Raw genomic sequence first — 114,489 nt, 5'->3', positions numbered from 1 at the left:
TTGACATCCAACCACACAATCGACAGCGGTACAGCGTCGCGCGGTTTCCACCGCATGGAAGAGAAAATTATGCAATTGGAAGCGGAAGCCGACGTACTGCGCACTCCGTACTCCTATAGCGGCAGCTCTTCCCAACCGGTTAGCACGGTTGACCTTGAGAAGCGGATTAAAGTCGACGAGCAGCTAGAAGCTCTGAAAAGTAAATTAAACGGTGCAAATGCACCTGCTGGCACAAACGCTCCAGAAACGAAATAACCCATATTTAAGCCAAAGAAAGCGGCGGGTCGGTAATCCGGCCTGCTCTTTCTTGCATTTATGGGGTAAAATGAATGTAAGCCGCATGATCCGCGCTGGAGAGGAGAGGGCGGAGAAAGCTACATAAGGAGCTATAAAGTATGCACAATAGGCAAGAGCAAGAGAGTCGGGAGCAAGTAAATGCAAGAAGACGCAATACGGTGGAGAGCATTTTGTGGCTCCTTATCATTTTTAGCCTTGTTGTTATTGTGCTTGCTGGACTGGATGTATTTGAGCTTTTTCTTTTGAAAGGGAAGTGGGCTGTTGTCGGCCTTAGTATAGTAGGCGTCGGTCTTGCCGCCGCCGCACTGAACGGCTATTTGCAAAACTCCAAGCTGAAGGCGGCTATCAAAAGATTGAGCGAACAGCAGCTGAAACGGCCTTATGCAGTTACGCTTAACCGTTCCGATGATGAGCATGACGAAGAAGCGGAGGGTCACGCCAGCGATCCGAAATGGAAAGAAAAGGTGAGGTTCACTGCCGTTATCGAAGAGCGTCAGCGGCTAGCAAGAGAATTGCATGATGCGGTTAGCCAGCAGTTGTTCGCAATTTCGATGACCGCGACCGCGGTTAGCCGAACCATCGAACGAGACTGGGAGCGCGCAAAGCGCCAGGTGCAGCTCATCGAAGAGATGGCAGCTGTTGCCCAATCGGAAATGAGAGCGCTGCTGCTCCATCTTAGGCCCGTTCATTTGGAAGGCAAAAATTTGGGGCAAGCGTTGTCCGCACTTGTCGATGAACTGAAGCAAAAGGTGCCGATGGATATTGTTTTGGAAGTCGATGAGTCGATTGCCTTACTGCCGCAAGCCGAAGATCATTTGTTCCGTATTGCTCAAGAAGCCCTATCCAATACTCTTCGCCACTCGAAAGCGAACAGTATGAGAATTAGACTGCTTAGAATTGATAATCGGGTTCATATGACGATGCAGGACAGCGGAGTAGGATTTGATCTGGAGGCGAAAAAACAGACATCCTACGGACTTCTAACGATGGAAGAGAGGGTCAACGAGCTAGGAGGCGCGCTGCAAATGCTGTCGCAGCCAGGCGAGGGGACAACCATTCATCTGTGGGTGCCAATAGAAAAAAATGCTCCGAACGGCTAAAGCGAATAACAGAGAGGAGAGGAATTTGTGGAACAAGCGATTAAAGTGCTTTTGGTAGACGATCATGAAATGGTGAGAATCGGGCTGGCGGCCGTTCTGGATACGGAAGAAGGCATTGAGGTTGTCGGAGAAGCCAGCAACGGCATAGACGGCATTCGGCTTGCGCAGTCCTATAAACCGGACGTTGTGCTAATGGATTTGGTGATGGAGGGAATGGACGGCATTGAAACAACGGCAAAGCTGCTGGAAACACATCCCGAATGCAAAGTGATCGTGCTCACGAGCTTTATTGACGACAGCAAAATATATCCTGTCATTGAGGCGGGGGCGTTCAGTTATTTGCTCAAAACGTCTAGGGCAAGCGAAATTGCCGAGGCGATCCGCGCGGCGGCCAGAGGCCAATCCGTACTGGAGTCGCAAGTAGCCGCCAAAATGATGAACCGATTCCGCGCGCCGAAGCAGCAGGAGCAGGCTCCGCTTCATGATGATTTGACTGAACGGGAAATGGACGTGCTGAAACGAGTTGCTCAAGGCAAATCGAATCAGGAAATTGCCGATGAGCTGTTTATTGGCGTCAAAACGGTGAAGTTCCATGTGACGAACATTTTCAACAAGCTGCAAGTCGACGACCGCACACAGGCGGCCATCTACGCGCATAAACAAGGAATTGCGGATTAGTTTATCGTTTTTGAAATCTGGTTAATCATTTCGTTATAGTCGTTGAGGTCGAATTGGGGAATTGTAGACAGCTGATCGTTAATGGCACCGGCATGGCTTGTTATTGCGGACCGGACTTCAGGCCACAAGGCAAGTGCGATAGGAGCGACAAGCTGTTCCGCCAAGGCTAGGTGGGCGATTTCACGAAGGAGAATGATTTTGGGATAGGGAGCGTTTTTGAACCCCTCCACCAAAATAAGATCAACGGCGCCTTCCATTGCGCTGACAAGATCGTCTAAAGTGTCGCCGCCCTTTTTAAGTATGGCGGTATGGCTGGAGGACGAGATGGCGGTAATATCAGCACCTGCCGCCTGATGACGCCATGTATCCGTACCCGGCTGATCCATATGAAATTCATGTCCGTCATGTTTGATCGTTCCTACCCGATATCCTTTTTCCTTGTAAAATTCCGTTAGCCGGCAAACCAATGTGGTTTTGCCGGTATTTTTGTATCCGACGATTTGAAGGATGCGGGGGCGCTGCTTTTCAGTTGGTTGACTCAAGTTTCAAGCCTCCTTGCCGGTAGATGGTTGATGGTTTGGATGTGGGAGCTTTGTTATCCGTCCAAAGCACATTTTGATACAGAAATTCTTTCGATATGGACAAGTGTATCATACTAGCGGTTGCTGGTTTAGTGAGCTTGCGCTCAGACTTGTTTAATCTGTAAGTGGAAATAAGCTGTGGTACAATATGGAGTGGAAGTATTCATGGGTCGGATAACGTTGGCGGGGGAGAATCGGGATGGATCATTCGGTTCGGAATGAAACAAAAGGGGACGGCCGGTTTCGCCGCCGGACGGTAAAAGTGGAGGAGGCGCAGCGGCTGCTGCTTGCCGCAGCTAAGGAGAAGCTTGCCGCCAGCGAGCGGGTGCCGCTGGCGGAATGCGGCGGCCGCCGTCTCGCTGAGCCGCTGCGCGCGACATGCGACTGGCCGCCCTTCGCGCGCTCGGGGCTAGACGGCTATGCCGTGCGCGCGGCAGATACAACGCTAGCGTCGCCGGAGAGCCCGGCGGCGCTGCGCGTCATAGGAACGGTCGCGGCGGGCGGGCTCGCCCTTGCGGCCGTGGAGCCGGGCACAGCCGCGCGCATTATGACGGGCGCGGCTGTGCCTGAAGGGGCGGATGCGGTCGTCATGCTGGAGCAGACCGCAGAAGCCATGCTGGCCGGAGGCGAGGAGGCGGTGCTGGTGAAAGCCGCCGCCTCTCCCGGCCAGCATGTGGCGCCCCGAGGCGAGGAGTTCCGCCTCGGGAGCCCCGTTGTCGAGCCCGGCACGTTGTTGCGGCCGGGTCATATCGCTTTGCTCGGCACGTTCGGCTATGCCGCCGTGCCGGTCTACTCGCGCCCCCGTGTGGCGGTATACGCCACGGGCAGCGAGCTGCTCCCGGTCGAGGCGGAGCTCTCGCCGGGGAGGATTCGCGACAGCAACAGCGCCATGGTCGCGGCTATGATCCGGCAATGCGGAGGAGAGCCGCTCCTCTGCGGCACTTTGCCCGACGAAGCGGAAGCTATCGCTTCGGCATTTGCAGCCATTAGACAGGGCGTGGACCTCATTGTTACCACTGGAGGAGTATCCGTTGGCGATTTTGATGCAATGGCGGAGCTGTTCCGCAAAATGGAGATCGATAGCGAGCCTGGCTATCCGGACAAATCTGGCAGGCTGCTGTTCAATCGTGTCGCCATGCGGCCAGGCAGTCCTACCTCCGCAGCTCTAATTGATGGGCTGCCCATCATTGCACTCTCTGGCAATCCGGGAGCCTGCTTTGTTGGATTCCAATTGTTCGCAGCGCCTGTCATTCGCTTGCTTCAGGGAGACAACGAACCATTGCCGCCGGTTATTAAAGCCGTGTTATCTGCCGATATTGGAAAAGGCAGCCCTCATGTCCGCTATGTAAGAGCTAAAATCCGCTATGGAGAGGACGGCAGGCTGGCAATCGCGCCGCTGACATTTGGCAAGTCCAGCATGACGGCATCTATTTCAGAGGCGGATGGGCTGGCTCTCATTCCTTCTGGCTCACGAGGAGCAGAGGCGGGGGACCTGGTGGAAGTTGTTCTGTTACCCCGATAAATGCATTTGTTCACTACAAGCTCACTAGGCGTAGACGTGGGGAACCTGGTGGAAGTTGTTCTGGTGCCCCGATAAATGCATTTGTTCACTACAAGCTCACGAGGCGTAGACGTGGGGGACCTGGTGGAAGTTGTTCTGCTACCCCGATAAATGCATTTGTTCACTACAAGCTCGCAAGGCGCAGATGCGTGGGACCTGGTGGAAGTCGTCCTGTGTTTGCCCGTTAAACGTATTTATTCAATACAGCGCCGCGAATTGGAAGTGGGAAGTAGGCTTGCGCGGAGCCATAGTACATTGCGTACGGGTAGGCAGAGAAAAAAGGTTGGCGAAGCAGCTCAACAGGCTTAAACCGCTCGGAATACGACAGCGCGTGTTTAAGCTCGTTAAGCCATCCATCCGCTCCTAACAACAATCTTCGCGCAGCTTCTACAGGTTGATTTGCCGCACTATTCTTCGCATGATCTGCACGACTCTTAGAATGATCCGCACTACTCTTAGAATGAACTGAACTATAACTTGGCAATTGATTGTTCCATTGCTCTAGCCCTTGATTGTTCCATTGCTCTAGCCCTTGATTGTTCCATTGATCTAGTCCTCGATTGTTCCATTGCTCGAACTCTTGATTATTCCATTGCTCGAGCCCTTGATTACTCTGTTGCTCGAACTCTCGACTGCCCCATTGATCAAGCATTTGTTCCCTCTTTTGAAGGGATGTGCGATGAAAAGTTGACTCTCTATTCCCGCGCTCGCTATTTTGCCCCTTCGAGGGCGAGAAGCTGGGCGTGCTCTTCTCATCCTTCAGATTAAACGCCGAAACGGCAGGATGGCGCAGGGCGAGCTCCATCGCTTCCCAAATTTCGGGCTTAAGCCAAGTTTGATGGGAGCGGTATACTTGTCCCAACTGCAGGATTATCCCCTTTATTTGAGCAAGACTTGATTCCAGTACAGCTCGGTCTTCTATCCCCCCGTTTCTGCCAAGCTTCTGTAAAAGATCATCTATGTTTTTACTAGCTCGGCCTACCTCATTCAGCCATGAAGCAACGCTGGCTGCCGCCTTGTGGTATCCCTCTTGCTCTTCAAAAGACCGGACGTTCCCGTTCATTTCGGATGACTGCAAACGATAAGCTGCAGATCGTAGCGACGGCTGGATCATGATATATTGTTTCGATTGTTCAATGTTGCGAATGGAACGAATGTAGCCGGACATTTTATTTAATTTCCTCCTACAACAAGATACTGCCAGCATAAAGGAACGAGATTGCAAAGACTGGCGAACGGCAGGGGCGATATCTATCGATTCCTGGCGAAATACGTCCCTGCAACCCGTTCAATATTCAGCTTTTGGCCGTGTATGTCGATTAGTCGATCGGCAGCAGAAATTGAATCTCATCCAAATGAAGCTTAATCGCCGGCTCGTTGAAAACAGGTTCCTTTTCCAATGAAGGATTATGCGTTGAAGCAGCGTATTTACTAGGAGATGGTTTACTTTTTCTGGTAGAAAGTTTGGATGAAGCGGCTGACGCTTTTTTGTGTTTACCGCCTTTTTTAGAAGCAGCCCCATTCTGAGGGGGTTCCTCTTGCCTTTGAATTTCCACCGAATCTGGCTCATGCGCGTTCGTCCAGCCGCCCCCATAAAGGTTTTGCGTCATATATAAATGTTCGTTTCGGCATAGTTTCAATACCCCGACGTATCGGATGCCGGATTTCAGTATTGCGCATACAGGCAGGCCGCAGTAATTCGAGATGACTTCTTGTTTTAACGGATAAATCGGTTCCATTTCCGCTTCTCTCCCTTGCTTTCATCTTGTTGCAACCAGTGTATTCAGGGAGTAGGCGGATGTGTGTAAGCTATTTGTGACAAGGGGGCTGACAAGCATGTATATGCCAAATCGAATGACAAATAAGCCGCATTTGGATGGAGCGCCGAATGAGAGCCGAAAAAAGCCGCCAAATAAAAAGCTAGGGGCGCTTGCCTCTGCCTTGATTTTGCTGCCTTTGCTCATCATACCCGCTATGTCGCTTACCGAATCCAATAAGAGCGTTAAAGCGGAGCATGAATTGCTTTATGATTTGGGTACACTTTGGAAATGGGGAGACGAAGTGTTTGAAGGCGGCTCCGCCACAGCCGATTGGCAGATTAGATGGAATGCGGAAGATGTAGAGGCACAGATGCTGGATTCTATTGATGAAGCCATTTATTATGATTCGGAAGGCCAAGCAACGGACAAAACAATTACAACAGACGGAGCAACGATGCGCGGCGACGTTTCCAGACTTGGAGGGGTAGTGTCTATTCATTTCACGGAACGGTCGGAGACGCGGGGCTCGTATTTTATAACCCTAGAGTCGGGTGGCGCAAAAGGCGGCAGTGAGGAGGAACTGGAGCGGGCTGCTGCGGAAATATCTAGAGTGGTGGGGGCTCATCAGCCGAAGTTTACGTCAAGCATAAAGGCGTATGCCTTTACCGATAAAAAGGACGCCGTCAAAGAAATTCAAAGGCTGTCGCAAGGCAAGCTGCTGGATGACTATCGGGACGGAGGAACCCAAGTAGCTACGCTGGGCTCGGATTTGTTGTTTTTGAGCGAGAAGCTATCCCCCCGAAAAACCGCAAATGTACAAATATCCGCTCATGAAAACACGGAACGCAAAGGGATAGAGCTTACGCTCGGGGTCCCGTTATTGACTGGGGAATTCGGATCTATTGGCGATAACCCTTAAGGGTTAATAAGGTGGTTAATAAGGGGTGAAAATTTTTGCTTTAAAAGATTTTTATCAATTTCTAATCAAAAAGCTAATCATTTTGAACATATTTTTATTAACTACGTCATTATTTTGTACTATGTTTGATTAATATTGTTCATCTGCGCACATAAAACTTAACGAATTATTAAAATGCTTTTTGGCTTTTGACGGCCGAAAATGAGCGCTTTCCAGCGTTTTTCCTTGGTTGCTTGAGCAAATGTATACGACACGATTGTCCGCTTTTCCTTGCCCGGTGGGCTTGTTTTGCTTAAATGGACGTATGCCCATTCGTCTTCTCCTTATTTTTAATCAGCACATTTGTCGTTTGCAAAATCTTCTTCCTTCGATTTGATCAGAAGAATTTGCACTACTCATCAGTATTTTTTATGGATGGTTGAATGGCGGATTAGGGTTGAATATGCTAAACTACATTACATGGTTTTCATGTATTTCGTATAAAAATTCAATAGAAAGAATGAGGCATATGACGTACAACACTCCTGTAGAATCCATTTCCCCAGAGGGCGCCGTTTATTACTTATTCGGTGCGACAGGCGATTTAGCCCGGCGCAAGCTCTTTCCGGCGTTGTTTAGCTTATATAAAGAAGGCAAGCTGTCTGAAAACTTTGCGGTCGTCGGACTTGCGCGCCGACCTCGCACAGACGAGCAGTTCCGCTCCGACTTGTACGATTCTATCAATGAGTTCTGCCGCTACAAAGCGGATGATCTGGAACTCTGGAACCGATTCACGGAGCATTTCGTCTACATGTCGCTTGACATAAATAATGTGGACGGTTTCCGCGAGCTGCAAAAGCTTTCGACGAAGCTGGACCAAAAATTCAATATTCCTGGCAACCGCCTGTTCTATTTGGCGCTGGCGCCATCGCTGTTCGGGCCGGTTTCATTTAACTTGCGCGACGGAGGCCTGCTGGAATCGCAAGGCTGGCACCGGTTGGTCATTGAGAAGCCGTTTGGCTACGACCTGCCTTCCGCAGAGAAGCTCAATGAACAATTGAACCAAGTGTTCAAGGAAGAAGAAATTTTCCGCATCGATCATTACTTGGGCAAGGAAATGGTGCAAAACATTCAAGTGATTCGTTTTGCCAATGCATTTTTTGAGCCATTGTGGAACAATAACCATATTGCGAATGTACAGATTACTCTTTCGGAAACGGTAGGAGTTGAGGAGCGGGGCGGTTATTACGACAAGTCCGGAGCGCTCCGCGACATGGGTCAGAACCATATGCTGCAAATGCTGACGATGATTGCGATGGAACCGCCAAGCCGTTTGCATGGCGAGGACATCCGCGACGAGAAGGTAAAGGTGCTTCGTTCCCTTCGAGGCTACACTTCGAGCGACGACGTCCGCAACAATGTCGTACGCGGGCAATATACGGAAGGCAGCTTTGGCAGCAAGCCGTTGCCGGGCTACCGTCAAGAAGATTCCGTGGATGCGGAGTCGACGACGGAGACGTATTTTGCAGCGAAGGTGTTTGTCGACAACTTCCGCTGGGCAGGCGTGCCTTTCTATATTCGTACGGGCAAACGTCTTCCGGTGAAGACGACAGAGGTCGTTGTAGAGTTCAAGTCGATGCCGCAAAACGTCTTGTTTGCACAGCGTCACGACCTTGCGCCTAACTTGCTCGTCATTCGGGTCAATCCGATGGAAGGCATCTATATTAAAATCAACGCCAAAAAGCCGGGAGCGGACAATGACGTTCAGCCCGTATCGATGGAGTTTTGCCAAAGCTGTATGGTCGGCATTAATACGCCGGAAGCTTATGAGCGTCTTATTCATGATGCGGCGCGCGGCGATTCCACTTATTTCACTCGTTGGGACGAAGTATCCCACGCATGGGCTTTCGTGGATCGAATTGCGCAGGCATGGCGCGAGGAAAAAAGCGATCTTGCCTTCTATCCGGCCGGAACTTGGGGACCGGAAGCGGCGAATCGATTGCTGGACGAAGAGGGCTTCCACTGGTGGCCGGTCAACGGCCAGGAAGAAGACAACGTCATTTGGGTAACGAACAGCGGCAAATAAGGCGGAAGAACACCGCCGGCCGCAGTGAACAGTTCCGTTGAATGTGAAAGGAAGTCAAGCATGAGTCAATCTATAATAGATGAAATAACGCAGGAAGTGGACAAAAGACGCACGTTTGCGATCATTTCCCACCCTGACGCAGGTAAAACAACGTTAACCGAGAAGCTCCTCCTATTTGGGGGAGCTATTCGGCTTGCAGGGTCGGTTAAAGCGCGTAAAGCTAGCCGGCATGCTACATCCGACTGGATGGAAATCGAGAAGCAACGGGGTATTTCCGTAACGTCTTCCGTTATGCAATTCGACTATTTAGGCCATCGGGTCAATATTCTCGATACACCGGGTCACCAAGATTTCTCCGAGGATACTTACCGGACCTTAACCGCTGCGGACAGCGCAGTCATGCTTATTGACGTCGCAAAAGGCGTCGAGGCGCAAACGATTAAGCTGTTCCAAGTATGCCGCAAGCGCGGTATTCCGATCTTTACGTTCATTAACAAGCTGGACCGCGAAGGGAAAAGCCCGTTTGAGCTAATGGAAGAGCTTGAGCAGGTGCTTGGCATTCGCTCTGTTCCGATGAACTGGCCGATCGGTATGGGCCGTGAGCTGAGCGGCGTTTATGACCGGATGAAATCGCAAGTGGAACTGTTTCAAGGAAACGATCATTCCACGATTGAAGTACGCAAAGTAACCGACTATAACGATCCCGTTATTCGCGAGATGGCGGGCGACTATTTGACGGATCAGCTTGTTTCGGAACTGGAGTTGCTCGATGTTGCGGGCGATCCTTTCGATTTCGAAAAAGTTCGGGCCGGAGAGCTGACGCCAATCTTTTTCGGAAGTGCGGTTAACAACTTTGGCGTGCAGACGTTTTTGGAAAATTTCCTTGAGCTTGCTCCCAAGCCAACTTCGCGCAACAGCGTGCAAGGAACTATTGAACCGACGAACGAGAAGTTCAGCGGCTATGTATTTAAAATTCAAGCCAATATGAATCCTGCCCACCGTGACCGGATTGCTTTCCTTCGGATTTGCTCGGGCCGCTTCGAGCGGGGCATGAGCGTCAAGCATGTACGCAACAAAAAAGAGATCAAGCTGTCGCAGCCTCAGCAGTTTTTGGCTCAGGACCGGGATATTGTCGAAACAGCTTATCCAGGCGACATTATCGGTCTATTCGATCCGGGCATATTCCGTATCGGCGACTCCTTGTCGCAAGGTATGGAGGTGGAGTTCGATGAGCTTCCAACTTTCTCTCCTGAAATCTTTTCAAAAGTAACGGTCAAAAACGCCCTGAAGCATAAGCAGTATCAAAAGGGGCTAGACCAGTTGACGGAGGAAGGCACGATTCAAGTGTTCTATTCTACCGGCAACTTCGACGAAACGATTTTGGGTGTAGTTGGCCATCTGCAATTTGAGGTGTTCGAGCACCGGATGCGCGCGGAATACGGAGTCGACATTCAACTGCACCGGATGTCATTCCAATTCGCAAGATGGATAGTGGACGAGAAGATCGACCCTTCTAAATTCCGGATCAACTCCACGCTCGTAAAAGACAAAAAAGGCAATTATGTTGCCTTGTTTGAAAACGAATATGCGATGAGAACGGCCATAGACAAAAATCCGACCTCCAAGTTTTTGGAGACGGCGCCATAAAGGAAACCTTTTCGAAAAATCCTTCCTTAAGGATCACTTGATCCTTTTGGAAGGATTTTTTTGCTTTTGTTTAAAAGATCGTAAGAAAATATTAACGAAAAATGTCGACTTTTTTGGTAGACTAGTAGAGACCTAGAGAAGACTACTATGAAATTTGGAAGAGGAGTGTAGGGTAGCAACATTATGAAAAATAACAAATGGAAGATTCTATTGATCGCAGGAATTGCGGTAATCGCGGCGATCGCTGTTGTTGTAGCTGTTACGCAAAATAAAAAGGTGAAGGATACGACCAGCAAGCCGACTCCGTCGCCAACCTCCATTACGAAGCTGCCTCAAGTCGAGGCGCCGAAAGAGCAATATGATGTTGTCGTGGTTGGTACTGATCCCGAAGGCGTGGCTGCTGCTGTATCCGCATCCCGCAATGGACTGAAAACTTTGCTGGTAGACGGAAAGGACCGGAAAGTGCTTGGCGGTCTGTTTACGCTTGGATGGCTGAACAGCCTCGACATGAACCGGACGAAGCCGGGCGGAGACGACTATTTTAATAAAGGTATATTTAAAGAATGGTTCGATCAAGTCGAAGGCGACTCGTTTGATATTACGACGGCAACGAATGCTTTTCACAGCCTAGTTGAAAAAGAGAGCAACATTGATGTAAGACTTGGAGCCAAGTCAATTGAGCCCGTCGTCGAGAAATCGGCAAACGGAGATTCCGTAGTGACTGGAGTGAAAGTGAAAACGGCTGAAGACAACGAGCTAGTTATCGTAGCAAAAGCCGTTATTGATGCTACACAGGATGCGGATATCGCGGCAGCAGCAGGCGCAAAGTTTACTTATGGCCGCGAGGATATCGGAGATACCAAGCTGCTGATGGCGGTTACTCCTGTTTTTAAACTGACGAATATTACTCCGGAAGTATGGGGTAAAGTGAAAGCTAGACTGAACGGAGACGAATATGCAGGAACGGGCGCAAACGAGCAAAGCGCTTGGGGCTATATCGAAATGTGGGATTATCCGTCGTCCAACCCGGAGCGTATCCGTTCCCGCGGCCTCAATTTGGGACGTCAAAACGATGGAACGATGTTGTCCAATTCCATTCAAATTTTCGGCATTGATCCTTTTGATCCAAAATCGAGAGAAGAAGCGTACGAAATTGCCCGCAAAGAGCTTCCGCTCATGCTTGCCCATATGAAAAAGCTGTACCCAGAGTTCAAAGACGTCGAAATCGGGGAAATGGCACCCGAGCTGTATATTCGTGAAACCCGACATTTAGAAGGTATGTACAGGCTTAACATGGTAGATTTGCTGGAACAAAAAACGCATCACGATGATATTGCTTTTGGTTCTTATCCAATTGATATTCAAAGTACTTCTGCGGCCAAGACGGATCGTGGAACAGTCGTTATGGCTCCTAGATTTTACGGGGTGCCGTTCCGTGCCCTTGTGCCACAGACAGTCGACGGCTTGCTTGTTGTTGGCCGAACATCCAGCTTCGATACGCTGCCGCATGGCAGTGCCCGCGTTGTCCCTCTAGGCATGGCGACAGCTCAAGCGGCAGGAGCCGCTGTTAAAGTAGCTATTGAATCGAATGTTACATTGAGAGAGCTTGCTGCATCGGAGTCTTTGGTGGACATGCTACAGAAGCGTCTGACGGAGCAAGGGATGAACCTTGAAGTGCCGGAATTGAAACCATATGCCTTTATTAGCCATCCTGCTTACGAAGGACTTAAAGCGGCGGCTATGATGGGAATCGCGCAAGGCGCATACGCAAATGACTTCCAACTGGATGCGGAGTCAAACGCTCAACGTTTTATGCAAAATATGAAGGGTGTGGCGAAAGTCCATGCGACAGCATTCCCAGTATCTGTGGATGCCGCGGTTAAGGATGTCGCAGACCCGGCCAAAGTAGTGCTCACTCTTGAGCAAGCGGCCTATACGATTTCTCTTTCCATGAACGAGGGAGCGAAGCGGGAAGGCGCTTTGGAGCGTCTGATCGCAGATGGCGTCATTAAAGAAGAGACGCTGGCACTTATTAAAGATAAAACAAAGCTGACAAACGGCGACGCATACTTGCTGCTCAAAGATGCTACCGCAAAAATTGCAGGGGTAACCTATTAATTGATTTCTACATTTAATGAATTCTTTTGATAGGTAAAGCTGGAATTTAATAGGTTTATAAAAGAAGCTAGTCCTATCATTATATTGGGGCTAGCTTCTTCTATTGTCATAATCTATGAAACGTGATGTCATTTTTTACGTAATAGAATAGGGATGAAATTATAGAAATGGAGTGAGTCAGAAGTGAGGAAGCTATTTGTATTGCAAAAGCCCAACCGTTTAGTCAAAACGGTAACGGCGGCAGTATTGTCGCTCAGCCTTATGGTTCCGGCGATCGGTGCATCTGCCGCAGCGGATGCCGCGAGAGGGAAAGAACTCGATTCCACGAGCGCGACTACTTTTCTGGATCAATTTTTCTCTAGCGAAATGGCAAAGCAAAATTATGTAGGCGCATCCGTTGTTGTGGTCAAAGACGGAAAAGTGCTTGCCCAAAAAGGTTATGGCTATGCCGATCAAGAGAAAAAGAAGCCCGTAGATCCGGCTTCGACCGTCTTCCGCGTCGCTTCGGTATCCAAAACGTTTGCGGCAACGGCTATGATGCAGCTAGTCGAACAGGGCAAAGTGGGGTTGCAGGACGATTTTACGAAATATGTGAAGGATTTGAAATTCAGCAACCCGTTCGGCAAACCGGTTACGATTGAGCATTTGCTGACTCATACAACGGGATTTGAGATTCGCGATCCAAAGCCGGGGGACATACATAACGATTTTGAAAAGGTCGTCGATATTGACGATTACGTAAGAGAAAATATGCCTCCTGTCGTTCGCGAACCGGGAGCCTCTTATATGTATGACAACTTTGCCTCCATGCTCGTTGGCCTTATTGTCCAAAATGTGAGCGGTCAGCCGTTCGAGCAATATATGGAGCAAAACGTGTTTAAGCCGCTAGGCATGAACAACAGCGATTTCCTCAATCACGGCAAGCTGAAAAGCCAAGTGGCTGTTGGCTACACAGCCGATCATCAGCCGATAGAGCCTTACACGGTAACGCCAACCGTTATGCCGCATGGCGGCATGCTTAGCACAGCCGAAGATATCGGCAAATATATGATTGCCTTTTTGAACGGCGGGGCGACTGGCGCAAACCGCATTTTGTCGGAAAAGACAGTTGCATCGATGGAAGAATACCGTTCGGAAATTCACTCGCTTTTGCCTAATACAACTTATGGCTTTGAAGCGGCCATGCAGTTGCCTGAAGCCGGAAGCAGCAAAAAAGTGATTACAAAAGCCGGGGATTTGCCCGGAAACAGCTCTTATTTATTCCTTATCCCTGAACAAAATACGGGCGTGTTTATAACGTACAACCAAACAGGCATTTTGCGCAATTTGTTCTACCCGCAGTTCATTTCGACGTTTTTCCCGCAATACGCTTCGGCGGCTTTATTTGAAGCGTTTGAGCCGAACGAGAAGCAACTGGCGGAATTCAAAGGCTTTTATTCCGATCTTCGTCTTCAACTGCTCATCTCTTCCGTTGATCCGGACGGAGTAGGCGATTTGATTATTTCGGACTCTATTTTGGGGCCGCGCGCGCTTAAGCAAGTGGACGATAATTTGTTTATCGACACTTTAACGAAACAATTTACCGCATTCCAGCTGGATAAGAACGGAAAAGTGCAGTATATGAAAGAGCCGTATTTGAATCCGCTGGGCTACGCGCAGAAAGGCGCGACAGCAGCAGGATTTGCCGATGTGAAAGCGGACTCTCCTTACGCTAATATGATCCATACACTGCAATCTCTTGGCTACTACCCTAATGATGCTGCCATCAGCTTTAAGCCTCAGCAAAACGTAACAAGAGCGGAGTACGTGCAGCAGTTGCTTGGATTTATTGGGTTAGAAGGCAGTGAAACCGAAGAGCTGGCTTTCACTGACTTAGAGGGACATGCTGCCGCTGCATTTATTCAACAGGCATACGAGCTTGGTATGGTAAATGGCAATGGAAAAGGGAAATTCCACCCGAACAAAGTGATTACCCGTCAAGAGGCTGCCGTTATGATGTGGAGATTGCTGGCCGGGCAATATGAGCCGGAAGCATTCCAAGGAATTAAATTGGCAGGTAAAACCGATAAATGGGCCGTGCCGGCCGTTCAAATGATGGTTGCGTTCGGCTATCATGGTCCAGAAGTGAAAATTTCGAAAGATGGCGCAACTGACTACCAGTCGAAAAAGGCGCTCACTCGCGAAGAGCTGGCCGCTATCCTGTACACATCGCTTACTACCCCGATCGATCAAATTTACGCGGCCCTTTTGCAGCAGGCCCAAGGGGAAGCAGCAGGAGCTGCGGTTAAAGCAGCCTAATGAAATATCCATTTTAACATAAGATGATTGCAGTTGCTTAAGCTGCTACCAAGCTGTCGAGTTCGCTCGGCAGCTTTTTTTCGTCTGCGTTTGTTATTTTAACGGATGGAATGGATGGCCTGGCTTGAGGTTAGGAAGCAAGAAATAAGAGGTTAAGAACATTAAAGTTTAAACGCTTTAATTTTTGTATTGACATTCAATTAACATGATTTTACAATAACTTTATAAGCGCTTTCAAAAAGGAGGAATGGACATTCCAGAAAGTAAAAGACTCATTGCGTCAATGAAGTTTAAGCGTATAAACTTCTAGATTTCCATACTAAAGCGAAAGGCAGTGTCTAACATGAAGATTCGCGATACTTATAAGCCTTACCCTCCAGCCCTTATTATTACGGTAATGGTGTTGGTCGTTTCGCTCGTTTTATCTCTATTGTTTATTCCGATAAGCTATGCCGCCTCCGGGACAACAACCGCTAAAAAAGACCAGCCGAATAGACCGTATCCTCAGCACATGACCTATGCGGAAGGCTCCATTAAACCGAGCCACGTTACTCAAAAGGGGATGGATGCGGAAGTTGGCCTTCTATACGATGAATGGAAAAAGAAATATGTGAGAGCCAATCCTTATGACAAAAGCCAGTACTATGTTTGGTACAATGACGGCGGCTGGAACGGCGATGCCATTACCGTTTCCGAAGCGCATGGCTACGGAATGATGATTACGGCGATTATGGCGGGATACGATCGTGATGCCAAAAAAATATTTGACGGCATGCATAGCTACTTCCGTGCGCATCCTAGCCATATTAACCCTGATCTGATGGCTTGGCAGCAAGCTGATCGCGACGGGAAAATTATCGATGTAAATGGTACGGACTCCGCGATCGACGGCGATATGGATATTGCTTACGCTTTGCTTTTGGCGGACAAACAATGGGGAAGCGACGGGGCAATCGACTATCGCGGGGAGGCCATTAAAGTAATCAACGCGATTATGCAGAGCGAGGTTCATCCGGAAAACTTCCATTTGCAGTTAGGAGATTGGGTGAGTACCTCCGATAGCGAGCCTAGCTTTAAACCGGCTACACGTCCTTCTGATTTTATGCTTCAACATTTGAAGGAATTTTATAAAGCTACGGGCGACGAGCGCTGGCTTAAAGTCATTGACAACACTTACGGGATCGTAAACGATTTGTACAAAAATTATAGCCCGAAAACAGGCTTGCTGCCTGACTTCGCCTATAGAGATCCTGCGGATGGAAAATATAAGCCGGTCAACGAGTTTAAATGGGAAACGGAAAGCGGCCATTTCTTGGAGTCGGAATTCGACGGCGCTTACAATTACAACTCATGCCGTACACCATGGCGCATTACATCCGATTTCTTGCTCACCGGCGACAAGAGAGCTTATGATCAGCTGTCTTCCATCAATAAATTTTTGCAAAAAAATCATGATACTCCCTCTCAAATTTGGTCCGGCTATACGCTTGACGGCAAAACAAAACTGAGCGAATGGGATGGCGGGTTGGATTATACTGCTCCGTTTATGGTGAGCGCTATTATTCATAAGGACAATCAGCAATGGCTGAACCAGCTGTGGGATTATCATACGGATGCCGTTAACCCGACAAGTGCAGAATGGCGTTACTACTACGGTAACTCCATCCGATTGCTCAGCATGATCGTCGTATCCGGCAACTGGTGGTCGCCAACGGGTATGGCATCGACCGACATTTCTGGCCACCCGGCGGAAAAAGAGATTAAACAAGCTTTGTCTGAAGGAATTGTAAACGGATATCCGAACGGCAGCTTCAAACCGAACGAAGTCGTATCCCGCTCCGAATTTGCGGTTATGCTTGCTAAGGCCTTGAAGCTGGACGGCGATGCCCCAGAAGTCGCGTTCCCTGATGCTAACGGAATCGCTCTTTGGGCCAAGCGATCCGTACAACTAACCTCTCACGAAGGACTTTGGAACGGGCTGACGGAGCTTGGCTTCCAGCCGAAAAACAAGCTGACAAGAGCGGAAGCATCCGTAGTGCTTGCTGCGGCAATGAAGCTTAAAGGTTCCGAAGGCGGCACGCCATTCTCCGACGATGCTTCCATTCCGGCCTGGGCGAAGCCGTCCGTCAAAGCTCTGGGAGAAGCAGGCGTTGAATGGTTCAAAGCAAAAGATAAACCGTTTAATGGGGATGCTGGACTTACAAGAGCTGAAGCGATTTCTATTTTGGGCGCTTTGAAGAAGAACTGATAGTTGCTCTAATATGAAATGACCAAACGACCGCAGGAATGATCCTGCGGTCGTTTTATTTGGCGATGCTCGCTCACCGATTTCGAGCGTCTAGTGGTTTCTGACCCAACTAATTGCTCGAAAGGATGCGTGTCGGGTGGTCTAGTGGTTTCTGACAGGAAAAGCTGGCCGATTCTAATGAACCAGCCAGCCAACTCATTGGATTACGAAGGGTTAGCTCCGGCATCGTTAGGATGCAAATGTTCGTAAAGCGATTCAACCAAATGAGTTTGCTCCGTTTCGTTCGATTGTTTCCAAATCATTTCGAATAAGACACCAAGGCCGGGCAGCGTCCGCTCGTCATGATCGACGGAGCCTTCAATTACTTCCGTTAATTGCTCTTTAGAATTGTCCTGAACACGGTTAATAATGGCTTGGCGAAGATCGATGTTTTGCAATGGACATTACCTCCCGCGGAATGTAGAAATAGTGCTTCGTTATTATACCCGCTGTAGAGAATGGCCATCCGCCGCTTAAGCTGACGGATTATGCTATACTGGACATTAGAAAACAAGCGGAATGGGGCAAGGTGAAAACGGAATGTATGACAACAACCATTTATTTATTGGTTCGCCACAGAATGAAAAAGTGAAGCTATGGGCATCCTTATTAGACAAAAAAAATCGGGATCGCACTGGTCTTTTTATCATTGAGGGAGTTCATCTTATTCAGGATGCCATTCAAGCGGGCGCTGGTGTCGAAACAATCATATACGATGACGAAAAGGGAATTCCGCAACAACTGGACGGAGCGCCATATAGCGATTTTCCTGCGAACTGGATTGCAGCGTCCCGAACGGTTATAGGGAAATGTACGGGAACGGATACACCGCCGCCTATTTTTGCCGTTTTACGAAAAATTGAGGTCAAAGAAGAAACGCTGTTTAAAAGCAAGCGTTTGGTCGTTGCATTAGACGGAGTACGCGATCCCGGAAATGTGGGCACCATTATCCGCAGCGCGGATGCGGCAGGAGCCGATGCGGTTGTTTTGGGCAAAGGATGCGTTGATCTCTACAATCCCAAAACGGTTCGTTCGACAATGGGTTCTTTATTCCATTTGCCAATTGTACAGGGGGATTTGCAGGAACTGCTCCCAAAAGCTAAGCTGGAAGGTTCAAAAGCGATCGGGACCAGCTTGCAAGCGGAGCATAGCTGTTACAGCTATGACTGGTTGCAGCCAACTTGGCTCATTATGGGTGGTGAATCGGAAGGCCTTTCCGAGGATATAAGAAAGCTGGTAGACGAATCGGTCATCATTCCGATGTCGGGCAGTTCCGAATCGCTGAATGTAGCGATGGCAACGACGGTTTTGCTTTTTGAGGCTCAGCGGCAGCGTTTGATTAGCCAAACATAAACATTGAAAAGAGAGTGGGATAACGCCCAGCTCTCTTTTTTCTTTTTCAAGTGATATATTAAAAGTGATGAATAAAAATGTGAAAGGAACAAAAAAATGAATAAAAGTGTTTATTTTTCTTCATTTGTTGATGATAAAAAAATTGCAACAAATCCTAAGACGATTCATAACAATGATGAGTATAGGTATTCCTTAACTATTTTCTTTAAGAGGAAAGTCGCTGGTCCAACGGCTGTAGTTATTATGAAAAATCCAAGTAAAGCGGGCATTATTGATGAAACAAACAAAAAGTTATTGTCTGACGATACAATCTATCACGTCTGTGATTACATTTTTAAAAGACAAGAGAAATTTTCAAAGCTTATCATTCTTAACCTCTTTCCTATATATGGATCAACATTTAAGAACATTGATTTTAAAAATAATATTAAGCAATTAACGGGGAAATCAGGAGAGTATTCCCGAAATGACAAAGAGATTGAAACCATTGTTGATTCATTGACCAATACGGATAAAATCATCCTCGCATGGGGTGGATATCCAAGTCTTGGAGTTAAAAAGTCTTCTAAAAATGAGGAGCAGAAGCTAGAGGAACAAGTAAAAGAACAAGTAAAGGAACTTTACGCGCAGCGGATAAAAAAAGTGCTGAAAATAATTGATGGGCGACCTACCTACAAAGTTGGCAAAGGGTTAACGAATGGAAAGTTTCCACAGCATGGGAAAATGTGGTATGACTATGAGGAGCTTGAATTGTTTTCCCATCCTACTATATAAACTTAGCAGAGAGTGCTTTTCGCGCAAAAAAAGAGATTGGCTTGCCCCTCCTCAAGAAGAGGGAAACGAGTCCAATCTCTTTTGTTTTTGCCAATTGACACCAGTAATAGAAATGGTTAATATGATATTAAATGCACATATGAGTAATCATTCATATGTTTCGGGAGTTTATTAAGAAAGGGTGAACAATAGCCAACCAGATCATGAAGTTTCTATTTTCAGAGCAAAGGAGTTGAATGAAGGGTAGTCAAAAAACCGTTCCTCCACAGGCAAGGCAGGCAGTATTCTTTTGCGAACGGCGTATAGAAAAGCATGATTTATGCAATAACCACTTCCTTTTGTAAGGTGAGGTCTATGCGATTCCGTGTTTTTTCGAAAAAACCGATTTTAATGAAGGCTCTTTGGTTTATCCATGCTTTATTTCCGGCGTTGTTGATTTATGTTTGCGTCCAGATGCACGCACATCCGTTTATGGGCATTTATATCGAAAATCGCGGCAACTACTGGGTTGTGTCCAAAGTGGATAAGGAATGCGGAGTCAGTGCACACTACGGCATCGAAAAGGGCGATATTTTGCTGCAGATCAATGGGAGAGACCCGAGCCTTAACGATAACGTGAGCAGATGGCATATTGCAGAAGGGTTTAAACACGCCTCATTCCTGAAGCCGGAAGGCGAGATTGTACGCATCATCATCAACGACTGGCTGAAGCCGCAGTCCGTGCATGGGGCGCTGCCTTATGTGGTTTTGGCGCTGTTTATTTGGATGGTAGGCAACTATGCGCTTTATAAATGCAAGCAGTCGCCTTCGAAAATATTTGAAATCTTTTTGGCGCTGAATCAAGTATCGGCCCTTGTTGTATTAACGGCTTTCCCGGCAAGCAGCGGGATTTGGCTGGCCAAGGTGGCGCATATTGTTTCGGCGGCATGGATTCCTTCGCTGCTGCTCGCTTTATTAAGCAGATTTCCCGTGCCGTCCAAATCGCCTCTATTGGCTGCGGCCAGAACATTTGGTTTGGCAGTTGGATTTCTTTACACGGCTGCAATACTTTTATATGTATCGGCTGATTTTTCATCGTCCGCGATGATTGCTTTTTTCCGGTATGGCTTGCCGCTCTGCATCGGGCTGTCGTTTCTGATCGGAATAGGCATTGCGGTCCGCAACATGGCGAAAATGACAATTGCCGCTAATCGGGCAATGTCCGTTATTCTTCTGGCAGGCACTTGTCTTGCTTTGTTTGTGCCGCTTCTGTTTACTTTTTTGCCGGAAGAGCTGAACGAAAAACCGATTTTGATGCTTGAGGTCAGTATGTTTTCTTATTTGGTGCTGCCGCTGATCTTTTTATACGCAATTGCCAAGCGAAGCGAGCTGAATATTGACGTCCATATGAGAGAGATGCTGGGACAGGGGACGGAAGGGAACTGCCCTTCGGGGCGAGGTCATCACACGGACAAAGAATGGCTTGATCCTTCGCTCGCGTGCCAATTGCTGATTCGGGCGCAGGAGCAGGAAAAACAGCGCGTATCCTCTCATTTGCATGATCAAATTTTACAAAATCTTATTTTTATGCTGCGCGATTTGGAAAAAGCGGGCGACTTCGGAAAGTCTGCCGCTGCTGGACCAAACGTTTTGCTGGAATCGATGAAAGACGCTATTTATGACGTGAGGGAGCTTTGTTCGGATCTTTATCCGTCGATGATTGAGGATCTTGGTTTGAAATCGGCTATGAATTGGCTGGTCAGGGAAACGAAAAGCCGGCATAACGTCGCGATAGAATGGGAATTTGGGCAGGTAGAGGAAGAACGATTGCCCTATGAGGTTAAAGTGAGTCTGTTCCGCATTTTAAAAGAGCTAGTGACCAATGCGCTTAAGCATGCCGGAGCAAGCCGGATGTTTATCCGAATTGAGCCTTCCGGACAAATGCTTGTATGCGAAATCAGGGACAACGGAGTCGGATTTGATGTGCCAAGAAGAATGAAGGAAACGATGAGAGGCAATCATTTTGGACTGATGACGGCATTAAAACGAATTCACGGCATGGGAGGGACGATGAATATCTTGTCCAAATTGGGCGAAGGAACGAAGGTGACGTTTCAAATTCCGCTGCTGGAAGGGGGAGCGTAAGGTGGGGATAACAAGCGTCTATTTAGTGGACGATCATCCGATGGTCACCAAGGGATTGCAGGGCTGCTTGGAGCAGGAGCAGGATATTCGGGTGCTCGGCGTTTTCCAAGATGGGGAAGCTGTGCTGGAGCAGCTGCAAAAAGGGGTTTGGCCCGACCTGATTGTCACAGACGTGTGTATGAAAACAACAAGCGGATTCGATCTCGCCAGAACGGTGCGGGCCAGATACGGCAGTGAAATTAAGATGATTATGCTTACAGGATATTATTACGAAGAATATATGAAAACGGCGTTTGAGCTTGGCGTGTACGCTTTTATAAGCAAGGAATCCCCGTATGGACATATTGTAAACGCGATTAGGCAAAGCATGTTTGGCCATATGCTCATCCCGGAAAGCTATCATCTTGCGGGGCGAAAAGAAAGATTGTCCGTTGTCGAGGTGAAGGTGCTAGGGCTGATCGCCAAGGAGTGGACGAATGTGCAGATTGCCGAATATTTGGACGTGAGCAAAAGAACGGTCGAAAACCACATCACCAGCATTCTCGCCAAGCTAGGCGTTGATTCTCGCGTTGGCGCCGTCGTACAGGGCATTCAGAGGGGGATTATCGGGCCGTACAGGTAAACATGCAGGCTTTAGGAAAAGTCTTACAATTTGCGTGATCGCGCAATTTCGAGGGTGGGAGTACCCGCCAAAAGATGCGTAGGATACGGATAGAAGGGGCTGTAAATCGTATGGTAATCTTAGAAACGTGATCTATTAATGCTATTATTTGGGAGGTCGTATGATGTCGAAAATGAAAGAGTTATTTCAAAACATGAAAGATTTGAACCTGGATCCGGTAAGCATGGTGGCCGCTTCGACGCGAGAAATGTTCCAATGGGAACGGAGCGACGCTGAGGAGCTGACAGGGTATTTGATGGCGGACAACTTCAAATATCACTATGAAAACAACACATTTTACCGCAAAATTTGCGATGAAAAAGGCGTTTCGCCGGAGCAGGTTCAAGGCTTTGCCGACATCAACAAAATTCCCCTTATTCCAGTAGCCAATTTTAAGCAGGCGGATTCTCATTTGCTGATGACGAAGCCGCTCAGCGAAGTGGAGTTCGAGATGCGCAGTACGGGCACGAGCGGCATTCCTTCCGTTTCGCGCAGAGATTCGCAATCTGTCAGCCGGGCAGCATTTGGCATCTACGCTATGTATCGCGAGCTGTTCCAATTTTCCAAAGGTGCTGGCCTCTTTTTGTTTCCTTCCCCGGAAGAGATGCCTGAAATGGGCATGGTGAAGGTGCTCAATATGTTAAGCGGTCTGTTCGACGCTACCAAATGTTTGGTCAAACGGGCTTCTTTTAAACCGAAGGAAGCGATCGAGACACTGCAAAACTGGGAAGGCGTCCATACCCGCCACATTGTTGGACCTCCGTTCCTTGTGTATAAGCTGATCAATTACTTAAAAGAAAACGACATCCGTCTCAAGCTGGATAAATCGACTAAGGTGATCAACCTTGGCGGCTGGAAACGGTTTTGCGGCATGGAAATTCCACGGGAGCAATACAACCGCGAAATCGCGGAATACTTGGGCATTCCAGAGAGCGGAGTAAGAGATATGTACGGCCTTGTGGAGTCGAATATTCTTGCAGTTGAGTGTGAAGAGCATTCCAAGCATGTGCCGCCATGGGTTTATTTCTCCGTCCGCGACGTAAAAGATTTATCGCAAGAGGTGCCTCAAGGGCGCCGCGGCGTGCTGGCGATTATGGACCCGATCTCACTGTCCTACCCTGGATTTATTCAAACCGAGGACCTGGTTTATTTGGAGAAAGAAAACGAATGCGGCTGCGGACGCACGGGGCAGAAGGTGACTTACATCTCCCGCGTTGCCGGAGCGGAGGTCGGCTGTTGCGCTATTAATCTGGAGAAGCACATGGATGAGGCGGAAGAGGGGCTGACATGCGGCGTTTAGTCCAAAAAAACGGGATGCGGGAGGAGAGTCGTTATGTATAATGCCATCATTGTGGATCATTTTACGGCGCCTCGCAATATCGGAGAGCTGGCGGATCGGGACGATGAGATCAGCATCGGCAATTCCGTATGCGGGGACACCATTCATCTGCATATGAAGCGCGATGGGGACAAAATTACGGATGTCAAATTTAAGGCGTACGGCTGCGCGACGTCGATCGCGACGGCAAGCATTTTTTCCGAATATATTACAGGGAAATCGATCGGGGATATTTGCGCAACCGAAGCTTCGGCGCGCAGCGAAATGTTGGGGGAGCTAGATCCGTCCCAGCGTCATTGCCTCGACATTTTAACGCAGTTATTCTCGCATTTCGACGGGGCCGCCGCCTAGGAGGGTAAAATGGCTGAACGATATTTCGATTATAACGCGACAACGCCAATTGATCGGGAGACGGCAAAGTGGATGATCGAGCATTTGGAACTGTTCGGAAATCCATCAAGCAAGCATACGTACGGCGAAAAGGCGAAGGGGGCGGTTGTCAGTGCCCGTTCGTCCGCAGCGCGCGCGCTTTCTGCACTGCCGGAGGAAATTGTTATTACATCGGGCGGCTCCGAATCCAACAATTATGCCATTAAGGGATGGCTGAGCCAGTTTTTCGGCCGCCCCGGCCATATTGTCACGACATGCATGGAGCATCCGTCCGTCCTGCAAGTTGTGCAGCATTTGGAGCGGCGTCACGGCTTTTCGGCGACCTATCTTCCTGTGAACAAGGAAGGGTTCGTATCGGTCGAGGACTTTAGAAAAGCTTTGCGTCCGGATACGCAGCTCGCTACCGTTATGTTTGCCAACAATGAGCTTGGCACGATCCAGCCGATCCGGGAAATGGCGGAGGAGGCGAAGCGGCGGCATCTGTTTTTCCATTCCGATGCGGTGCAGGCTGTAGGGAAAGTTCCTATTTCCCTACGCGAGCTAGGAGTGGACGCACTCTCCTTTTCCGCGCATAAGTTTAACGGACCAAAAGGGGTTGGCGGTTTATTTATCCGCAGCGGCATAGAGCTCGAGCCTCTAATCCATGGCGGCGGACAGGAGGGCGGCGCCCGCAGCGGTACGGAAAACGTCGTATCCGTTGTTGGGATGGGCAAAGCGTTTGATGTATTGTCCGAAAAGCTGTATGAAGCAAACGAAAAAAGCAGGCGCCTTAAAGGATTGTTAATTCGGGAGCTGTCTGAGCTCACAAACTGCTCTTTAAACGGATCGACCGATCCGAGCCGCACGCTCGCCAATACGGTTAACGTTTGCTTTCATGACGTTCGCGGCGAAGCGCTGGCAGCTCAGCTTAGCATGCTGTACGGAATCGCCATTTCGGTAGGCTCCGCTTGCAGCGCAAACAAAGAAACGAAGCTTTCCCATGTGCTGCGCGCCATCGGCCTGTCGGAAGATCAAATTAAATCTTCGGTTCGGATCAGCTTTGGCCCGGAAACAACGGAGGAAGATGTCCGGTTTCTAGCTGAAGCGGTGAAAGAACGGGTCGCGAGCCTGCGCTTAATGCTGCCGGTTGGCATTGAATAGGGGGCGAACGCAATTCAAATTGTAGCCCCTGCAAGATCGCCTTTTATGTTGAAAGAAATGATAGAGGCTGGCGCAAACGAAATTTATGTCGGCCTAAAGCCAAGGGGGCTCCGCCAGCTTTCACTGGATGGCAGATTTCAGACCGTAGCCGACTATCCCGGTCATGTCCCGGATGAGGATACGCTGGACAATATGATCAAGCAAGCCCATCGCCAAGGGGTAAAAGTTACGTTTATGGCAAACCCCGTTTTGCTGCCGAGAGATTGCGAAGAGGAGTTTGTCAGGCATGTAGCCATTGCGGCGGAGATGGGGGCGGATCATGTCGCTCTCTCATCCCTGCAAGGGGCGAAGCTGCTGCAAACGGCCGGCATTCGCCTTCCGTTTATTGCCGGCTCCGGCTTTTCCGTGTTAAACCGAGGGATGCTGGGGCTGCTGCGGGAATGGGGGTTTCAGCGAGCGACCGTGCCTCACGCCATTACGATTCCAGAACTGCAAAAGTGGAAGGCGGAGGGGCTGGAGCTTCAAGTGACGGGCAACTTCGGCAGCGGCAGCTTGCCCGGTCTATGCCGGTTGTGGGAATCTCCCAACAATCGGGAAATGGGCGATGGTACTCGAACCGTCTATCGGGCCACCTTGCCGGGCGGGGATACGATGGAGCAAACGGCTTGGCTCGATTCCGCTACAGATTGCAGCTTATGCAATTTGGGCGAGCTTGAACGGGCTGGCATTGGCTATATCAAGCTGATCGGCAGGGAAGCGCCGAACCCTTCCACTTTGGCCGTCGTCATTGACTTATTCAGACAATGGCTCGATATGGAGGAAGAGCGGAAGCCGGTTAGCGCCAAGATTGAAGTGATGGAAAGGGAGCTTCTAATGTGGACCATGAAATGGGTCCCGCGGTTTTGCGACAAGCAGCGCTGTACCTATTTGGAAACTCCGGTCACGAGCAGTTACGTTTAGCGGGAAAGGAAGCCACAGGATATGAGAATAGGGAAAAAGGAACTTAGGCTGTACCCTTCTCAGCTTTCTCGCCTCCGGGAAAGTGATTTGGACGGCTACGACTCGCTTGGCGTCGGCCATCCGAGCTGCGTGCATAAGATGGCGGGCTTGTCGGAGGCATCCATTGAAGGGGCGCTGCGTTGGGGCAAGGAGGTCCATCTGGAAATCCCCCTTTTGTTCGAAACGCATTTTGACGAATGGATGGAAAAAATAGAGGCTTGGCTCCAGTATCCCGTCGGCTTAGTTATTCACGACTGGGGGACGCTGAGCGTCGTCTCCCAAATGCCGCTTGGCCTTGATCGGAAGCTGACGCTTGGCAGAAATCTCGCTTACAGCTTTTACAATTGTCCATGGCATGAAGATTTGTTATCGGAGGAGACGGAGCTGATTCGTCAGCAGTGGGGGGAGCTGAATCTCGACAATGAGGCGATGGCCGAAGCGATGAGACGTTACGGCGTAAGCGCCGTCGATGTCGACTTATCGCCTGAACTGGAAGCTTCACTTGCCCGGCTGCGCGGCGAAGGATTCCAAGTCAACGGTTTCACCGAAGCTCCGCTCGCTTCCACCTCCAGAACTTGCCATGCGCTGCGGCATTTTAAAGGGACGCGGGGGCAATGCCAGCATCTATGCGAGGAGCCGATTTTGCTTGAGCCCAAGCAAAGATGGAACCGGTTTGACGATTCGCTCATCCGTATCGCCAAACCAAGCCGCGACGCGCTAGGCCGCCTGCATGTTTTCGGAAATACAATTGTACGGAAATTAGAAGAACCGGCTCAAATCGGCTATGACATTGATGTGTTGTGCATAGACGCCCGGTTCTCCGCTACTTCTATTTTTTGGGAGGTTGAACCATGCTAACGGGCACAGTACCGAATGTGGAGGCGATTTTGGAGTCGGTAGAGGACTTAATATGCGATTATTTAACTCCAAACGCCAAGGGGATCGACGAGGAAGGTTCATTCCCTCGTGAAAATATGACCGCTCTTGCGGAAGCCGGACTGCTGGGGCTAATGATTCCTCGCGAGCTCGGCGGACTTGGCGGGACGCCATCGCTTTACAAAGAAATCGTCACCCGTCTGGCGGGCGCATGCGCTTCTACCGCTCTAGTATTTGTTCAGCATACGTCCGCAACGGCCGTCATGCTGTATGGGGCGCATCAGCCTTATGTTCAGCAGCGGCTGCGTCAAATTGTGGAGGGCAAATGCCTCGCGACGATCGCGTTCAGCGAAGCGGAATCGGGCTGCTACTTCTTCCTGCCGGTCAGCCAGGCGAAGAGTTCGGGCGACGACCATTTTGTGCTGAACACAAAAAAGACGATGGTTACGAGCGCCGGGGAGGCCGATATTTATGTCGTGTCTACCCGTTCTACTTTTGCAACCAACTCTATGCAAAGCGACTTCTTTATATTAGAGCGGGAAACGGAAGGTTTTACTCTCGGCGGCGTATGGGAAGGAATGGGGCTGCGCGGCAATTGCAGCGCTCCAATGACGGTGAAGGACTGCGTCGTTCACCGCGAGTCGCTTATCGGCACGGAAGGCGAAGGCTTCAAAATCGTTCAGCGCTCTTTGCTTCCAATGGGGCAGATCGGCATCTCGTCGTTAAACTTGGGAATCGCCAAAGCGATTTTCGAACAGTCGGTCGCATATGTTAAGAAGCGCCATTATTCCCATCTTGACGCGGGCCTTTCCTCATTCCAAAGCGTCCAGCAGACGGTGGGTAAAATGAAGGTTCTTTACGACCAAGCGGAAAAGTCGCTTCAAACCGTCTGCCGCATGATGGAGCAAGGAAGCATCGATATGGTGTCCACGCTTGAAGTGAAAGTGATGGCTTGCGAAGCGGTGATGAGGATGGCGGAATACAGCTTGAATGTATGCGGCGGCTTTGCTTATTCGTCGCATTCCCCGCTGGAGAGACTTATTCGCGACAGCAAGGCGGGCACCATTATGGGGCCGACTCCAGAGGTGCTGAAGGAACTTATTGGGCGGACATTGCTGGACGTACCCGCCAAGCTGAGCTAACGGCAACAAAATACGGTATAGGTTTGAAAGGAGCTGCTTGATTTGGAACGCGCGCAACCGACATACGGAGGGCTAAAGCAAGTTTTTGCGGTTAGTTTGGGGCTTTTCATCGTTTTTATCGACAGTACGATCGTCAACATTGCTTTGCCTGATATTATTGCGGATTACGGAATTGGGCTTAGTGAAGCGTCCTGGATCATTAATTCGTTCGTAATTACGCTGGCGGTGCTGCTCGTCACGATGGGCAAGCTCGCCGATTTATTCGGCAGGGCAAGGTTTTTTCTTATCGGACTGTTTCTGTTCATGATCAGTTCCTTCCTGTGCGGAGCGGCACCAAGTGAAGAAAGCCTTATTATTTATCGTATTTTGCAAGGCATAAGCGGAGCGATGGTTATTCCGACGAGCATGATGCTGGTGCGGTCTGCCGTTCCGCCTGAAAAAGCGGGGCTGGCAATGGGCATCTGGGGAGCGGTAGGAGCGCTTGCCGTCGCGATTGGCCCGAGCCTTGGCGGCGTCATTACGGAGCAAATCAACTGGCGCTGGGTATTTTATATTAATGTGCCGGTTATCTTTATCGGATTGCCGCTTACTTGGCTCGTATTTAGAGGGACTAAAGAGACGCGCAAGCCGTTCCGCATCGACCTGTGGGGGACGCTGGCTTTAAGCACTACGTTATTCTTTTTAACCTATTCTATTTTGCAAGGGCAAGAGTTTGGGTGGTCGGATTGGAAAATTATCGCCGGATTTGCCATCAGCGTAATAGGGATAGCCGCTTTTATCGTGATTGAAAAGAAGGTGAAAGATCCGCTGCTCGACTTTGCCATTTTGCGAAATCGCGCTTTTGTATCCGGTATTGCCTCGAACCTGCTTAGCGGCATTATTTTGATGGGGACGATGATTTTACTGCCTCTTTTCCTTACGAAAGTAAAGGGCTTCGACACGCTTGAGGCGGCGTTCGCCATTACGCCTTTATCGGCGGTTATGCTTGTGGTCGCTCCGATTGTCGGCCGGTTAATCGATAAAGTCGGGTATGCATGGCCGATGACGCTGGGCTATCTATTTACGCTAGCCGGCTATATTCTACTGTCGACGGTTCATGCCGATATGTCGATCGGCCGCTTAGTCGCTTATATCGCGGTGGCGGGCGTCGGTATTGGCATCATTATGGTTACGAGCGTAACGGTCAGCACGTCTGTGGTCAGCCAGGAACAGGTGTCGCTTGCATCGGGCATATTTGCTATGATGCGCAATCTGGGGGGAGCAATTGGCGTAGCCTTGTTTGTTTCCATTACGCTGACCAGCCTGAACAATCAATCATCCGCTATTGTGGATGACGGAATCGCAAAGTTCAAGGAAGCCGGACTTCCCGCTGTCGTGCAGGATCAGGCGATTGCCCGTTTGGAAGAGCGACGGGACGACTTTTTCGACTTCAATGCCCCGCCTGCAGATTTTCAACTCTCTGATGGACAGAAGCAGGAGCTAATTGAGCAAAAAATGAGCGAAGCGATGGCGGCATTGCCGGCTGGCACGAAGCTTCCTCCGGAGAAGCAGAAGGAATTGCTGGCCAAATTAGAAGCCGAAATGATAGCGGTGGAAGGGAAAGTGGCTGAAATTCGGCTATCGATTCAAAAGCAGGGCGAAGAAGATGTCGCGCAGTCGATGGGCAAAGCGTTTTTGAGCGGTCTGATTTTAACGGCGCTGTTCAGCGTTACCCTTCTGTTTCTGAGACGAAAGTCGATTGAAGGCGGGCTTAGTTCACCGACGGGCAAAGGTTCCGCTTCCTCTTTTAGATCGTTTGAATAAATACGCTGCTTTTAACATGTGCCACATATAGAAGAAGGGACGAATAAGTCCCTTCTTTTTTCTGTTTTTCCTAAAAATTCCTTGCCGGGCTGCCAACTTAGAAGAAATTATGGTATGTTAGATCCATATGCCTTTTGATCGCAGGGAGCGAAGGAACTATGAAAGTCAATATTTTTGATGTAGCCCGCAAATCGGGGCTTTCGGTCGTGACGGTATCCAGAGTCATTAATAATGCGGATACGGTCCGGGAAAAAAATAGAACAAAAGTGCTTGAAGCGATGAAGGAGCTGGGCTATCATCCCAGCGCTGCCGCTAGAAGTCTGGCACTAGGAAAAACGGGTGTTATTGGTCTTACGATTATGACGCTCAACGACTCTTTTCTCGATGCGGTTGTAAAAGAAATCAACGATAAGCTGGCTGCCCATCGCTATTTGCTTGCCCTTTTTATTTCACAAGAGGATGAAAGCGATCTTCGCAACGCCATATTTCAAGAGGACAGGGTAGACGGGATGATCGTGTTGTCACCGGCGAACGAGACGCGATACGCGGAGGAACTGACCCGCAAAGATATTCCTTATGTGTTCATCGACAATCAGCTGGAAAGCTCGGAAGCTCCTTCCGTTCAAGTGGATAACTTTCGAGGCGGTTATGATGCTACTAAACATTTGATTGATTTGGGGCATCGGGAGATTGCCCATATTAGCGGGCCTGCGCCGTTTTTGAGCAGCAAGGAACGGGTGCGCGGCTATTTGGCCGCAATGGAAGAAGCGGGGCTCGCGCCTCGTATTGAGCAAGGGAACTTTGATATCCCGTCGGGATCTGAAATAGCAGAGAATTGGATTAAGGAAGGAGAACTGCCTACAGCCATATTTGCGGCGGACGACATGATGGCATTTGGCGTTATGGATGCGCTGAAAAACGGCGGATTGCGAATTCCAGACGACGTATCGGTTGTCGGCTACGACGATCAATTGTTCTCCGCGCAGTTTCGTCCGCGGTTAACGACGGTCAGCCAGCCTGTCGGCCGGATAGGAACAGAAGCGATTGAGTTGCTTTTAAAGCGGATTGGCAATGCTGAGCCGAAGCAGCAGCGATACGAGCCGCTGAAGCTGCAGCCGGAGCTTATCGTAAGAGAGTCGACCTCCGTCCCACGGCTACGGGGTTGAAATTTAGTTCACATGGAAGGGAAAAGGAAGTCTCGCTCTCTTTTTCCTTTTTTTGTTGCCAAAACAAGCGATATCTTTTATAATTTGAATGAACGTTCATTCAAATTCATTTAAATTACTCTCATGACAGGTGAATCGCAATGAAAACATCGGAACAAAGCAAATCGCTAGAGCAAGCCTTCTCTGAGGATTTTGAACAAGCGGCGGGAGGAGCGGCGATGGAGCAAATTTTGCTTCATGCGATAGACGTATTTTCCCGCAAAGGCTTTTCGGGCGCCAAAATTAAAGATATTGCGCAAAGCGCCGGATTTAGCCAAGGGTATGTGTATACCTATTTTAAGTCAAAGGACGATATCTTTACCCGAATTGTGGAGCTGGCGGCGGATGGCTCGGGAAAAGCCGTTCGTCAGGCGGCAAGTCTAGACGGTTCGCCCTATCAGAGGATCGTTTGGCTGACGGAAGCCTTTTTGGCGGCGGACAGCTTGGCGATGCAGCATTGGAGGCTGATTTTGCTCCAGACCGCTACATCCGAAGCGATTCCCGCAGAGGCCAAAGCGATTATAAAGGCGAAGCAGGGCGAGCCGATCCACGCCTTAATTCCACTAATCGTCGAAGGACAGAAGCTTGGAGAGCTGGTAGAGGGAGACCCTTTAATGCTGGCGATTACTTACTTTTCGTTTATTCAGGGACTTGGCATTTCAAAAGTGCAGACAACAGGACCGCTGCCGTTCCCCGACGCTCATGTCATTCTTCGATTTCTTAAAAAGTAGAGTGGTAGAATTAACAGCTTGCAAACGGGGAAGGGGAAATCCGCGTGGCGATTGCCGTTTTCAAAAGCAATGAGGCGGAGGAAAAAGTACTTGCGTCTTATGATCGACTGGTTGAGTTATGGGGAGTGAGAGCGGAATCCCATTTTGCCGAGACAAGGTACGGAGTGACGCATTGTATGACGGCGGGCGACAGCGCCAATCCGCCGCTTATGCTGTTTCATGGCGTAGGCGACAATTCCGCGGTCATGTGGATGCTCAATATGAAGGTACTATCGCAGCGTTATTATTGCATAGCGGTCGATACGCTTGGCGGCCCGGGCAAAAGTGTGCCGAACGGGGCTTACAAGAAGCCGGACTTTAGCCAAACGGTATGGATAAACGAGCTGCTCGCCTATTTTGAGCTGGATAGCGCTTATATGGCGGGTGTCTCCAACGGTGCTTATATGGTTTTTCAATATACGACTGTACATCCGGAGAAGGTTCGGAAGGCTGTTTGCCTGGAAGGCGGAATTGTCCTCAATCCGGTTAAAACGATGATTTCCACGCTGCTCCTGATGTTCCCGGAAATATTGATTCCAACAGACCGCAACTTGCTTAAAGTTCTCAAAAAAATGAGCTCTCCCGCCACCGATATGTTTGAGAAGCATCCTTTGCTTGCGGAGCATCTTATTTTATTGATGAAGTCCCATAAGCAAAACGCGATGTTTCCACATCCAATTGAAAAATATAGCGCAGCCGCCGGAGGCGCGGTCAAGGACAAATTATATTTTCTGCTTGGCGATCATCGCCGTGTCGTGAAGCAAGATACGATGGATGTGCTGGAGCAGGGAGGCTACCGATATAAAGTAGTGCCGGGGGCTGGCCATGGCATTAATCATGAGCAGCCTGAAGCCGTTCATGAGGAGATATTCCGGTTTTTATCGGAGTAAGGAGAGCAAAAGCCAGTATGGAAAGCAGGGGAAGGCTTTGAATGCAATATTGGAAATAGCAGATTTGGCAAAACGAAATGTTAGCAGCGGGAAATCGGAGCCTTATTTATGGTCGGGCCTTACCGCTTCAATTAAACAGCCTGAAGTGATAGCAGTGACCGGACCTTCGGGACAAGGGAAAAGCACGCTGCTCCGTATGCTTGCCTGTTTGGATGTGCCGGACCATGGCGATATGCGGCTTCACGGCAAATCGTATCGAGAAACGGACCCCGTGCACTGGAGAAAGAAGGTTTGTTACGTAGCCCAGCATGCCGTTATGCTGCCGGGAAGCGTAGAGGACAACTGGCGGACGGCGAGCAGGCTTCACGGAACAACTTATGACAAACGGCTTGCGGCTTTGCTCGTCGAGCGGGCCGGGCTTGGCCATATTCCTTTGGACCAATCGTCTTCGGACCTGTCAGGCGGAGAAAAGCAAAGAGTCGCATTAATTCGCTCGCTTATGCTGCGATCGGACGTGTTGCTTTTGGATGAAATTACAGCTTCGCTTGACGAGGACAACAGCAAGAGAATTGAGGAGCTGCTGCTGGATTGGCACTACGAGCATGGGACAACGTTAGTTTGGGTCACGCATGATAAGGTGCAGGCCAATCGCGTGGCCTCGTTGTCATGGAAGCTTTCGAGCGGCGTATGGGGGATGGGCAGTCCCAGCGATGAAGAAGGTTTTGACCTTGACCCGGATACTGGTGAAGCGAAAGAGACGCCGAAGAGGGTGGAAGTGCGATGACTTTGCTTGCTCTAAGCTGCACGCTTATTTTTGTTTTTATTACGATGTTTGTTTCTTATTGGAAGAAGCTCGATTTGGAAAAAGGGATGGCTATCGGCAGCATACGGGCGGCCGTTCAGCTTTTGGCTATTGGATATGTGCTTCATTATGTGTTTGAGACAGAGCATCCGATGTTCCTTGTCCTTATAATAAGTATAATGATTGCGGTCGCTTCCTGGAACGCGGCCAAAAGAGGCGCTGGGCTAAAAGGCGTCTTCTGGCGAATTGCGCTCGCGATAACGGCGGTAGAAGCGTTTATGATGCTGTTTCTTATCGGTCTTGGAATCATTGAGCCGACGGCGCAATATATTATCCCGCTTAGCGGCATGACGATCGGCAATGCGATGATAGTAGCCGGGCTGTTTGCAACCGGGATCAAGCGGGAGATCGAAGTATCGAAGGATGAGATTGAGACGCTACTTGCGCTTGGAGCGACTGCGGGGCAAGCGATGCAGCCCTCGATGAAGAGAGCTGTCAAATTCAGCATGATTCCTACGATTGACGGGCTGAAGACGGTCGGGCTTGTCCAGCTTCCCGGCATGATGACCGGCATGATCATTGCGGGGGCCGATCCTGTGGAGGCGGTCCGCTATCAGCTGTTGATTTTGTTTTCCCATGCGGGTTCGGCGGCCATTGTGAGCATGCTGCTTAGTATGCTGTTCCATCCTCTTTTGTTCACTCCGGATGCGCGGTTGCGTACGCTCGGAAACGGGCAAGAAAGAGTGCGCCAGATCCAATGACAACAGCAGGGCTGTAGACAGCTAAAAGCACCATATATAAGCGTTTGAATGCTGCAATTTTTATATCAAAAAAGCCGTAACGGTTTCTGTACTCTACCTTCAGAACCGGTAACGGCTTTTTTGCTGCTCAACGTTTTTTTAACTCAAAAAATTCGCATTCCTCGCGCTTGTGATACATAAAGTCGCCGACGCCGGATTGGGTGACGACGGTGGCATCGTCGAATCTAACGATAAGCGAAGCGGCATCGATAATATGATTATGTTGAAAGACGCGGATGCGGGTTCCTTTTTCCAACGCTTCTTCAAAGTCGGCATCTGTCGCCAGTTTGCGGATAACGGACATTGCAGCCTCCTCTATGCCATCGCACAAATATAGTATTAGATTAGTCTAGCGCATTCGCATGCAATGAACAACCTTGCAAGCGATTGGAGCGCTGTCTTCTATAAGCTCGTTCCCTCGCATAAGCATGGTAAGAGCATGAGGGACAAAGGTGGCGAGGAGGCAGCGGCAATGGCCAAATGGGGAAAGCGCGGGTGGAGGTTTCGGTCGCCGCGAAGCTTCAGGACAGGGGGCTGGCTGACATTTCGAAAAGTAAAAACGGTGAGCTGGGGCGGCGGAAAGTTTGCAAAACCGGCATCGTCCCGCTCTTCAAATGTGAAATGGAGGTCCAAACCGCAGGCTTCGAATCAAAGCGGGGGCTGGAGGAGCAAGCAGCCTTTGTTCTCGTTTAAGTTTGGAGGAGGAGGGCCGCGGCAAACGGCATGGGGAACGAAATCGAGAGATGTCCGTCCGCCCAAACGGTTTAGAATAGGAAAAATGCTGCTTATGTTTTTAGTGTTTATTTTATTGATGACTGTGCCTTCGTTTATTTTTATTGAGCGGAATTTACGGCCGCCTCTTATGAATATTGCTAAAATAAGAGTGAAGCAGGTCGCCACGCAGGCGATCAACAAGGCGATCACGGAGCAGGTCGCCCGGAAGTCGGAGTCCGAAAAGCTAATCGATTGGAAAATGAACGGCAACGGCAAAATATCCGGATTTATGCTCAATTACGGGGAACATATGAGCATTACTTCGCAGACGATCGAAACGGTTCAGAACACTTTGAAGGAGATAAAAGACATCCCGGAGCATATCCCGATCGGCCACGCGATGAACAGCGCAATCATCTCTTCATTTGGTCCAAGAGTTCCGGTCAAGTTTGAACCGGTTGGAGCGGTAAAGGTGGAGCTGAGCACCCGGGAGAGGAATGCCGCTATCAACATGGTGCTGGTGGAGGTTTATATTAAAGTCGTCGCCGAAGTATCCATCATTATTCCGTTTGATACCGACCCTGAAATTGTAGAAACCGAAATTCCGATTTCGTATTTGCTCGTCGTTGGCGACGTGCCCATGTATTATTACGACAGCACAGGCAAGCCAGTCGGCGATTCCGCCCCGCAAGCGCCCAACATATCGGTTCCGCTTTCGCCGGAATCGGGCGGCGGAGTAACGGTCAATCCGAATGCAACGGAAGCGGAAGGCGGAGGGACGGGAGACGGCGAGGCCGCCTCTGGGCAGGACAGCGTGTTTGAAATGAAGACGGAGCCATAAACGAAAATCCATGTAACAAAAATTACGACAACGAAAATCCCGGAAACGAAAACTCCGGAAACGAAAATCGCGACAACAAAAATCGCCACAACAAAAATCTAGGTAACAAATTCCGGCTATCCAAGGTAACAAAAATCCCGCAAGGCGAAGCGCAGGGGCTTTGCTTTGCGGGATTTTTTTGCGATACCGATTAGTTGCGAAGACGTCTGTATTCGCCTTGCTCCCATCTGCGCAGCATGGGATAAGGATCGAACGCCCACTCCAGCATTCCGCGATCGGAGTAGATGCCGTAATGCAAGTGCGGAGGAAACTTGCCCGAAGTGCCGGGCTTGCCGTAGCCGGAGCTTCCGACCCAGCCTACCACTTGGCCGGGTTCGACGATATCGCCGACGGCGACCTTTTTATCAAAGCCGGACAGATGCGCGTAATAGTGATAATGATTGTTCAAATCGCGAATGCCGATTCTCCAGCCGCCAAATTTGTTCCAGCCTTTAATCTCAATTACGCCGTAGCACGTGCTGCGAACGGGTGTGCCATGACCGGCGAACAAATCTGTGCCTTCATGGGTTCGTCTTCCTCCCCAGCCCCGTTTGGCGCCCCATGTATCCCTGTAGGAATAGATGGAGCCGATCGGAAGAGGGAAGGCGTGCTCGAACAGATCGAGCTTTCCGTACTTTTTGTAAATGGAAGCAAACTGCTCGATCCGCTGTACGGAGCGGCTGTTGCGGTAATAATCCCACAGTCCAATCGGGAACCGCACATCCGTCGTACCTTGAGCCGCTGCGTGCTGGACAAGTGAATAAAGCAAATCAAAGTCGCTGCTGCGGTCTGCCGCCCCATTTCCGTCGCCGTCGCGGCCGATGCCATTAAACCATTTGATGGACAATGGGGAATGGTCATCGATATCGGGATTAAGCTCCCCAACCCAGCGCTCCTGCTCGATAAATACGCCGACCGTTGGCCCAAGCTGCGGCCGCGCCTTCGGCCTTGCTTTCGATATTGTTCGTTCGTATTGATCGACGGCCGCAATCCAATACCATTCCACATCCGTAACGGCGCTCAGCTTATCGTAGAGCTCCCTGCGGGTGTCGAATGGGTTTTCTGGAGCTTGTTCTTCGGCCATTGCGGATTGATAAAAAAATGGCTTGTGCTCCGCGGCGCGGGCATTTGCGTTAGCCGGAGAGAGCAGGAGAGACAACGCCGCAGCGGCGGCCGTCCCCTTTATCCATACCTTCATCGTCTCACCCTTTCAAAAGCATGACGGTTATACAGGTATGTTTTGCAATGGAGAGGATTTTATCCAAAAAATCATTTTGGTGTTAGTTTTAAGGAGGTTGAGGAAAATTTGAGGACATATATTTCTTAATCTTTATTAATTGAAGTTTTAAATTATTTATTATGACATTTTGTTGTATTTGATTTGTTATTACAAAGATAATGAAATTACGGATGTGGAAAGCAAAAACAAACAGGGCGAATGATCCAAGATCAATCGTGCACTTATGATCGTAATGGAAAGATCATCGTAGAACAAAGCATGTGAGCTAGGCATCTTGGCATCTTCTCGGGAAGTCCTTTAATTGAGTCTCCCTAGAAGCAGCATTAACAAAAGGAGCATATTATTGAAAAGTAGTTCTTGTATTTTTATTATTTTCACTTGTATTATTTTATCCGCATGCTCAGTGCAGCATTCAAAAACGCCTGATGAAATTGTTAAAGGTTGGTACCAATATTTTATTGTTGATGGGAATTTTGCAGAAGCAGTTGAACTGCTGTCCAGTGAATCGTATGAATCAAAGGGGTATAGCAAACAGGAGGTGATTGACGGATTAGAGAAGCTTGAACAGCCTTTCGTTAAACCCATTATAAAAGATGTTCAAGTAACGAAGCAGACAAATGAAAAATCGACCGTGACCTATACTGTCGAAGCACCTATAGTAGGAGAAAACACTGAGAGTATAGATTTAGTAAAAGAAAAGGGCGAATGGAAAATAATAGCCCCTGATCATTGGTTTGCGCCAAAGTGATAATCTGTAAGGCCTCATTGTATCTTGTTAATTTGACTAGATAAACCTAACACCTACTCCTTAGCTTAATGGAGGGGTGTTTTGTTTTGTACAATAGACATTGCAGTGTAAATACCTAGAGCTACATAATATTGTGGATTTTTTTATAATTAGTCAAGTATCAACCATTTGGGGAAATGATAAGGAAGGAATTAGGCTAACCGAGAAGCTTCTGAAAATAACATTTTACGATGGCAAAGTAAAAACGATCATAGTTTATTCTGCCGCATCTATTTGAAACAATCCAACCCAAACTAATCTCAATCCGCGATGGATCATATTCCAACAAACTATAGATAATCGTTTATCGGCCGGGGCCGCGTCATATTTTTTCTGTCCAAAGCATGTTATAATGCTAACAATGCCGTAAACTTATAACTGAACGTGAAAGCAGGGAATCAGACATGAAACAGCGCGAGAAGCTTCAAAAGCCGGACTGGCTTCGCATAAAACTTACAACTGAAGGCAATTATGCCGAAATTAAAGAGATGATGCGCGGCAAAACTTTGCACACCGTTTGCGAAGAAGCGCGTTGTCCGAATATTTATGAGTGCTGGTCGAACCGCACCGCAACGTTTATGATTTTGGGCGATATTTGTACGCGGGCTTGCCGCTTCTGCGCGGTCAAAACGGGTATGCCGACGGAGCTCGACACAGCTGAGCCTGAACGCGTTGCCGAGGCAGCCGAGCAAATGGGCTTGCAGCATTGCGTGGTCACCTCCGTTGCCCGCGACGATTTGAAGGATGGCGGAGCATCCATTTTTGCCGCAACGATCAAAGCGATCCGCAAACGGCTGCCATTCTGCCGCGTTGAAGTTCTCATTCCTGACTTTATGGGCAACTGGGACGCTCTGCAAGTTGTCATGGATGCGAATCCGGACATTTTGAACCACAACATCGAGACGGTATCTCGCATGTCCAACCGCGTTCGCGCCAAGGCGAAATATGACCGTTCGCTTGAGCTTCTGAAACGCGCCAAAGAAATGAAACCGAAAATCCCGACCAAATCGAGCATTATGCTTGGCGTTGGGGAAGAGTGGGATGAAATCCTTGAGGCGATGGACGATTTGCGCGCTGTGGACTGCAATATTTTGACGCTCGGGCAATATTTGCAGCCGACACCTAAACATATGCCGATCGTACGCTACGTACATCCCGACGAATTTGCTAAACTAAAAGAAGAAGGAAAAAAACGCGGCTTCCGCCACGTGGAATCCGGTCCGCTTGTCCGCAGCTCTTATCATGCGCATGAGCAAACAGATTCCGCTTACGCGGCTATGGAGTCGGAAACGTTGAGCCCAGGGTACAATCTGGAATCCGCGTCTTCAGGTTCTTGCGCAAGCGCGGGAGCGAGCGTAAATTAAAGGTTGACCGACGCTGAAGTGAGGTGTATCTATCCATGGCTTTGATTCATATTGGCGGCAAATCGTACGAGCTTATTTATGAAAATAGAACGGGCTGGAATCCAGAAGCCTTTCGCAACCGCTACAGCGAGGTGCTGGAGAGATACGATTACATTATCGGAGATTGGGGTTACAATCAGCTGCGTCTAAAAGGTTTCTTCCGGGACAATCACCAAAAGGCGACCAGAGACAGCACATTTTCCACCATTTCCGATTACATTAACGAATATTGCAATTTTGGCTGCGCCTACTTTGTGCTTGAGAAAAAACAAGGCGCCAAAAGGGAGCCAAGCGAGGAAGATACCGATCTCGATGCGGAGTACGGAGAAGATGTCGTGCGGCTGGAAGGCTTCGACATTCGGGCCGGTATCGAATCAGCGGCGGCCTCCGCTTCGGAGGAGACGGCAACAGCGGCAGAGCAGCCCCGGCATTCCGCCAAGGAGTCTGCGGCGCCTGTCCAGCAGCAGCAGAATCGCCATCGCCATACGAACCGGGGAGATGGCGGGAATCGTCAATCCGGCAAGGGCGGCGGCGGAAACGGGCAAGCGGGCAGCGCAGCAGGGAACGGAAGCGCAAACGTCAGCCATGAAGCCGAAGGCCAAGGGGGCCAAGGCCAGGGACGCCGCAAAGATCAAAACTACCGTGGCAAAAGCAATCGAGGGGGCCACGACTATCGCGGCAAAAAGCCGGTGAAAGTGGCGGCAAACGAAACTGCGGCTGCATCCGAGCAGTCGCGCCAAGCAAATCCAAATCAAAAAGACGCCGGTCGCTCATCATAGAGCGGCCCGGCGTTTTTTTTAACGAGTTTCTATATCGATAAAGGCTTCGCGTACCCGGCTCCAGAATGGAAATGGACGGTAGCGGGGGAAACTAACCTTGCGTGTGGCTACGCTGCAGCGGATGGAGCGGATGTCGCTGTGCGTAATATTCACATGGTCGATGCTGAGCTGAATTCGCTGCTCCTTTTTGGAAACAATATCACAGTGGTGATGTTTGGGCAAAAGTACCGACGAGCCAAGGGTACGGAAAACCCGATTGTTGATCGAGGCGATTTCCGCAATTTGCAGCGATTCGATGGAAGGGTGAACAATGGCGCCACCCAAACTTTTGTTGTAGGCTGTGCTGCCCGATGGGGTAGAGATGACGATGCCGTCCCCCCGGAACATTTCGAACATTTCATCGTTAATGTTGATTTGCGCAACTAGCGTCCCGTCGACGCCCTTCAAAGTAAATTCGTTCAGCGCCAAGTAATGAAGGGTTTCCGTGCTTGTCTCCACTTCGATTTGCGCCAGAGGATATCTGACCATACGCGGAGTCTCTTCGGCCATCAGCCGGACAAGCTCCTCCAGCTCATCCGCATTCCAATCCGCGTAAAAGCCCAAATGGCCCGTATGAATGCCGACAAATCCCACTTCAGCGATACAATCCACATATTTGTGGAAAGCTTGCAACAGCGTTCCGTCACCGCCGATGGAAATGACGATATCGGGCCGAGATTCGTTCAAAGCAAATCCGCGCTCTGCGGCTAATGCATGAAATTGCTCTACTAGCGATTTGGAACGCGTGTCGCCTCTGTCGATAACGGCATATTTCAAGTTCGGTATTCTCCTTCCGAGCTATCTGTCCTGTATCTTTGATGATATAGGATATTCCGTATAAATTCAATGAATCGACAGCATTCGGCTATCCGGGGGAAAGCCAGCCCCATAATAGATAGACAAGACCCATGGCGATAAACCCGTGCAGCAGCCTTGCCAGAAAAAGAGGGCGGTATCGCAAATTAGTCCGGCTTAGCAGACTGGCGATTTGCGCGTGAACGGAAAGACCGCCCCAAGACAGCACCCAAGCGGCAATCGCCACTTGATGCATGAGGCCCGTCCCGGTCGTACCTGCCGCCCTGGCGCCGAGCGTTACTTCAAACAAACCGAAGATGCCGGCATCCGCGAGCGGAGCGGGCAGCCCGATCCAGCCGAACAAAACGCGCAGCGCCTCCGCCAAAGCTTCAACGAGGCCGACAAGTGTGAGCATTTCCATTACAACGGAAAAAAAGACAACGAGGCCGCCTACTACGATCATCAGCTTAAGCGCGGATTGGATGGAATCTTGAAGCAGCTGGCCCATTCCGCGGCTATCCAAAAGACGGGCTTCATGCATCGCCTTTAGCGCCAGCGCGATTCGGCTGCTTGAGAGGCGGCGAGGCTGAGCGGGCCCGGTCTGCCGCCCTTCACGCGCAAGCTCTTCTCCGCTTCGGGATGGAGAACCTGGCTCATTTTTGTCGTGAAATCTCATCAGCAAACCGATCAGAAGTCCCCCGCCGTAATGAGCGGCAGCGAGAATCGGGGCGACGGCGACATTTTGAAAAAAACCGACGGAGACGGCTCCGATCAGAAAAATCGGGTCGGAGGTCGTCGTAAAGGCGACTAGCCGCTCACCCTCCGCCCGAGTGATCAGCCGCTGGGCCCAGAGCTGGGATGTGAGCCTCGCGCCCACTGGATAACCGGACATGTAGCCCATCGCAACGACGAATCCGCCAATGCCCGGAAGACGGAAGAGCGGGCGCATAAACGGGTCTAGCAGCTTACCGAAAAAATGGACGATGCCAAATCCAAGCAGCAGCTCGGAAATAACAAAAAACGGAAAGAGGGCGGGAAACAATACTTCCCACCAAATCGAAAGGCCGCGCAACGCCGCCTGCAACGTTTCCGTAGGGAAAACGGCCATCAGCATCGTGATGAGCAAGGCGGCCAGAGCGGTAGCGGACAGCGGATGAGCAAGCGCTCTAAGCATATAGTGCCTCCTCTATTAAAGCTTGTACGGACTCCTCCCTATACATATGTGTATAGGGGGACATCCATCACCGAAAATAATACCGCCGATCCAATTTTTTTATAAAGAAAACGCTTGCAAAAATGGTCGCTTTCCATATGTTTTATGGTACAATAGAATCATCCTGACACGGTTGGAGTGATGATCATGAGTATGATCGCCGGCTTATTGGTCTGCGCTTTTGTTTACGTCATCAGAGAGTCCATCGCAGCGCCCAACGAAGAAGAATACGAAGTTTAAGCTACGGTTCGAACCGACGACGCCCGTGTCCTTGCATACGGGCTCTTTTTTTTACCGGTAAGCGGCTTCATCTTTATAAAAAACATGATATAATTCTAAATACCTACAAATTGGAGTTGTAAATGACGATGAATAGGAATATAAGCATCTACGAGGCGGTTGGAGAGGAACAAGGAATTAGGTCTATAGTCGAGTCTTTTTATCCGAAAGTGAAGGAGCATCCGCTACTTGGCCCGTTGTTCCCGGAAGATATAGATCCCGTCATCGAGAGGCAGCATCAATTTCTTACCCAATTTTTTGGAGGTCCCACCCTATATTCGGATCTGCACGGACATCCCATGATGAGAGCCCGGCATCTGCCATTCCCGATTACGCCCGAGCGGGCGGCCGCTTGGCTGGATTGCATGAGAAGAGCTTTGGAAGAAGTCGGAATTGAACCTGAGCTGAGGGAGATCGTGCTGAATCGATTGAGTGGACCTGCGTATCATTTCGTGAATACGACCGAATAAGGAGACGTGAGGTTATGGAGCCGCTGTACGAGTCCAAAATCGAGTGCATCTGCTGCGAGACGATATTTCAGACAACGAGAGTGCGTCCAAGTTTCAAAAAAGCATCTGCGGTGGATTCCGATTTTTGCGGTCACTATACAAACGGTATTAATCCCGATTTTTATGTCGTGCGCGTTTGCCCGAATTGCGGCTTCGCTTCCACAGAAAACGGTTTCGATAAGCTGAGCGACAAGCAAAAGAAAAGCTACTATGAGCGAATCGGCATTAATTGGCGAGGGCAGCATTACGGCGGAGAACGAGGGGCCGAGCAAGCGATGGCCTGTTATAAGCTGGCTTTGCTGACGGCGCAGGCTACCGGAGCTAAGGATCGGGTTATTGCCGGCATTTTGCATCATATCGCATGGCTTTACCGCTATGAAAACAACGAAACAGAAGAAAAAAGGTTTCTCCGGTTTGCGCTGGAGGCTTACATAAAGGTGTTTGAGACGGAGGGCGTTTCTTTAAACAACGCCAAGCTGATGTTTCTTATTGGAGAGCTGAACCGAAGAGTAGACGAGATGGGGGAAGCCGTCAAATGGTTTTCGCGCGTCGTCAATGACAAAAAAATTATGGACGCGGCCATGATCCGGGCAAGCCGGGAGCAATGGCAGCTGATTCGGGAGGAAGCGGAGCTGAAGCGCCTCGGCTTGTCCTCTCCCGATTCGCAGGCAAGCAGCGCCTAAAGCGGAATGCGGTTTACCGCATTCTTTTGCTTAGTGGAGCGTCCGTTAGCAGATAGTCCCCGTCGGCATCGACCAAAGTCGCTTTTCCATGACAGCAAGGGAACACGAGAATCCTCTTTTTGCCGTCTTGAATGGATTGAAGCTCAGCAGGTTTAAGCGGAATCAGAATGTTTTCCGCATCGCAGAACGGACAGGCCGATACGTACAAGTCGTTCATAATTTTTTCGTAGGGCCATGCGTTTTGGAAAGGATGCATCATGCCTCGGGTTTCCCCTGTGAAGTTTCAGCTTCCTTTTTGGCAAGCTCGGCCAGCTTTTGCAGCAAAATATGTTTTGGCATATGCATAAGATGCTCCAAAGGAATACCTAGTTGCTCGGACAGCTTGATTGCGGTCTCGGGCGAGATTTGCAGCGGTTTTGACATGGTGTTGTTCCTCCAATCCGTATATAATATTGTTATACACCGCCGAGCGGGTTTCTCGCAAATGATTTGCGAATACTGCTCGGTTTTTGTTCGCTGTTTTACATAAACGGCAACTACTATTCAAGAGGAGAGTGACTGAAGTGAGCAAATATCCGTTAACATGGGACTTGGAATCGATTTATCCTGGAGGGTCTGCGTCGAATGCCTTTGCCAAAGAGCTGTCCGGCATAGAAGCGGACATCGCGGCATTAAACGCTAAGCTGGCTAATAAGGATGGCGATACCGCGCAGCAATTGAGAGAGACGACGGAGCTTGTACAGTCGATCTTGCTCAGCCTTAGACAGTCGGAATCGTTTGTGGAATGTTTGATTGCGCAAAACGTGCGGGATCATGCAGCCATCGGCCTAAACGACAAGATCAAAACGTTAGCGGCTAAATATTTGGCAGCTATGACGAAATACGATAACGCGCTTAGGGAGATCGGCGATGAGGAATGGAGCGGCCTTATGAAGCTTGACGATCTGGCCCCTATCGCCTTCAATTTGACCGAGCGCAGGGAACTGGCCAAGCGAAAAATGGCGCCTGAGCTGGAAGCGCTGACCGGCGATTTGGCAGTAGACGGTTACCATGGGTGGGGCGATCTGTACAATGTGATCGTTTCCCGCGCGCAATTCGAAGTTCATCAGCCGGGCGGCGAAACAAAGCTGCTGTCGGCTGGGCAAATGTCCAACCGTCTTTCGGACAGCGACCGAGCCGTGCGCACTTCCGCATTTGCCGAGTGGGAGCGGGTATGGGCGTCGCAGGAGGATTTGGCTGCCGATACGCTTAACCGTATTGCCGGCTTCCGCTTGAAGCTGTATGAAAACCGCGGCTGGAGCAATGTGCTGCAGGAGCCGCTGCAAATTAACCGGATGAGCGAAGCGACTCTAAATGCAATGTGGGAAGCTATTGAAGAGGGCAAAAAGGCGCTTCTTCCGTATTTTGAACGGAAAGCGGCGCTGCTTGGCATCGATAAGCTCGACTGGCACGATGTGGAGGCGCCGATCGGTTCTGCGACTCGGACTGTGCCTTTTGACGAAGCGGCAACCTTTATTGTGGAGCAATTCCGCGCGTTTGACCCGAAGCTGGCCGATTTCTCGGAAATGGCATTCCGTGACGGCTGGATTGAAGCCGAGGATCGTTCCGGCAAACGTCCGGGCGGCTTCTGCACCGCTTTCCCTAAAGCGGAGCAAACCCGTATTTTTATGACCTATTCGGGGACGGCTTCCAATATTTCGACGCTTGCTCATGAGCTAGGTCATGCTTATCACCAGCATGTTATGAACGAGCTTCCCGGTCTGGCGCACGAATATGCGATGAACGTAGCGGAGACGGCTTCTACTTTCGCCGAGATGATCGTTTCGGACAGAGCGCTTAAGGCAGCCGCTGACGAGGATGAAAAGCTAGGTTTGCTTGAGGATAAAATACAGCGGTCCGTGGCGTTTTTTATGAACATTCACGCCCGTCTGTTATTCGAGACCCGTTTCTACGAGCGCCGTAAATCGGGATTGGTTCCGGCATCTGAGCTGAACGAACTGATGGAGCAAGCCCAGCGTGATGCTTATAAGGACGCTATTGGAGAAGCTCACCCGCGTTTCTGGGTTTCGAAGCTGCATTTTTATTTGACAGGCGTGCCATTCTATAATTTCCCGTATACGTTCGGCTATTTGTTTAGCGCCGGTCTATACGCGAGAGCGATTAAAGAGGGCGAAGGGTTCGCGGAAAAATATGTCGCCTTGCTTCAGGATACAGGCAGCCTCACAGTAGAGGATTTGGCGAAGAAGCATTTGGGCGTCAATTTAGAGGAGCCTGGCTTCTGGAGGGAAGCGGTTGCGTTGACGGAGGAAGATGTAAAGCTGTTTATGGAAATGACGGAAGGAAAATAAAGATAGTGCGGAGGCCTGCCGGAACGTTGTCGGCGGGTCTCTTTTTATTTTTATATAGTACATTGAAGATCATTGAAACGCATAATGATGGACAAACTGCGAAAAAAACAACTTAAATATTGTGCGCTATTTACGAATATGATATGTTATTTAAGGAGTTATTTTCATAAATGCAATCAATGTGACTCATATAAGAAAAGAGGGGACGATCATTCAGCTTACTTCCAGGCAATTGGAGCTCATAGAGCTGGTCAAGAAACATTCGCCAGTGACGGGAGAGCAACTTGCGGAATATTTGGGTGTGAGCCGGCCAACGCTGCGCTCGGACTTGTCGTTGCTCGTGATGCTGGGCATGCTGGACGCAAAGCCTAAGGTAGGTTACTTCCTTGGCAATACGTTCCGGGCAAGCAACGAGCCGCTGCGGCGTTACAACAGCATGAAGGTTAGAGAAGTGCAAGGGGTTCCGGTTAATATTCCGGATACGCTGTCCGTGCATGACGCCGTCATTACACTGTTTATGGAAAACGCGGATACGCTGCTGGTCGTTAATGAAAACAAACGGTTCGCAGGTATCATTACGCCGAAGGATCTGCTCAAAATTACGTTGGGAAATGCGGCTGCAGCCTCCATTCCCGTAAGCATGGTCATGACCCGATATCCTAATATCGTGACGCTGACGCCGGATGAATCTGTGATAGAGGCCATTCGGAAAATGTCGCAGCATCAAGTCGATTGTTTGCCGGTTATCGTTCCTTCCGAGGAACCGGGAGAGAGTCCCGAGGTAGCGGGATGGGTATCCAAATCGAACATCATTCGGCTTATCGCTGATATCGCGACTGATGGGGAATTGGGGGAACCTGACTTATGACACAACAGATGATTTATGTATGCTCCGATGCGGTGGGAGAAACGGCTGAAGCGGTAGCCAAAGCTACGTTAAGACAGTTTTCATCCGAAAATGTAAAGATAAAGAGATACGGACATTTGCGGACGGAAGACGAGATTGCCCGAATTGTCGCAGAAGCATCGCTGACTGGGGGATTCATCAGTTATACGCTTGTGCAGCCGGAGCTGCGCGAGCTGATGAGAGAAGAAGCGATGAAGCACGGCGTTAGAGCCGTAGACGTCATGGGGCCAATGATGCAGGCATTTGTCGATACGTTCGGGAGCTTCCCTAAAAGGGAGCCCGGACTTCTGCATTCTATAGACGAGGCGTATCATCGCCGAATTGAAGCGATCGAGTTTGCCGTCAAATATGACGATGGCAAAGATGCGAGAGGGCTTGTGCAGGCGCAGGTGGTATTGATCGGCGTTTCACGCACGTCAAAAACTCCTCTTAGCGTATTTTTATCGCACAAGGGAATTAAGACGGCGAACTTGCCGCTAATGCCGGAGGTGAATCCGCCGGAGGAGCTGAAACAAGGGCCGGGCAGGCTGATCGTAGGACTTACGATGCAAGCCGACCATCTTCTTGAAATAAGGACCGAGAGACTGAAGTCGCTAGGATTGCCTTCCTCCGCGCAATACGCTTCGCCTGAGAGAATAAAAGAAGAACTAGACTATGCAGCATCGGTAATGGCGTCTCTGGAATGTCCCGTTATTGACGTGACAAACCGAGCTATAGAAGAGACAGCGGGCATCATCATTGAATGGCTTAACAAATAATTGGCTATACCTATAGACATGGAGGGGTTCAACATGGAAAGAACATTCGTAATGGTTAAACCTGATGGAGTAGCTCGCGGTCTAGTAGGCCGTATTGTCGCGAGATTTGAAGAGAAAGGATTTACGCTAGTCGATGCGAAGCTGACGCAGTTGGACCGCAAGCTGGCGGAAGAGCATTATGAGCATTTGAAATCAAAATCCTTTTTCGGAGAATTGGTAGACTTCATTACTTCAGGCCCTGTATTCGCCATGGTTCTAGAGGGCAAAGATGCCGTCCAAAACGCACGTTCCCTCATCGGAGCGACTAATCCTTCGGAAGCGACTGCCGGAACGATTCGTGGAGACTATGCAATTGATGTAGCCAGCAACATCGTCCACGGATCAGATTCCAATGAAAATGCAGAGCGTGAAATTAGCCTGTATTTTCAATAAAAATGAGCGGTTGACGATTTAGGAAAGCTATGGTAAATTCAATACCAAGCCAAAATGAAACGACGGAAGCACCGTATGAAGCTGCATGCAAATGCGCTTTGTACGGTGCTTTTTTGCGTGCTCACAATGGGAGAGGGTGGCCGCTTCGGCCAGCCGCAAGGGAGGAGAAGGGCATTGAAGCGACAACGCCTGGCGATCTTGAGCAGGGACAAGGAATATTCAAGAAGACTGGCAGACTATGTGCGGAGCAGCGGTTTTAAAGAGAGTTGGGAAATTTGCGCGTTTACCCATCCCGATGCGTGCAAGCAGTATGTAAAACAAGGATTTGACATTGATCTGCTCGCCGTGGAGCCGGAGTGGTATTCCGAAGCGAGTCTTGAGCTGCCTCACATCCCTTTAGTTGCGCTAGTCAACAAGCTTGGCGAGTCGGCAGGGGAAAGTGAGGTGCTGAGATACCAGCCGCTGCCGCTTCTGCTCGACCAATTGGCTGAGCGAATTGGCGACGCTTTGGGCCACAAAAGCAAAGGCTCTGCATTTGGGCGAAAGGACGGCAGGGCGTTGTTAATCGCCATTCATTCTGCTTCGGGGGGCGTCGGGAAGACGGCTTTGTCGCTGCATCTGGCCCATGCGGCAAGCGGCCGCAGCCTGCGGGTTCTCTACTTGAATTTAGAGCGATGGAGTACGGCGGGACTTTGGCTGGATTTTGACGGGGGACACCCCGACCATTCTGATGCGATGAACACTATGACAGCAAAGGGCCATTTCGGCACGATGAAAAATTCCAGCCCAAAGGGCGAGCTTTCCGGACTGCTTTATTCGTTAAAGGCAGACCGCGACAGCGCAAAGCGTTGGCTTGCCAGTTATCGAAACTATCATCCGTTGTTAAAGTGCGACTATTTGGACGGTTTTTCAAATTTAGAGGATCGTATGTCGCTTACCCCCGAGGAGGCCGAGACTATCGTGGAGGCGGTAGTGGAAAGCGGGCATTACGACTTGATCGTTTTGGATATGGACGATGGCTGGGATGGGCTGAATTTTAACCTACTTGATCGTTCGGATCATATTTATTGGATGGTGACGGACTCTCCGTCCGCGATTAGGAAACAGTCTCTTGCGTTTGCATTCGGCAGCCAAAAGTGGGGAGAGCGGTTTAGCCTTTTAATTGGCAGATCGGAGGTCGTTCGCAGCGGGATATACGGGCATCAAAGCGGACCCATTGCCGGGCATTTCGCGTCCCCGTATTCCCCTATTGTTCTGCCAAGGGTAAGGGAATGGCATTTGGGCGGACGACCACAATTATTGTCCTCTTCGTTATATCGTGCGGCTACGGGCCGGCTGCTTGACCGGGTATTGGGAGAAGAGGAGCGAGCCTATGCTGCCCGATGAAATCGTATACGAGCTTCGGAGCAAAGTAAGGGCCGAAATTGATTTTAGCGGCGCTTTATCGGATGAAGAGCTGATGTGCAAAACGGAGCAGACCGTATTCCGCTGGTGCGAAAAGCGGCCGCTGACCGCAAGTGACAAGATCGGTCTAGTCCGGAGAATCTTTTATTCTTTTCGCGGACTCGATGTCCTCCAGCCTTTAATGGATGATCCCGCTGTCAGCGAAATTATGATCAACAGCTTCGATGAAGTATTTATAGAGAAAGATGGCGTCATGAGTCATTTGCCAGCCGCATTCGAAAGCAAGGAGCGACTGGAAGACTTGATTCAAACCATTGTAGCCGGAGTCAACCGGGTGGTGAACGAGGCTTCGCCAATTGTGGATGCCAGGCTTAGGGACGGGTCGCGTGTACATGTCGTTTTGCCGCCAGTCGCGCTGAAGGGCCCCAGCCTTACAATCAGGAAGTTTCCGGACAGGCCGATTTCGATGGACGATTTGGTAAAGTACGATTCGTTGTCGCAGGAAGCGGCATCCTTTTTGAAAGAGCTGGTGGAGGCGAAATACAACATTTTTATAAGCGGGGGTACGGGTACAGGAAAAACTACGTTTTTGAACGCTTTATCGCAATTTATTCCCGGGGATGAGCGGGTTGTGACGATTGAGGATTCGGCGGAGCTTCAAATTCGCTCCGTGCCAAATCTAGTGAAGCTGGAAACGAGAAACGCCAATACGGAAGGGAGGGGAGAAATTACGATAAAAGATCTTATCCGCGCATCGCTGCGGATGCGCCCGGATCGAATCGTTGTTGGGGAGGTGCGCGGCTTCGAAGCGCTCGATATGCTGCAAGCGATGAATACGGGACATGAAGGTTCTATCTCCACCGGGCATGGCAACAATTGCAGAGATATGGTCGGCCGCTTGGAAACGATGGCATTAAGCGCAGCCGAGCTGCCGCTTTCCGTCATCCGGGGACAAATCGCGTCTGCTCTCGATATTATCGTTCATCTCTCCAGGTTCAGAGATCGTTCAAGAAAAGTAGTCGAAATTTGTGAAGTAGCGGGGATAGAAAACGGGGAGGTAAAGCTTGTTTCTCTATTTCGTTATTGCGAGACGGGAGAGCACGGGGGAAAAATTTCAGGCATGCTGCAAAGGACGGGCTGCCCTTTAAGCAAAACCGAGAAGCTTCGAATGGCGGGAAAGGAAGTTGGGTATGGGACATAAATGGAATCCATGGAGATTTACGCTAAAACGGAGCTGGCTTTTATGGAGCTGGATGGGCTGGGAGGAAGTATTAGCTCCCAAACGGAAAAGCAGGCTGGCGGTTTATACGGAATACGGCTTGAATGCAAAAGAGCTGCTGTTGTCCGTCGCGGCAGGGAGCGCCGCCATTTATTTAGCGATGTATTTATTTTATCACTCTGTATTGTTGTCTTTGATCGCTGCCGTATGCGGGCTGTTTGCGCCCCGATTCAGCAAAAAGACCTTGCTTGCAAAACGAAGAAGCAGACTGAAGCTGCAATTTAAAGAGGCTTTGTTTTCGCTGGCCTCATCGCTCGCTGCCGGAAGATCGCCGGAAAATGCTTTCCGGGGCGTGCTGGAAGATATGAAGCTTTTATATGGAGATCCCAAAACGGATATTTTACAGGAGTTCCACTCCATCTGTTATCAATTGGACAATTCGGAACCTTTGGAAAGCGCGCTTCGAAACTTTGCCGATCGGGCTGGTATCGATGAGATCACCCAGTTTGCGGACGCTTTGACGACATGCAAACGTTCGGGAGGAGATTTGCTTGAAGTGATGAAGCGCACGTCTACGATCATTGGGGACAGGCTTGCCGTTGAAGAAGAAATTATGGTGCTCCTTGCGCAGAAAAGATTTGAAGCTAAAGTGATGATGGCGGTTCCGTTTGTTTTTTTAGGCTTTCTCGGCTTTGCGGCGCCGGATTATATGAAGCCCTTGTATAGCGGAGGAGGTTATGCGCTATTGACGGTTGCGCTTCTCGTCTTGCTTGGCTGCTTTTGGCTCATGAACAGAATGATGAAGATCGAACTGTAGGGGAGGAAAGCGATGGCGGCAGTAATGGCCATTCTGTTTACGAGTATATGGTTTTATTTGATTGGAACAGCATCCTTTCTACCATCCAGAAATCTGGCCGTCAGAAAAGGAAAAGGGCAAAAGCTCAGCATGGAAAGGAGGTTTTTGGAAGCGCCGTTTCTTGCTTTACTGGAGCGTTTCTGCAAATGGGATTTTGTCCAGCAGTATCTAAACGAGTACCATATGAAACTTTTTATTCTAAACGGCATGGCTTGGACCATTGAAAAAACGAAACGGGAAGCGGCCGTTTCCGCTGGTTATGGTTATTTTGCGGGGATGGCCCTCTCCTGGCTGTCATGGCTTAGCGGTGAAACGCTGTTGCTAGGGGCCGCTTTGCTTGGCTGTACGGGACTTGGGGCACGCGGTTTTGTTCGTGCGGGACAATTATTGAATAAGCGGAGGGGGAAAATCATTGCGGTTTTGCCCCAAATGATGAGCCAGCTTATGCTGTTGGTTGGTGCGGGCGAAACGGTACAAGGGGCGTTTGCCCGCTGTCTGGCAGGGAAAGAAGGAAGTGAGCATCCCCTATACAAAGAATGGCAGGCTTCCGTCTTGTCTCTGCGCAACGGCCAGTCTTTCAGCGAAACATTGGAGCGGTTTAATCGACATTGCGCTTTACAGGAAGCGTCGCTTTTTTCAACGGTGCTGCTGCTTAACTACAGAAAAGGAGGCGACCAATTTATACTCTCGGTCAGAGAGCTGTCCTACTCTTTATGGGAGAAGAGAAAAGGGCTGGCCCGTGTGAGGGGAGAGGAAGCCTCCTCAAAGCTTGTTTTTCCGCTTGCCGTTATTTTGTTTACCATGCTGGCGCTTGTTGCCGCTCCCGCTGTCCTATCCATGTCTTAAATCTATTAAGTGAAGGAGTTATTTAAAAATGGAAAAAGCAATGGAACGGATGGGGTCATTTTGGAACGATGAACAGGGAATGGGGACGCTTGAAGTGATTTTGATCGTTGCGGTTGTCATTATAATCGCCCTTCTGTTTAAGGATTGGATTATCGCACTCGTGGAGGAGCTGCTTGGCAAAGCGGATAAAGAAGCGGATAAAATTTTTGAGTAGTTCAAGGGAATGGAGTTGGAACAGAGACGAGCGAGGCAGCTTCACGATAGAGGCAGTTATGGTTTTTCCTTTGCTTTTTGCTATGATTCTAGCTTTTGTTCTACTTGGGATGTATCTGTACCAGAAAGCAGTTGTCTACTATGCGGCAGTCATAACGGCAGAACGGGCATCTTTCAGTTGGGACAACAGCAAGCGCGAATCGGCAACCGGCATATTAATGAAAGCGGAGTATGACTCCCTTTATCGCAGAATGGGTACAGACGGTGTTTTGGCTAGTATTTTCGGACTGGGTAAAGAAGATGAGCATACGTCTGTCGTTATGCCCGGAGGTTTAGATGGCAATGGAGAAGGTCCAATTGGTTTGATTAAAAGCAAGCTTATCGGAGCGGCACAATGGATGACAAACGCCGGTCTCCCTTACAGCGGAACTATGAAATATAGCGGCGGACTTGCGGTACGAAACGTTGAGGTACGTTTGAAAAAGCCAATCGCTTTGGTTCCTTGGGAAGGGAATGGGTCCCGTAAAGAACCGAAGGCGGAAGTGAAAAGCGGAATTGTCGATCCGGTTGAATTTATTCGAGGCGTTGATCTGGCCAGATATTTTGCAGACAAGCTGGCTAATCATCCTATGGGCAAAACTACCGCTAAAGAAAGGGCTGGCGGGGTGTTGTCTACATATGGGGAACAGAAGTAGCCAAAGAGGAGAAATTCGGTGAGCCATCTTCGATTATCAAATGTGTTTTTTAAGGAGGACGGCGCCGTTACCGTGTTTGCCGTTGTCGTTCTATCGGCGCTGCTATTGTTTTTTTCGATCTTAATTGATTATGCAAGAATTGCCGCGTTTCAACTGAAATCCGAGAATGCGATGCGCACGGGCGTAAGATCAGTGTTGTCGGCCTATGATTCATCGCTTTATGAGAGATATGGCCTCTTCGGTCGCGGCGGTACGGACGGAAAGGCCATATTGGAAAAGGTGCTGGAAGGCAATATGGGAAAAGGGGATGTAAGGGCGTCTCAACCGTTTTTGAATGTATTGCCTGCGAGAATTAATAAAGCGGAACTGAGTCCTTCTTCTTATTTGGGCCAACATGACGTATTCGCTAGACAGGTTTTAGAGGAGATGAAATATAAAGCGCCAATCCAATTTACTTTGGAATTGATCGCAAAGTTTGCGCCGCTGGCGGGGGCGCTTAAAGAAAGCTCAAGCACCGTTCAAACGTTGGAACAGCTTCGGAAGCTTTATGAAAGACGCGAGGATTTGCTGGAGCGCGCTTTGCGCCTTCAGGAAGGAGCGGTAGAAGCCGTTATGGGAAACGGAGCGTGGTCTCTTGTACCGGCAGGTAGCGCTTCGGGAAGCTTGGCGGGTACCGCGCTTGCTTTAGCGGAAGAGTACGGCTTATATGTTGCTCAGAAGCAGATGGTAGAAGCTTTAGGAGAAGAAGCGCAGCCTGCTGACCGGGAGCAGGTGGCTGAATATGAAGCGCAGATTTCGGATATGATTCTCCAGTTGAGAAGGGACTCAGACCTAATTGAAAAGCGTCATGCCGAGCTTCTGACGGAAGCCAGGCAAAAGGTCGAAGGAGCGGAAAGCATCAATTCCGAAATGAAGCGGATGCTCGAAGCGGATGGTTCTAGTTCCAGGCAGGGCTATGACAAGGTGGCGGGCGCCAAGTCAGCGGGAGCGGAAGCCTATAGCGTGCCGAACAGCGCCTCGCAGGAAATTGCCGAGATGAAGAGGAATGCGAGCACGATACTGCGCAGTCCACAATGGTTTTTGAATTATGAAGCGGAGCTTGAAGAACAGGGAATGAAAGCGACTGCGGCAACCATCGCAATCGAAACGCTTTTATCTCGTTGGAGCGCAGCGATGTCTAATTTGGCGGATCAGTCCCTTCAAACAGCGTTGCTCCTTGGTCCAGCGGAAATTGCAAAACGTTATGCTGCATATGAACATTCCTTCTCCGTACCCGGCCTCACGATGAAGCAGCGTAGGGAAAGCGTGCTGGATAGCGCTATAAAAGGGCAGCTTTCCCGGCAGAAGGAACAGGCCAATACATTATGGAGGGACGCTGGCCGAATGCTCGGAGGGCTTGCGACAGTACCGCATCGACCGGATTATAACGAAGTTTTTCAGCAGGTGCGGGGACGTTTTGAGCAAAACTTACGGTTTAACGAAAAAGCAGCTGCCGCAGAGGAGGTTGTGCCATTCAGTGGCGCGGGCAATGCAAACGAAGGAACGGCAGATGCGGTTTCCTTTATGGACGGCTTGTTTGCGGGTATGTCGGATATGGTGCAGAAAAGCCAGGATTATGTTTACTTCGGAGAATATGCGGCAAGCCGCTTCTCGTTTTTTGAACCGCAGCAGCTAAGTTTGCTGTTGAAAAACGGAGATTTGGAAGGCGTATCGGAGGCTGCGTCCTTTCATAATCAGGAAATGGAGTATGTGTTGTACGGTTTCCATGATCCGTTAGGAAATTTAGTTGCGGCATATGGCGAGTTGTTTGCCGCCCGTCTCGCTGTACGAACGATGGAAGGGTTAATTGAAAGCAGGGGGCTTGGACATCCATTGCTCGTTTTGTCGGGGGCCATTATATATGGCTTGCAAAAAACGATAGAGGATTTGATTTCTTTTACGGAAAAAGGCTCAGCTCCTCTTTCAAAATATGTAAGGACAGAGTTGTCCTACCTTGATTATTTAAGGTTATTTATGTTGATTCATGGAGGAAGGACTGAAAGCAGACTAAGTCGCATGATCGCCGTTATTGAGCAAAATACGGGACTGGAACTGGCCTCTGTTCCTTCGGGTGTTTCCGGGGAGGCTCGTCTTTCGATGGATCTATGGTTTTTGCCCGGTGTCATGAAGGTGCTGGGGAGATTCGATTTGCTGCAAGGAAGGGTCGTTGGCCATCGATATGAAACTACGGAAATTGCAGGTTGGTCCTATTAGATGCGTATTTCATTGGCAAGTGAAAGAGCAAAGAGGCTCCATTGTTTTGGAAGCGGCTATCGTAATGCCGGCACTTCTGTTTGTATTCATTGCCTTCTCGGTCATGATTTCGATCTGTACAGCCCAGATGGCGTTGCATTCTGCAGCTTCCCAAAGCGTTCGCCAAATAGCGGCGCATATTTATCCGGTGGAGCTGGCGGGCGGGAAATTGTCGTCGTCAGCCTCGACGTCCATTCCCGCAGCGTCTGTTCCGATACCTTTGCCCGAATGGACAGAAATTGCAGGGGACGCAGCGGAGTGGCTGCCGGAGCCTGCGGGTGGTCTCATTTCCTCCGTCCTTCGCGGAGACTGGCGGCCGTTACAAAATATGGCCGCTACGGAGCTTGGAAGAAATGTAATAGAGCCTTATGTCAAATCATTTGCAGACGGGCGTCTTTTGCAGAAGGAACAAATTCGTCTAAGCTCTATTATGCTGCCCGATATCAAAAATAAAGAGGAGCCTTATTTGGCTCTTGTCCTCGAATACCAATTTCCTGTCAGGCTGCCCTTTTACAAGAAGCCAATTATTTTGAGGGAGCAAGCAGTTGAAAGGGTATGGATCAGCGATGCGGCGGCCGCCCATGGACCCAAAAGCGGGGAGTCGTCCGCTGATTTGCCCATTACCATTGTAACGATTGAACCGACGCCGATTAGGCCGGGGCAAAAGGCGAAAGTAATCGTGAAGACGGAAGCCGGCGCGGCCGTATCGTTAAGCGTGGTTTACAAAAGCGGCGAAAGCAAAGCAAAACATTTGGGAGAAGCGAAAGCAGATCAAAACGGATTCGTGGAGTGGAGCTGGCATGTGTCAGGCAATACAACACCTGGCATTTGGAGCCTTGAGGTTAAGGGCATTAGTCGGCAAGGGCACGCGTCCAAACATTTTACTGTTGAAAAAAAGGTGAAATAGCAGCTGATAAGGAGGAGAGCGGATGAGCTTCGTTTTTGCCGTGACGGCAGTTGGACTGGTCATCGCTTTAATTACCGATTTGCGAAATCAAACGATACCAAATTGGCTTACGGTCATTTGGTTTTCTGGAGCAGTCATCTATCATTTTGTGCAGACAGGTTGGCATGGCTTATTATTTGCTTTGGGAGGCGCTTCTGCTGGTTTTTTTCCACTATTATTGTTATATGCGCTTAAAGGCATTGGAGCGGGTGACGTAAAGCTGTTTGGCGCGGTTGGGGCGTGGATGGGCGTAGCGACAGTAGTGCAGCTCATGCTGTATTCTATTTTATATGCGGGTGTTATTGGCATTGTGGTCCTGGCGGTTAGCCGCTCTTTTGCCCAAAAAATGTCGCTTGCCTTATGGAATGCCATCATTCCTGACGGTTTCGGTTTCAGAAGCAAAGGGAATTGGTTCGATTGGGCTAAATCGGGAAAAAGCTTTCCATTTATGCTTGCTGTCGCACCAGCGGCCGCTTCCCTGTGGATGGTAGCTTATTCATGATAGGAGGAAGCACGAGGATGCACTCATTAAAAATCGATTTTGCAATGAATCGGGCACACGAGATGATCGTGGGCAGGGAGCATGGCATAGGGAGAAGCGAGCTGGACGAGCTGGAGCTCATTATGCTGAGGTCTCAGCCCATTCCTTGTTTGCTTCCTGTCGATTGGCTCGAGGTGGATGGCAACGTTTCATTCCGATATACGATTACGGGCAAAAAAATGCTAGTTCATCGGCTTCAGCATGAATTGCTTACAATGCATCAATTTTATTCGCTTATTTTAGCGCTGACCGATGCGCTGATGGAGTGCAAAGAATATATGCTAAGACCTGAAGGATGCTTGCTTCATGAGCAATATATTTTTACAGGAGAGCGTATTGAAAACATATTTTTGGCTTATTTGCCGATAAAGAGAGCTTGTGAAGTGCCTAGTCGGCAAGTGGACGATTTGCTTTCTCTTGTCGTTAGATGGACCTCTTATGTCGAACCGGTTGACGGGACGGGGCTCAAGCGGATTTTGCAGCTTTTGAGCCATAGCCTTTCGCCGTTGCCCGATTTGAGGGACGCTTTGCTTGAATTGATTGCTGCTCAAGGAGGAATAAAACATAGCGATGATTGGAATATGGAGAAAGCGCAGCAGCCGTTACTCCATGAAGCGTCTTCCCGCCAGCGGGCTGAAGAGCTTTTAAAATGGCCGCCGCTGCAAGGAGAAGGAACATTTGTAGAGGAAGACGCCAACAAAGAAGAGCTGCTCCCTTTTATAGATGATTCAATTGAAGTAAACAGAAAAGGCAAGGCTGTGTGGGTAATTGGGGCTGGTTGTTTGCTCGTGGCGGCCTGCATATGGAGATTTATCTATCTGGAATCCCCTTCCACCTCGCGGCTATTGATTTGCACTGGACTTACATTGTTATTGATCGGAGCTTTTCTTTATTGGAGACGAACGGGATCGGATGTTTTTTTGACGGAAAAAACAGAAGGGGAATCTGAGGATTCGTTAGAGCCTGTATCAGAAGCGCTTCGTCCTAAAGTTTTTTGGAAGCCTATAGAGGAAGAAATGGAGGTCACGACGGGTTCATTAGGTCATTTTTCAATTCCGGCAAATGTACGTTCGAGAAGGGACCAGGATGTAGACATCCAAAAGACTATGCACCCGACCGTCGCGCTCGGAGCTAAAGCAATGAGAGCAGAAGAAGTTACTTCATTATTGAGCTTCGGCAAACCAAACGTATGGCTGAAGCGAGTATGGAATGGTAAAGAAGAGAAAATTGACCTCGATGCCGACTCTTTTAAAATAGGGAGAATGAGCGAAGGAGTTAGTTATGAGGAGCTTGAGGAGGGCGTTTCTCGGCTGCATCTGGAAATAGCACGGATCAATGGAGAGTTTTACGTCAAAGATTTGGGTTCGCGAAACGGCAGCCTGCTGAATGGAAAATTAATGGTCCCTTATAAGAGCTATAAGCTTTCCCCAGGAGACCGGGTTCAGCTTGCAGGTCACAAAGGACCCGTTTACGAGCTTGGATCGGACTGACATGAAATAGAGGCGCTGTTTGAAACAATGTAGGTATTTTAGAAGAATGCTGAAGGTAAAGGGAATTCTTCTTCATATGCTTATGATAAGATATAAACCGATTAGTTATAAAAATGGAATTAAATATAAGTTGTTGTAGACGTATACGTTATCTAGATGCCTCACAATAAAAAAACAACTACCGGGTCTAATGACCCGATAGCTGTTTCATAGCGCTGTCTACCGTTGGGAACTGAAATTGGTAGCCGTAATCGAGCGCTTTTTTAGGTATGGCCTGCTGGCCGTCGAGCAGTAGCGTAGACATTTCGCCGAAAAGCAGCTTCATCATTACGGCAGGAACGGGGAACCAATGCGGCCTTTTGAAAGCTCTGGCGATTGCTTTACCAAATTCGTTGTTGCTCACAGGTTCCGGAGCGGAGCCGTTAACGGGCCCTTCTATGTCTGGATGATCCAGACAGAACAGAATGAGGCCAACCATGTCTTCAAGATGAATCCACGATAATCCTTGCTTCCCGCTTCCGACCCGGCCTCCTACAAACAGCCGGTAAGGCATCGCCATTAGTGGGAAAGCACCTTCCTTGCGATCCAAAACGAGGCCAACTCTGAGCTTGACCAGTCGTTTGGCAGGAATGGCATCCGCCGCTTCTTCCCAGTGGCGTACTACTTCGGATAAATAATCGGTTACTGCTGTCTGGCTAGTCTCATCGAATCGCTCTGTTGCCGATATGCCATATGCGGAAATGCCGGAAGCGTTAATAACAACAAAATCTTTGTGTTTAAGCGCTTTGGCCAATTCAGCGACGCGGGCAGCAGCCCATTGCCGGGATTGCAGAACTCGGGCTTTCGCAGCAGGGGTCCATCGTTGGTTGATGCTTTCGCCTGCCAAGTTAACAATGGCATCAAAGCTTTCCCCAATTTCAGGTCTGGCTTGCAGTTCGCTCCAGCTAACGCTGTGAAGCCGTTCATTGTCTGAAGCGCGGGGAGTGTCATTTCGCGTTATGATGTACACGGAGTCCCCTCTGTTCAACAAAGCTTTCGTCAGCGCCCTTCCAATAAATCCTGTCCCTCCGGCAATGGCAACCCGCATTTGGTTTCGCTCCTCATGGCTTGTTTATAAGATTCAATTATTGCACGGCTTCAATTTTTGTCAGCAACAGTTGCTTGACATCCGTTTCGCTATCGACCGTTTTTTCAATATATTCGAATTTTACTTTGGCATCCGATGGCAGGGACTCAATAACGGAACCCAACTCTTCTGGAATTCGGTAAGCGGAGGCTACGCCATCCACCGTAATTTCAATGGAGCTGGAATCGATTTGGCCCGAATATACGCCTTCTGCGCTTATAGGCGACGAATCGGGAGTCGCTTGGCCTCCGCTTGTATTGTCGCTAGTAGGGGTTCCAGGTTCTACAATACCGTTGTCATCAGGCAAATTGTCGGTTGGTTGAACAGTTGGTGCAGGAGACTCGCTAGGGCCCCCGTTGCCGCTTTTTTCGGTAGCATTGGCACCGCATGCGGATGTTGTAAGCATGACCGCGATTAGCAGCGCTCCGGCTGCCAAGGTTTTGCTGCGTTTCTTGTTTGTTAATTTCATAGTTGAAGCACCTCCTGTATACTAAAACGGTATAATGTACTTTCAGGTTGCAAATAATGATAGACAGAGCCCTCATATCGAGGGCTCTGTCTATTTGTTCAGCAAATGCGTATATGGGGTATAGTCGATCCCTTTCTTGTCAAGGAAGGTAACTAAGCTTCGGTAATCGCGTTTTGGAGTTGCGCGAATATATCCTTCAATGCAATGCTCCCGCGTAACCGAAGACGCTCCGTAATCAATGGCAACTTGGCCGATCCGGGCAGCAATGGAATGTTTGGCGATATCCCGGAATGCTGTAGGAACGGGTGATACCAGCTCGTCCAAAAAGGCTTTGGATTCATCGTTCCACATACTGCGGCTTCTCTCTACCCAATAGTTTTGCCAATCCAGCTTAGACTTGCCGTCGCGCATCGGCAATACTTTCAGAAACTTGCGGAACATGAAAAAACCGCCCACCGACATAGCGAGCACCATGACTACGGCCCAAAAAATAATAAAATACATGAACCAACTTGGCGTTCCATCCATAACTGTCCGTCACCTCAATAATGAATTATAGCGTATTCCTAGATTTATTTCGACATTCCTTGTAAAATAAGGTTTGATCAACCGAAAGGGGCGTAATAAGTATGTTGAAAATAGGTTCCCATGTTTCATTTTCGGACAAAGGCTTGCAAACCGCTACAAAAGAGGCGACAACTTACGGGTCAAGCACATTTATGATTTACACCGGGGCTCCGCAGAACACACGGCGCAAACCGATTGAATCGTTATATATTGAAGAAGGAAAGGCGCTAATGGCAAAAGCGGGGATTGAAGAGATCGTCGTACATGCGCCTTATATCGTAAACTTAGGCTCTTACAAGGAAGACACGTTTGAGCTGGCGGTAAACTTCCTGCAAGAAGAAATTCGCCGCACACATCATATAGGCGTTCGGAATATCGTGTTGCATCCCGGCGCATATACCGATAAAGATGCGGAGTTTGGCATAGCGCGCATCGCGGAAGGGCTAAACGAAGTGCTGGCTGGAACGAACGAAACAAACGTAAACATCGCACTGGAAACGATGGCGGGCAAAGGGACGGAAATCGGGCGCAGCTTCGAGGAAATTGCTGCGATTATCGATAAAGTGACATACAACGAAAGACTGACCGTTTGTATGGATACTTGCCATATGCATGATGCCGGCTACGATTTGATTCATGACTTGGATGGCGTGCTGGAGCAGTTTGACCGTATTGTTGGGCTGGATCGCGTTGCGGTAGTGCATATCAACGACAGCAAAAACGGCAGAGGCGCGGGCAAAGACCGCCATGCTCCGCTGGGCGCGGGCTGGATTGGGCAAGAGACGATTTCGAATATTGTCCATCACGAGGGGCTTAAGGGCCGTCCATTCATTTTAGAAACTCCATGGATTGGAAAAGAGGACAAAACGGTTCGTCCAATGTACGAGGTCGAAATCGCGCTTCTGCGCGGTGAAGTGAAAACGCGTTTTGGAGAATCGTTCCTAGAGGATGTTGATCGTCTCCATTCTTTCTTCGGCAAAAAGGAGATCGATCCAAGAGGCTTTGTGATCGACACTTGGTCTCTTCTCAAAAACGACGCAAAAGCGAAAAAAGCCGATCCTCGCGAGCCGATGGAACGACTGTACGACTTTATTATTGCAGAAGAGGCACTGTCCGCAGAGCTTACCGAGGAACAGGTGAACCAGCGGCTGACGGCCTGGTTTGCTGGCAAAAGCTTATTGGCTAATTATTAAAATTATAATAGTAAAGGAAGATTTTAACTTATGTCATCGCAAGCGAATCAAACACAGCCTGCAAATGGAGACAATGGAAAAAGCGGCCGCGCCCGCATGCTCATCTCCTGTCCGGATCGTCCGGGCATTGTTGCGGCGGTATCGCATTTCCTGTATGAGCACGGCGCCAACATTGTTCAATCGGATCAATATACGATGGATCCGGAAGGCGGCATGTTTTTTATCCGCTTTGAATTTGACCTAAACGATATGGATAAGGAATTGCCCCTTCTAGTGGAGGATTTCGCCCGCGTGGCCGACCGCTTCCAAATGAAATGGCATACGTTCCGCGCAAGCCGCAAAAAACGTCTGGCAATCTTTGTATCGAAGGAAGATCATTGCTTGCTGGAGCTGCTGTGGCAATGGCGGGCGGGCGATCTGGACGCCGATATTTCCATGGTGATCAGCAATCACCCCGATATGAGGGAACTGGTGGAGCAGTTCGGTATTCCGTACCACCATATTCCGGTAACGGCAGAAACGAAAGCGGAAGCGGAGCGCAAGCAGATGGAAGTGGTCGCAGACAAAGCCGACCTCATCGTGCTCGCCCGCTACATGCAAATCATTTCGCCGAAGTTTATTGAGCAGTTCCCGAACCGCATTATCAACATTCACCACTCCTTCCTGCCAGCCTTTGTTGGCGGCAAGCCGTATGCGCAGGCGTATACGCGCGGGGTGAAAATTATTGGCGCTACTGCGCATTACGTGACGGAGGAGCTTGACGGCGGCCCAATTATCGAGCAGGACGTACAGCGCGTTAGCCACAGAGACAATGTGGACGACCTCAAACGGATCGGACGGACAATTGAACGTGTCGTTTTGGCCAGAGCGGTAAAATGGCATATCGAAGATCGCGTACTGGTGCACCAGAATAAGACGGTTGTATTCAATTAATCGTCAGTGATACAATATGCAGAGCTTTTAACCAGCCAGAAATGGTTTTAGCAGATACCCTTAGGAGGATTTGAACATGACCGTAACTCAAAAGTCGATTGACCAACTTTCTATCGATACAATCCGTACGCTTGCAATTGATGCCATCGATAAGGCAAATTCCGGACATCCTGGAATGCCGATGGGCGCAGCCCCAATGGGTTATCAATTGTTTGCAAAAAATATGAAGCACAACCCATCTAACCCACAATGGATCGACCGCGACCGCTTTGTTCTATCCGCTGGACACGGTTCGATGCTGCTTTACAGCCTGCTTCACCTATCCGGCTACGACCTTCCTATGGAAGAACTTAAAAACTTCCGCCAATGGGGTTCCTTGACTCCGGGCCATCCAGAGTTTGGCCACACGGCGGGCGTAGATGCTACTACAGGTCCGCTTGGCCAAGGCGTGGCAATGGCGGTAGGCATGGCGATGGCAGAAGCTCATATGGCTGCTGTTTACAACAAAGAAGGTTTTGACGTAATCAACCACTTCACATACTCCATTTGCGGCGACGGCGACTTGATGGAGGGCATCTCCCATGAGGCAGCTTCCATGGCTGGACACCTCAAGCTGGGCAAGCTGGTTGTTCTTTATGATTCCAACGATATTTCTTTGGATGGCGAGCTGAGCCTTTCGTACTCCGAGTCGGTTCAAAAGCGTTTTGAAGGCTACGGCTGGCAAGTGCTTCGCGTAGAGGACGGCAACGATCTGGCCGCTTTGTCCAAAGCGGTGGCGGAAGCGCAAGGCGACACGTCCAAGCCGACTTTGATCGAAGTCAAAACGGTAATCGGCTACGGCAGCCCGAATAAAGGCGGCATCGGCGGCCATGGTGGAACTCACGGTTCTCCGCTGGGAGCTGAAGAAACGAAGCTGACTAAGAAGTTCTACGGCTGGTCGGAAGACCATCAGTTCCATGTGCCGGACGAAGTTCGCGCTAATTTTGCCCAGGTGAAAGCAAACGGCGAGAAGCTGAACGCTGACTGGAACGCCGGATTTGCTTCTTACAAAGAGGCTTACCCTGGGCTTGCGGCACAATTTGAAGTTGCGATTTCCGGCGATTTGCCAGAGGGCTGGGATGCGGCTCTTCCTGTTTACACAACAGAAGACAAGCCTCTATCCACTCGCGTAGCTTCCGGCAACGCACTTAACGGTCTGGCGAAAAACGTGCCTCATCTTGCAGGCGGTTCAGCTGACCTTGAAAGCTCCACGATGACTCATTTGAAGGGCCTTACGCAATTTAAACCGGGCAGCTACGATGGCCGCAACATTTATTACGGCGTACGCGAGTTCGGCATGGCTGCGGCTATGAACGGGATTAGCCTGCATTCCGGCATTAAAGTATTCGGCGGTACATTCTTTGTATTTACCGACTACTTGCGTCCGGCGATCCGTTTGGCTGCTCTGATGAACCAGCCGGTTGTTTATGTGCTTACGCATGACAGCATCGCGGTTGGCGAAGACGGACCTACGCATGAGCCGATCGAGCAGCTTGCTTCGATCCGTATCATTCCTGGCCTTACTGTCATTCGTCCTGCGGATGCCAACGAAACGTCGGCTGCTTGGGCATATGCGGTAGAGAACAAGTCGAATCCGGTTGCCCTTGTGTTGACTCGTCAAAACTTGCCGATCCTCGAAGGCACGGTAAGCGGCGTACGCGAAAACATTCGCAAAGGCGCTTACGTGGTTTCCGATGCACAAGGCGGCAAGCCGCAAGCACAGCTTTTGGCGACAGGCTCCGAGGTTCAACTTGCAGTCGCAGCGCAAAAAGCTTTAGCTGAAGAAGGCATTCAGGTTCGCGTCATCAGCATGCCAAGCTGGGATCTGTTCGAAAAGCAGTCTAAAGAATACAAGGACTCCGTTCTGTTGCCTGACGTGAAAGCTCGTCTTGCGATCGAGATGGCTCATCCGTTTGGCTGGGAGCGTTACACAGGCGATCAAGGCGATATTTTGGCGATCGACCGCTTCGGTGCTTCCGCGCCTGGCGACCGCGTCATTAAAGAATATGGTTTTACGGTCGAAAATGTCGTCAGCAAAGTAAAAGCTTTGCTGTAAGGCATTACGCCATTTATCCCATATATAAAGGAGTTTATTCACCATGTCGCAATTCGAAAATGTCACAGTCGTCAAAAAAGCCAATGTTTATTTTGACGGCAAAGTAACAAGCCGCGCTGTCCTGTTCCCGGACGGCACGAAAAAAACGCTGGGTATTATGCTTCCTGGCGATTACGAGTTCGGTACGGATTGTTTGGAAATCATGGAGATTTTGGGCGGCGATTTGAAAGTTCTACTGCCGGGTGAAACGGAGTGGCTGCACATTAACGGCGAAGGCGAGTTTAAAGTGCCCGCTAACACCAAATTTAAGCTGCAGGTAGTCGAAGTAACAGACTATTGCTGCTCCTATATCTACGAATAAATCCTTTGGAAGGGCCGCGTCGAAGCTTTCGATGCGGTCCTTTTCCATTTATCGGGGCGCTTTTTAAAGAGTCGGTTTTTTGTGACATTCCGAGCCGTTCACGCATTGTACTTGAGGAGTCAAATCGGCTAAAGTTAATAACGATAGGAAGTTGTTCAACATTAAGGAGGCTCTTCAGGATGAAAGAAAAAAATTACACCCCCCTAGTGGCCGTGCTGTCTGTGGTTCTAGTCGCGATTATCGCCATTTTGTTCTTTTTGCCCGCCTATGAGGGTGAGGTCGGATTTGACGTTAAACTATTGCCGCTTCTAAACGCCATATTCAACTGCTTCACGTTTCTTGCGCTGCTAGTGGCTTTGTTCGCCATTAAGAAAAAGAACGTCAAAATGCATCGCGCATTTATCGGCATGGCATTTACTTCGACAACGCTTTTTCTAGTCTCCTATGTCACTTATCACTATTTGACGGAGTCCACGCCTTATGGCGGCGAAGGCATTCTGCGCGGCATCTATTTCTTCGTACTGCTGACGCATATTGTTTTGGCTATCGTAGTTGTGCCGCTTGCACTTATGTCGGTTGTTAGAGGACTTGCGGGTCAAGTCGAAAAGCACCGTAAAATTGCCCGCTGGACGATGCCGATTTGGCTTTATGTCAGCTTAACGGGCGTTATCGTCTATTTGATGATTTCACCGTATTACTAATGCCGGCGATTGGCTTTGCAGCTAGCTTTGATTTAGCATTGAACGAGTTTTGATTTAGCTTTGCAGCTAGCTTTGAACTCGTTTTAATCTAACTCCGAGCTAGCTTTCAGCTCAACTCTTCATCTAGAATTCACCTGCGCCAAGCTTGTTTTTGGGGGCGGAATCCGATATTCTTAATAAAACGTTTTGATCTTTTAGGAGGTATTCGTTCATATGAGCAAAACAGTAAAGTTTGACTACAGCAAAGCGCTAGCCTTCGTTGGCCAGCACGAAATCGATTATTTGAGCGATCAGGTGCGCGTTGCTCATGACCAATTACATAACGGCACAGGAGCTGGCTCCGACTATTTGGGCTGGATCGACCTGCCGAGCAATTATGATAAAGAAGAGTTTGCCCGCATCAAACAAGCGGCAGAAAAAATTCAAGGAGATTCCGAAGTATTGATCGTGATCGGAATCGGCGGCTCTTACTTGGGCGCCCGCGCGGCGATTGAAATGTTGTCGCATTCCTTCTACAACGTGCTTTCGAAAGAGCAGCGCAAAACTCCTCAAGTTTTGTTTGCAGGCAACAACATCAGCTCCACTTACGTGACGCATCTTTTGCAGTTGCTTGAGGGCAAGGACTGGTCGATCAACGTCATCTCCAAATCCGGCACGACGACGGAGCCGGCTATCGCCTTCCGTATTTTCCGCGCCGAGCTGGAGAAAAAATACGGCAAAGAAGAAGCGCGCAAACGCATTTACGCGACGACGGACGCGGCTAAAGGCGCACTCAAAAAGCTTTCTACAGAAGAAGGCTACGAGTCATTCATTATTCCGGACGACGTGGGCGGACGTTACTCCGTTCTGACGGCGGTTGGCTTGCTTCCGATTGCGGTAGCGGGCATCGACGTTGATGCGATGATGAAAGGCGCGGCAGACGCTTCGCAAGAATACGCTAATCCGAACCTAGCCGAAAATGAGGCTTACCAATATGCGGCGGCGCGCAACGCCCTGTACCGCAAAGGAAAAGCGACTGAAATTCTCGTTAACTACGAGCCTTCCCTGCATTTCGTATCGGAATGGTGGAAGCAGCTGTTCGGCGAGAGCGAAGGCAAAGACTACAAAGGCATTTATCCGGCTGCTGTAGACTTTTCGACAGACCTGCATTCGATGGGCCAATTTATTCAAGAGGGCAACCGAAATATTTTCGAAACCGTTATTCAGGTTGGCGAAGTGGCTGAGCATCTAACGGTTCAGCACGATGCAGATGATTTGGACGGCCTTAACTTCTTGACAGGAAAAACGATGGACTTCGTCAACAAAAAAGCGTTCGAAGGTACGCTGCTTGCCCATACGGACGGCCAAGTTCCTAACTTGATTGTCAATATTGCAAATATGACTCCGTATACGTTCGGTTATCTCGTTTATTTCTTCGAGAAGGCTTGCGGCATTAGCGGCTACCTGCTTGGCGTCAATCCGTTCGATCAGCCGGGCGTAGAGGCGTACAAAAAGAACATGTTTGCGCTGCTCGGCAAACCGGGCTTCGAAAAAGAAAAAGCGGAGCTGGAAGCCCGACTGTAGTCGGTGCTTTCCAAGCTAAGCGGATTCGGAAGAGTACCCGATGCTGGACAGATACAGGACGGTAAGAGCGGAAGCGAACCAGGAAATCGTCATCAAAAAATCCCGTTTCATCGGTTACGCAAAGCCCGTCAAAACCGAAGCGGAAGCGGTCGCTTTTATCGATGAAATCAAACGTCTGCACCGAACGGCTACGCATAACTGTTCCGCCTATATCGTAGGCGAGCGAGATCAGCACCAGAAGGCGTCAGACGACGGAGAGCCAAGCGGAACGGCCGGCAAGCCCATTTTGGAAGTGATTAAAAACAAAGGGCTGAAAGACGTTGTGGTGGTGGTGACCCGTTATTTTGGCGGCATCATGCTTGGGGCTGGCGGTCTTGTCCGAGCTTATACGGACGGGGCTGTAGCGGGCATAGAAGCGGCCGGGGAAATGGTCAACGTGCTTCACCGCGAGGTGTTTGTCGAAGTCGACTATACTTGGTACGGCAAGCTCGAAAATGAGCTGCACGGCCGCGGCACGCGGCTTGGCGGAACGGAGTTTACGGATCGGGTAAAAGTGCTTTGTTTGCCTGAGGTGCCGGATGCGGACGCTTTTGTCGTATGGATGACCGATTTGACGCAAGGACAAGCCCAAATAACCATTGGCGATGAGTTGTATTATATAGACGGAGAATAAGAGAAAGAGTCGAGGCGCTAGCGAAGCTGCGTTCCAGACGGTAGATCCATTCTACTGCTTTGGAGCGGCAGTCTAGGCGCCCGGCTCTTTTTTTTGCGGCATGGGTCCAGCCCATAAGAAAAACAAATAAATCTCTAAAAAATTTGTTATTTAACCATTGACTTCCTATTTGAGGGAATGCTACATTTATAATACCTAGTAAGTTAATAGGAATTATGTTATTAAGTGTTTTTGATACCTGCGGCACGAGCCGATGGTCTGGGGGTAAAAGTGACAGTGAATGCGTTATTTCGCGGAAAAGGTTGGAGCTTTGGATTTCGTACCGCCATCATGCTTTATTTTGTTTGTTTGATCGTGCTGCCGATATTCGGCATCTATATCCAGTCATTTTCACTTGGCTGGTCTCCGTTTTGGGAAAGTATCCTCGATCCGCTTGCTTGGAAGGCGGTTCTTCTCACCGTCAAGCTGGCCGTTATCGCGACTTTGCTTAATATGTTCCTTGGCACCATGATCGGCTGGGTGTTGATCCGGTATCGGTTCCCCGGCAGAAGGCTGCTGAACAGCTTAGTCGACCTGCCCTTTGCACTGCCAACCGCCGTTGGCGGACTTCTGATTTTGCTGCTGCTCGGTCCGAACAGTCTTGCCGGCTCGCTGGCGGGGAAGCTCGGAATCGAAATTGTATTTCATGAACCGGCCATCGTCGTTGCGATGCTGTTCGTTACCTTTCCGTTTGTCATCCGGGCTCTTCAGCCTCTGCTGGAGGAGCTGGACAAATCGGAGGAGGAAGCCGCTTATACGCTGGGCGCCTCCAGAGCCGAAACGTTTTTTAAAATTATTCTTCCAACAATGATGCCGGGCATTCTAAGCGGTGCCATGCTTGCCTTCTCCAGAGGACTGGCGGAATTTGGAGCGGTCGTGCTCGTAGCAGGCAACATTCCGGGCAAAACGTTGGTAGCTTCGGTTTATATTTTTGGAGAAATCGAAAGCAACAATCCGCAGTCGGCGGCGGCAGTATCCGTCGTATTGCTTACGTTGTCGTTCCTCATCCTATGGTTTGTCAGCGTCCTGCAGACAAGGAGGTCGGGACTATGACCATAAGAAGACTATGGATTTTGCTCACTTATATCGTTTTTACGCTGCTGCTGATCATTCCTCTGATCAAAATTTTCACAGGAGCTTGGGCAGACGGCGTTCAAGGCTTCATAGACGCTCTGACGCGGCCTCAAGCGCTGCATGCGCTAATGATGACAGGAATTATTGTTGTCGTCGTTACAGCAATCAATACGCTGTTTGGAGTGATGCTGGCGCTTTATCTGGTTAGGGCGCAGTGGCTTGGGACGAAGTTGAAGAGGCTGCTTAACAGCATTGTCGATTTGCCCTTTGCCGTATCGCCGGTTATCGGCGGACTGATGATTGTACTTATTCTTGGGCCCAATACGGTTATCGGCGCTTTGTTTGAGGATGCGGGTTTCAAAATGGTATACGCTTTGCCTGGCATGATTTTAGCTACGCTGTTTGTGACGTTTCCCATTATGGTTCGGGAAGTGATGCCTGTCTTGCAGGAAATCGGCGCGCAGCAGGAGGAAGCGGCTTCGACGCTCGGAGCGTATTCGTGGTATACCTTTTGGAAAGTGACATGGCCTTCCATTCGCTGGGGCGTCATTTACGGAGTTGTATTGACGGTTGCCCGCTCTCTTGGAGAGTTTGGAGCGGTGCTCGTCGTATCGGGCAATATTATGAATAAAACACAGACGGCCACAACACTCGTCTATCAGGACGTAGAGAATTTCAACGTAGTAGCGGCGAATGGAATTGCACTTATTCTTGCCATTTTTTCCGTCGGACTGCTGCTGCTAATGGAATGGGCCAAAAAACGAAAGGAAGTGCATTAGAGGATGCATATTGAAGTTCGGAATCTGAACAAAAGTTTTGGCGACTTCCATGCGGTTAAAGATGTGAGCTTCGATATCGAGAAGGGCAAGCTGATCGGCTTGCTGGGCCCGAGCGGCGGCGGCAAAACATCCATCCTCCGGATGCTGGCGGGACTAGAATCGCCGACTTCCGGCGATATCGTCTTCCACGGCAAACGCGTCAACGACCTTCCGCCGCAGGAGCGGGGAATCGGCTTTGTTTTTCAAAACTATGCTCTATTCAAACATATGACGGTGTACGACAACATTGCTTTTGGTCTTAAGGTGAAGAAGCAGACGAAAGAACAAATCCGGGAGCGGGTTATGTATTTGGTGGAGCTGACCGGGCTCAAAGGTTTCGAGCACCGATACCCGCATCAGCTCTCGGGCGGACAGCGGCAGCGGGTTGCGTTCGCGAGAGCGCTCGCTCCTGAGCCGCAGTTGCTGCTGCTTGACGAGCCGTTCGCGGCGATTGACGCCAAAATTAGAACGGAGCTTCGCACTTGGCTGAAAGAGATGATCGAGCGTGTCGGCATTACTTCTATTTTCGTTACGCATGACCAAGAGGAAGCCATTGAGGTGGCGGACGAAATTATGATCATTAGCAAAGGACGCCTTGAGCAGAAGGGCAGTCCGTGGGATATTTACAAAAACCCGGAAACGCCGTTTGTCGCCAGCTTTATCGGGGAATCGTCCATTGTGGAAAAGATTGCCTCGCTCAAAGGTTTCGAAAGCGTGCAGGATAACCCTGGCACTAAAGCGCTGATCCGTCCCGAATATATTGAGCTTGGCAAGCCTGGCGAAATCAAAATCGCATCCGCTTCGATGCCGGCTGTTGTGAAGCATATTCACTTCCGGGGAAGCGAATGGATGGTGGAGCTGGAAGTCGGGGATGTGAAGCTGATTACGTACAGATCGCTGGAAAAAGAAGTGCTTCATCCCGGGGAAGCGGTCAACGTGCTTGTGCACCGCGCTTACTTGTTCAACGACAATGACAGTTGGATTATGGAAAATCCTTTGAAGGTAGATCCAATGCCGATTCATATTTAACAAATGCTCCGTGCAGAGAGAGTGTTGTTCTAATGAAACGTATTCCTTTAATGACCCGGCGATTGCTGCCGTTATTGATCGCATCTATGCTCCTCACTGCCGTAGCAGGCTGCAGCGGCAACAAAGCCGCTCCAGCGGACGGCAAGCCAGCGGCTCCCGAAGGCGACGTTACGCTCGTCATTGGCGCTTATTCCGTCGTCAAAGACGCTTTTGCGGAATTGCTGCCGCTTTTCCAAACGTACTGGTTCGAAAAAACGGGCCAAAAAGTGGCGTATCAGGAATCATACGAAGCTTCCGGCACTCAGGCCAGAGCGATTGCAGGCGGCTTTGAAGCCGATGTTGCCGTACTCGCGATGGAAGGCGATCTCGACCGAATCGCCAAAGCCGGATTTATTACGCACGACTGGAGAACCTTTAGCAGCGGCGGCATGATTACACGTTCCGTTGTGGCGCTTGGCACTAGGCCGGGCAATCCGCTTGGCATACGCGACTGGGAAGACCTCGCCCGGGACGGCGTAAAAGTGCTGTATCCCAACCCGAAAACGTCGGGAGGCGCGCAGTGGGACATCAATGCGATTTACGGCGCGGGTCTTAAACGTTCGATTAAGGAAAACGGGGAGCCTTCGCACGAATACGCGAAGCAGTTTTTGAAATCGATTCATCACAATGTGGAGTCGCTGGACAAAAGCGGACGCGCTTCGATGGCCGCCTTTGAATACGGCGTAGGCGATGTCATCGTCACTTATGAAAACGAGCTGCGGGCTCGCGTTCAGAACGGCGTTCCTTACGACATTATTATTCCGGACGATACGATTCTGATCGAAAATCCGGCTGCCGTTGTAGACAAAAACGTAGACCGCCACGGAACGAGGGAAGTGTCGGAGGCGTTTATCGAATTTCTGCATAGCGAGCCAGCTCAGCGGCTGTTCGTAAAACATGGGTTCAGAGCGGTTCATGAAGAGGTAGCGGAGGAGTCGAAGGATCAGTTCGTTACGCCGGCAGGATTGTTCGATATTTCTTATTTGGGCGGATGGGCTGAAGTTCGCGAAAGGCTCTACTCCAAAAAAGGCGTATGGTATCAGGTGCTTGCAGATATTTAAAATAGTGCGAAACTTGCCGAAATGGCGGGTCAGCATAACGATTCAACAGATCGGTTCAGGCATTCGTCCTGCGCCGGTCTGTTTTTGCATCCGGTGAAATTCGCCAAGTTTTGTTCAGCTGTTCCATGCGACGATTTCAAGCAAAAGAAGGGAATAGCACATTTTGGGCGAATACTGGTGTAAGGAGATTCTAATTAGATGGTTGCTTTCTATAAAGAAATCGTCTAGGATTAGATTAGAATTATTCTAATTAAGTGGAACGAACTTTTTCGGCACATGCCTATTATAGAGAGATAAAGTTTCAACCCAATTTGGAGGTGCAAAGGATGAACGTGTCCGTTGAGATTGATAAAATTAAACGCAATCTGATGGAAAATGGCTATAAACTAACGACGCAGCGCGAAATTATCGTACGCGTTTTGCTGGAGAATGAACAGGATCATCTCAGCGCCGAGGATGTATACATGCTGGTGAAAGAAAAGTTTCCGGAGATCGGTCTGGCGACGGTATACCGCACGCTCGAGCTGCTGGCGGAACTTCTTATTGTAGCAAAGATGAATTTTGGCGACGGAGTGGCCCGTTTCGACTTGCGGGGCGAGGACCATGAGCATATGCATCATCATCTCATATGCCAAAAGTGCGGCGCTTTGGAAGAAATTAAAGAAGATTGGCTGACCGAGCTGGAAGAGCGGCTGGAGCGGGAATACGGCTTTAAAGTGCTGGATCACCGTCTGGACTTTACGGGCGTATACCAAAATTGCAAAAGCGAGCAATGCAAAAAGGATTGCAAAGCGGTTTCATAATCAAGCAGCATAAGACGGCTTGCTGAGGAGTGGTTGCGATGACCGAACGAATTCGAATTTCAACCGGCTCCCCATGGGAACCGATTGTTGGATACAGCAGGGCGGTTCGGATCGGCAATGTGATCGAAGTGGCCGGTACGACCGCAATGAAAGATGGCGAAGTGGTAGGAGTGGGCGATGCCTACGAGCAAACTCGATATATTCTTGAACTTATTCAGGATTCGATCGAAAAGGCGGGCGGGCGGCTGTCCGACGTCGTTCGAACACGAATGTTCGTGACCGATATCCGGTTATGGGAGCAAATCGGCAAGGCGCATGGGGAGTTTTTTCGGGATATTAGGCCTGTTGCCACGATGGTGGAGGTCAAAGCTTTAATCGACCCGGCATTGCTTGTCGAAATTGAAGTGCAGGCGATTTTGTCCGAAACTTAAAAAGAGAGTTCCGTATAGGAGCTCTCTTTTTTGTATGTCCTTTATGAAAGAGGATTGTGCTCTTCCTGAAAATGATGGACGCAGCGGCTGCATATGCAAGCTTTCCCGCGCTTCTTCTCCGGGATGCGGGCCAGCAGTTCTTTGGGGATAGCGGCATGGAAGCACCAGCAGTCGCTCACAGGGTTAGCACGGAGCGCCATACAATCGTTGTTTCCGCCGCAAAGGGGGCATTTGTCGCTCATGTACGTCTCCCTTTACATTAATCTTTTGATCGGCGCTTCGTTTAGCGGTTTAGCACAAATTTTTCAATGACATGACGCACTCCGTCTTCATTGTTGGACAAGGTGACATAATCGGCAAGTTCTTTCAAAGAAGGAACGGCATTGCCCATTGCGACGCCAAGCCCTGCTGCCTGAATCATTTCGCGGTCGTTCCATGCATCGCCGATCGCAATCGTTTGCTCCAGCGTGCAGCCGATATGACCCGCTAGAAATTGAAGGGCATGACCCTTCGTCCCTTCCTTATGCATCACTTCCAAGTAATGAGCCTTGGATTTTGTAATATGGACGTGATCTCCGATTAGCGATCGAAGCTCTATGGCAACTTCGTCCAGCTTGTCCGGTTCGTCGATGATCAGCATCTTGTTCATCGGCAGTTCAATCAGCTTGCTGAAGTCCGGTTCGATCTGGTATGGGATGTTCGATTGTTTGGAATAAGCCTGAATTCGTTCGTTGTCTTCGGTCCCGTACAGCTCATCGTTTACGTAAAGCTGGAGATGAAGCCCGTTCTTCTCGCAATACTGGTGCAGCACCTTCGCTGCATCCGTCGGTACGGAGCGCTCGTACAGCACTTCGCCTTCGAGAAGCGTTTTGACGAGAGCACCTTGATACGTAATAATAGGTACATTAAGATTAATGCCTCTGGCGATTTTTTGCGCCGAAGCGAACATGCGGCCCGTGGCCAGCGTCACAGTTACGCCTTGTGAGATAGCGGCTTCCAGCGCCTGTTTTGTTCCTTCGGTTACGGCAAGTTCATCGTTCAGCAGCGTATCGTCTACATCAATGGCAATCAGCTTATACATACTAGCGTTATGGCTCCTCTCCCGTTGCGGTATGGCAATAAGGTTGATTGTAGCGAAATTCGAGTATACATACAAGGAGATTATGGGATGAACAACAACTTTGAACGGCCACCAGCAAAGCCGCGTTCCGGCTTTATTTATGTGATCGGAGTCATTGCCCTTTTAGCCGTCGGCTACGCAGTCGGGTACATGTCTGCGGGCATGAGATATCCGATTATGAAGGAGCCGACCTTTAAGCAATTTAATACGGCTTATTCCAAAATTATGAACGACTATTTGGACGGGGCGAAGTCCGAGGATCTCATCAATGGAGCTGCGCAAGGGATGGTCTCCTCGCTTAAAGACCCCTACTCTCAATATTTGATCGGAGAAGCGGGCAAACAATATACCCAGTCTTATGAAGGTGAATTTTACGGAATTGGAGCGAACATGAGGCAGGAAGAGGGCCTTTACGTCATTACTTCCGTTATTAAGGATACGCCCGCCGAGAAGGGCGGTTTGCTGACGGGAGATGCCATTATCGCGGTGGACGGCAAAGAAGTGAAAGGATTGTCTTTTCAAGAGCTGCTTGGCCTCGTTCGCGGCGAAAAAGGGAGCTCGGTCACCCTTAAGCTGCAGCGTTCAGGAGAAAAGGAACCGCTTGATATTACGCTGAAGCGTGCCGCAATTCCTGTTCATACCGTTACGTCCGAAATGCTGGAAGGCGGCATTGGCCATGTGACAATTAGCCGATTTGCGGAGAAGACGGCGGAAGAATTTGAGACGGAGCTTGCCAATTTGCAAAAGAAAGGCCCGCTCAAGGGGCTGCTGCTGGACCTTCGCTCCAATCCGGGAGGCATGCTCGATTCAACGGTCGATATAGCGAGCATTCTTATTCCAAAAGGCAAAAAAATATTGGATGTCGTATACAAAAACGAACGGCGTACGGTCAGCTTTGTGTCGCATCAGAAAGAGGCTTGGTCCATTCCCGTTACGGTGCTGGTCAACGGCCAATCGGCAAGCGCAAGCGAAGTGATGGCTGCGGCGCTGAAGGAATCGGCGGGGGCGGTCGTCATTGGCGAAAAAACGTTCGGCAAAGGCGTCGTGCAGGCGTTCGGCTCGTTCCCGGACGGCTCGGTGCTCAGTTTGACCGAAGCGCAGTGGAAAACACCCGGAGGAACATGGATCAACAAACAAGGGGTTGCCCCTGATTTAGTCGTTGAGCTTCCTGCCTACGCAAACGTGAGGCCGCTTGCCACAGGCTCCAAGATGAAGCGAGGAAGCTACGGCGACAATGTCGTGACGCTTCAAGTGATGCTGAAGGAACTCGGATATGGCCCTACGGGAACGGAAGGCGTATTTGACGAAACGACGGAGAAAGCTTTGAAGCAATTCCAAAGCGCCGAAGGATTGGAGACGACGGGAGAGTTTAACGACAAAACGGGCTACCGGCTTGTTGAGCTGCTCCGCGAAAAACTGGGCAAGGAAGATACCCAGCTTCAAAAAGGAATAGAAGTGCTGAAGACGAAGTCAGCCTCTTAGAAACAGAGCAGGCTTCGTTGGAATTAACGAATAAGGAATTGACGAGTTTAATTGAGGAGTGCGGCTGCGGCCGCGCGGAAATTAAACTCGTCTCCCTCTTGACAACGGGAATGATAATTATTATCATCATAATGAGAATAACAATCAGAACGTTGCGGCGCGGGGTGACAACTTGAACAAAATTAAATATTGCAAACGCAATTTAAAAAACGGCGCGAAGCCGCTTTACAAGACGATGAAGGAGAAATATCCCGACATCAAGCGGAAAAAAAGCGATTGTCTCGGCAATTGCAAAACATGCAAAATGGAATGTTTTGTTGTCGTGAAATCGAAGTGCATTAGCGCGCCATCCCCGGAGCAGCTTTACAAACGATTGAAAAAAATGATTGGTTAACAAAAATGTTGGGAAATATAGGAGGGGCGGCCATTTGCCGCCTCTTATTTTTATGTTAGAATAATTACAAATAAATAGAGTGAGGTGCACAATTATGAACGATACATTGGCTAAAGCGCTAAACGAACAAATGAACTTTGAGTTTTATTCCGCACATGTGTATCTTGCGATGGCGGCTTATTGCTCCGCAGACAGCTTGGACGGGTTTGCAAATTTCTTTATTGTACAAGCCGAAGAAGAACGTTTCCACGCCATGAAAATATATAAGTTTTTGAACGACCGCGGACGCCGCGCGACGCTTGAGGCGCTTGGAGAGCCGCAAAACGACTACGATTCCATCCTTCACGCTTTTGAGCAAGGGTATAAGCACGAGCAGCAAAATACAAAACGGTTTTACCATTTGTCCGACCTCGCCATGAACGAGCGCGAGCATGCAACGATCAACTTTTTGAAATGGTTTATTGATGAGCAAGTAGAAGAGGAAGCTTTGTTCGACAGCATTATTAACAAGCTGAAGCGTATCGATAAGGACAGCAACGCATTTTATATGCTGGATGCGGAATTTGCCGGACGTTCGTTCTCGCCCGAAGCCGAATAAAGCGCAAAGCCCAATGACCTCCGGTCAGCGGGCTTTTTCTTTTTTCGGGCAAACTAGACGTTATACTAAACGTAGTTAGAAAGGTGATTGTATGATTGAACAAGCTACTCCTCAAGACGTGAATGAAGTGATGCCGCTTCTTTTATCAGCTATAGGATCAATTGCGCATACGTTGTCCGGGAGCGTGGATGACGAGGAGACGTGGAGGGTATTGTCGGGGTATTATGCGGAACAAGGGAATAGACTAAGCTACCGCAATGTACTGGTCGACCGGAGAGAAGGAGCGATTGCCGGGATGCTTATCTGCTACTCGGGAGATGAGGCCGAGGGCCTTGATCGTCCAATTCGCGATAGACTGACCGCGTTATATGGGGAAGATACGGCGAATCAGCTTGTGCCGGAATGCAAGCCGGGAGATTTTTATTTGGACTCGGTAGCGGTGGATGAGCGGTTTCAAGGACGCGGGATTGCGAAGGAATTGATAGCCGCCTTTGAAAGCAGGGGAAGAGCTGGCGGCTTTGCTAAGTTGTCGCTTATTGTGGAGGAATACAACGATAAGGCACGCTCCATTTATACAAAGCTAGGTTTTGAAGAGGATGGCCTTTTGCAAATAAGCGGCGGTACATATACTCGAATGGTTAAAAATCTCTTATAACTAGTTAATAATTGTATAAATTAGGTGAATTATTTTCTGATTGCTAAAAAGACTCTCTTAATTGAGGGGCTTTTTTATTTTAAAAAATAGTTCACGTAGACAAAGAGAGAATTAAAATGGTAGGATGATTTGGTACGAATTTCTTTGGTCATAATGGGAGAATATGGGGGAGACAGAAATGAAGGCAAAATGGTTCAAAGCGCTTGTTAGTCCCTTGCTTGTTGCGGGATTATTGTTAGCGCCTATTCCGGCTTTGAACGATACGGCTGCGGCGGCAGCTCAGCAACAGCAAAAAACAGAAACGATCCGACTATGGGTGGACGGAGCTTTTTTAAAGATTCCGGCACCGATTTATAAGGAAAACGGCGTCCTAATGGCTCCTGCAAACGAATTGCTAGGGGCGCTGAAGTCTACTTTTGTATTTGAGAAAAAAACAAACTCTATCATTATTAGAGACGACGGCGTTTCGATTACGATGGCAATCGGCAAAAAAGAAGCTTTTGTAAATGGCAAAAAGGAAAAGCTCAGCGCAGGGGCGGTTCTCAAAAACAATGTTGTTTTTGTGCCGATTCGTTACGTAGGAGAAAAGCTTGATGCATCCGTCGCTTGGGATGGAACGACCAGCACGGTTAAAGTGAAGAGCTGGAAATATAAAGAGAACGAAGAGGATGACTCCGCACTCTACGAAAACAAGCCGAAATGGTCGGCTAAACAAATCGTTGACCATTACGACGGCAGTGTCGTCATGATTATGACCAACACGGCTTCCGGAAGCGGCATTGTGATCGGCGATAATTTGGTTTTGACAAACTATCATGTTATTGAAGATGCGACTTCCGCAACCGCAAACACGATTTATGGTACCGAATACGATATTAAAGGCGTAGTTGCTTACAATGAAAAGGCTGACCTAGCCATTGTCCGCACAACCAAAACGATGGATTTGATTCCGGTCGAGATCGGGTACAAGTATCAAGCGCGCAAAGGCGACCGGGTCTTTGCATTGGGAAGCCCGCTAGGCATTCAAAATACGGTTTCCGAAGGTCTGATCAGCAATCTGGCGTTGGAAGGCGGCGTCAACATTATTCAGACAAACGCTCAAATCGATCACGGCAGCTCCGGCGGAGCGCTGTTTAACGAATACGGCGAGCTTGTCGGCGTTACTTTTGCGGGAATTTCTGGAACGCAGGCGGATCTCAACTTTGCGATTGAAGCTTACCATGCCGCCATTTTGATCGATTCCTTAACCGATGCAAAAATTCAAGATGCGAAGTTTTTCCCTCCGCTTCTTCCGGAATCGCTAAAAGGCGCTCCGCTTGCGGACATTAAAGAGCTGTTGGAAGATCAATTTTCTTATTTTGATACATCCGAAGGGGAAGTTGAATTCCAGAAATGGGATGTCAAGCGCGATGCTGAAGGCTGGTTAGTCTTTACGGCCAACATCGATCCTCTTTTCTACCTATACTATGGAACGTCCACGGCTGGAGAGCTGAAGCTGTGGGGCGCTAACCTTGCTCACGAATTCCATCGCATGCTTCCGGATGAGCGCATTCAAGTTATTATTTCGTTCGAGCGCGATTACACGTTCCAGCCACGCGGACTGAAGCAAGGCGAAGTGACTTCGCTTGGCGAGGGCAAATGGCGCGTTCGTTACCCTGTGCTTGAAATGCAATTTACAGATCAGCTTTATATTCAAACCAGAGCTTAAAGAAATTATAGCAAGGCGCTTGCAGCCGCGTTAGGCGGATGCAAGCGCCTCTTCTTTTTTGCAATGAAGTTCGGTACAATAGAAGGCGGCGTCCCCAGCAAATCGCATGAGTCGCAGCTAAGAAGCCAAACATAAGGCGCGAGCCGCCAAAGTTAGAGAGGTCATTCCCATTATGAAAGTTGTGCTGTCCACTTTAAATGCCAAATACATTCACACTTCGCTTGCTTTGCGCTGCTTAAAGGCATACAGCGAGCATCAATTCGATATTGAAATTGCCGAATATACGATTAAAGATCCAGCGATGAATATTGTTTCGGATCTCTTTTCCAAAAACCCGGATGTCGTGGGGTTCTCCTGTTACATTTGGAACATTGAAGAGACGATCACGGTTATTAATATGCTTAGAAAAATAAAGCCCGACCTGCGCATCGTTCTTGGCGGCCCTGAAGTCAGCTACGATACCGATCAATGGATGGAAAAAATTCCGGAAGTCGATTTTATCGTCGTAGGAGAAGGGGAAGAGACATTCCACCATTTGCTCACGGAGCTTGACGGCACAAAGAAATTTCATATGGTGTTTGGACTCGCTTACCGCAAGAAGCGGGAGGGGAGAGCGGAAGAAATTCTGATCACTCCTTCTCGTCCGAAGCTAAATTTGAACGAGCTGCCTTCCCCGCATCGGTTCAAAGAGGATATTCCTCATCTTGGGAGCCGTGTCGTTTATTTTGAGACAAGCCGGGGTTGTCCGTTCAGCTGCCAATTTTGTTTGTCCAGCATTGAAGTCGGCGTCCGCTATTTTGATATCGATAGAACGAAAGCGGACATTATTTATTTGATCGATCAAGGAGCCAAGCTCATTAAATTTGTCGATCGAACCTTTAACATCAAAAGGGACTACGCGCTTGAGATGTTCCAATTTCTAATTGAGAACCATCGCGGCTGCGTGTTTCAGTTTGAAATTACGGCCGACATCATGCGTCCGGAAGTTTTGGATTATTTGGCCGAGCATGCGCCGCCGGGTGTTTTCCGCTTTGAGATTGGCGTGCAGTCCACTAACGACCCGACCAATCTGGAAGTTCAGCGCCGCCAAAACTGGTCCAAGCTGGTGCGCACGGTGACAAAGGTCAAAGACTCGAAAAAAATCGATCAGCACTTGGACTTAATTGCCGGGTTGCCGCTCGAAAATTACGATACGTTCCGTAATACGTTTAACGATGTATTTGCCCTGCGTCCGGAGGAGCTTCAGCTCGGTTTCCTCAAGATGCTAAGAGGGACGGGGCTAAGACGCGATGCAGAAAAATGGGGCTATATTTATCAGGACCGGGCGCCATACGAAATGCTCGGCAACGATTTAATGCCGTTTGGCGACATTGTCCGCATTAAGCGTGTGGAGGATGTGCTGGAGAAATATTGGAACGCGCACCGGATGGACCATGCGCTGCTCTATTTGGTTGACGGCGTGTTTACTTCGCCATTCGACTTTTTCCAGCGGTTCGGGGATTATTGGGAAAACCGGGGTTGGCAAAAAATCGGCCATCAGTTGGAGGATTTGTTTTCCCGGTTATGGTCCTACTTGCAGACGCTTGAGCCTGGAGCGGGAGATGAATTTCCGCTGGATCACGAGATAGCGTTAGCGTTGATGAAATATGACTATTTCCTGAACCATAACTACAAGCCGCGCAAAACATGGTGGGACTCCACGATGGAGAAAGCGGAATGGGGCTACTGGTTTAAAAAGCTGACCGACGCACCGGAGGCCGTCTCCTCCGAGTTTGCCGAATTGCGCCTTCAGGAGCGGGATTTGCAAAAACATGCCGTGTTTGAAAAGCTGCCTTTTGACCTTGCCGCTTATTTGGCGGATGGGACAGTGGATAAAGGGAAACATACGCTGCTTATTATGCTTTATGCGCTTGATCAAGGCAATTCCAAGCCTAAGCCGCGCCCGTTTATGCTGACGATTCAGCCGGAATTGGCTTTTAAGAGCCAATAATTTTAGTGAAAAGGAATGACGAAACAAAAGACCAACCGCTTTTATAGCGATTGGTCTTTTTTTCGTAGAAAGCGATAATAATGGCATGCCGTTCCTCGTTACTGTGCAGGCTGGCCGGGCTGAAACAGCTCCAAATATTCGCCGTCCGGACCGTAAAAGAAAAAGTAACGCGCTCCGTTTGGCAGCGTTGTAATTTCGGTATCTTTTAAGATTACTTGTTCAAGGTTCTTCATCCGTTCGAATTCGGCCTCAATATCGTCGACGGTAAAAGCCGCGTGATGCACTTTGCCTTCAGCCGGCAAGCCGCTGTTGTATCCCTCGATTAGCTCGATATCCGTTTCCTCGTGGTCTGGAAAGGAGAGGAAGGCGAGCCGAATGACGCCGTTTGTATGCGTAATCGTGGATCTGTGAGTCATTCCAAGCACGTTTGTGTAGAAGTCTACGGATTGCTCGATATTTTTAACCATAATGCCGAGATGCTCGATTTTTTTGACAGCCATAACGGTTATGCTCCTCTCGTTACTCAAGTGCGGCGCTCCGCCGCTCGATTGCAATCAGGTAAGGCGCCCGCTCGCGCTGAGGCTGACGGTAAAGAACGGCTTGTCCAACATGTTGAGGCAGCTCCGCGGCCCACGCTTCTACAGCCGCCGCCTCCTCATCGCCGCCCGAATGGCCGGGATAGAGAACGCAGGTTACAATTCCGCCCGGACGCAGAAGCGCAAGCGCCTTATTCAAAGCTTCGATTGTTGTATTCGGCTTGGTAATGACCGCCGGGTCTCCTCCGGGAAGAAAGCCGAGGTTAAACATAATGGCAGCAACCTTCCCTTTGCAAGAGGGGGTTACGACCTCCGCCATTTCGGCATGGCTTTGCAGCATGAGCCGCAGTTCGGGAAGCTTGCTTTCCGCTTCAAGCGGTGCAAGTCGCTCGCGTGTACGGTCTAGCGCAGGCTGCTGAATATCAAATGCGTAAACGGTTCCCGTTGGTCCCACCAGTTCGGCGAGCGCCAGCGTGTCCACTCCAGTGCCCGCCGTAGCGTCGATGACGGTATCTCCTCTGCCGGCGCGCTCCGCAATCCATTTGTGCGCCGTGCTCAGCACCGATAAAAAACCCATGCTCTCTACACCTCCGGCTGCCAAAGGCGGCCTTGCCAAGTATTCCGGCGCTTAAGCTCAGCATCGATGCCGTTTAGCACTTCCCACTTTTTGAGGCTCCACATCGGCCCCATCAGCAAGTCGCGCGGCGCGTCTCCCGTCAGCCGGTGCACGATCATCTCCGGCGGAAGAAACTCCAGCGAATCGACAATCAGCTTTGTGTATTCGTCTTGCTCTAAAAACCTGAGCAGTCCGGCCTCGTATTGTTTCACCATCGGCGTTTTGCGCATGAGGTGAAGCAGGTGAATTTTGATGCCTTGCACATCCATTTTGGATACTGCCCGGCCCGTTTCCAGCATCATTTCATGCGTTTCTTGCGGCAAGCCGTAAATAATATGGGCGCATACCCGTATGCCTCTTTCGCGAAGCCGCCGCACGGCGTCCTCATAGCAGGCGGTATCGTGAGCGCGGTTGATCAGCTCAGACGTCGATTCGTGAATCGTTTGAAGCCCCATTTCGATCCACAAATAGGTTCTTTCGTTCAGCTCCGCCAAATAATCGACAACATCGTCCGGCAAGCAGTCGGGACGGGTGGCGATCGACAAGCCTACTACTCCCGGCTGCTGCAAAATCACCTCGTAATATTCCCGAAGCTCCTCAACTGGAGCGTATGTGTTCGTATACGCCTGGAAATAGCCGATATAATTCGCATCCGGCCACTTTTGATGCTGGCGGTCTCTGATTGTATTGAACTGCGTGACCAAGTCGTCTCGCCTGCGCCCGGCAAAGTCGCCGGAGCCTCTAGCACTGCAAAACGTGCAGCCGCCTTTAGCGATGGAGCCGTCGCGATTGGGGCAAGTAAAGCCGGCGTCCAGCATAACCTTGAACACTTTGCCTCCAAATTGCTCGCGCATTTCGTAGTTCCATGTATGAAATCTTTTGTCTCCCCACAGCAGGGGCTGCGGTGATGTTTGCGATTGAATCATGATTACCCCTTCTTTCAAGACGTTCACCCTTCATTTTATCGAAAATGGAGCTGAAAAGCCATGTTTTCTAAGGCAAGCCTGTTTAAACGTTCGGAAACCGGAAAAACTGGAAATTGAAATCGGCTTAGATGAATTTAGGCTTGAAAAACCTTACATGATATGTTAAATTAAAAGTGCGACAAATCAATGAAAATACCTAACATAGCCTAAATGTAACCGTACTCATGAAAAGTCGATTAATTGGAAATCCTGTATAATAAATCGATGAGGTGATGTGAGATGAACCTGACAAAAATTCCACACGGCGACGAAAAGGTAACCGTAGAGCTGACCGTAAAAGAACTGCTGGCGCTCACCGGCGTCCATTTTCATTCCAATCATGACGTAAAGGTTTCCGCCCGCAAAAAGATCAATTCGGTTTTGCAGGGTGCATGGGAGCAGGAGTCTCGTGACCGGGCCCCGATTCCTTATGACGAGTTGTTTAGTTAATCGAATACACATATTTAGTGAGGGACTGTCGCGACGCCGGAATCGGCCGGAGCGGCCGTCCTTTTTTTGCTGGAGGGCGCACCGGGATGAAATATGGCGAAAAACGCTTTACAAGGAGGGCAATGTTGGGCACAATAAGGACTGATTCATTACACAGCCTTATTATTTGAAATGAGAATTGAAGGAGATACAGCATATGCGTTTGAGAGGGAGAAAAGGAATACGGGAAAGTTTGGAGGGCCAGCCTGAGCTGGTCGTGCTGGATGCGGCGCCCCATAAGGGCAAATGGCGGGAGTTTTTTGGCAACGACAACCCCATCTATGTTGAACTAGGCATGGGTAAAGGCAGATTCATTAGCCAGCAAAGCTTCCGCAATCCGAACATCAACTTTGTAGGAGTAGACATGTATGACGAGCTGCTTCGGAGAGCCAGTGAAAAAGCAAGGATCGCTTGGCAGGATGAGAATGTGGACAGCCCTCCGAACCTTGCTCTTTTGCGTGCAAATATTGAAGGGATTGAAACGATGTTCGCGCCAGGCGAGCTTGAGCGCATTTATTTGAATTTCAGCGATCCGTGGCCAAAAAGCAAGCATGCCCGCCGCAGATTGACACATGAACGCTTCGTATCTAAATATATCGAACTGCTTAATGAGCGCGGCGAAATTCATTTTAAAACCGACTCTCAGTCACTATTTGAATTTTCTTTGAACAGCTTTGCGGATATGGAACTGGTGATGAGAAACATTTCGTTGCACCTGCACAAGGAAGCTCCGCGAGAGGACCTTGTTTTTACCGAATACGAAATGAAATTTATGGAAAAAGGACAACCAATCCACCGGGTTGAAGTTGTCATTGGAGAAGAGGTTCTCCGGGAGCATAGAGCTTCCAAGCTGGAAAAGTCGCGCAAAGAGTCGGCTTTGGCGGTGGAGGACGACACGGAGCAAGAGGATTAATTCGTCCTAGAGCCAAAAATAATGAACGGCAAATGCGGCGGAGGTGCCGAGCAGCGCTCCCGCCGCTACATCTGTCGGATAATGCAAACCCAAATACATCCTCGACCAGGCGACGGATATGGCGATTAATAGTGCAGCGGGAGCGATGGGAGCCGTCCACATGCTGTCCGCGAGCAGAAAAGGGATTATCCATGAAAAAATCGCCGTCGTATGCCCGGACGGGAACGAAGAATCCTGGAGCGGATTTCTGCAAGTCTGAACACCCGGCATAGCTTGAAAGGGGCGGAGGCGCTTAAATTTCCGCTTGATTAGCGCGACCGGGAGATGGCTGATTACAACAGCTGCCAAGCTTTGCAGGCCGGCTGTTTTCCACGGCTCCGGAGCCAGCAAAGCAATGAGCAAAGCGGAAGCTAGCGTAAAAGTTGCTCCCCCCATATGGGTAATCGTGCCTAGCCAATGGCCGATTGCCGCATGCAGCCGGCTAGATCCGGTTCTCCGATTTGCCCAAATGAGCAGCTTCTGCTCCTTTACCTTCATCCAGCCCATCATTTTTTCCATTGTTGCTTACCTCCTAGGCCTTTCAACTATCCGAGCTTAATCGGACGCTCCCATCTTATCATTTATTTATTATTGGAACGTTAACGGAACAATAAAACGGTATGAACGAAATGATGACGTAAACGGGGAATTCCTCGTCTTACATTAATTTAATTTAATTCTTTGAAACATTTCGGGACGTTCGTGCTAAAAATGCAGGAAATGGTTGAGAATAAGACGGAAGAGCAGCAAAGCGAGGGGAAGACAGTGCTGGAGGCCGATGCAAGCGTTTTTCTGAGCGAATTGAGCGCAAAAACGGCTAATTCCCATTTTGACAAAGCGAGGCTTTCGGAGGAAAATCAGTAAGTCTAATATCGCAGCGTACTCTCAAAAGTATCCAGAAAATGAAATGTAACAAAATCGCTTGTCAACTCGTATGTAAAAAAAGAAATGCTTGCTTCTTAGACAGAGAAGGGATGCAAGTACACTAAAAGGGGTTTTAAGGGGGCAGTACCGTATGTTTTTTACCGTAACGTTTATCATTTTTCAGGTTGTTCTCGCATTGATCGCGGTGTATCAGTTTTCGCTCTCCCTGTTCGGTTTTATGAAAAACAAGAGCAGGAAGCGTCACAAGCCCCGCAAATCGTTCGCCGTCCTTGTAGCCGCTCATAATGAAGAGCAGGTCGTCGGCGCATTGATCGATAACTTAAAAAAATTGGATTATCCTAAAGAGCTGTACGACATTTTTGTCATTTGCGACAACTGTACGGACGGAACGGCGGAGATCGCCAGAAGTATGGGTGTGCATGCCTGCGAGCGCACAAATTATCATTTGCGCGGCAAAGGCTACGCCATTGAGTGGATGTTGAAGGAACTGTGGAGCATGCCTCGTCAATACGACGCTGTGGTTATGTTCGATGCCGACAATTTGGTCAACCCCGATTTCTTGCAACTGATGAACGACGACTTGTGCGAAGGCCATCAAGTCATTCAAGGTTATCTGGATACTAAAAATCCGGACGACTCGTGGATTACGGCAGCTTACGCCATTACTTATTGGTATTGCAATCGATTGTGGCAGCTTTCCCGTACAAACCTGAAAATGAGCAACTTTTTGGGCGGCACGGGCATGTGCTTCGAGTCTAATCTACTTAAAGACATGGGATGGGGAGCGACGAGCCTTGTCGAGGATCTGGAGTTTTCCATGCGCTGCGTGAAGCGCGGAATTTATCCCATCTTGAACTATGACGCTAAAGTGTACGACGAGAAGCCGGTTTCGTTCAGAGCTTCCGCTCGTCAGAGGCTGCGCTGGATGCAAGGCCATTTCAACGTGGCGCGGAATTACTTTTTCCCGCTGCTTTGGGCAAGCATCAAGGAGCGCAATTTAGTCAAGTTTGACGCAGCGATTTATACGATTTCCGTGTACAACACGCTGCTTGGTTTCCTGCTCACCGTTATTATGTGGATTGATATGGCGCTTCCTGCGGACAATGTCATTCATTCCGTATACAGCTCCCTTCCTTGGTGGCTGGTCGGAATCGCGATTGCCGCGACCGTGCTGCAGTTCCCTGCGGCGATGATGATGGAGAAAGTGAAGTCGTGGAAAATGTACGCTCATCTGCTGACGCTTCCGTTTTTCCTCATTTCCTGGTGGCCGATTACGTTCTATGCATTTTTCACTCAAAACAACAAGACGTGGAGCCATACGCAGCATACGCGTGTTGTACGGATTGAGGAAGTACAGAGCAAATAAGATCGCAATCGCAATTCCGTTGACATGGGTATTTGCTTATGATATAGTAGTTAAGTATTTGGTGAAACATACGCAAAAGAAGAAGCACCCGCTTCTCACCTTTCAGTTTACGCTGTCCGGTTGGCGATGTTCCTTAGAGTTAAGCTGTCGTCTCATTACATATGGGATGGATAATGCAAATTCAATGGACGTTTATGAGATGCGGGTCTTGCGGCCCGCATTTTTTTATTTTTTTGAAGGATACCATTTGGAGGTGGCACGTTATTAGCAGAGAACATCAAATCAACGATGAGATCCGGGCCAGGGAAGTACGTTTAGTAGGCGCGGATGGCGAGCAAATCGGCATCAAATCGATTCGCGACGCTTTGCAGCTTGCAGTGGAGGCGAATCTGGATCTGGTGAACGTTGCGCCGACGGCCAAACCGCCGGTATGCCGCATCATGGACTACGGCAAATTCCGTTACGAGCAGCAGAAGAAAGAAAAAGAAGCCCGCAAAAACCAAAAGATTGTTGACCTCAAGGAAGTTTGGTTCCGTGCCAACATTGAGGAGCATGACTATCAGGTTAAATACCGCAATGTCGTTAAGTTTTTGGGCGAAGGCGACAAGGTGAAAGCTTCCGTTCGTTTCCGCGGCCGCGAAATTACGCACGCAGCGATTGGACAAAGAATTCTGGACCGTTTGTCCAAAGAGGTTGCCGAAATATGCAATGTTGAGCGCGCTCCTAAGCTGGAAGGCCGGAGCATGATTATGATTTTGGCACCAAAAAACAACAGCTAACGGCTGGAACACCATTAAGGAGGATAACTGACATGCCAAAGATGAAAACGCACAGCAGTCTGAAAGACCGTTTCAAAATTACCGGTACTGGTAAAGTGAAACGTTACAAAGCTTACAGAAACCACTTGCTTTCGCACAAATCGGGTCGTCAAAAACGCGTTCTTGCGGGTCAACCGCTTATGGCGGCAGGCGACGTTCGTCGTTTGCAACAAGGCCTTTCCAACTTGAAATAAAGTACGTTTAAAATAAGCAAAATCAACTTACAGGAGGTTTCCACTCATGGCAAGAGTTAAAGGCGGCTTTGTCCGCGCTCGTCGTCGTAAAAGAATTCTAAAGCTCGCTAAAGGTTACTTTGGTTCGAAACACCGTCTGTTTAAAACAGCGAAGGAGCAAGTTGGCAAGTCCCTTATGTATGCATACCGCGACCGTCGCAACAAAAAACGCGACATTCGCAGACTGTGGATCGTTCGTATCAACGCGGCTGCTCGCGTAAACGGTCTTTCCTACAGCAAATTCATGCACGGCTTGAAGCTTGCGGGCGTTGAAGTAAACCGCAAGATGCTTGCTGACCTGGCTGTTAACGACATCAGCTCGTTCAACTCCCTGGCTGGCATCGCCAAACAAAAAATTAACGCTTAGTATGTATTAAGCGTTTTGGAGGCCCCGCCCCGTTACGGCAATCGTAAACGGAGGCGGGGCCTTTTTGCTATGGAGCAAACGGACAAACATACAGACGGGCAACCCCCTTCCCGAATACATTAAAGAATAACGGGAAGGAGGGATTTGGGCATATGGGTAATGTTTCTAGAGCACAAGTGCGGAAACTAATAGGCAAAAACATTTACGCTAAGCGCAGGGACGGTTCCGTTGTATCCGGCAAGCTGCTTCGGCTGAATGGCAATCGGCTAATCTTGTCGTCAAGCAAAGGCTCTAAAGGTAAAAAAGTAAAAGTAAAATGGTTTTTGTTCCCGCTTTTGCTGTTTGATCTGCTTGCCATCGGTACGCTGCCGTTTTGGGGCGGCGGCTGGGGCTTCGGCGGTGGCTTTGGCGGCGGTTGCGGCTGCGGAGTACCAAACTGCGGAGGCGGTTGCGGCTTTGGCGGCGGCTACGGTGGAGGCTATGGAGGAGGCTATGGCGGCGGTTACGGCGGCGGCTATGGCGGAGGATGCAATGGCGGAAACTGCGGAGGCGGATATTTTAACGGTTACTGAGTTTAGTTAGGGGCGTGTGTCAGGGTCAACGGCTTAAGCAGCTCATAACATTGAAGCTCCGGAATAAAACGGACGGTCTGATAACCAAGCTTATGGTAAAAGCGATGAGCTCTGGTATTTACACGATCGACGAACAGACGAGCCACATGGCAATGATGCGCTTTGCCGTAGGCCTCGGCATGCTCCATTAAGGCTGTGCCGAAATGATAACCGCGATATTGCGGATGAGTGACCAGCATATCAACATACAGTTGATTGCTATGTACGTAGAAGTGGACAAAGGCGGCGGGCGGCCCCCATTTGCTTCTTGTGGCGACATATGTCATTCCGGTACGGAACCTTTTCGGGAGCTCACTGATCATATGTGCGTCAAGCGGGCGGGCGGTATGGGAAAAGGGGATCAGCTCCGATCTGATTAATCGGACAAGCTCAGCGTCATCCGTTTGGGACTTGCGGGCACGTATCATATTCATCCATCCAATCCTGCGCTGCGCATATTGCGGAGCGCTGCATGAATTTACTTAGCGAGGGCTACACTACTATATGTGGGCGGAGGCGGCAACGCGACTAACCTGCGAAGGGAAAATACGGTGGTTCTGGTTCTTGACGAACTTTCAGAATACGCATATAATAATGAAAAGTCATATCAATCGGCAATGATGAGGACGAAGTGTTAAGGGCTCTTTTGAACAGAGAGCGGTCGGAACTGCTGCAACCGGCGCCAAAACCCCTTTTCTACGAGCTCACCTCGGAGCTATCCTCCTGAAAAGCAACTTCGGTTGCGTATTAGGGAGCATCGCAGGGCAAGCGTTACAGTGCCATGGTAGAACGTCGGAATGTGCACAGCGTTCTAACCTATGGAGGTTATATATCGGGAGATATGTAACGAATTTGGGTGGTACCACGGAAGATCAACCTTTCGTCCCTATCAGCTTTTAAAGCTGAGGGATCGAAAGGTTTTTTTGTTTTTTCTTGAGAGGAGGAAAACTGATGGCAACACCAAGTGCAACGTTAAAGGATAAGGAAGAGCTATTGGAGAGGCTGTCGAAGCCAGAAGTCATTTCCGGATCGGAAATTTTGCTTCGCAGTCTACTACTGGAAGGTGTAGATTGCGTATTCGGATATCCGGGCGGTGCCGTATTGTACATTTACGATGCGATGCATGGAAATCCTGACTTCAACCACCTTCTCACCAGACATGAGCAAGGCGCCATTCATGCGGCAGACGGATATGCGCGTGCTAGCGGCAAAGTTGGCGTATGTATCGCAACATCGGGTCCGGGAGCGACCAATCTGGTCACCGGAATCGCGACGGCTTATATGGATTCCGTACCGCTTGTCGTCATTACGGGCAATGTCATGTCGACTCTGATCGGCACGGACGCATTCCAAGAAGCGGATATTACGGGCATTACAATGCCGATTACAAAGCACAGCTATTTGGTACGCGACGTTGAGGATTTGCCTCGTGTAATCCATGAAGCGTTCCATATTGCGGGTACAGGACGGAAGGGTCCGGTTCTAATCGACATTCCGAAAGACGTATCGGCGGCAAAGACGCTGTTCAAACCGGTAACGGAAGTAAGCATTCGTGGTTACAATCCAACCATTTCGCCAAACAAGCTGCAAGTGGACAAAATGATCAAGGCCATTTCCGAAGCGAAAAAGCCGATTATTTTGGCAGGCGGCGGCGTCGTTTACTCCGGGGCTCACGAAGAGCTGCTTGAGTTTGTTACGAAAACGCAAATTCCAATTACAACGACTTTGCTTGGACTTGGCGGCTTCCCTAGCGGCAACGAGCTATGGCTTGGCATGCCGGGCATGCATGGCACGTACACGGCGAACACTTCCTTGCAGACGGCCGACCTCCTCATCAACATCGGCGCAAGGTTCGACGACCGGGTAACAGGCAAGCTGTCGGGATTCGCACCACATGCAAAAATCGTTCATATCGACATCGATCCCGCCGAAATTGGCAAAAACGTGCCAACGGATATTCCGATCGTAGGCGACGTGAAAACGGTGCTTGCGCTTGCGAATAAAATCGCGGTTCGCGCAGATAAGGCAGATGAGTGGAGAGCGCATATCCAGCAATCGAAAGCTCAGTATCCGTTTAAATATATCGACTCCGACACGGAGCTTAAGCCTCAATGGGTCGTGGAGATGATTCACGAAACGACGAATGGCGACGCAATCGTCACAACGGACGTAGGCCAGCACCAAATGTGGGCGGCTCAATACTATACATTCAACAAACCGCGTTCTTGGGTTACTTCGGGTGGACTTGGAACGATGGGCTTTGGTTTCCCTTCGGCAATCGGCGCCCAAATGGCGAATCCAGACCGGGTGGTCGTTTCCATCAACGGCGACGGCGGAATGCAAATGTGCGCACAGGAGCTAGCGATTTGCGCCATCAACAACATTCCGGTAAAGGTTGTTATTTTGAATAACCAAGTACTGGGTATGGTTAGACAGTGGCAGGAGCTTATCCATGAAAACCGGTTCAGCCATATCGATCTGGCGGGCAGCCCGGATTTCGTCAAGCTGTCTGAGGCATACGGAGTCAAAGGCTTCCGTGCTTCCAATAAAGAAGAGGCACGTGCGGCTTGGGAAGAGGCGCTAAGCCATCCGGGGCCTGCGGTTGTGGAATTCGTCGTTCGCAGAGATGAGAACGTCTATCCGATGGTCGCCCAAGGCAGCACTATCGATCAAATGATCATGGGGGATGCGGAATGAAGAAGCATACGATCGCAGTTATTGTGAACGACCAGCCCGGCGTTCTGCAACGCGTATCCGGCTTGTTCGGACGCCGCGGCTTCAATATCGAAAGCATCACGGTAGGCACTAGCGAGGAACAAGGACTCTCCCGTATGGTCATCGTCACTTCCGGCGATGATCATACGCTAGAGCAAATTACGAAGCAATTGTACAAGCTGATTGACGTTATTAAAGTAGTGGATTTAAGCGCAAACGCCATGGTTGCCCGCGAGCTCGCCTTAATTAAGGTGCATGCCGAGCCGGCAAGTCGTCCTGAAATTTTGGGAGTGGTAGAAACGTTCCGCGCGGCAGTAGTCGATATCGGCACCCATTCTCTGATGGTGCAGGTGGTTGGAGATACGGAGAAGATTGACGCGATGGTCGAGCTTCTGAAGCCTTATGGCATCCGCGAACTTTCACGCACTGGTGTAACTGCGCTGAATCGCGGTAACGTAAAGCAATAATTTTGAACAACAGTTGGTCTATCGTTTTATCTCAAACTTAAATCTAGCATTCATGTTCACAGCCCGCTTTGAGCGGGAGTTTAAGAGGGGAAGCCAGGAAGGTCTAGCAGGTTTCCGATTCTCCGCTTAAACACCCGCTCAAAAGGGTTAATTTAAAGGAGGCAATCATACTTATGGCAGTTACATTGTATTATGAAAAAGACGCGGATCAAAACGTATTGCAAGGCAAAACAATCGCGGTTATCGGTTACGGAAGCCAAGGTCACGCACAAGCGCAAAACTTGCGTGACAGCGGCCTTAAAGTGGTTATCGGACTTCGTCCAGGCAAATCCGCAGACGTAGCTAAAAAAGACGGTTTTGAAGTATTGACGGTTGCTGAAGCGACTAAACTTGCTGACGTTGTTCAAATCTTGCTTCCGGACGAAACGCAAGCGACAGTATATAAAGAAGAAATCGAGCCTAACTTGAAACAAGGCGCGGCTCTGATGTTCTCCCACGGCTTCAACATTCACTACGGACAAATCGTGCCTAGCGCCGACAAAGACGTATTCCTGGTAGCTCCTAAATCGCCGGGCCACATGGTTCGCCGTACTTACCAAGAAGGCTTCGGCGTTCCTGGCTTGATCGCTATTCACCAAGACGCTACAGGCAACGCTAAAGCAATCGGTCTTGCTTATGCAAAAGGCATCGGTTGTACTCGCGCGGGCGTAATCGAAACAACTTTCAAAGAAGAAACCGAAACGGATCTGTTCGGCGAGCAAGCCGTACTATGCGGCGGCGCATCCGCGCTTGTAAAAGCTGGCTTTGAAACACTTGTTGAAGCGGGCTACGCTCCTGAAATGGCTTACTTCGAGTGTTTGCATGAGCTTAAGCTGATCGTTGACTTGATGTACGAAGGCGGTCTTGCGACTATGCGCGATTCCATCTCCAACACAGCGGAGTATGGCGACTACGTGACAGGTCCTCGCATCGTAACAGAAGAAACGAAAAAAGAAATGAAACGTGTATTGGAAGATATCCAATCCGGTCGTTTCGCTCGCGACTTCATCTTGGAAAACCAATCCGGCCGCGCTATGCTGACGGCTACTCGCCGCAACGAAGCCGCTCATCCAATCGAGCAAACAGGCAAACAGCTTCGCGAGCTTATGCACTGGATCAAGAAATAATCATGCTTTAAGGCTGTTAGGCCATATACTAAGCTTTAGAGGAACGACCAATCCCGGTTGCAGGCGAATTGTTTGCAATCGGGATCATTCTGTTCACGGAGGTGCAGGGCATCATGCGAAAAATTTATATTTTCGATACAACGCTTCGTGACGGCGAGCAATCACCCGGCGTAAACCTGAATACGAAGGAGAAGGTCGAAATCGCGCTCCAATTGGAGAAGCTGGGCGTTGACCGTATCGAGGCTGGATTTCCGGCTGCTTCACCCGGCGATTTGGCTGCGGTGAACGCGGTTGCCAGAGCGGTCAAAAATGCGACGGTGATCGGTCTGTCCCGTTCCCGGGAACAAGATATCGATGCTGTTCGCGAGGCGCTGATAGGAGCTCAGGACCCATGTATTCACTTGTTCCTGGCTACCAGCCCTATCCACCGGAAGCATAAGCTTCGGATGGAGAAGGATCAGGTGCTGGAAGCGGCGGATCGCGCCATCCGGTATGCCAAGCAATATTTTGACAAAGTCGAGTTTTCGCCGGAAGATGCCGGACGTACGGAGCTTGATTTCCTGTGCCAAGTAACGGACATGGCGATCAAAGCGGGAGCTACGGTTGTCAATATTCCGGATACGGTCGGTTATTTGAGCCCGCAAGAATTCGGAAATATTTTCAAAACGTTAAAAGAGAATGTTCCGAACATCGAAACCATTCAGCTAAGCGCGCATTGCCATGACGACCTTGGACTCGCTACGGCGAACGCCTTGGCCGCTATTTTGAACGGGGCGGATCAAGTCGAAGGCACGATTAACGGCATCGGCGAGCGTGCCGGCAATACCGCTATTGAAGAAATAGCGATGGCGCTGGCAACGCGCCCGGATTTCTTCGGCGCTCAAACGACGTTGAACTTGAAAGAAATTGCAAAAACGAGCCGCCTGGTCAGCAAGCTGACAGGGATGCCAGTGCCGGGCAATAAGGCGATTGTTGGAGCCAATGCGTTCGCGCATGAATCCGGCATTCACCAAGACGGCATGCTGAAGGAAAAAACGACGTACGAAATTATTTCTCCGGAGGCGATCGGTCTCAAAGAATCTAAGCTGGTGCTCGGTAAACATTCCGGCCGCCACGCTTTCCGCGAGAAGCTGATCGATCTTGGCTATGAGCTGGAGGAAGGAGCGGTTAACGCCGCTTTTGCCAAGTTCAAGGATTTGGCCGATCGCAAAAAGGCTGTAAATGACGAAGACATTCGTGCCTTGCTGGAAGAGAAGCTGATCGATACGCCGGAAGTGTTTACACTGGAGACGATTGAAGTCAGCTACGGCAACCAGTCTACTCCGAACGCTACAGTGCGGATCCGTACTGTAGACGGAGGAATTCGTGTAGAGAAGGCAGAGGGCAACGGTTCCGTCGACGCCATCTACAACGCGATTGACGCTGCGACGAAAGAAGCAGTCGAGCTGGAGGACTACTCCATTAAGTCGGTTTCTCACGGGAAGGACGCGCTTGGCGAGGTGCATGTCGTGCTGAAGCAAGACGACATTGCCGCCCAAGGCCGCGGACTTAGCACTGACATTTTGGAAGCAAGCGCTAGAGCCTACTTGGATGCGGTCAATCGTTTGATCGATAAACGGAAGTCGCCGGGACGCCGCGACAAAATGAGCCTCATTTAATAAAAGCTGTCCTTTAGTCTTATAGACTGGAGGGCAGCTTTTTTATGGCTCTTGAATGCACAAACTGCGCAAGACATATGCCTTCGATCGCTGTTGTAACGGGATTCCCTTGAACTATGTCTAAAGGGGGGAATCCCGTTACAAAGGCGAACGCTGCGCTTCTACGGCATATGTCTTGCTCCGTTTGTTTCTAGCCATAAAATAAGCCTCTTTTAAACTTCGTAACTGGGGGCAGCTTTTTTTATGGCTCTTGAATGCACAAACTGCACAAGACATATGCCTTCGATCGCTGTTGTAACGGGATTCCCTTGAACTATGTCTAAGGGGGGGGAATCCCGCTACAAAGGCGAACGCTGCGCTTCTACGGTATATGTCTTGCTCCGTTTGTTTCTAGCCATAAAATAAGCCTCTTTTAAACTCCGTAACTGGAGGGCAGCTTTTTTTATGGCTCTTGAATGCACAAACTGCGCAAGACATATGCCTTCGATCGCTGTTGTAACGGGATTCCCTTGAACTATGTCTAAAGGGGGGGAATCCCGTTACAAAGGCGAACGCTGCGCTTCTACGGCATATGTCTTGCTCCGCTTGTTTCTAGCCATAAAATAAGCCTCTTTTAAACTCCGTAACTGGAGGGCAGCTTTTTTATGGCTCTTGAATGCACAAACTGCACAAGACATATGCCTTCGATCGCTGTTGTAACGGGATTCCCTTGAACTATGTCTAAAGGGGGGAATCCCGTTACAAAGGCGAACGCTGCGCTTCTACGGCATATGTCTTGCTCCGTTTGTTTCTAGCCATAAAATAAGCCTCTTTTAAACTTCGTAGAAAGAACGACTGAAGGACAGGGGAGAAGGGGGGAGATAGAAAGATAGAAAGATAGAAAGATAGAAAGATAGAAAGATGGAAAGATGGAAAGGCGGAAAGATGGAAGGACAAGAGGAGAAACTGTCCACCTGAAACAGATGGAAAGTCGAACAAAACGGGCAAATGAAGAAATTGTCTAACTGACAACAGTTGAATAAGACGGGCAAATGGAGAAATTGTCTAAGTGACAACAGTTGAATAAGACGGGCAAGTGGACAAACTGTCGACCTGACAACAGATGGACAGTCAAACAAAAAGGACAAACGGACAAACTGTCCACCTGAAACAGTCTTATAAACGGACAAACAAACGGACGCAAAACAGTTCGTCGAGAGACAAGGCTCTAGACGGTTAGAATAGGCCGTACGATTCGTACGTAGGCGATAGTACCCAGCCAATGAAGCCAAATAAGACGAGATACTGGAGCAGCAAGGAGAGATAAACTTTTCTCCACTGGTTTCGCTCGTCCGGGGATAAGCCAGAATAATCGAAGCCGGCTTTGACATCCAGCCTCAACGATTGATACAAAAGAACGTTGAGACCAAGAGGCAAAATAGCCGCAACAGCCGCCCAAGCTGAGGAGCGTTCCATGCGATAAATGACAAAAGCAGTATAAAACTGAGACGCAATCATTAAACAGACGACGGAAAAAAACACAACATAAAAACCGATCTCTTCCACCCCTTTATACCTCCTTCTCCCGACTCGCAAACATCCAAATAACTAAAAGCTGGAGCACGGTTATGAATCCTATAAACAACAAAGCATCCTTTGACAAGGAAGCAAAAAATTGCTCGATCAGCGAAAACGGTTCGGTAAACAAATGAACGGAATGAAACCGGAGAAACCGTCCGATATAAATGCCTACACTGCCAAGGACGATAAACAACAGCAAAATGGGAAGGCCCCATTTGCTGCCGGACAGCAGCCTTTTTAACCCCTTAATCATAAGGGAGTAATAATATACGGCAATCATGACACCTGAGACGAGAAGAGTGAAATTAAGCCATTCTTTTAAGTAGAGCCCGTTCCAATACTTGAAGCGGAAGGCATTCAGATGGATCAAATCTGTAACCATGTAAAACACGTTTGGCGACATGAGCAAAAAGACGAGGTAAACGAGAAGCTGTGCTGGCAGCTCAATTTTCGATTTTGATCGAAATAAAGGCAATAAATAAGAAATTTCAAGCGCGGCAAAAGCTAAAAACAAGTTGAATACCATAAAGAAATAATTGTTTTGGAAAATGAGTATGGTCAGCGCATAAGCTCCGAACAGGAGTCGGGCTTTATTTCTTTCGCTCAGCAGTCCACTCAGGTTCATTCTCTACCCTCTCCCTTAATTTGCTATAAAACATTTTTGAAATGTGTCATGTAAGAATCGAAGCTTAAACCCTCCCATCAAGCACGTGTTTCAGGCAACCATTAAATTTAAACGAAAATAAAAGGGGACAAGTTGCAAAAAAGAGGAAAAGGCGAGTCATTGAAAAGCGGCATAAGCTTATAGTTAAATACTATAAAGCCCATAGATTTTATATCTTAGTCTTTATCTCTTATTTATGGTACAAATGATAATAGACTGAGAATGATATAGAGGAGAGTTGAAACGATATGTCAGAAGTGAAAAAAATTGCGGTTTTAGGCGGAGACGGCATCGGTCCCGAAGTTGTGGGAGAAGCTTTGAAAGTATTGAAAAAAACAGAAGAGCTGTTCGGATATCAATTTGAAACGGAGCATGGTTTGTTCGGCGGAATCGCCATTGACGAAAAAGGCACTCCGCTTCCTCAGGAAACGCTGGAGCTATGTCAATCGGCTGACGCTGTATTGCTTGGCGCGGTAGGCGGCCCGAAATGGGATAACAATTCCAAGGAGCTTCGTCCGGAAACGGGCTTGCTGGGCATTCGCAAAGCATTGGGCCTATTTTCAAATATTCGTCCGGCAACAGTGTTCGACTGCTTGAAAGAAGCATCGACGCTGAAGCCTGAAGTGCTGGAAGGAACGGACCTGATCGTCGTTCGCGAACTGACGGGCGGCATCTACTTCGGCGAGAAATTCCGCCGCGAAGGCGCTCATGGCGAAGAAGCGGTTGACACTTGCGTTTACAATGTGCAAGAAGTGGAGCGGATCGTCCGCCAAGCCTTTGACATTGCGATGACGCGCGACAAACGTCTGGCTTCCGTTGACAAAGCGAACGTACTGGAAACTTCCCGCTTGTGGCGCGAAGTGGTAAACCGGGTAGCAGTTGAATATCCAGAAGTGGAACTTGAGCATGTACTCGTCGACAACTGTGCGATGCAATTGCTGCGTCGTCCGTCCAGCTTCGACGTCATTGTAACTGAAAATATGTTCGGCGATATTTTGAGCGACGAAGCGGCTATGCTGACAGGCTCGATCGGCATGTTGTCCTCGGCTTCGCTTGGTGAAGGAAGCTTCGGACTGTACGAGCCCGTACACGGCTCCGCTCCCGACATTGCAGGACAAGGCATTTCCAATCCAATTGCAACTGTTTTATCCGTAGCGCTTATGTTCCGCTTGACGTTCGGCTACCATGAGGCTGCAAAATCGATCGAAGACGCGGTAAAAGAAGTATTGGATGCCGGTCACCGTACGGGCGACATTGCGGTAGACAAGAGCAAAGCGATTGGAACAAGCGCAATGGGCGATCTCATTGTAGCCGCTATGAAAAAATAATAAACGCCAAACGCCATCTATTTCAAATAGCTATTTTCTATAATCTTGACTGCTTGTCTTCCTGATGATACTATCCAAGCAAGAAAACCCATTCCACAAAATGGGTTTTTTTCATAAAAAGAGGATAGGTCAAGGAGGATACAAGATGGCAGATCGTTTGGTAGGCCGCCCCGCTCCTGATTTCACGATGGAAACCGCGACCGGCAACGGGCAAGATTTTGGCATGGCATCTCTGGCCGATTACAAAGGCAAATGGCTGGTATTGTTTTTTTATCCGCTTGATTTTACATTTGTTTGTCCAACTGAGATCACGGCGCTTAGCGAAGCGGCAAAGGAATTCGAAAATTTGAATACGGAAATCCTTGGCGTTAGCGTGGACAGCAAACACAGCCATCGTGCATGGATTAATACGCCCGTGAAAGACAATGGCCTTGGCCCGCTGAACTTTCCGCTTGCTGCGGATCTTACAAAAAGCGTAGCCCGGGAATACGGCGTATTGATCGAGGAGGAAGGCATCGCTCTTCGAGGGCTGTTCATTGTTGATCCGGAAGGCGAAATCAAATATCAAGTAGTGAATCACAATAATGTAGGCCGCAGCGTGGAAGAGACGCTTCGCGTTTTGCAGGCTCTTCAATCCGGCGGGCTTTGTCCTATGAACTGGAAACCCGGGCAAAGTCATTTGGCTGCCAAATAATTCAATTTTCGACAAGTTTCAATGGACATGCTTATTCCATCCCGGATGGGGGAGCATGTCCATTGCTTTTTCCCGGGGCATATGAGGAATTATTAATGATTGCGCTTAGGGCAGGAATTTAGAGGAATGACAACGAATACATAATTAATAAAACCGATTTAGTTGAAGTCTCTTTCCCGCTATCCGCGAATGACAAGCGAAGGCTTACAAAGTTAGGAGAGTGCCGTTATGAGCTTCTGCTGTGGTGCCAGTATGATTGGAACGAGAGGAACCTTAAAGCACAACCGAACGCAAATTCATAATGTGCCGATTGCCTTTTGCCCAGTATGCCATGGGGTGGAGGTTCATTACTTGGCTCAGCAGGAATACGATATTCTTGCCGAGTATGCGCATGGCGACGGCGCCGCGGAGGTTGACTTTGAAGATTATGTCGATCAAGACGGTGCCGAACTGTTGAACAATTGTGTAAATCATGAAAGTGAAGAGCCAATCGACATCGTCAGAAGCCAAATCGACAATTCGCTTGATTTGCTTAGTTTTGCACAGGCTATTGATGATAAGGAATGGCAGGCGGAGCTGAAAAAACGGCTTATTGTACTTGCTAACCGGCGCAATAAGCTTCAGCGAAGACGTTCGTCTGTATGAAAGTTGGGAAATTAAAGGCCTCCCTCGCGGAGGCTTTTCTGTTTGTATGCCTAATTTGCAATAAACATTAACTTTTTTTAATGTGTACCCCCGGAAACCGGGAGCGGTGCAACGAATTGATTTAGTAGTGAGGTGGAGCGATTGTTGCTGATCCTGTTCAAACGTTTCTTACGGAAATCGGTTCCCTCCAAAACGGCGTCTTCATCCCAGCCGAGACTGGAACCGGAACAATATGTTTTGAAAATCAAACTGGGCGACGAAAGGCTGCGCGAGCAATTTATCGCCGAGTATTATCCATACATAGCTAAAGTAACAAGCAGATTTTGCAAACGGTATATAGAGCCGGGAGTGGACGATGAATTCAGTGTGGCGCTGCTCGCTTTTAACGAAGCGATTGAGCAGTACGACAGCGCGGCTGGAGCTTCGTTTCTCGGTTTCGCAAAAACCGTGATTCAACGTCGGCTTATTGACCATGCGCGAAAAGAACAAAGACATCTTCAAGTTGTGCCGTACAGCGCTTACGACTCTGAAGGCGATGACGGATCCGTTTACAATGCTCTCGATACGATGAGGGCGATGGCAGCTCATGAGGCTAAAGGATTCGAAAATGACCGCAAAGCGGAAATTGCCGGACTGAATCAAGAGCTTGAAGAGTTTGGCATTTCATTTGCGGAGCTGGTAGAGCAATCGCCCAAGCATGCGGATTCTAGAAAAATGCTGATTGGAATTGCATCCATGCTCGCCAATGACGAGGCGTTGCTGGAGGGACTGCGTGCCACGGGTAGACTGCCGGTCAAAGAGTTGATGAATGCAAGCGGCGTTTCCCGCAAAACGGTCGAGCGCAACCGCAAATATATTATTTCGATTGCGCTTGTATTATCAGGCACATACCCTTATATGAAGGATTATTTGACGATAGGCAAGGAAGAAGCGAAAACTGGCGAGGAGGTAGGCGGATGAAGCGCGGGATCGTTATGAGCATAGAAGCTAAACATGCGGTCGTCATGACGGCCGACGGCCGGTTCGTCCGCGCGCCGCTTCATGGCTCGCCGCAAATCGGGGAAGAGATTGTATTCGAAGAAGAAACGATTGCAAGGCGTCCTCGCTGGAATCGCCAAATTCAGCGTTATGCTGGGGCAGCCGCTCTTTTATGCCTAATCGTCTTGTCTGGTTTGATCTACGGAATTCAGCAGGCGAATCCCGTCGTTGCTTATTTGACTATGGACATTAATCCGAGCATCGAAATCGGCGTGGACAGCAAAGAGAAGGTGCGCAAGCTAAGAGCGCTGAATGATGATGGAAAAAGGATCATAGAAGGGATTCATTATAAGGGAGTTCATGTGGATGACGTTGCTTCCGCCATTTTGGACAAAGCGAGCGGCGCCCATTATTTGGACTTACCTGATCAAGAGATTTTAATTACGAGCCTTTTGCTCAATGGGAAAAAGAAGCCGGATGATGGATTTGAATCCGCGCTAACCGGAAAGCTTGATCAAAGACTGCAGGATTGGATCGTTCAGCACGGATCTGTTCTTGGGGGGAAGGTCAGCATTGCGACATTATCCATTCCGCAAGAATTAAGGACCGAGGCCGACGCAAACGGCGTATCCTCCGGAAAGATGGCCCTGTATTTGATGGCTAAAGACAACGGTTATGTGCTTGAGCTGTCAGAACTGAAAGAGCGCACGGTCAAGGAGCTGGCGGAGCCGATGGGCGGTTTGCAGTCGATGATGACAAGTCAAACGGCTGTGGGCACAAAGGAAAATCTGCAAAAGCTTTTGGAAAAGGAAAAGAGTGCCGGAGCTAAAGCAACGAGCAATTCTGAAAATAAACCGGCTACCGGTTCGGGAAACAAGACGCCTAAACCTTCTGGGTCTTCGGAATCTGGCAAGGCGGTTGTCGCTAAACCGACTCCAAAGCCATCTGTCAAACCGTCCTCAAAGCCGTCCCTCAAGCCGTCAACTTCTGCAAAGCCATGGAAACCAAACGGCAGCAAGGACCGTCATGACGATGACGACGATGATGACGACCGCCGAGGAAGCGGCCATCGTAACGATGATGATGACGATGACCATGGAAGAGGCGGAGACAGGGATCGCGATGACGGGGACGACGATCATGATCGTGGGGTTGACGATGACCGTAATGGCAACCGCAAAGGCGGCAAGGATAGCGGCAAGCATAACCACGGCAAGGAAGAAGATCGCGATGACGAGGGCGATGATCGGCGTAATGGCAAAAGCCCGAGCGGCGAGCGGAACAAAAATAATCAAAATGACGATGATGATGATGAACGGGATGATCGTGACGAAGGAGATAAACGAGGGGGAAGCAAACAAGGTGAGCAACATCAAAATGGAAACGGAGGGGGACAAGGAGAAAAAAACCGTGACGATGAAGACGAGCGAAGCCATCGGGAGAGAGACGATGACGAACGGGGCGATGACGATTAGATGGCGTTTTGATCATCGAAAAGAATAGAGTTAAATGTTTTTGTAGGAAAAAAGTCCTGGCAGCCAAGCAGCCGGGTCCATTTGCGCTTCCCCAAAAAACGAGCGTTATCGACGGTAGGCGAGGCGTTTTTCGACAGGATTTCCGATTGACAGTCTTTGTAAACTAAACCTATGATAGGTGGTAAGTGAATCCAGTTGTGCGAAATACATAGTTTTGCCGGGGAGGAGTAGTAGATGCAAGCCATTCGAAAGCGTTATTTCCCGGCGCTTGCCGAGTATATCCGGGGTGGTAAGGAAGCATCGCTTATTCATGCTAACGAGCTAGGCAAAGAGCTTAACGGCTTTCATCCGGAAGAAATCATCGCTGTCCATGAAGAATGCATACAGGAGCTAGCGGCTAACGTAGAATCAAAGGATGCGATCCAGCTTTATCACAGATCCTTCCTTTTTTTAATGGAGCTGATGGTAGCGTTCCGATTTAAAGTGGAGATCGATTCGAAGGGTGAAATTATTGAGTCGGCAACAGGGCAAAGGCTTCTGGAAATGAGAGAAATGATGCTGCGATCGGACCGGTCGTTTGAACGGGTTAAAAACAAATATGAAAACGTGTTGCAACATATGGACAGCGGCATCGCCTTGTTTGACAGCGACGGAATTTTGTCTTTTATTAACGTGCAAATGGCCAAGCTCCTCGACATTCCGAGGAAAACGCTCGTTGGCTGCAACATGAGGGAAATTCTGCTTCATCCAAAGCTTGCGATCAGCACGAAGCGGACGATTTTGAGGCTTTACAAGGAAATGTTTTTGAAGCGGAGCCGTTATTTCGAGTTTCAGTACAAGGATGGAAAACATCTTCTGGCAACTGTTACCTACGGCGATCAGCTGGACGGAGAATTTTTGTTCAGCGTCAAGGATGTATCGGAATACAAGCAGATCGAACAGAGCGCTTTGCAAAATGACAAGCTGGCCATGCTGGGCAAAATTGCGGCGGCTATCGCGCATGAAATTCGGAATCCGCTTACGAGCATAAGAGGGTTTATTCAGCTGCTGAGACCTTATTTGCTTGAAGTGGGGAAAGAAGAATATGCGAGAATCATTTTAACGGAAATCGACCGCGCGAATGAAATTATTTACGAGTTTTTGAACTCCTCGAAACCGTCAGCGCCAATGAAGCAGTCCGCTGCCATCGATCATCTGATCCGGGAGGTTGTGATGCTGACGGAAAGCGAGTCGCTGCTGCGCAATTGCGAAATTACGGTAGAGTCGTACCATAAAACAGCGCTGGTCGCTATCGATATTAAACAGGTGAAGCAGGTTATTTTAAATATCGTAAAAAACTCTTTAGACGCCGTAGAGGAAGTGCAAGGGGAGCGCAGAGGCAGAATCGATATCTCTTTGAACAGCGATGGGCAATACGTACAGGTGAAAATTAGAGATAACGGAAAAGGGATGGACAAAGCGACGATGAGCAAGCTTTTCGATCCTTTTTTTACGACGAAGCAGGCGGGAACGGGGCTTGGCTTATCCGTCAGTTACCGCATTATCCGCAACCATGGCGGAACGATCCGCGTGGACAGCCAAGTAGGAGATGGAACGGAATTTATCGTTTATTTGCCTTTGGCGGAATAAAGGGTTAGAATCGAATCGGGGTTTATTGCCCCGATTTTTTTTATATTTTCATTAAAGCGAGGGATTAGGCGATGACAACATCATTTACATATGGCGCGAAGCGAGCGGAAGCACCGGCGGCGGAAGCACCGGCGGCGGAAGCGCTGATCCGGTTTGTAGCCGAGCATGAACTGAAGGATGCCGGCACTTCATTTATTCATCCACAAATTGATGCGCTCTTGCGGAGCAGCTTTGAAAAAGGGCTGTTTCAAGGCAAGCCTGAACAAACGGAGGTTATCCCGACTTTAGGGCTGCATGAGGCTTCGTATATTGTATTTGTCGGTTTTGTTCCGGGCTCCGGAACGGATGGATTGCGGCATGCCGCAGCGGCAGCGGCAAAGGCGCTGAAGAGCATCCGCGTGAACAAAGCGGAAGTAGCCGTTCAGCCGGTATGGCTGGGCGAAGGGACGACTTCAGCTTCGGCTGCCGCTCAGGCGATAACGGAGGGGCTGCTGCTGGCGCTGCATGACCGTCAGCCTTTGAAAAAGGAAAGCAAGGACCGTTTTGCTTTGCTTGAAATTGCTTTTAGACCGGATGAACATTCGGCGGCTGAGCTTGGAGAAGCTTCGGAGTGGGAGAGCGGCATCAGCAAAGGAAAAGTGGTGGCGGAAGCCGTGGCATACGCAAGAGATTTGACGAATTTGCCCGGCAACGATTTGACTCCGGAGCGGCTCGCCTTCCATGCGGAAGAACTGGCGACCGAGTTCGATTTGGAAATTGAAGTGATCGACGAGTGGTCGGCCGCCGAACAAGGCATGGGCGGGTTGCTAGGTATTGGTCAAGGCAGTGTAAATCCGCCTAGAATGATTGTTGTCCATTATAAAGGGGCACCTGAGTCGAAGGATGTATGGGGATTGATCGGAAAAGGAATTACGTTTGACACGGGTGGCATTTCTCTTAAAAAAGCACCGGGAATGGAAGAGATGATTTCGGATATGGGCGGTGCCGCTGCTGTTCTTGGCGCTGTTCGCGCGCTTGCGGAGCTGAAGGCTGAAGTGAATGTGCTGGCCGTCATTCCCGCCGCTGAAAATATGCCTTCCGACCGGGCCATCAAGCCTGGCGATGTCATTCGCACGATGAGCGGTTATACGGTTGAAGTCGTCAATACGGACGCAGAAGGACGCGTTGTGCTGGCCGACGGGTTGACGACCGCTATTCGCAGAGGGGCGACCAAACTGGTGGACGTAGCGACGCTGACGGGCGCCGTCATGGTAACGCTTGGCTTTGAAGCTACCGGTGCCGTCACGAACAATGAGGCTCTGATGGCGGAGGTTGCCGAAGCGGGAGTGCGAGCTGGCGAGCGCATTTGGCAGCTGCCTGCTTATCCGGAATTCAAAAAATCGCTTAGAAGCGATGCAGCCGACTTGAAAAACAGCGGCGGACGTTATGGCGGAGCAAGCTCGGGCGGGCTGTTTATCGGCCATTTTGCAGAAGGCTTGCCATGGGTGCATCTCGATATCGGCGGTACCGCTTGGCTGGAAGGAGCCAGAGGCTGGGAGCCGAAGGGCGGTACAGGAGTTATGGTTAGAACGCTGGTCGAGCTGACGGCGAAAAAATAGGACGGTTAACGGTTTTACGGGAGGCGCGCGCGATGACATTTGATGAAGTGATGCAAGAGCTGGAGAAGCTGGGCAGCGAGCAAACGAAAAGTACTTATATAAAACATGGCGCCATGGAGCCGCTTTTTGGGGTGAAAACCGGCGATTTAAAAAAGCTGGTCAAAACCATCGGCAAAGATCAGGCCCTCTCCGAACAATTGTTTGAATCGGGCAACTCGGATGCCATGTATTTGGCGGGGCTTTGCATCGACCCAAAGCTGATGTCCAAGGAGCTGCTTCAACAATGGGTGAGCGAAGCTTACAGCTATGGGCTTGCCGAGTTTACAGTGGCTGGGGTTGCGGCGAAAAGCCTGTTTGCTCTAGAGCTTGCTAGGGAGTGGATCGATTCTCCCGCGGAGATGGTGGCGGCTTGCGGCTGGAGCGTATGGTCCCTCGTGCTGGCGAATGCTCAGGCAGGAGAGCTTTCGATGGATGAGATCGGCGGCTTGCTGGAACGCGCAGGCGCTCACATTCATGGCGAGCAAAACCGGGTACGTTATGCGATGAACGGCTTTGTCATCTCGGTCGGCATTTATGTTCCGGACCTGATGGAGGAAGCGAAGGAAACCGCGGTCTCTATCGGAAAAGTGCACGTAAATATGGGGAAGACGGCTTGTAAAGTACCTCTTGCTTCGGAATACATTGAAAAAGCGCTGAACCGTCGGAAATAGCCGCAATAGGCAATAAGAGGCTGTCCCGTTTGCCCGTTTCGGCAAATGCCGGGACGGCCTTTGTGGTTTGTTTTCACAGCTAAAAATAAAAGATTAACGTCTATTAAAATTCGAAGCATAGCGGGATTAGATAGATCAAATAACCATTCATCGCAAATATGAGGGCAGGGCCCCTTTATTGATGCTTAAAACGTATGAAACCGATGCCAATATGATTATGGATGGCAAGCGCTTAATGTACTAAAATATGAAGAAGCTACGTTACTGCCAATTGGCGGTTAATGGTTTCTCCTCATTCGTAATGGAATGAGGAGGGCCGGGCGGACATGTATGGAATGGTTCGCCATAGAAAATAATAGGATGGTTATGAATAGAGAGGGTGGAATTTTCTGCAATGAGCATCCATGATGAGCGCAACTCTTCGCCTTGGAAAAGCTACTATGGTCCCAATCTTGGTTATGTGCAGGAGCAGTATGAGTTGTTCCTAAACGATCCGAATGCCGTGGAGGCTTCGGTTCGCGAAATGTTCGACCTATGGGGGGCGCCGCCTTCCACAGCCGCTTCCGCGCCAGTCGCAGCGCAGGCTACGAGCGCAGCGCAAGCAGGAGCCGCTACCGCTTTGAGCGGTCCGATTGACAGCAACATGCTCAAGAAGGTCGTTGCCGCGCATCAGCTCATGCTGAACATCCGCAGATACGGCCATTTGGGTGCGGACATTAATCCGCTGGGCATTAGCCAGGCAGCCGATACGAAGCTGCTTGAACCTGAAACTTTCGGCTTGACGAAAGAAGATTTGGCCTCCATCCCGGCATCGCTGATTTGGGACAATGCTCCCGCTTCGTTGTCGAATGGATGGGATGCTATCGTGAGACTCAGAGAAATTTACACCCGTTCGGCTGCATATGAATTTACGCACATTCATGACGAGAGCGAACGAACATGGCTTAACAAGCAAGCGGAATCTGGTTCGTTCCCGGCTCCTTTGTCTACTAGAGAGAAGGAAGCGCTGCTGGAGCGGCTCATGCAAGTGGAGCAATTTGAAACCTTCATTCACAAAACATTCGTAGGTCAAAAGCGTTTCTCTATTGAAGGCGTTGACATGCTCGTTCCGGTACTGGATGAAATCATTCGTGCGGTAGCCCACGACGGCGCGCAACATATTTTGATCGGCATGGCGCATCGGGGACGTCTAAACGTGCTTACGCATGTCCTTGGCAAACCATACGAAAAAATCTTTTCCGAATTCCATCATTCCCCGAACAAGGAACTGGTTCCTTCTGAAGGATCGATTGGCATCAACTACGGCTGGTCCGGCGACGTAAAATATCATTTGGGCGCAGACCGTTCATTTACCGAAGGCGAGACTGTGCGCGCCAGAGTAACGCTTGCGAACAACCCGAGCCATTTGGAGTTTATTAATCCGATAGTCGAGGGCTTTACACGCGCGGCTCAGGAAGACCGCAGCAAGCCGGGTTTCCCGACGCAGGATACGGATAGCGCCGTAACGGTGTGCGTGCACGGGGATGCGGCGTTTATCGGCGAAGGCATCGTGGCCGAGACGCTTAACTTCAACAATCTTCAAGGCTACCGCAACGGCGGTACGCTTCATATTATTGCAAACAACAGACTTGGGTTTACGACCAACAGCGTGGACTCCCGTTCTACTTATTATGCGAGCGATTTGGCAAAAGGCTTCGACATTCCAATCGTTCACGTCAACGCGGACGACCCGGAAGCATGTCTCGCAGCGGTACGTCTTGCATGCGAATATCGCTTGCGCTTCCAGAAAGGTTTCGTTATCGACCTGATCGGCTACCGCCGTTACGGCCACAACGAGATGGACGATCCGGATGCCACTCAACCGCTCGTTTATCCGAAAGTTCGCAATCATCCTACGGTAGCGACGCTGTACGCCAATTTGCTGAAAGCGGAGAAAACGATCTCCGAAGAGCAAGTGGAGCAGCTGCGCGATAAAACGACAGGAGCGCTTCAAGAAGGCTACGACGCTATGAAAGCGAACGAAGGCAAAGCGCATGTTCAAGTTTCTCACGAAACAGGCGTTATTGTGCCGGAGGACGTAAGTACGGCAGTACCTCTTGAAACGTTGAAAGAAATCAATTTGGAACTGCTTAACCGTCCGGAAGGCTTTACGGAATATACTAAGCTTCAACGGATTTTGCAGCGCCGCGCAACCAGCCTGAACGATGGAGAAAAGCTGGATTGGGCAACTGCCGAAGCGCTTGCTTTCGCTACAATTTTAGCGGACGGCACTCCAATTCGTCTAAGCGGCCAGGATTCCGAGCGCGGAACGTTTGCTCATCGCCACATTATGCTTAACGACAACGCAACGGCTCAGAAGTTTTCTTCTATGCATATTATCCCGCAAGCGAAAGCGTCCTTCGCGGTGCATAACAGCCCGTTGTCGGAAACGGCGGTTCTTGCTTTCGAATACGGCTACAACGTATTTGCGCCTGAAACTTTTGTTATCTGGGAAGCGCAGTTCGGCGATTTCTCCAACGTTGCGCAAGTCATTTTCGACCAATTCATGAGCTCCGGCCGTGCAAAATGGTCGCAAAAATCCGGCGTTGCCGTCCTTCTGCCGCATGGCTACGAAGGCCAAGGTCCGGAACATTCCAGCGCTCGTCTGGAACGGTTCCTGCAATTGTCGGCGGACAACAACTGGACGGTCGCGAACTTGACGACGTCGGCGCAATACTTCCACTTGCTGCGCAAGCAAGCGGCTATGCTAGGAAGCGACAGCGTGCGTCCGCTCATTCTTATGGCGCCGAAGAGCTTGCTGCGTAACCCGCGTGCAGCTTCGCACGGCGTGGAACTGAGCGAAGGTTCGTTCAAGCCGGTGCTGCCGCAATTCAGCTTTACAGAAGCGAAGGCGGCCAAGGACAAAGTAAAACGTCTCATCCTTGGTTCCGGCAAAGTGATGATCGATTTGGAAGAAGCGATGTCTTCGGCAAGCGAAGGCGAATATGGATGGCTTCGCACTGCACGCGTCGAGCAGCTTTTCCCGCTGCCTAAGGCCGAGCTGGAGCGCGTGATCAGCCAGTTCCCTAAGCTCGAAGAAATTGTATGGGTTCAAGAAGAGCCTAAGAACCAAGGATCTTGGTTCTACATGGAGCCTCGCTTACGCGAACTGGCGCCAGGCAAAGTTCAAGTCCGCTACATCGGACGCCCGGATCGCGCAAGTACAGCAACCGGTCACCAAGAAATTCACGCAGCAGAACAGAACGCGATTATTTCTTCCGCTTTGAATGGTCAACCATTCGAATCGAGTTTGGTCAGGGGGTAGCTACAAATGGCAGATATTATTGTACCGGAATTGGGAGAATCGATCTCCGAAGGAACGATTACGAAATGGTTCGTGAAGGAAGGCGACACCGTAAATCAAGGTGATGTGCTTCTGGAGCTTGAAACGGATAAAGTAAATATCGAAATCAGTGCGGACAACAGCGGCGTTGTATCGAGCATCGCTAAAAAAGATGGCGAAGTAGTCCTTGTTGGCGAATCGATCGGAACGATCGGCGCTTCCGCAGGCGGAGCCGCTCCAGCAGCGACTCCGGCACAGGAACAGCCAAAAGCTGTTGAGGCGCCTCCAGCGGCTGCTGCAACCTCTGCTCCAGCAGCTGTAACTCCAGCTGCCGTTGCAGTAGCGCCGCCATCTTCGGTGAACGCTTCTCCTGCCGCACGCAAGCTGGCTCGCGAGCAAGGCATCGACTTGACGCAAGTACAAGGCAAAGACGGCATCGGACGCATCTACCCGGATGATGTCCGCTCGCATGGACAAGCTCCTGCGACAGCGCCTAAGGCTGCTCCAGCGGCGCAACCATCCGCACAAGCTGCACCGGCAGCAAGCGCAAGCAACCCTGGCAAGCCGGTTGAGCGCAAGCGCATGTCCCGCCGCCGCGCGACGATTGCCAATCGTCTCGTGGAAGCGCAACGGACAGCGGCTATGCTTACAACGTTTAACGAAGTGGATATGACGGCGATTCTTGACCTGCGCAAGCGCCGCAAACAATCCTTCTTCGACAAAAACGAAGTGAACCTCGGCTTTATGTCCTTCTTCACGAAGGCTGTAGTCGGCGCGCTTAAGCAATTCCCGTTGCTGAATGCGGAAATCGATGGCGATGATATCGTTGTGAAAAAGTTTTTTGACATCGGTATTGCGGTATCGGCTCCAGAAGGTCTTGTCGTTCCAGTCGTTCGCGATGCGGATCGTCTTGGCTTTGCTGAAATCGAAAAAAACATCGGCGATCTCGCGAAAAAAGCACGCGCCAACACGCTTGCGCTTAGCGATTTGCAAGGTGGAAGCTTTACGATTACAAACGGCGGAGTATTCGGCTCCTTGCTGTCTACGCCAATTTTGAATACACCGCAAGTCGGCATTTTGGGCATGCACAAGATTCAAATTCGTCCGGTAGCCATCGATGAAACTCGTATGGAAAACCGTCCGATGATGTATATCGCCCTTTCCTACGACCACCGTATCGTTGACGGAAGCGAAGCTGTTCGTTTCCTCGTAGCGGTGAAGGAAATGCTCGAAGATCCGGAGCAATTGCTGCTTCAAGGCTAATCTCTTTAACTGAATCGGCAAGCCGCCGTTTATCGTTTACGATAAACGGCGGCTTTTTTTGTGATTTGCCAGCCGGCGCAGTGATTGAAAAGGTGCCTAAAATGATCTGACTGCTAGCCAAGCCGAGTAAATGGAAAGGGGCTAGAAGAGCTTGACGGCTAGCAGGAACATTTCTGAAAGCTGTAGAAATAGGAGTACAGACAAGGAGGACGATAGGATGAAGGCGATTGTAGTGGAAGGATTCGGGCCAACCGATTTTATGAAATATGCAGAAGTGGACATACCGTCGATTGCTCCAAATCAGGTATTGATCAAAGTGAAGGCAACAAGCGTTAATTTTGCGGATATTAAGTCGAGACGCGGGGAGAAGGGTGAGGGGAAACTCCCTTTTATTCCGGGGCTGGAAGCGGCGGGAGTGGTGGAGGCGGTCGGGGAAAGCGTTACAAGCATTGTGCCCGGCCAGCGCGTCATCGCTTTTCCCCATCAAGGCTCCTACGCGGAATATGCAGCAGCAGATGAAAGCTTGACGTTTCCCGTACCGGATGGACTGGATCTTGTGGCAGCTGGCGGCTACGGCATTGTTTCCTTTTTGTCCTATCAGCTGCTCGCCGATGTAGCCCGCTTGCAAAGCGGTGAAACGGTCCTCATTCATTCGGCTGCGGGCGGAGTAGGATCAACGGCCATTCAAATCGCGAAGGCGCTTGGCGCAAGCAACGTTATTGGTACAGTCGGCGCAGAGAACAAAATCGAAGCGGCCAAAATGGCTGGGGCCGATGAGGTTGTCTGTTACGAAACGGAGGACTTGGCCGCCAAAATAGCCGAACTAACGGGAGGAGCGGGAGCGGACGTTATTTTGGACTCGCTGGGAGGAGATATGACCAATAAGAGCCTCTCTTGTTTGGCCCCTTTTGGCAGACTCGTCGTATTCGGCAATTCAAGCGGGTCGTACAGCGGGCTGCAAACAAAAGACCTTCATGCCAGCTGCCGCTCCGTTCTTGGATTCAGCTTTGGGACAACGAGGAAAAAACGGCCTGAGCGGCTGCACCAAACCGCGGCTGAAGTATTCAAGCTTATAGAGAGCGGCAAACTTGAAGTGGCTATTCATCGAACGTTTCCGCTGCAGGAGGCCGCTTCGGCGCATCAATGGGTAGAGAGCAGACAGAGTACGGGTAAAGTTTTGCTTGTTATGGACAATGAGTAGTAGACGCAAAAGAATAGGATGACGATGGCTGAGCGAGGCCGCCCTTATGATGCCGGGAAACCGGATATCGTTTGGGCGGTTTTTTTGCATGGGGTGCAATTTTTTTCAGCGGCGATGCTACTTTTGGCTGGTTCAAAGCTAGCCATTCGACTATAGCCTTTTAAATGAATATGCAAGGGAGGGGTTGACTTGCCAACAGGAGGCTGATAACCTTAATAGTAATTATTACGATTAAAGTGATAACTAGTATAAATCGTAGTAAATGATAAGAAAAGGTGGAAGAGATAGATGAACAGAAACAAAATTCCCGTGACCGTATTAAGCGGATATTTAGGAGCCGGAAAAACGACTATTTTAAATCATGTGCTGAACAACCGGGACGGGCTGAAAGTAGCCGTCATCGTTAATGACTTGGGAGAGGTCAATATCGACGGGGATCTTATCCGGCAAGGGGGAGCACTTTCACAGACGGACGAAAAGCTGGTGGAAATGTCGAACGGCTGCATTTGCTGCACGCTGAGGGAAGACTTGCTGCATGAGGTTCGGCGCCTTGCCGAGGAAGGGCGTTTTGATTATATTCTCATTGAATCAACGGGCATTGGAGAGCCGGTTCCCGTCGCGCAAACCTTTACGTTTAAAGACGAGAAGCAAGGGATACATCTGGCCGAATATTGTACATTGGACTGTATGGTTACTGTTGTGGACGCTTATCGGTTTTGGCATGACTATTCCTCGGGAGAGTCGCTTTTGGAGCGCAAACAGGCGGCAGGGGATGGAGATACAAGAGATGTGGCTGATCTGCTTATTGATCAAATCGAATTTTGCGACGTTCTTGTTTTGAATAAGTGCGATTTGGTAGGCGAGGGGGAGCTTGCTGAATTAGAGCAGGTTTTGCGGACGCTGCAGCCACGCGCTAAGCTGATTCGTTGCGAAAAGGGGCGAATCGATCCAAAAGCGATTTTGAATACGAGGCTGTTCGACTTTGATGAGGCGAGCCGGTCAGCCGGGTGGATTAGCGAGCTGGAATCTACCGTTCATACGCCGGAGACGGAGGAATATGGGATATCGTCATTTGTATACGAACGCAAAAGGCCGTTCCATCCCGACCGTCTAATGGATTGGATGCAGCAGTGGCCGGAGTCAGTCGTGCGGGCTAAAGGGGTTGTCTGGCTCGCTACAAGGGAGAGTATGGCACAAAGCATTAGCCAAGCGGGACCTTCAGTGCAGTTTGGCCCTATGGGATTGTGGGCGGCCTCTTTGCCGGAGGATGAACGAGCGGAGCTTATGCTAAGCGACCAAGAGCTGGCGGAGAGATGGGATGACCGGTTTGGCGATCGGATCAACAAGATCGTTTGGATCGGAATCAAGTTGAATCGGGAGCTTTTGACAGAACAACTGGATGGCTGCTTGCTTACTGAAGATGAAATGGAGATGAATTGGGGCCTGCTCCATGATCCATTCCCGAATTCATTTATGCACTGAGCTATGTATAAGCATGCATAACGCCAAAAAGAAACAGCCCTTCCAAATGAAACGTTTCGCCGGAGAGGGCAGTTTCTTTTTAAGGCCGTAAAGCGGCAAATGTATATTTCAGCATTTGAGCTCCGGCCATGTTGACGGCTACGCAAAACCATTCGGATTGGGCCACTACTTTTCCAATGAGATAAAAGGCCATGCCTCCGATAAGCTCGAAGGCGATAAATTCTTTCCATTTCCATGCCGGCACGACATAAATTTTGAAGACGTCCTGTTTGCCGCCGCCCTTTGCTCGTCTCAACGATTTGCCCTCCTGCACATACAAATACATTCCAATTATCGTATGCGAGGCAGCTTTTCCAACATTCATCAAAGGTATAGACGTTGCATAGCTTCCCGCAAGATGGCGATCATCCCGTCTATTTGATGCTCCTCCACGATCAATGCGGGCATTAAGCGGATGGAAGATGAACCGGATGCGTTAATAAGCAAGCCAAGCTCCATACATACTTCCGATAGGCGAGCGGCGGTCC

The 114,489-nt window shown here is 49.6% G+C and carries 114 protein-coding genes (2 of these 114 cut by a window edge); 89 read left to right on the top strand and 25 right to left on the bottom strand.

Features of this window, described 5'->3' with window-relative positions; all coding sequences use genetic code 11:
• From ACFQZE_RS11490 to ACFQZE_RS11480, 3 genes are all read left to right on the top strand, one after another.
• A protein-coding gene (locus tag ACFQZE_RS11490; RefSeq protein WP_379356892.1) for a PspA/IM30 family protein crosses the window boundary here: on the top strand, positions 1–255 show its end. Its footprint begins 462 nt before the window's first position; the window shows 255 of its 717 coding nt (coding positions 463–717); the start codon falls outside the window, past its left edge; the stop codon is at positions 253–255.
• A gap of 140 nt (positions 256–395) precedes the next feature.
• Positions 396–1,397 carry a histidine kinase gene (locus tag ACFQZE_RS11485; RefSeq protein ID WP_379356890.1) on the top strand — a complete coding sequence of 334 codons (1,002 nt, stop codon included), beginning with the start codon at positions 396–398 and terminating at the stop codon, positions 1,395–1,397.
• A gap of 27 nt (positions 1,398–1,424) precedes the next feature.
• Entirely contained in the window at positions 1,425–2,075 is a 651-nt protein-coding gene (locus ACFQZE_RS11480) for a response regulator transcription factor (RefSeq protein WP_379356888.1), read from the top strand.
• On the opposite strand, the gene mobB is transcribed toward ACFQZE_RS11480, so the two are convergent.
• Positions 2,072–2,617 carry a molybdopterin-guanine dinucleotide biosynthesis protein B gene (gene mobB / locus ACFQZE_RS11475; RefSeq protein WP_379356886.1) on the bottom strand — a complete coding sequence of 182 codons (546 nt, stop codon included), beginning with the start codon at positions 2,615–2,617 and terminating at the stop codon, positions 2,072–2,074. The two genes, ACFQZE_RS11480 and mobB, sit on opposite strands and share 4 nt — an antisense overlap.
• 238 nt (positions 2,618–2,855) lie before the next feature.
• On the opposite strand from mobB, the gene ACFQZE_RS11470 reads away from it, so the two are divergent.
• Positions 2,856–4,178, top strand: coding sequence for a molybdopterin molybdotransferase MoeA (locus ACFQZE_RS11470; RefSeq protein ID WP_379356884.1), 1,323 nt, complete (start codon positions 2,856–2,858; stop codon positions 4,176–4,178).
• Positions 4,179–4,401: 223 nt separating this feature from the next.
• Here ACFQZE_RS11470 and ACFQZE_RS11465 read toward each other — a convergent pair whose 3' ends face one another.
• Both ACFQZE_RS11465 and ACFQZE_RS11460 read right to left on the bottom strand, forming a co-directional pair.
• On the bottom strand, positions 4,402–5,385 hold the full coding sequence (locus ACFQZE_RS11465) for a hypothetical protein (protein WP_379356882.1): 984 nt from the start codon (positions 5,383–5,385) through the stop codon (positions 4,402–4,404).
• Between the two features lie 151 nt (positions 5,386–5,536).
• Positions 5,537–5,956, bottom strand: a complete 420-nt coding sequence (locus ACFQZE_RS11460; protein ID WP_379356880.1) for a hypothetical protein — start codon at positions 5,954–5,956, stop codon at positions 5,537–5,539.
• A gap of 97 nt (positions 5,957–6,053) precedes the next feature.
• Here ACFQZE_RS11460 and ACFQZE_RS11455 point away from each other — a divergent pair, with 97 nt between their 5' ends.
• On the top strand, positions 6,054–6,896 hold the full coding sequence (locus ACFQZE_RS11455; RefSeq protein ID WP_379356878.1) for a hypothetical protein: 843 nt from the start codon (positions 6,054–6,056) through the stop codon (positions 6,894–6,896).
• Positions 6,897–7,025: 129 nt separating this feature from the next.
• Here ACFQZE_RS11455 and ACFQZE_RS11450 read toward each other — a convergent pair whose 3' ends face one another.
• Positions 7,026–7,208 carry a hypothetical protein gene (locus tag ACFQZE_RS11450; protein ID WP_379356876.1) on the bottom strand — a complete coding sequence of 61 codons (183 nt, stop codon included), beginning with the start codon at positions 7,206–7,208 and terminating at the stop codon, positions 7,026–7,028.
• A 196-nt stretch (positions 7,209–7,404) separates the two neighbouring features.
• Between ACFQZE_RS11450 and zwf the strand changes: the two genes are divergently transcribed.
• The 5 genes from zwf to ACFQZE_RS11425 all read left to right on the top strand — a co-directional run bounded on the left by zwf (position 7,405) and on the right by ACFQZE_RS11425 (position 17,272).
• The gene (zwf, locus tag ACFQZE_RS11445) at positions 7,405–8,961 is read left to right on the top strand and encodes a glucose-6-phosphate dehydrogenase (RefSeq protein ID WP_379356874.1); all 1,557 of its coding nucleotides are present in this window, start codon (positions 7,405–7,407) and stop codon (positions 8,959–8,961) included.
• A gap of 60 nt (positions 8,962–9,021) precedes the next feature.
• Complete coding sequence (locus ACFQZE_RS11440) at positions 9,022–10,608, top strand: peptide chain release factor 3 (protein WP_379356872.1); 1,587 nt, start codon at positions 9,022–9,024, stop codon at positions 10,606–10,608.
• A 183-nt stretch (positions 10,609–10,791) separates the two neighbouring features.
• Positions 10,792–12,726 carry an FAD-dependent oxidoreductase gene (locus ACFQZE_RS11435; protein WP_379356870.1) on the top strand — a complete coding sequence of 645 codons (1,935 nt, stop codon included), beginning with the start codon at positions 10,792–10,794 and terminating at the stop codon, positions 12,724–12,726.
• A gap of 183 nt (positions 12,727–12,909) precedes the next feature.
• Positions 12,910–15,024 carry a serine hydrolase domain-containing protein gene (locus ACFQZE_RS11430; protein ID WP_379356868.1) on the top strand — a complete coding sequence of 705 codons (2,115 nt, stop codon included), beginning with the start codon at positions 12,910–12,912 and terminating at the stop codon, positions 15,022–15,024.
• Positions 15,025–15,367: 343 nt separating this feature from the next.
• Entirely contained in the window at positions 15,368–17,272 is a 1,905-nt protein-coding gene (locus ACFQZE_RS11425) for a glycosyl hydrolase family 8 (RefSeq protein WP_379356866.1), read from the top strand.
• 203 nt (positions 17,273–17,475) lie between these two features.
• On the opposite strand, the gene sspI is transcribed toward ACFQZE_RS11425, so the two are convergent.
• Positions 17,476–17,709, bottom strand: coding sequence for a small acid-soluble spore protein SspI (sspI, locus tag ACFQZE_RS11420; protein ID WP_379356864.1), 234 nt, complete (start codon positions 17,707–17,709; stop codon positions 17,476–17,478).
• A 142-nt stretch (positions 17,710–17,851) separates the two neighbouring features.
• On the opposite strand from sspI, the gene ACFQZE_RS11415 reads away from it, so the two are divergent.
• From ACFQZE_RS11415 to ACFQZE_RS11340, 16 genes are all read left to right on the top strand, one after another.
• On the top strand, positions 17,852–18,664 hold the full coding sequence (locus tag ACFQZE_RS11415; protein WP_379356862.1) for a TrmH family RNA methyltransferase: 813 nt from the start codon (positions 17,852–17,854) through the stop codon (positions 18,662–18,664).
• A 96-nt stretch (positions 18,665–18,760) separates the two neighbouring features.
• On the top strand, positions 18,761–19,438 hold the full coding sequence (locus ACFQZE_RS11410) for a DUF1643 domain-containing protein (protein WP_379356860.1): 678 nt from the start codon (positions 18,761–18,763) through the stop codon (positions 19,436–19,438).
• Positions 19,439–19,792: 354 nt separating this feature from the next.
• Complete coding sequence (locus ACFQZE_RS11405; RefSeq protein ID WP_379356858.1) at positions 19,793–21,562, top strand: sensor histidine kinase; 1,770 nt, start codon at positions 19,793–19,795, stop codon at positions 21,560–21,562.
• Between the two features lies 1 nt (position 21,563).
• Positions 21,564–22,184, top strand: a complete 621-nt coding sequence (locus tag ACFQZE_RS11400) for a response regulator transcription factor (protein ID WP_379356856.1) — start codon at positions 21,564–21,566, stop codon at positions 22,182–22,184.
• A 160-nt stretch (positions 22,185–22,344) separates the two neighbouring features.
• On the top strand, positions 22,345–23,523 hold the full coding sequence (locus tag ACFQZE_RS11395) for a LuxE/PaaK family acyltransferase (RefSeq protein ID WP_379356854.1): 1,179 nt from the start codon (positions 22,345–22,347) through the stop codon (positions 23,521–23,523).
• Positions 23,524–23,556: 33 nt separating this feature from the next.
• Complete coding sequence (locus tag ACFQZE_RS11390) at positions 23,557–23,913, top strand: iron-sulfur cluster assembly scaffold protein (protein ID WP_379356852.1); 357 nt, start codon at positions 23,557–23,559, stop codon at positions 23,911–23,913.
• A gap of 9 nt (positions 23,914–23,922) precedes the next feature.
• On the top strand, positions 23,923–25,092 hold the full coding sequence (locus tag ACFQZE_RS11385) for a cysteine desulfurase family protein (RefSeq protein WP_379356850.1): 1,170 nt from the start codon (positions 23,923–23,925) through the stop codon (positions 25,090–25,092).
• A gap of 45 nt (positions 25,093–25,137) precedes the next feature.
• A complete protein-coding gene (locus ACFQZE_RS11380) occupies positions 25,138–26,052 on the top strand; it encodes a U32 family peptidase (protein ID WP_379356848.1) in 915 nt (304 codons plus the stop codon).
• 21 nt (positions 26,053–26,073) lie between these two features.
• Positions 26,074–26,949, top strand: coding sequence for a hypothetical protein (locus ACFQZE_RS11375; RefSeq protein WP_379356846.1), 876 nt, complete (start codon positions 26,074–26,076; stop codon positions 26,947–26,949).
• On the top strand, positions 26,943–28,109 hold the full coding sequence (locus ACFQZE_RS11370) for an acyl-CoA dehydrogenase family protein (RefSeq protein WP_379356844.1): 1,167 nt from the start codon (positions 26,943–26,945) through the stop codon (positions 28,107–28,109). Before ACFQZE_RS11375 ends, ACFQZE_RS11370 begins: the two co-directional genes overlap by 7 nt.
• Positions 28,110–28,151: 42 nt before the next feature.
• Complete coding sequence (locus tag ACFQZE_RS11365; protein ID WP_379356842.1) at positions 28,152–29,912, top strand: DHA2 family efflux MFS transporter permease subunit; 1,761 nt, start codon at positions 28,152–28,154, stop codon at positions 29,910–29,912.
• Positions 29,913–30,070: 158 nt separating this feature from the next.
• Complete coding sequence (locus ACFQZE_RS11360) at positions 30,071–31,078, top strand: LacI family DNA-binding transcriptional regulator (protein WP_379356840.1); 1,008 nt, start codon at positions 30,071–30,073, stop codon at positions 31,076–31,078.
• A 140-nt stretch (positions 31,079–31,218) separates the two neighbouring features.
• Positions 31,219–31,848, top strand: coding sequence for a TetR/AcrR family transcriptional regulator (locus ACFQZE_RS11355; protein WP_379356838.1), 630 nt, complete (start codon positions 31,219–31,221; stop codon positions 31,846–31,848).
• A 44-nt stretch (positions 31,849–31,892) separates the two neighbouring features.
• Entirely contained in the window at positions 31,893–32,777 is an 885-nt protein-coding gene (locus ACFQZE_RS11350) for an alpha/beta fold hydrolase (RefSeq protein ID WP_379356836.1), read from the top strand.
• 37 nt (positions 32,778–32,814) lie between these two features.
• Positions 32,815–33,561 (top strand): ABC transporter ATP-binding protein, encoded by a 747-nt coding sequence (locus ACFQZE_RS11345; protein ID WP_379356834.1) that lies wholly within the window; start codon positions 32,815–32,817, stop codon positions 33,559–33,561.
• Complete coding sequence (locus ACFQZE_RS11340; protein ID WP_379356832.1) at positions 33,558–34,340, top strand: ABC transporter permease; 783 nt, start codon at positions 33,558–33,560, stop codon at positions 34,338–34,340. Before ACFQZE_RS11345 ends, ACFQZE_RS11340 begins: the two co-directional genes overlap by 4 nt.
• A 127-nt stretch (positions 34,341–34,467) precedes the next feature.
• Here the strand turns inward: ACFQZE_RS11340 and ACFQZE_RS11335 are convergent, their stop codons facing one another.
• A complete protein-coding gene (locus ACFQZE_RS11335) occupies positions 34,468–34,683 on the bottom strand; it encodes a hypothetical protein (RefSeq protein WP_379356830.1) in 216 nt (71 codons plus the stop codon).
• A gap of 168 nt (positions 34,684–34,851) precedes the next feature.
• Here ACFQZE_RS11335 and yunB point away from each other — a divergent pair, with 168 nt between their 5' ends.
• The gene (yunB, locus tag ACFQZE_RS11330) at positions 34,852–35,934 is read left to right on the top strand and encodes a sporulation protein YunB (protein WP_379356828.1); all 1,083 of its coding nucleotides are present in this window, start codon (positions 34,852–34,854) and stop codon (positions 35,932–35,934) included.
• Between the two features lie 190 nt (positions 35,935–36,124).
• Here yunB and ACFQZE_RS11325 read toward each other — a convergent pair whose 3' ends face one another.
• Entirely contained in the window at positions 36,125–37,171 is a 1,047-nt protein-coding gene (locus ACFQZE_RS11325; RefSeq protein WP_379356826.1) for a M23 family metallopeptidase, read from the bottom strand.
• Between the two features lie 385 nt (positions 37,172–37,556).
• Here ACFQZE_RS11325 and ACFQZE_RS11320 point away from each other — a divergent pair, with 385 nt between their 5' ends.
• The 3 genes from ACFQZE_RS11320 to ACFQZE_RS11310 all read left to right on the top strand — a co-directional run bounded on the left by ACFQZE_RS11320 (position 37,557) and on the right by ACFQZE_RS11310 (position 40,182).
• Positions 37,557–37,961 carry a nuclear transport factor 2 family protein gene (locus ACFQZE_RS11320; protein WP_379356824.1) on the top strand — a complete coding sequence of 135 codons (405 nt, stop codon included), beginning with the start codon at positions 37,557–37,559 and terminating at the stop codon, positions 37,959–37,961.
• Between the two features lie 443 nt (positions 37,962–38,404).
• Entirely contained in the window at positions 38,405–39,364 is a 960-nt protein-coding gene (lipA, locus tag ACFQZE_RS11315) for a lipoyl synthase (protein WP_379356822.1), read from the top strand.
• A gap of 35 nt (positions 39,365–39,399) precedes the next feature.
• The gene (locus ACFQZE_RS11310) at positions 39,400–40,182 is read left to right on the top strand and encodes a YutD family protein (RefSeq protein ID WP_379356820.1); all 783 of its coding nucleotides are present in this window, start codon (positions 39,400–39,402) and stop codon (positions 40,180–40,182) included.
• An 18-nt stretch (positions 40,183–40,200) separates the two neighbouring features.
• Here ACFQZE_RS11310 and ACFQZE_RS11305 read toward each other — a convergent pair whose 3' ends face one another.
• A complete protein-coding gene (locus ACFQZE_RS11305) occupies positions 40,201–40,998 on the bottom strand; it encodes an NAD kinase (protein WP_379356818.1) in 798 nt (265 codons plus the stop codon).
• 88 nt (positions 40,999–41,086) lie between these two features.
• The gene (ylbJ, locus tag ACFQZE_RS11300; RefSeq protein ID WP_379356816.1) at positions 41,087–42,190 is read right to left on the bottom strand and encodes a sporulation integral membrane protein YlbJ; all 1,104 of its coding nucleotides are present in this window, start codon (positions 42,188–42,190) and stop codon (positions 41,087–41,089) included.
• A 407-nt stretch (positions 42,191–42,597) separates the two neighbouring features.
• Here ylbJ and ACFQZE_RS11295 point away from each other — a divergent pair, with 407 nt between their 5' ends.
• Positions 42,598–42,978: a globin domain-containing protein gene (locus ACFQZE_RS11295; RefSeq protein ID WP_379356814.1), complete on the top strand. Its 381-nt coding sequence runs from the start codon at positions 42,598–42,600 to the stop codon at positions 42,976–42,978.
• Between the two features lie 14 nt (positions 42,979–42,992).
• Positions 42,993–43,700, top strand: coding sequence for a DUF2225 domain-containing protein (locus tag ACFQZE_RS11290; RefSeq protein ID WP_379356812.1), 708 nt, complete (start codon positions 42,993–42,995; stop codon positions 43,698–43,700).
• A 13-nt stretch (positions 43,701–43,713) separates the two neighbouring features.
• On the opposite strand, the gene ACFQZE_RS11285 is transcribed toward ACFQZE_RS11290, so the two are convergent.
• Together ACFQZE_RS11285 and ACFQZE_RS11280 are read right to left on the bottom strand one after the other, a co-directional pair.
• A complete protein-coding gene (locus tag ACFQZE_RS11285; RefSeq protein ID WP_379357044.1) occupies positions 43,714–43,956 on the bottom strand; it encodes a hypothetical protein in 243 nt (80 codons plus the stop codon).
• A complete protein-coding gene (locus ACFQZE_RS11280) occupies positions 43,956–44,123 on the bottom strand; it encodes a YycC family protein (RefSeq protein ID WP_379356810.1) in 168 nt (55 codons plus the stop codon). Before ACFQZE_RS11280 ends, ACFQZE_RS11285 begins: the two co-directional genes overlap by 1 nt.
• A gap of 140 nt (positions 44,124–44,263) precedes the next feature.
• Between ACFQZE_RS11280 and ACFQZE_RS11275 the strand changes: the two genes are divergently transcribed.
• From ACFQZE_RS11275 to ACFQZE_RS11210, 14 genes are all read left to right on the top strand, one after another.
• On the top strand, positions 44,264–46,048 hold the full coding sequence (locus tag ACFQZE_RS11275; RefSeq protein WP_379356808.1) for a M3 family oligoendopeptidase: 1,785 nt from the start codon (positions 44,264–44,266) through the stop codon (positions 46,046–46,048).
• Positions 46,049–46,229: 181 nt separating this feature from the next.
• The gene (locus ACFQZE_RS11270) at positions 46,230–46,916 is read left to right on the top strand and encodes a helix-turn-helix transcriptional regulator (protein ID WP_379356806.1); all 687 of its coding nucleotides are present in this window, start codon (positions 46,230–46,232) and stop codon (positions 46,914–46,916) included.
• Positions 46,913–47,713 (top strand): pyruvate, water dikinase regulatory protein, encoded by an 801-nt coding sequence (locus tag ACFQZE_RS11265; RefSeq protein ID WP_379356804.1) that lies wholly within the window; start codon positions 46,913–46,915, stop codon positions 47,711–47,713. The genes ACFQZE_RS11270 and ACFQZE_RS11265 overlap by 4 nt, the downstream gene beginning before the upstream one ends.
• 33 nt (positions 47,714–47,746) lie before the next feature.
• Positions 47,747–48,145, top strand: coding sequence for a nucleoside-diphosphate kinase (gene ndk, locus ACFQZE_RS11260; protein WP_379356802.1), 399 nt, complete (start codon positions 47,747–47,749; stop codon positions 48,143–48,145).
• A 174-nt stretch (positions 48,146–48,319) separates the two neighbouring features.
• Entirely contained in the window at positions 48,320–49,531 is a 1,212-nt protein-coding gene (locus ACFQZE_RS11255) for a CpaE/TadZ family protein (protein ID WP_379356800.1), read from the top strand.
• On the top strand, positions 49,518–50,750 hold the full coding sequence (locus ACFQZE_RS11250; protein WP_379356798.1) for a TadA family conjugal transfer-associated ATPase: 1,233 nt from the start codon (positions 49,518–49,520) through the stop codon (positions 50,748–50,750). The genes ACFQZE_RS11255 and ACFQZE_RS11250 overlap by 14 nt, the downstream gene beginning before the upstream one ends.
• The gene (locus ACFQZE_RS11245; RefSeq protein WP_379356796.1) at positions 50,740–51,585 is read left to right on the top strand and encodes a type II secretion system F family protein; all 846 of its coding nucleotides are present in this window, start codon (positions 50,740–50,742) and stop codon (positions 51,583–51,585) included. Before ACFQZE_RS11250 ends, ACFQZE_RS11245 begins: the two co-directional genes overlap by 11 nt.
• Positions 51,586–51,597: 12 nt before the next feature.
• Positions 51,598–52,470 carry a type II secretion protein F gene (locus ACFQZE_RS11240; protein ID WP_379356794.1) on the top strand — a complete coding sequence of 291 codons (873 nt, stop codon included), beginning with the start codon at positions 51,598–51,600 and terminating at the stop codon, positions 52,468–52,470.
• Positions 52,471–52,498: 28 nt separating this feature from the next.
• The gene (locus ACFQZE_RS11235; protein ID WP_379356792.1) at positions 52,499–52,684 is read left to right on the top strand and encodes a Flp1 family type IVb pilin; all 186 of its coding nucleotides are present in this window, start codon (positions 52,499–52,501) and stop codon (positions 52,682–52,684) included.
• Entirely contained in the window at positions 52,677–53,378 is a 702-nt protein-coding gene (locus ACFQZE_RS11230; protein WP_379356790.1) for a TadE/TadG family type IV pilus assembly protein, read from the top strand. The genes ACFQZE_RS11235 and ACFQZE_RS11230 overlap by 8 nt, the downstream gene beginning before the upstream one ends.
• An 18-nt stretch (positions 53,379–53,396) precedes the next feature.
• Complete coding sequence (locus ACFQZE_RS11225) at positions 53,397–55,631, top strand: TadE/TadG family type IV pilus assembly protein (RefSeq protein ID WP_379356788.1); 2,235 nt, start codon at positions 53,397–53,399, stop codon at positions 55,629–55,631.
• Positions 55,597–56,577, top strand: coding sequence for a hypothetical protein (locus tag ACFQZE_RS11220; RefSeq protein WP_379356786.1), 981 nt, complete (start codon positions 55,597–55,599; stop codon positions 56,575–56,577). Before ACFQZE_RS11225 ends, ACFQZE_RS11220 begins: the two co-directional genes overlap by 35 nt.
• Before the next feature lie 22 nt (positions 56,578–56,599).
• A complete protein-coding gene (locus ACFQZE_RS11215; RefSeq protein ID WP_379356784.1) occupies positions 56,600–57,118 on the top strand; it encodes an A24 family peptidase in 519 nt (172 codons plus the stop codon).
• Between the two features lie 17 nt (positions 57,119–57,135).
• Positions 57,136–58,647 (top strand): DUF6382 and FHA domain-containing protein, encoded by a 1,512-nt coding sequence (locus ACFQZE_RS11210; RefSeq protein ID WP_379356782.1) that lies wholly within the window; start codon positions 57,136–57,138, stop codon positions 58,645–58,647.
• A gap of 187 nt (positions 58,648–58,834) precedes the next feature.
• On the opposite strand, the gene ACFQZE_RS11205 is transcribed toward ACFQZE_RS11210, so the two are convergent.
• From ACFQZE_RS11205 to ACFQZE_RS11195, 3 genes are all read right to left on the bottom strand, one after another.
• The gene (locus tag ACFQZE_RS11205) at positions 58,835–59,734 is read right to left on the bottom strand and encodes a TIGR01777 family oxidoreductase (protein ID WP_379356780.1); all 900 of its coding nucleotides are present in this window, start codon (positions 59,732–59,734) and stop codon (positions 58,835–58,837) included.
• Between the two features lie 37 nt (positions 59,735–59,771).
• Complete coding sequence (locus tag ACFQZE_RS11200) at positions 59,772–60,242, bottom strand: hypothetical protein (protein ID WP_379356778.1); 471 nt, start codon at positions 60,240–60,242, stop codon at positions 59,772–59,774.
• Between the two features lie 90 nt (positions 60,243–60,332).
• The gene (locus ACFQZE_RS11195; protein ID WP_379356776.1) at positions 60,333–60,770 is read right to left on the bottom strand and encodes a DUF2621 domain-containing protein; all 438 of its coding nucleotides are present in this window, start codon (positions 60,768–60,770) and stop codon (positions 60,333–60,335) included.
• Between the two features lie 101 nt (positions 60,771–60,871).
• On the opposite strand from ACFQZE_RS11195, the gene ACFQZE_RS11190 reads away from it, so the two are divergent.
• From ACFQZE_RS11190 to ACFQZE_RS11130, 13 genes are all read left to right on the top strand, one after another.
• Positions 60,872–62,002, top strand: coding sequence for a deoxyribonuclease IV (locus tag ACFQZE_RS11190; RefSeq protein WP_379356774.1), 1,131 nt, complete (start codon positions 60,872–60,874; stop codon positions 62,000–62,002).
• Positions 62,003–62,032: 30 nt separating this feature from the next.
• On the top strand, positions 62,033–62,935 hold the full coding sequence (purU, locus tag ACFQZE_RS11185) for a formyltetrahydrofolate deformylase (RefSeq protein ID WP_379356772.1): 903 nt from the start codon (positions 62,033–62,035) through the stop codon (positions 62,933–62,935).
• Positions 62,936–63,011: 76 nt separating this feature from the next.
• Positions 63,012–65,030 (top strand): transketolase, encoded by a 2,019-nt coding sequence (gene tkt / locus ACFQZE_RS11180; protein WP_379356770.1) that lies wholly within the window; start codon positions 63,012–63,014, stop codon positions 65,028–65,030.
• 43 nt (positions 65,031–65,073) lie between these two features.
• Positions 65,074–65,391 carry a pyrimidine/purine nucleoside phosphorylase gene (gene ppnP / locus ACFQZE_RS11175; RefSeq protein WP_379356768.1) on the top strand — a complete coding sequence of 106 codons (318 nt, stop codon included), beginning with the start codon at positions 65,074–65,076 and terminating at the stop codon, positions 65,389–65,391.
• Positions 65,392–65,570: 179 nt separating this feature from the next.
• Positions 65,571–66,092: a DUF420 domain-containing protein gene (locus ACFQZE_RS11170; protein WP_379356766.1), complete on the top strand. Its 522-nt coding sequence runs from the start codon at positions 65,571–65,573 to the stop codon at positions 66,090–66,092.
• Positions 66,093–66,305: 213 nt separating this feature from the next.
• Positions 66,306–67,655, top strand: a complete 1,350-nt coding sequence (locus ACFQZE_RS11165; protein ID WP_379356764.1) for a glucose-6-phosphate isomerase — start codon at positions 66,306–66,308, stop codon at positions 67,653–67,655.
• 40 nt (positions 67,656–67,695) lie between these two features.
• A complete protein-coding gene (locus ACFQZE_RS11160) occupies positions 67,696–68,328 on the top strand; it encodes a YigZ family protein (RefSeq protein ID WP_379356762.1) in 633 nt (210 codons plus the stop codon).
• A 330-nt stretch (positions 68,329–68,658) separates the two neighbouring features.
• Positions 68,659–69,420: a sulfate ABC transporter permease subunit CysT gene (gene cysT / locus ACFQZE_RS11155; protein ID WP_379357042.1), complete on the top strand. Its 762-nt coding sequence runs from the start codon at positions 68,659–68,661 to the stop codon at positions 69,418–69,420.
• Positions 69,421–69,422: 2 nt separating this feature from the next.
• Entirely contained in the window at positions 69,423–70,220 is a 798-nt protein-coding gene (locus tag ACFQZE_RS11150; protein ID WP_379357040.1) for a sulfate ABC transporter permease subunit, read from the top strand.
• 3 nt (positions 70,221–70,223) lie between these two features.
• Positions 70,224–71,288 carry a sulfate/molybdate ABC transporter ATP-binding protein gene (locus tag ACFQZE_RS11145; RefSeq protein WP_379356760.1) on the top strand — a complete coding sequence of 355 codons (1,065 nt, stop codon included), beginning with the start codon at positions 70,224–70,226 and terminating at the stop codon, positions 71,286–71,288.
• A 32-nt stretch (positions 71,289–71,320) separates the two neighbouring features.
• Positions 71,321–72,388 carry a sulfate ABC transporter substrate-binding protein gene (locus ACFQZE_RS11140; protein ID WP_379356758.1) on the top strand — a complete coding sequence of 356 codons (1,068 nt, stop codon included), beginning with the start codon at positions 71,321–71,323 and terminating at the stop codon, positions 72,386–72,388.
• 326 nt (positions 72,389–72,714) lie between these two features.
• Positions 72,715–73,191 (top strand): ferric iron uptake transcriptional regulator, encoded by a 477-nt coding sequence (fur, locus tag ACFQZE_RS11135; RefSeq protein ID WP_379356756.1) that lies wholly within the window; start codon positions 72,715–72,717, stop codon positions 73,189–73,191.
• Between the two features lie 38 nt (positions 73,192–73,229).
• Complete coding sequence (locus tag ACFQZE_RS11130; RefSeq protein ID WP_379356754.1) at positions 73,230–73,622, top strand: RidA family protein; 393 nt, start codon at positions 73,230–73,232, stop codon at positions 73,620–73,622.
• Positions 73,623–73,663: 41 nt separating this feature from the next.
• Here the strand turns inward: ACFQZE_RS11130 and ACFQZE_RS11125 are convergent, their stop codons facing one another.
• Both ACFQZE_RS11125 and ACFQZE_RS11120 read right to left on the bottom strand, forming a co-directional pair.
• Positions 73,664–73,864 carry a cysteine-rich CWC family protein gene (locus tag ACFQZE_RS11125; RefSeq protein ID WP_379356752.1) on the bottom strand — a complete coding sequence of 67 codons (201 nt, stop codon included), beginning with the start codon at positions 73,862–73,864 and terminating at the stop codon, positions 73,664–73,666.
• Positions 73,865–73,905: 41 nt separating this feature from the next.
• Positions 73,906–74,703 (bottom strand): Cof-type HAD-IIB family hydrolase, encoded by a 798-nt coding sequence (locus ACFQZE_RS11120; RefSeq protein ID WP_379356750.1) that lies wholly within the window; start codon positions 74,701–74,703, stop codon positions 73,906–73,908.
• An 87-nt stretch (positions 74,704–74,790) separates the two neighbouring features.
• Between ACFQZE_RS11120 and ACFQZE_RS11115 the strand changes: the two genes are divergently transcribed.
• The 6 genes from ACFQZE_RS11115 (at position 74,791) to ACFQZE_RS11090 (ending at position 81,569) form a co-directional block, all read left to right on the top strand.
• Complete coding sequence (locus ACFQZE_RS11115) at positions 74,791–76,224, top strand: S41 family peptidase (RefSeq protein ID WP_379356748.1); 1,434 nt, start codon at positions 74,791–74,793, stop codon at positions 76,222–76,224.
• Positions 76,225–76,396: 172 nt separating this feature from the next.
• Positions 76,397–76,618, top strand: a complete 222-nt coding sequence (locus ACFQZE_RS11110; RefSeq protein ID WP_379356746.1) for a DUF1450 domain-containing protein — start codon at positions 76,397–76,399, stop codon at positions 76,616–76,618.
• 94 nt (positions 76,619–76,712) lie between these two features.
• Complete coding sequence (locus tag ACFQZE_RS11105; protein WP_379356744.1) at positions 76,713–77,216, top strand: ferritin; 504 nt, start codon at positions 76,713–76,715, stop codon at positions 77,214–77,216.
• Positions 77,217–77,307: 91 nt separating this feature from the next.
• Positions 77,308–77,871: a GNAT family N-acetyltransferase gene (locus tag ACFQZE_RS11100; RefSeq protein ID WP_379356742.1), complete on the top strand. Its 564-nt coding sequence runs from the start codon at positions 77,308–77,310 to the stop codon at positions 77,869–77,871.
• Between the two features lie 178 nt (positions 77,872–78,049).
• A complete protein-coding gene (locus ACFQZE_RS11095) occupies positions 78,050–79,579 on the top strand; it encodes a trypsin-like peptidase domain-containing protein (RefSeq protein ID WP_379356740.1) in 1,530 nt (509 codons plus the stop codon).
• Positions 79,580–79,751: 172 nt separating this feature from the next.
• A complete protein-coding gene (locus ACFQZE_RS11090; RefSeq protein WP_379356738.1) occupies positions 79,752–81,569 on the top strand; it encodes a B12-binding domain-containing radical SAM protein in 1,818 nt (605 codons plus the stop codon).
• A gap of 98 nt (positions 81,570–81,667) precedes the next feature.
• On the opposite strand, the gene ACFQZE_RS11085 is transcribed toward ACFQZE_RS11090, so the two are convergent.
• Genes ACFQZE_RS11085 through mnmL form a run of 3 tightly spaced genes read right to left on the bottom strand, consistent with a single transcriptional unit; the run spans position 81,668 to position 83,647 of the window.
• Positions 81,668–82,069 (bottom strand): VOC family protein, encoded by a 402-nt coding sequence (locus ACFQZE_RS11085; protein WP_379356736.1) that lies wholly within the window; start codon positions 82,067–82,069, stop codon positions 81,668–81,670.
• Between the two features lie 19 nt (positions 82,070–82,088).
• Positions 82,089–82,682, bottom strand: coding sequence for a tRNA 5-(aminomethyl)-2-thiouridylate-methyltransferase MnmM (mnmM, locus tag ACFQZE_RS11080; protein ID WP_379356734.1), 594 nt, complete (start codon positions 82,680–82,682; stop codon positions 82,089–82,091).
• 5 nt (positions 82,683–82,687) lie between these two features.
• The gene (gene mnmL, locus ACFQZE_RS11075; protein WP_379356732.1) at positions 82,688–83,647 is read right to left on the bottom strand and encodes a tRNA modification radical SAM protein MnmL/YtqA; all 960 of its coding nucleotides are present in this window, start codon (positions 83,645–83,647) and stop codon (positions 82,688–82,690) included.
• 279 nt (positions 83,648–83,926) lie between these two features.
• Between mnmL and ACFQZE_RS11070 the strand changes: the two genes are divergently transcribed.
• Both ACFQZE_RS11070 and trmB read left to right on the top strand, forming a co-directional pair.
• Entirely contained in the window at positions 83,927–84,136 is a 210-nt protein-coding gene (locus ACFQZE_RS11070) for a hypothetical protein (protein ID WP_379356730.1), read from the top strand.
• 196 nt (positions 84,137–84,332) lie between these two features.
• Entirely contained in the window at positions 84,333–85,088 is a 756-nt protein-coding gene (gene trmB / locus ACFQZE_RS11065) for a tRNA (guanosine(46)-N7)-methyltransferase TrmB (protein WP_379356728.1), read from the top strand.
• Positions 85,089–85,094: 6 nt separating this feature from the next.
• Here the strand turns inward: trmB and ACFQZE_RS11060 are convergent, their stop codons facing one another.
• Positions 85,095–85,646, bottom strand: a complete 552-nt coding sequence (locus ACFQZE_RS11060) for a phosphatase PAP2 family protein (RefSeq protein WP_379356726.1) — start codon at positions 85,644–85,646, stop codon at positions 85,095–85,097.
• Between the two features lie 192 nt (positions 85,647–85,838).
• Between ACFQZE_RS11060 and ACFQZE_RS11055 the strand changes: the two genes are divergently transcribed.
• From ACFQZE_RS11055 to ACFQZE_RS11030, 6 genes are all read left to right on the top strand, one after another.
• Positions 85,839–85,991 (top strand): hypothetical protein, encoded by a 153-nt coding sequence (locus ACFQZE_RS11055; RefSeq protein ID WP_379356724.1) that lies wholly within the window; start codon positions 85,839–85,841, stop codon positions 85,989–85,991.
• A 151-nt stretch (positions 85,992–86,142) separates the two neighbouring features.
• Positions 86,143–87,378, top strand: coding sequence for a glycosyltransferase family 2 protein (locus tag ACFQZE_RS11050; protein WP_379356722.1), 1,236 nt, complete (start codon positions 86,143–86,145; stop codon positions 87,376–87,378).
• Between the two features lie 194 nt (positions 87,379–87,572).
• On the top strand, positions 87,573–88,157 hold the full coding sequence (gene infC, locus ACFQZE_RS11045) for a translation initiation factor IF-3 (RefSeq protein ID WP_379357038.1): 585 nt from the start codon (positions 87,573–87,575) through the stop codon (positions 88,155–88,157).
• A 32-nt stretch (positions 88,158–88,189) separates the two neighbouring features.
• Positions 88,190–88,390 (top strand): 50S ribosomal protein L35, encoded by a 201-nt coding sequence (gene rpmI / locus ACFQZE_RS11040; RefSeq protein ID WP_068682086.1) that lies wholly within the window; start codon positions 88,190–88,192, stop codon positions 88,388–88,390.
• A 46-nt stretch (positions 88,391–88,436) separates the two neighbouring features.
• Positions 88,437–88,796 (top strand): 50S ribosomal protein L20, encoded by a 360-nt coding sequence (gene rplT, locus ACFQZE_RS11035; RefSeq protein ID WP_379356719.1) that lies wholly within the window; start codon positions 88,437–88,439, stop codon positions 88,794–88,796.
• A gap of 152 nt (positions 88,797–88,948) precedes the next feature.
• Complete coding sequence (locus ACFQZE_RS11030; protein ID WP_379356717.1) at positions 88,949–89,368, top strand: hypothetical protein; 420 nt, start codon at positions 88,949–88,951, stop codon at positions 89,366–89,368.
• Between the two features lie 2 nt (positions 89,369–89,370).
• Here ACFQZE_RS11030 and ACFQZE_RS11025 read toward each other — a convergent pair whose 3' ends face one another.
• Entirely contained in the window at positions 89,371–89,841 is a 471-nt protein-coding gene (locus ACFQZE_RS11025) for a GNAT family N-acetyltransferase (RefSeq protein WP_379356715.1), read from the bottom strand.
• 517 nt (positions 89,842–90,358) lie between these two features.
• Between ACFQZE_RS11025 and ilvB the strand changes: the two genes are divergently transcribed.
• From ilvB to ACFQZE_RS11005, 4 genes are all read left to right on the top strand, one after another.
• Entirely contained in the window at positions 90,359–92,104 is a 1,746-nt protein-coding gene (ilvB, locus tag ACFQZE_RS11020) for a biosynthetic-type acetolactate synthase large subunit (protein ID WP_379356713.1), read from the top strand.
• Positions 92,101–92,589, top strand: coding sequence for an acetolactate synthase small subunit (ilvN, locus tag ACFQZE_RS11015; protein WP_379356711.1), 489 nt, complete (start codon positions 92,101–92,103; stop codon positions 92,587–92,589). The genes ilvB and ilvN overlap by 4 nt, the downstream gene beginning before the upstream one ends.
• Before the next feature lie 173 nt (positions 92,590–92,762).
• Complete coding sequence (gene ilvC, locus ACFQZE_RS11010; protein ID WP_379356710.1) at positions 92,763–93,755, top strand: ketol-acid reductoisomerase; 993 nt, start codon at positions 92,763–92,765, stop codon at positions 93,753–93,755.
• A 113-nt stretch (positions 93,756–93,868) separates the two neighbouring features.
• Positions 93,869–95,413: a 2-isopropylmalate synthase gene (locus ACFQZE_RS11005; RefSeq protein ID WP_379356709.1), complete on the top strand. Its 1,545-nt coding sequence runs from the start codon at positions 93,869–93,871 to the stop codon at positions 95,411–95,413.
• A 1,215-nt stretch (positions 95,414–96,628) separates the two neighbouring features.
• Here ACFQZE_RS11005 and ACFQZE_RS11000 read toward each other — a convergent pair.
• Both ACFQZE_RS11000 and ACFQZE_RS10995 read right to left on the bottom strand, forming a co-directional pair.
• Complete coding sequence (locus ACFQZE_RS11000) at positions 96,629–96,958, bottom strand: hypothetical protein (RefSeq protein ID WP_379356708.1); 330 nt, start codon at positions 96,956–96,958, stop codon at positions 96,629–96,631.
• 4 nt (positions 96,959–96,962) lie between these two features.
• Entirely contained in the window at positions 96,963–97,598 is a 636-nt protein-coding gene (locus ACFQZE_RS10995; protein ID WP_379356706.1) for a DUF1361 domain-containing protein, read from the bottom strand.
• A 287-nt stretch (positions 97,599–97,885) separates the two neighbouring features.
• Between ACFQZE_RS10995 and leuB the strand changes: the two genes are divergently transcribed.
• The 12 genes from leuB (at position 97,886) to ACFQZE_RS10935 (ending at position 113,962) form a co-directional block, all read left to right on the top strand.
• A complete protein-coding gene (leuB, locus tag ACFQZE_RS10990) occupies positions 97,886–98,965 on the top strand; it encodes a 3-isopropylmalate dehydrogenase (protein WP_379356704.1) in 1,080 nt (359 codons plus the stop codon).
• A 145-nt stretch (positions 98,966–99,110) separates the two neighbouring features.
• The gene (locus ACFQZE_RS10985) at positions 99,111–99,659 is read left to right on the top strand and encodes a peroxiredoxin (RefSeq protein WP_379356702.1); all 549 of its coding nucleotides are present in this window, start codon (positions 99,111–99,113) and stop codon (positions 99,657–99,659) included.
• A gap of 228 nt (positions 99,660–99,887) precedes the next feature.
• Complete coding sequence (locus ACFQZE_RS10980; protein ID WP_379356700.1) at positions 99,888–100,304, top strand: hypothetical protein; 417 nt, start codon at positions 99,888–99,890, stop codon at positions 100,302–100,304.
• Between the two features lie 144 nt (positions 100,305–100,448).
• Positions 100,449–101,264: an RNA polymerase sigma factor SigI gene (sigI, locus tag ACFQZE_RS10975; protein ID WP_379356698.1), complete on the top strand. Its 816-nt coding sequence runs from the start codon at positions 100,449–100,451 to the stop codon at positions 101,262–101,264.
• Entirely contained in the window at positions 101,261–102,757 is a 1,497-nt protein-coding gene (locus ACFQZE_RS10970; RefSeq protein WP_379356696.1) for an anti-sigma factor domain-containing protein, read from the top strand. The genes sigI and ACFQZE_RS10970 overlap by 4 nt, the downstream gene beginning before the upstream one ends.
• A 234-nt stretch (positions 102,758–102,991) precedes the next feature.
• Entirely contained in the window at positions 102,992–104,386 is a 1,395-nt protein-coding gene (locus ACFQZE_RS10965; protein WP_379356694.1) for an ATP-binding protein, read from the top strand.
• A 71-nt stretch (positions 104,387–104,457) separates the two neighbouring features.
• On the top strand, positions 104,458–105,984 hold the full coding sequence (locus ACFQZE_RS10960; protein WP_379356692.1) for a leucyl aminopeptidase: 1,527 nt from the start codon (positions 104,458–104,460) through the stop codon (positions 105,982–105,984).
• A gap of 32 nt (positions 105,985–106,016) precedes the next feature.
• Positions 106,017–106,694: a DNA alkylation repair protein gene (locus tag ACFQZE_RS10955; RefSeq protein ID WP_379356690.1), complete on the top strand. Its 678-nt coding sequence runs from the start codon at positions 106,017–106,019 to the stop codon at positions 106,692–106,694.
• A 394-nt stretch (positions 106,695–107,088) separates the two neighbouring features.
• On the top strand, positions 107,089–109,998 hold the full coding sequence (locus tag ACFQZE_RS10950; RefSeq protein ID WP_379356688.1) for a 2-oxoglutarate dehydrogenase E1 component: 2,910 nt from the start codon (positions 107,089–107,091) through the stop codon (positions 109,996–109,998).
• Between the two features lie 6 nt (positions 109,999–110,004).
• On the top strand, positions 110,005–111,279 hold the full coding sequence (gene odhB, locus ACFQZE_RS10945) for a 2-oxoglutarate dehydrogenase complex dihydrolipoyllysine-residue succinyltransferase (protein WP_379356686.1): 1,275 nt from the start codon (positions 110,005–110,007) through the stop codon (positions 111,277–111,279).
• A 217-nt stretch (positions 111,280–111,496) separates the two neighbouring features.
• Positions 111,497–112,480, top strand: coding sequence for a quinone oxidoreductase family protein (locus ACFQZE_RS10940; RefSeq protein WP_379356684.1), 984 nt, complete (start codon positions 111,497–111,499; stop codon positions 112,478–112,480).
• A 288-nt stretch (positions 112,481–112,768) separates the two neighbouring features.
• Positions 112,769–113,962 carry a GTP-binding protein gene (locus tag ACFQZE_RS10935; protein ID WP_379356682.1) on the top strand — a complete coding sequence of 398 codons (1,194 nt, stop codon included), beginning with the start codon at positions 112,769–112,771 and terminating at the stop codon, positions 113,960–113,962.
• 79 nt (positions 113,963–114,041) lie between these two features.
• Here the strand turns inward: ACFQZE_RS10935 and ACFQZE_RS10930 are convergent, their stop codons facing one another.
• Together ACFQZE_RS10930 and ACFQZE_RS10925 are read right to left on the bottom strand one after the other, a co-directional pair.
• Positions 114,042–114,257, bottom strand: coding sequence for a hypothetical protein (locus ACFQZE_RS10930; RefSeq protein ID WP_379356680.1), 216 nt, complete (start codon positions 114,255–114,257; stop codon positions 114,042–114,044).
• 68 nt (positions 114,258–114,325) lie between these two features.
• Positions 114,326–114,489, bottom strand: the final stretch of a protein-coding gene (locus ACFQZE_RS10925) for an aspartate aminotransferase family protein (RefSeq protein WP_379356678.1). 1,081 nt of this gene lie beyond the right edge of the window; the window shows 164 of its 1,245 coding nt (coding positions 1,082–1,245); its start codon lies off the right edge, out of view — the gene reads right to left on this strand; the stop codon is at positions 114,326–114,328.

The organism is Paenibacillus sp. GCM10027627 (assembly GCF_042675505.1).
Taxonomy (GTDB): Bacteria; Bacillota; Bacilli; order Paenibacillales; family Paenibacillaceae; genus Pristimantibacillus.
The sequence above is the reverse complement of the archived record's forward strand: the minus strand, read 5'-3'. Positions and strand labels throughout refer to the sequence as shown.

Excerpts from the sequence above, each read along its gene's own strand:
- ACFQZE_RS11485 (WP_379356890.1), top strand. The coding sequence starts at position 396 with ATGCACAATAGGCAAGAGCAAGAGAGTCGGGAGCAAGTAAATGCAAGA.
- ACFQZE_RS11470 (WP_379356884.1), top strand. The coding sequence starts at position 2,856 with ATGGATCATTCGGTTCGGAATGAAACAAAAGGGGACGGCCGGTTTCGC.
- ACFQZE_RS11465 (WP_379356882.1), bottom strand. The coding sequence starts at position 5,385 with ATGTCCGGCTACATTCGTTCCATTCGCAACATTGAACAATCGAAACAA.
- ACFQZE_RS11460 (WP_379356880.1), bottom strand. The coding sequence starts at position 5,956 with ATGGAACCGATTTATCCGTTAAAACAAGAAGTCATCTCGAATTACTGC.
- ACFQZE_RS11455 (WP_379356878.1), top strand. The coding sequence starts at position 6,054 with ATGTATATGCCAAATCGAATGACAAATAAGCCGCATTTGGATGGAGCG.
- ACFQZE_RS11450 (WP_379356876.1), bottom strand. The coding sequence starts at position 7,208 with ATGGGCATACGTCCATTTAAGCAAAACAAGCCCACCGGGCAAGGAAAA.
- zwf (WP_379356874.1), top strand. The coding sequence starts at position 7,405 with ATGACGTACAACACTCCTGTAGAATCCATTTCCCCAGAGGGCGCCGTT.
- ACFQZE_RS11440 (WP_379356872.1), top strand. The coding sequence starts at position 9,022 with ATGAGTCAATCTATAATAGATGAAATAACGCAGGAAGTGGACAAAAGA.
- ACFQZE_RS11435 (WP_379356870.1), top strand. The coding sequence starts at position 10,792 with ATGAAAAATAACAAATGGAAGATTCTATTGATCGCAGGAATTGCGGTA.
- ACFQZE_RS11425 (WP_379356866.1), top strand. The coding sequence starts at position 15,368 with ATGAAGATTCGCGATACTTATAAGCCTTACCCTCCAGCCCTTATTATT.
- ACFQZE_RS11415 (WP_379356862.1), top strand. The coding sequence starts at position 17,852 with ATGTATGACAACAACCATTTATTTATTGGTTCGCCACAGAATGAAAAA.
- ACFQZE_RS11410 (WP_379356860.1), top strand. The coding sequence starts at position 18,761 with ATGAATAAAAGTGTTTATTTTTCTTCATTTGTTGATGATAAAAAAATT.
- ACFQZE_RS11405 (WP_379356858.1), top strand. The coding sequence starts at position 19,793 with ATGCGATTCCGTGTTTTTTCGAAAAAACCGATTTTAATGAAGGCTCTT.
- ACFQZE_RS11395 (WP_379356854.1), top strand. The coding sequence starts at position 22,345 with ATGATGTCGAAAATGAAAGAGTTATTTCAAAACATGAAAGATTTGAAC.
- ACFQZE_RS11390 (WP_379356852.1), top strand. The coding sequence starts at position 23,557 with ATGTATAATGCCATCATTGTGGATCATTTTACGGCGCCTCGCAATATC.
- ACFQZE_RS11385 (WP_379356850.1), top strand. The coding sequence starts at position 23,923 with ATGGCTGAACGATATTTCGATTATAACGCGACAACGCCAATTGATCGG.
- ACFQZE_RS11380 (WP_379356848.1), top strand. The coding sequence starts at position 25,138 with ATGTTGAAAGAAATGATAGAGGCTGGCGCAAACGAAATTTATGTCGGC.
- ACFQZE_RS11375 (WP_379356846.1), top strand. The coding sequence starts at position 26,074 with ATGAGAATAGGGAAAAAGGAACTTAGGCTGTACCCTTCTCAGCTTTCT.
- ACFQZE_RS11370 (WP_379356844.1), top strand. The coding sequence starts at position 26,943 with ATGCTAACGGGCACAGTACCGAATGTGGAGGCGATTTTGGAGTCGGTA.
- ACFQZE_RS11360 (WP_379356840.1), top strand. The coding sequence starts at position 30,071 with ATGAAAGTCAATATTTTTGATGTAGCCCGCAAATCGGGGCTTTCGGTC.
- ACFQZE_RS11355 (WP_379356838.1), top strand. The coding sequence starts at position 31,219 with ATGAAAACATCGGAACAAAGCAAATCGCTAGAGCAAGCCTTCTCTGAG.
- ACFQZE_RS11340 (WP_379356832.1), top strand. The coding sequence starts at position 33,558 with ATGACTTTGCTTGCTCTAAGCTGCACGCTTATTTTTGTTTTTATTACG.
- ACFQZE_RS11335 (WP_379356830.1), bottom strand. The coding sequence starts at position 34,683 with ATGTCCGTTATCCGCAAACTGGCGACAGATGCCGACTTTGAAGAAGCG.
- yunB (WP_379356828.1), top strand. The coding sequence starts at position 34,852 with ATGGCCAAATGGGGAAAGCGCGGGTGGAGGTTTCGGTCGCCGCGAAGC.
- ACFQZE_RS11325 (WP_379356826.1), bottom strand. The coding sequence starts at position 37,171 with ATGAAGGTATGGATAAAGGGGACGGCCGCCGCTGCGGCGTTGTCTCTC.
- lipA (WP_379356822.1), top strand. The coding sequence starts at position 38,405 with ATGAAACAGCGCGAGAAGCTTCAAAAGCCGGACTGGCTTCGCATAAAA.
- ACFQZE_RS11310 (WP_379356820.1), top strand. The coding sequence starts at position 39,400 with ATGGCTTTGATTCATATTGGCGGCAAATCGTACGAGCTTATTTATGAA.
- ylbJ (WP_379356816.1), bottom strand. The coding sequence starts at position 42,190 with ATGCTTAGAGCGCTTGCTCATCCGCTGTCCGCTACCGCTCTGGCCGCC.
- ACFQZE_RS11295 (WP_379356814.1), top strand. The coding sequence starts at position 42,598 with ATGAATAGGAATATAAGCATCTACGAGGCGGTTGGAGAGGAACAAGGA.
- ACFQZE_RS11290 (WP_379356812.1), top strand. The coding sequence starts at position 42,993 with ATGGAGCCGCTGTACGAGTCCAAAATCGAGTGCATCTGCTGCGAGACG.
- ACFQZE_RS11285 (WP_379357044.1), bottom strand. The coding sequence starts at position 43,956 with ATGCATCCTTTCCAAAACGCATGGCCCTACGAAAAAATTATGAACGAC.
- ACFQZE_RS11280 (WP_379356810.1), bottom strand. The coding sequence starts at position 44,123 with ATGTCAAAACCGCTGCAAATCTCGCCCGAGACCGCAATCAAGCTGTCC.
- ACFQZE_RS11265 (WP_379356804.1), top strand. The coding sequence starts at position 46,913 with ATGACACAACAGATGATTTATGTATGCTCCGATGCGGTGGGAGAAACG.
- ndk (WP_379356802.1), top strand. The coding sequence starts at position 47,747 with ATGGAAAGAACATTCGTAATGGTTAAACCTGATGGAGTAGCTCGCGGT.
- ACFQZE_RS11250 (WP_379356798.1), top strand. The coding sequence starts at position 49,518 with ATGCTGCCCGATGAAATCGTATACGAGCTTCGGAGCAAAGTAAGGGCC.
- ACFQZE_RS11245 (WP_379356796.1), top strand. The coding sequence starts at position 50,740 with ATGGGACATAAATGGAATCCATGGAGATTTACGCTAAAACGGAGCTGG.
- ACFQZE_RS11240 (WP_379356794.1), top strand. The coding sequence starts at position 51,598 with ATGGCGGCAGTAATGGCCATTCTGTTTACGAGTATATGGTTTTATTTG.
- ACFQZE_RS11235 (WP_379356792.1), top strand. The coding sequence starts at position 52,499 with ATGGAAAAAGCAATGGAACGGATGGGGTCATTTTGGAACGATGAACAG.
- ACFQZE_RS11220 (WP_379356786.1), top strand. The coding sequence starts at position 55,597 with ATGAAACTACGGAAATTGCAGGTTGGTCCTATTAGATGCGTATTTCAT.
- ACFQZE_RS11215 (WP_379356784.1), top strand. The coding sequence starts at position 56,600 with ATGAGCTTCGTTTTTGCCGTGACGGCAGTTGGACTGGTCATCGCTTTA.
- ACFQZE_RS11210 (WP_379356782.1), top strand. The coding sequence starts at position 57,136 with ATGCACTCATTAAAAATCGATTTTGCAATGAATCGGGCACACGAGATG.
- ACFQZE_RS11205 (WP_379356780.1), bottom strand. The coding sequence starts at position 59,734 with ATGCGGGTTGCCATTGCCGGAGGGACAGGATTTATTGGAAGGGCGCTG.
- ACFQZE_RS11200 (WP_379356778.1), bottom strand. The coding sequence starts at position 60,242 with ATGAAATTAACAAACAAGAAACGCAGCAAAACCTTGGCAGCCGGAGCG.
- ACFQZE_RS11195 (WP_379356776.1), bottom strand. The coding sequence starts at position 60,770 with ATGGATGGAACGCCAAGTTGGTTCATGTATTTTATTATTTTTTGGGCC.
- ACFQZE_RS11190 (WP_379356774.1), top strand. The coding sequence starts at position 60,872 with ATGTTGAAAATAGGTTCCCATGTTTCATTTTCGGACAAAGGCTTGCAA.
- purU (WP_379356772.1), top strand. The coding sequence starts at position 62,033 with ATGTCATCGCAAGCGAATCAAACACAGCCTGCAAATGGAGACAATGGA.
- tkt (WP_379356770.1), top strand. The coding sequence starts at position 63,012 with ATGACCGTAACTCAAAAGTCGATTGACCAACTTTCTATCGATACAATC.
- ppnP (WP_379356768.1), top strand. The coding sequence starts at position 65,074 with ATGTCGCAATTCGAAAATGTCACAGTCGTCAAAAAAGCCAATGTTTAT.
- ACFQZE_RS11170 (WP_379356766.1), top strand. The coding sequence starts at position 65,571 with ATGAAAGAAAAAAATTACACCCCCCTAGTGGCCGTGCTGTCTGTGGTT.
- ACFQZE_RS11165 (WP_379356764.1), top strand. The coding sequence starts at position 66,306 with ATGAGCAAAACAGTAAAGTTTGACTACAGCAAAGCGCTAGCCTTCGTT.
- ACFQZE_RS11160 (WP_379356762.1), top strand. The coding sequence starts at position 67,696 with ATGCTGGACAGATACAGGACGGTAAGAGCGGAAGCGAACCAGGAAATC.
- cysT (WP_379357042.1), top strand. The coding sequence starts at position 68,659 with ATGCTTTATTTTGTTTGTTTGATCGTGCTGCCGATATTCGGCATCTAT.
- ACFQZE_RS11145 (WP_379356760.1), top strand. The coding sequence starts at position 70,224 with ATGCATATTGAAGTTCGGAATCTGAACAAAAGTTTTGGCGACTTCCAT.
- ACFQZE_RS11140 (WP_379356758.1), top strand. The coding sequence starts at position 71,321 with ATGAAACGTATTCCTTTAATGACCCGGCGATTGCTGCCGTTATTGATC.
- fur (WP_379356756.1), top strand. The coding sequence starts at position 72,715 with ATGAACGTGTCCGTTGAGATTGATAAAATTAAACGCAATCTGATGGAA.
- ACFQZE_RS11130 (WP_379356754.1), top strand. The coding sequence starts at position 73,230 with ATGACCGAACGAATTCGAATTTCAACCGGCTCCCCATGGGAACCGATT.
- ACFQZE_RS11125 (WP_379356752.1), bottom strand. The coding sequence starts at position 73,864 with ATGAGCGACAAATGCCCCCTTTGCGGCGGAAACAACGATTGTATGGCG.
- ACFQZE_RS11120 (WP_379356750.1), bottom strand. The coding sequence starts at position 74,703 with ATGTATAAGCTGATTGCCATTGATGTAGACGATACGCTGCTGAACGAT.
- ACFQZE_RS11115 (WP_379356748.1), top strand. The coding sequence starts at position 74,791 with ATGAACAACAACTTTGAACGGCCACCAGCAAAGCCGCGTTCCGGCTTT.
- ACFQZE_RS11105 (WP_379356744.1), top strand. The coding sequence starts at position 76,713 with ATGAACGATACATTGGCTAAAGCGCTAAACGAACAAATGAACTTTGAG.
- ACFQZE_RS11100 (WP_379356742.1), top strand. The coding sequence starts at position 77,308 with ATGATTGAACAAGCTACTCCTCAAGACGTGAATGAAGTGATGCCGCTT.
- ACFQZE_RS11095 (WP_379356740.1), top strand. The coding sequence starts at position 78,050 with ATGAAGGCAAAATGGTTCAAAGCGCTTGTTAGTCCCTTGCTTGTTGCG.
- ACFQZE_RS11090 (WP_379356738.1), top strand. The coding sequence starts at position 79,752 with ATGAAAGTTGTGCTGTCCACTTTAAATGCCAAATACATTCACACTTCG.
- ACFQZE_RS11085 (WP_379356736.1), bottom strand. The coding sequence starts at position 82,069 with ATGGCTGTCAAAAAAATCGAGCATCTCGGCATTATGGTTAAAAATATC.
- mnmM (WP_379356734.1), bottom strand. The coding sequence starts at position 82,682 with ATGGGTTTTTTATCGGTGCTGAGCACGGCGCACAAATGGATTGCGGAG.
- mnmL (WP_379356732.1), bottom strand. The coding sequence starts at position 83,647 with ATGATTCAATCGCAAACATCACCGCAGCCCCTGCTGTGGGGAGACAAA.
- ACFQZE_RS11070 (WP_379356730.1), top strand. The coding sequence starts at position 83,927 with ATGAACCTGACAAAAATTCCACACGGCGACGAAAAGGTAACCGTAGAG.
- trmB (WP_379356728.1), top strand. The coding sequence starts at position 84,333 with ATGCGTTTGAGAGGGAGAAAAGGAATACGGGAAAGTTTGGAGGGCCAG.
- ACFQZE_RS11060 (WP_379356726.1), bottom strand. The coding sequence starts at position 85,646 with ATGGAAAAAATGATGGGCTGGATGAAGGTAAAGGAGCAGAAGCTGCTC.
- ACFQZE_RS11055 (WP_379356724.1), top strand. The coding sequence starts at position 85,839 with ATGCAGGAAATGGTTGAGAATAAGACGGAAGAGCAGCAAAGCGAGGGG.
- ACFQZE_RS11050 (WP_379356722.1), top strand. The coding sequence starts at position 86,143 with ATGTTTTTTACCGTAACGTTTATCATTTTTCAGGTTGTTCTCGCATTG.
- infC (WP_379357038.1), top strand. The coding sequence starts at position 87,573 with ATGAGATGCGGGTCTTGCGGCCCGCATTTTTTTATTTTTTTGAAGGAT.
- rpmI (WP_068682086.1), top strand. The coding sequence starts at position 88,190 with ATGCCAAAGATGAAAACGCACAGCAGTCTGAAAGACCGTTTCAAAATT.
- rplT (WP_379356719.1), top strand. The coding sequence starts at position 88,437 with ATGGCAAGAGTTAAAGGCGGCTTTGTCCGCGCTCGTCGTCGTAAAAGA.
- ACFQZE_RS11030 (WP_379356717.1), top strand. The coding sequence starts at position 88,949 with ATGGGTAATGTTTCTAGAGCACAAGTGCGGAAACTAATAGGCAAAAAC.
- ACFQZE_RS11025 (WP_379356715.1), bottom strand. The coding sequence starts at position 89,841 with ATGAATATGATACGTGCCCGCAAGTCCCAAACGGATGACGCTGAGCTT.
- ilvB (WP_379356713.1), top strand. The coding sequence starts at position 90,359 with ATGGCAACACCAAGTGCAACGTTAAAGGATAAGGAAGAGCTATTGGAG.
- ilvN (WP_379356711.1), top strand. The coding sequence starts at position 92,101 with ATGAAGAAGCATACGATCGCAGTTATTGTGAACGACCAGCCCGGCGTT.
- ilvC (WP_379356710.1), top strand. The coding sequence starts at position 92,763 with ATGGCAGTTACATTGTATTATGAAAAAGACGCGGATCAAAACGTATTG.
- ACFQZE_RS11005 (WP_379356709.1), top strand. The coding sequence starts at position 93,869 with ATGCGAAAAATTTATATTTTCGATACAACGCTTCGTGACGGCGAGCAA.
- ACFQZE_RS10995 (WP_379356706.1), bottom strand. The coding sequence starts at position 97,598 with ATGAACCTGAGTGGACTGCTGAGCGAAAGAAATAAAGCCCGACTCCTG.
- leuB (WP_379356704.1), top strand. The coding sequence starts at position 97,886 with ATGTCAGAAGTGAAAAAAATTGCGGTTTTAGGCGGAGACGGCATCGGT.
- ACFQZE_RS10985 (WP_379356702.1), top strand. The coding sequence starts at position 99,111 with ATGGCAGATCGTTTGGTAGGCCGCCCCGCTCCTGATTTCACGATGGAA.
- ACFQZE_RS10980 (WP_379356700.1), top strand. The coding sequence starts at position 99,888 with ATGAGCTTCTGCTGTGGTGCCAGTATGATTGGAACGAGAGGAACCTTA.
- ACFQZE_RS10970 (WP_379356696.1), top strand. The coding sequence starts at position 101,261 with ATGAAGCGCGGGATCGTTATGAGCATAGAAGCTAAACATGCGGTCGTC.
- ACFQZE_RS10965 (WP_379356694.1), top strand. The coding sequence starts at position 102,992 with ATGCAAGCCATTCGAAAGCGTTATTTCCCGGCGCTTGCCGAGTATATC.
- ACFQZE_RS10960 (WP_379356692.1), top strand. The coding sequence starts at position 104,458 with ATGACAACATCATTTACATATGGCGCGAAGCGAGCGGAAGCACCGGCG.
- ACFQZE_RS10955 (WP_379356690.1), top strand. The coding sequence starts at position 106,017 with ATGACATTTGATGAAGTGATGCAAGAGCTGGAGAAGCTGGGCAGCGAG.
- ACFQZE_RS10950 (WP_379356688.1), top strand. The coding sequence starts at position 107,089 with ATGAGCATCCATGATGAGCGCAACTCTTCGCCTTGGAAAAGCTACTAT.
- odhB (WP_379356686.1), top strand. The coding sequence starts at position 110,005 with ATGGCAGATATTATTGTACCGGAATTGGGAGAATCGATCTCCGAAGGA.
- ACFQZE_RS10940 (WP_379356684.1), top strand. The coding sequence starts at position 111,497 with ATGAAGGCGATTGTAGTGGAAGGATTCGGGCCAACCGATTTTATGAAA.
- ACFQZE_RS10935 (WP_379356682.1), top strand. The coding sequence starts at position 112,769 with ATGAACAGAAACAAAATTCCCGTGACCGTATTAAGCGGATATTTAGGA.